Origin of the sequence: Mucilaginibacter sp. UYP27, assembly GCF_040547175.1 — a bacterium.
Classification (GTDB): domain Bacteria; phylum Bacteroidota; class Bacteroidia; order Sphingobacteriales; family Sphingobacteriaceae; genus Mucilaginibacter.
Genome location: NZ_JBEPPE010000004.1, coordinates 115,218 through 230,560 on the forward strand (window position 1 = coordinate 115,218; position 115,343 = coordinate 230,560).

Below are 115,343 nucleotides of genomic sequence, written 5' to 3' on the forward strand. Positions count from 1 at the left end.
CAACTATGATGTTGAGGAGATAAAGTTTTCGATACCTGTAATTGTTCATGAGAGGAAATCATCTGCAACGATAAATAAAGAAATCGTAGACCATATAAAAGAACTAAGAATCAACCCAAGTGCCTATATCTTCGATAATGCAGCAAATCTGCTAAAACATTATCGGCAAGATTATAACATTTTAATAGATGCAATTGAACTACTTGGTATAGAAAAAATTGAACAACTAAAATACAGCAATAACGACATGAAAGCACAACTGATAGAACAAAGCAATAAAAACGTTGACGCACAGCTGAGACTGTTAATAGGAAACACATTTGATTTAAACGGAGAATACACGAACAAGGAAATCAAGGTTAAATTACAAGGATTATACGATCAATTAAATATTAGAAAGCCAGATGGTTCAAGGAAAATTGCTAAAGCAAGCGATTTGAATAACTTTAATATGTTTGAATTAGACGAGGGCAAGGTTAAGGATGAGAAAGGTAAATGGCAACACGGCTTAAAAGTTTTGCGTATTAACTACACCATAGCAAATGCGGCTTAATTCTTTTCCAAAAAAAATGAAATTATGGTTTGTATAGAGAAAACCTCCGCAATTCTCTAAAAAATGGCAACTTATAATATTAACCTGTTAAAGCTGCCTTTGTGCAACTTTATTCGTTTAACGGCAATTACTGTAAGTTTAAAAGGATAAATGTCTCAATCTACATCGTTTACTGATGTACAGCATCAGTTTGCATGCTTTAAGTGTTACTAGCACCTATCAGCACATAAAAAAATTATTTTTTGTTCTACGGGCGGCTAAAGAGGTAGATATAATCCCCCGGTGTAATGTTGAGTTAAGACAAAAAGATTATCACTCGATCACTGCTACACCTCTCAGCCATTTTAAAATAACGATTTTCAGCAAACAGGTTTCTACTCATTTCATCTCTATAGGTGGTGCCTCGAAACTGTTTTGAAACCGTCTTAGCTTTTAAAAGGTCAGGTAGCACTGTACGATTGATTGCCAACCTAAGTGTAAACAAACCAAATCAACTAACATCAAACTGGAAAATATGAACCAAAACACAAGTAGCAGGTGCGAAAAGGCTATCAGAGTAACCGATCCATCGCAAACAAAACCACCTCAACTTTTTACAGGTAGAAAGCGTTATCAAATCGCGCAAGCACGCAATCCGAACAGCAGGCAGCATAATGATAACCTATCTTTAGAAATATCCTATTTCAATGTGCTTGCCAGGGCTAAACGTTTATGGAAAGACAGTAAGCAGTTAGCGGTCGAGCGCGACTTCAGGATGGATAAATCCATAGCTTACAATCAAGTGATGTACGCTTTCATAACGGATAGCTTCTACCTCTTTTTAGAATGTGAGTTTGACTACTGCTACTCCTTAAATTTTGCATTTAATGATTGCCCACATGAAGTAGCGTTAAGGGAAATGCTTCAGCCTTTAACAAGTAGCTTCAGAGTTAAAGAAGTTAGCTTAAAGCCCGACTATGCAACTTTCTACAGCAACGCGCTGGCTTATCAACTGGAGCACTTTCGTTACTTCTTATAGGTAAAACGTATCAATAACAATCTAACAGCTTGGTGAGAAATCATCAGGCTGTTTTCATTTAAACTCAACGCAACATGAAAACTACAAACTCAAAGCAACTAAAGCTAGCTGCTTACAACGGAGCTGTTAAGGCAGCCTACCACGCTATTTTAAAGATTGCCAAACAACTACTGTCAACAGTAGCACATGAAGAACTCCGTTATTCCCTTACAAGGGAAGACAAGTCAGCAAACGAAGCTGGCTCTATCATCCACGAGTTTCTAACCCCTATGTTATACATAAGGCTTGACTGTGGCTTCGACAACGTTTACTCGATACACTTTGGTGTTGAAACGTTCGATAAGCCTAATGAGTTCACTACGCTCACAGCTAAGTTCATACGCACAATTTACCGACTAACCTCTAAAGAGTTAACCCACACAAACATTGAACATTCTGTGCAAGTGGATTGGGTAATAATTAACTGTAGCGAAATGTACCAGCACATCGAAGAGCGAAACAGGCATCATACTTTTAAACTTATTACGCACAAGGTGACTGCTAAGCAAAGAAAACAATTGCTTAGTGTGGCTTGATACGAAACCAATTATTAACTTTACAACAAAACAAAGGAGGAACCCCACAGATAGTAAATTATACTACTTCATATAAATTAAGATAAAGCGTTTGCTTTGTTCTTGCATCCCGAAATCTGGCGATCTCATTAAATGCAACAGGAACAGACAAGTCAAGCGCCCACGCGAAAGTGTGGGCTGCGACCGTCTGTTGCATTGGGCTCCGCCAGAGCCTCGGGTGTGTGGACTTAGTTGCAGTTCCACGCTTTCGTGCATTTAACCCACCGATGAAGGACTGTTTCGGTAAAACATGGAGATCATGACCTTAAAACACAGTATTATACTTCTAAGTTTAATTTTTAAAGGGGCATTTATTGTTCCTATTGCCTTGCTTCCAGCCATTACAGTTTACGAAGGTAACTGCAATGTATACAGAGAACAAGTAGTTAACGGCAATCAACGACAAGAAACCTTCGACAAGAGTGGAGTGGGGCAAATTGTTATTAATGAATCAGCCCGAACCATAAGTTTTTATCTTAATGATAAAGCCTTAATCAAATCTCAGTCATATACTACATCATATGCTCCTGATGGTGAAGCACTTTACTATCAAACCCGTAGTGAGTATTCGATTGCTTACATTCCACGCAAAAAAGGATTTCATATAATCATAACCCCAAACTTTCGACCTGTAACAACTTGGAACGAGTACTACATTTCTGATTGCTCAATCAGACACTAATCACATTGGCAGGTTGCCATACAAATCAGAACACAATCATGCTCAAGAAAACTATCATATCATTTGTACTTATAATAAGCAGCTGTAACATCTTTGCCCAATCCATTAGTCCAATCCAGTTACAAAAACTATTTACTTTATGGCAAAAAGGTGCTATAGAAGAGATCGAGGCTTACATGAATGCTTTAAGTCCCAAATGGCAAACAGAGGCTTCTTTAATATATATGCAAGAAGATAAGCGGTCTATTACTTGGCTATTTAAAGATTCTTCGCCAAGTGTAGGCGCTTTACAAGTTAATACGTTAAGAAGTGGGACAAAATATATTGATAAAGTCATGTTCGTCACTGATAAAGCCATCTATCGCAACCAGTATCTATCTTCAATTAAATCGCTAAAGTGCGAGTTAGTAAGCTATACTAATGAAGGAGCAGGTAAGCAAAAGTGGATTTACAGAGACAGTGACACTTTATACCTCATTACAATAGACCAACAAGCTACAAAATCAATATACACATTTGCACTACAAGGCAACAACACAAACTAATGAATTGCAAACAGAACCATATTTAACCATTCTCTAAGAGTTGCTTAAGAGGGAATGGTTAAATCTGTTCTTTGCGCTCCGTGGCCTTTCACACACCAGGTCCATTTGAGTTTCGTTGCTCTAACCTCATCAAACCATCACGCCAAGCTTCGTTAAGCATCAATAAGCTTTTTCAAAGCACATTAACGCTTAACCGTCGATGCCGGCTTGTCATGCGCTTTGATTTTCGGAGAATCGCCACTCCACATTCGCTCTTGCTATCCTTTTAAACGCATCGCTGTAACTTCGCTAAGCTTTGTTTTCGCTCAACATCTAAAAGTCTATACACTCATCATAATTTTAGCTCACCTGCATCTCGCAAAACGCTTCAATGCTGTCATGGCATTTGAGTTTGCCAACGTTCAGCCCACCAGGACAAATGCAACGCCAGCCTTTTGTGAAGCATTCTGTGAAGCCGCCTCTCGGCTCTCTCTTCACAGACCTTTTGCTCTGTTCGCAGGTTTGTTCGCTATTATAAATTTTGAAATGTTCATAATATAGTTTACATTTATAGACCAACCTTCTCATATCAAATGAATAATTATTTGGAACAAAGTAGATATCCAAATCTGCGAAATTTAATAAATAAAAGGACTTTTGATGGGAGTAACCGATTGGGAGGGCAAATAAGCGATACTCACAATTCGGTAAACGAACATATACCAACGCATGGATCTTACGGAGAACTTTTGTTTGATGAAAGATGGCGTATCAAACGCAGAACAATTTTACAACGAGATGGAAATCAATGTGTAATTTGCTTCTCTCGGGAACACCTCCAAGTTCATCACCGACAATATCATTTCGTTAAAGAAATTAGCCAGTTTAAAGTGCCTTGGGACTATGATGACTCTTTGCTAATTACATTATGCAAAAAGTGTCATAATCGTGGACATAGCAAGTATAAAGTACCAAATCTTTCAATATAACAGTATGGGCCTATTCAGTTTTAGAAAAAACAATAATGATCAGTCGTTTACGACTACAAATCCTATTTCAGATGAAGTGATTAATGATATCCCTGAAAAGGTATTCATCCAAAATGAAGGTAAAACATCCAGTATATCAAATGACAATTCAAGTAATCCTACCGATAATAACATAAACGTTTTGTTTAGCTTCTTAGATCGTAACCACGAAGGAAAAGGGTATGACGATGCCTTAGTTAATCCAGATGCAAATCATTTGAGCCAAAATTTAGAGGCATTAAAAAACGAACTTATTCGAGTTGTAAACAAAGTAAAAACGTTCTATGAAGACTTTATCAAAGAAATAAATTATCACATTGATAGCAGAAGCAGGAGTGGAATGGTTGACACTGTAGAAGAATTGAAAATGAAAAGAGAAATCGCCTTAAGCCACATGGAAAAGGTTGTAGAAATTGAAAAAGACGCTAATAGCGATTCAGGAGATAGTCAGGGTATTTTAATAAGCTATACACGAGGATTTAAAAATGGATTAGCTGCGATATCACATCATGCAATCTTAAAAAGAAAACTATAATATGAATGATTGGTGGTTAAAGTTTGGTTGTTTTCTTACAGGATACAATTACAATATAGTTAATGCTTCAAGTGAGGTTTCAGCAAAAGCGGTCAAACGCTACACATCAGCACTATTGATTATATGTATTTTATGGTCATTTATTGGATTTGTGTTCACACAGCGTTACCTTAAATCAAACTTATTGGGTTGTCTTTTTGGGGGTGGTATATTGTGTATAATCATAATACAAGTTGAAAGGCAAATCATTATGGCAATTCATAAAAATTGGAAAATGTATGCATTTCGTGGACTGATTGCCTTAACTATGGCAATTATCGGATCTGTTATTATTGATCAAATATTTTTAAAGAAGATATTGACCAAAAGCAGATTTACTTATTAGATGGTAAGGTAAATAAAGTCCTTCCCGAAAAGGAAAAGGAATTACGCTCACAGTCTGTTAAATTGGATACACTGATTGAAAAAAAGGAAAAAGAACGAAAAGCTATTGCAGATGATATATCTCTCCATCCAACTATAAAATCTGTTACTCAACAAAGTAATGCGGTACCAATTCAAACAACGACAACCGATTCATTAAAACTATCTACAACTAAAACAAGCATGGTTAATACGACCAGTTTTACAGTTTCTACTATTCAAAACCCCAAGATGGCTCTGTTGAATCCTATAGATTTACAAATTTCAGGATTACGGGCGCAAAAGGCGCGAAAAGATAGTGCTCTTATAGCCTTAAGACCTATGATTGAAGCTGACATAAAATCGAAAGTTGGCTTTTTAGACGAACTAAATGTTATGTATTTGTTAATATCCGAATCCGGTGTGGCTTTAGCAGTGTGGTTACTTTGGATAATTTTTCTTTTGTGTATTGAATTATTTATAATGATGAGTAAAATAGGTGAACAAGAGAATGACTACGATGCTACAGTTTTACATCAGATGGAATTACAAAAAAGGAAACTGGCGTTATTAGCAAATACAGGCGAACAACGTTAGTAAACTACATTAAATCAATTTAAAATTCTTGATTGAACAGGCTACATTAAGCTTGAGTATGATTGAGTTCGTTTTTTGATACAATCTCACTTAAAAGTTCGTTGTAGCCAATTGCTGATGCATGTCGTTTTAAAGAATTTAATGTAATAGAATGCTGGCTACGTTCATATTTATTAAGTTCAGTTGTCGATAATACATAGAAATCCCAATGAGTTAAATCTAACGGATTGATAGTCTGTTTATCTTCGTGTTTAAGTAGACAAAATACATAAACGTCGGCATGTCGTTTTGCAATTGCAGAACGCTTGTCAACTTCCCAATCCCAAGCTCTTGCCAGCTTCGTGCTAAACGAAATCTTAGAAACAACGTTTTGCTCCCAAGATTGGAGATATGCCGCTGATTTTATTTCAAGCTTAATCCCTTCTGGTGTTGTGAGATCATATGGACCCCACTCTTCCCTTACTTCTTTAATATCAATGTTTGTCGCAAGTGCAACTAAAAACTCTGCCAAACGTCCTCTTGTAGCATTGCTCAAAATATCCGAAACATTCCATCTCCAAAAATCTAATAGAGTGTGATTGGATACCTTACCGTTTACTATAATTCCTTCGTTCCCAGTTTTGAGTAATGGTTTAATGTGACTTAATGGATGCATTAACAAGCGCAGATAAAGTGAAATAATATTATTACGTAAATTTTCTTACAAAGTTAGCTGATACATCATCATACAGTCACTTCTTTTCAAGGTAGTATAACGAATATGGGTATCCATCAATGGAGCCTCCACATATTCTTATATCTCCACCTTGCCTTTAATGCAGCTCTACAACGGTAAATCAACTAATATAATGTTTAATTGTACATCTCGTTAAACCTTTATTATCTTCGATATATTAAGTAAGGCATATGAGGGCATTTCACGGTATTATAATTTATGAAATTTTGGAAAATGGCAACCTACTGAATGGGATCTATACAAATAATGGTCTTTTAGAGACGACTATAAACGAATATTGTGTTGATACTGAAATTGCTAGAAAGAAAAGATGTGATAAAGGGCTTAACGGCGTATACAAATGCAAATACACTGAAACAGATGTTAAAACTGATATTACCTCAGTAGAACAATGCGATTTAGAAATCATAAATTATAACGGAGTATATAAATTTGTATGGAGTCAAAATGGGAAACAAATTTGGACAGGGTTGGGATTAATGGCAGGTAACAGGCATATTGCGGTTTCTTATGATGAAACTTTGACGCCAAATTGATATGCTTTAGTTTAACAATATGATTAGGCTGTACAGTGTAATAAAGTCAAATCTATAAATAATATGTCAACGCTTGGCTTTTAGCCAGGCGTTTCTAATTAAAGCTAAAGGTTCCCTGCGCTAAACATTCTTAATAGATTGTTGTTCAAATTAAATATTTTAATTAACAATGACAAAAAAGAGAATAAAAGCAACAGCAGATGCACGTACTGTTGATATTGAAGATCAACATGCAATAGATTTTTGGACCAAACAATTAGGTGTTACAGAATTGAAGTTAAGAGCCGCTGTAAAGGTTGTTGGTAATGCGTTTCCGGCTGTCAAACGCGAATTGAAAAAATAGAAAATCTGTTTGTCTTATTTGGGTTAATTACAGTATATGCAAAACATATACAATCGTCTTAAATCTTATATCGGAAGATTGAATATTACTATCAGTCTGGAAGCGTTAAAACTTAAATATTCCAATGACTCTGCAAACAAAGCGCAATATAAACGCTACACGATGTTTGTCCGGCTTAGAAATAGATTAATTACTAAGTGTATCGAATTACTTTCTAAAATGCACACAGATATAAAAAACACAAATTAGGTTACTACATGGGTGCATCTCTGTCGAAGCCTACCTTATAAGAAATAAGAGTAGATATTTACCGCACATTTTATTTCCAAAAGGTATAAGAGTATCTATTCTGTATAAGAAATGTGCGTAATCCCACCACACACATAATACAATCAATACTGGCAAGCAAAGTTAGCCAGTTAAGCCGCAAACGGTGGCCATTTCCCACTTACTCCCACAATCCAAGGTAGTATCAAAAACTTTAGAGCTTACACGGCATAAACCCACTTTGCCATCGCTCCATCTATTTATTCCATGTTCCTAAAAGTTCTTTGCTCTCCACCTTGACCTTATTGCCTCTTACAGGCTGTCAGGCTGCCATAATTAATTCATTTAATCACTTTAAATCATTTAAGATCATGGCTACTACAGCACAACAACCCACACAAACAAACACTTTCGTTGACACTTACCAGGAAGTAACTGATGCAGTTATCAAAGCACTTGAAGAAGGCACTATCATCTGGCAATGCCCCTGGAACCAGGTTGGCCTACCAAAGAACATTACCACGAACGTTAACTACCGGGGATGGAACCTATTTCTCCTAAACTTTCACTCGATGATTAAAGGTTATCCAACACCTTACTACATTACCTACAAACAGGCTCAAAAGCTTGGAGGCATTATTAAAAAAGGAGAGAGAGGCATCAGGATCATCTATTGGGCCGAAGTCGAACTGAAGAACCAATCAGCAGAAGCTAATCAACAACCTAAAGTTGATGAAGCTACAAAGCCGAGAATGATAATGGTACCAAAGGCTTACACCGTATTTAACATCGCGCAAACCGAAGATATCGAGTTTCCTGCTTTCGAAGCAAAATTGCGAAGCGATGTAGAAATAATACAGGCTTGCGAAGACGTTATTGCTAACATGCCAAATAAGCCCATCATACGCAAGAACGGAACTAATGCATACTATCAACCGACTACCGATATCGTTGTCGTACCGAGCCTTAAAAAGTGCAAATCTAATGAGGCTTATTACAGTACACTATTCCATGAACTGGCACACAGCACCGGCCATGAAAGCAGATTGAATCGAAAAGAACTTTTAAACTCAGATGGCTTAGGCTCTGCTACATACGCTAAAGAAGAACTTACAGCCGAAATGACTGCTGCATTCCTGGGAGCAATAACCGGGATAGGTCAAGCTACAATTGACAACAGTGCAGCCTACATTGAAAGCTGGCTTAAAGCATTGAAGAATGATAAAACATTAGTTATCAAAGCTGCTGCACAGGCTCAAAGAGCCGCTGATTACATCATGTCGGTTACTTATCAACCTGCATAAACTTTAAAGCCCTTAACCGGGCTTAATTTTATATTTAGTCGGTGATAGTTCTTAACGTAAACAAATTCATCATTAAAGGAACTATCTTAGACTGATGAAAAATATATTAGGTATCGTAATGTTCTTTTGGTGTATTAACGCGACCGCACAAACGTCAGCAAAAAATCATGGTACGAGATTAGGCCCTAAGCCTTACACACAAAAGCAGAGCCTAATTTACATAGACGATGGCGGAAAGCTACTCTTGCTGTATTCTTGGATAGAGTTTGAAATAAAAGATTTAAGCCCGGAAGCAGTGGATATGAAAAGAACAAGTTTCATTCTGCAACTTGACAACAATGATACGATAGGGTTTAAAGCAAATACTTTATACTCAGCAGCTGTTACAACAAACAAGGGTGATGTATTAAATATAGCGTGTGACATTACAAAGGAAGAGTTAAGAATTTTAACAGAGCATCGCATTCTAAATATTCTTGTGACCGTCAACGGCGCAAGTAAATTTAATTCAGTCGTAGTGACAGAAGAAAATCAAAGGGATATAGCTAAGAATGCAGCAATTGTTTTAAGTGAGCAATAAACTTGTAATTAACCTATTTCTTAAAAGTTACCGAGCCTTGATTTATTAATCGCTGCGAATAGTACCTTTTAAAGAATAAGCTTAGCATACACCCAACATTTAAACCCACTACCACCAAACTACAATCCTATGCTAACCAAGTAACAATTCCAAAAAATCTCAAATCTTTGTAAATTTCCCATACTAAGCAACATCATCAAACTTTTTGGAATTGGAAACGGCTAAATAGCGCGTATTGACGATTTAGTTGCTAAAACAGATGTTTTGCAACAATTTGGGACAACGGCCGCGAATAGTACCTTTTAAGGCATAAAGGACAAATTGCACCAAATACGTTCCAAACACACCACTAAGCATCAAATCGATATAATTCTGTAACATTTCCAAAAAATATCAATTCTTTGTATTTTACCTATATAGAGTAGTTTGATAAAACTTTTTGGAAATTGGACAATCTCAATTCAGAATTTTATTTGTCCTTTCAAAGTAGAAGGCGGACCTGGTTGGATCGATAACAAAGAGTTTAGTGTTATCTTTGATCTTCATAACGATTTAAGAATTAAAAAATAACCATGAAGAACATTAAACTATACATTTTTCTCGTACTATTCAGCCTAATAGGCTTGTATTCATGTAAAAAGGATAATACCACTATTGATGCTTCTAGACTAATTATCGGAACTTGGCATCCTGCATCTACTAAGGCAACGTTTTATGATGCAATTACCGGTGCCGAGAAAAGCAATCCTGGTTTTGATGTAGATACTGCTCCCTCTGTAACCTTTGGTGCAGATGGTCAATATTATGCAGGAGACGAAAAAGGTACTTACAAATACAATGCTTCAACTCAAGTCCTAATACTGACAAACGACTCGGGTGTCCAGAATGCAAAGGTGACTGAGCTTAATGATAACAGCCTTACAGTTGAAAACTCTTTGACATCAGGAGATACCAGGATTCTACTTATTCAATCCTATATTAAATAGCTAACAGACACTATATCAATTGAACAAATGAAGTTTATTTTACTTATTTCATTAAGCTTAGTTAGCCATGCTCAATCCTACAGTCAGATAAGGACTGTTACAACCAGTCGGTTGATGGGCAGTACTTACAAATATGTCAATGAATTGCCACCCTTCAAGGGTTACAAGGAGCAAATAGGTACTATGTTATTGCCCACAGAAGATAATTATGCAGTAAGTGTCGTAGCTAAAGGACAGTACAATGTGTTGATATTAGATACCTGTTTGAAAGAGGGTGCAAGTGTTAAGTACAAGATATTAGATACTGCTATAATAGGGATGATCCCTCGAAATCAAACCATTGTTACATCGGATTGTCGATTAAGGCAAAAGAATGATAGTTACATAATTGCTATTGTAAAGCCAGACGATAAAAAGTATTATAAGAACGTCGTCAGAGCTTGGCGATTTGACAGACCGTCTCGTAAATTAAGGCGAATGAGGGTTGAGCATATTGACTGTCTTAGCGAAGGCTATAATTTGTGAAGCTGGCATATTGCTGTATTATGAGAGGCAAATTCATTTATAAGACGATACTTAACCTCTTATTTATAAGGTACTGCGAACATTACCTTATAAAAAATAAGGGAAGATAGATCTAAAGCTTGTATTCGAAATCAGTACAAGATTATGTTATATCAATTCAAGATCTATCCACCAGGTATAAAGTATAAAATTTAGATATTTCTGAATTGACCTAGATGTCAATGGAACTCTTATCTCGAAAAGTACCTTTTAAAAAATAAGGAAAGCATCGCATCTACAATTTCTTCCAATATTCCACTTTGGGACACTTAATAAAAAGGGTCTTAATAACCCTTAATTTTGAAAAAGTGTAGCAACTAATATTAGGTAAGAGTAGTTCAAACTGTTTATTTAAAAGGTCACTATTTCTAAAACCAGCTAATCTTTATACTTGTTACCTTATAAGAAATTAGGTCAGATAGCCATTACACTCAACTATTACAAATGTGGACACTTTTTATAAAGGGGTATATACCCTATGTTATGGAATGTCCAAATCCTAATTCAAGATTATAGCTACTGCTATAAAAGAATAAATTTCAATAATTCTGAATTAGGAAAAGAGCGAGTGAGAATGATTATTCAGCAAAGTTAGGCAAGAGGTTTAACACAAGGCAAGGAACTACGGCATAAACACAATCTCCTACACCAACCCTACATTTATTCCGTTCCTCCCTGCATTTAGTTATCCCTTACGCCTGTATGGGCAACATAATCATTCATTCACTTAAACTAAAACAGATATGGAAAACACAAGTTAAAACAGATTGCTTAATTCAGAGTAATAGCTTAAATTAGCTAAACAGTTCATTAATTTATTTACAAGGCTAAATTGTTTGCAAATTGTTTGCAAATTGAAAAGAAGAATTAAAAACAAGGTAGATAACGGTGCTGCGTACTGTGCTAATTAAACAAAATATTAGTAGTTACAACTATCAATCGTATATTTGCAGCCCGTCAAAAACATCAGTATTGACTTGGTAGCTCAGCTGGTAGAGCAACTGACTCTTAATCAGTGGGTCGAGGGTTCGAACCCCTCCCAGGTCACTAACTAACTACAAAACGGCCTTTAAAATATTAAAGGCCGTTTTTGTTTCACAAAAGTATTTTTATAAAACAATGAGGTAATATCTAATATGATGCTTCAAACGTGTGCAAAATCATATCGATTACTTGTTGTTATGTTTTATCAAAGTGAAAAATTCTTTTGAAATGCAAAGACGTACCTTTTGATAAAACACATCCAACCTTTAAGGAGGAATTTCTGGAGGATTTTGACGAATTAAAAAAAGCTGATATAAAAAACCCGGATATCGATAAGATCAATTAGTTTTTGAATGGTAAAGCAACAAACTAATTCAGGCTGCAGTTTATAGACGTTTTTACCTTAAAAGCTAATGTAAGCCAATATTTACTCCCACAGGTAGGTAAAACCAGGTGTTTCACCGTTAAGGTAATTAAATGTTATTCGCTTACCTTCCATTTCCCCTACACTGGTAATCATTTTTGGGTTGGTAAGGCTGCACTGGTAATCGGTTAATACTTCACCGCCATAGGTTTCAATGCGGGTATGCAAAAAAATCGATTTGAAACTATCTACCTCGTCCGGAATACTAAAGGTGACCAGTTTTGGCGTTGCATAATGCGCTTTGCTTATTGTGTACACTTCACCAAGCGCCATACGGCGCGGTGAAATTTTCGTTGTTTTACTATTTTGTTCTTCGTTCATGTCCAACAAATTTGCGCTCACGGTAATTTTAGCAGGTACAAACAGTGCCTTGGGTAATAATTGAGGTATAAGGTTTTGCATAACCGCTACCTGTGGCTCTTTCATTAGCGCATTTAGCATAGTTTCTGATAAAGCCAGGTGAACTGTTGTGCCATCAGGTATTTTATAAGTTGTGGCATCGGCACACACATATTCTTTTACATATTCACTTAAATTTAGCCCATCATACATCCTGTTTACCGCATTTAGCGATGCCCCGTTAATGTCAAGTAAAGTAAAGGCTATTTCGGTATGATCGAACAATGCGACCAATGGCGTAAGCAGTGTTGCATAAGGGCCGCAGCCCGCATATAAAATATGAATGGTTTCTGAAGGAAAATCGGCCTTTAGCTTACAAACCGCCTTGTATATTCCCCTAATAAAAACTGCCGTTCGCTGAAACTCAAGCAGGCAATGGGCAGCCTTAATAGTAGATACTGCTTTACCGGATGGCAGCATAATATCATCGTCTGTAATATCGCCGGCAGCAACTTCTGATTGTTCGGCATACACCGTGTGTAACTCGTGAATCACTTTATAAATGCCGCCTAAATTATCCGGCTCATCTATGATCGTCCGGGTAGCTCTTTCGAGCAGGCCAATAAAATTAGTACTTACTTCTGTCTCCATCGTTTAATTTATTAGCTAAAACGCTTATGGTAAATATAACATTGATAGCTAACATATTCATTTGTAATACAGAAACATAAAAGCCACTAAATGGAAGTTGCGCGGCATTTGAATTGTACGCTTTTGGCGCCGCCTCTCAATCTCGTTTTGAAAATACCGAGGGTTCAAATCCATCGACTACATTACTTAATTTCACACCAATTAATATTAATATAAACCTTGTATCTTATGTACACAAGCTATTATTACAGAAAACACATTAACTATTAAAACATAAAATTTACAAAAAAGGAAACAAAACCCAAGGTATTGGCGTTTTGACATTGATGATTACGAATACCCAGCCCACCAGGATCTATGTTATTGATGATGAACCCCTGGACAATATGATAATTAAAATGTTGATTAAAAGAGTAGATGGAGAGATTAATGTTGATACAATTAATAACGGAGCCGGAGCAATTGAAAAACTAATTAATGTAGCCGACACTAATGTTAATGAGTTACCCGACTATATCTTTTTAGACTTAAATATGCCTGAAATGAATGGGTGGGAGTTTTTAAGAGAATATGAGCGTTTAAAATTATTAAAGAAGATTCAAATTTACATTCTTTCCTCTTCTATATACAGAGAGGATATGGACAAATCTAAGTGTGAACCCTTAGTTGAAGATTTTATAAATAAACCACTCAACTTAGAACATCTCAGGAACATTTTAAAAGCTGCTTAGAGCCAACTCGCTGACTGATCATATCCGGATACACACTATGAAGAAAAAAATACTTATAATAGAGGATGACAATGACATACTTGAAATCACTACAACGGTATTAAATATTGCCAACTTTGAGGTGAGCGGTTCTAACGGAACCGATGACATAATAGCGTTAGTAAAAACTCATCAACCAGACCTGGTTTTAACCGACTACATGCTGCCGGGTTTGACAGGCGGGCAAATATGTAAAATAATAAAAAATCATAAAGACACCGCCGGCATACCGGTAATATTGATGTCGGCTTACCAAAAGCAGGCTATTGCAGTTGGTAATTTCGACTATGATGCCTACATAAAAAAGCCTTTCAATATTGATTATTTAGTGAGCGTTATTAACAAATTCATAGCAAAGTAAGGTGCTATGACACCCATTTTATAGGTATAAAAACAAGAAGCCCCGTATCTTTCGATGTGGGGCTTCTTGTTTTGGTGTTTAAGGTTTACTGAAACAACTCCGGGTAAAGCTTACCATCGGTTGCTGGCAGGGTTACGCCTGTCAGTTTACCTATAAATGGTGCAATATCCACCATGTTCATCACCGGGATAACGGTTCCTTTTTTGAGGCCGGGGCCAAAGGCCACAAAGCCCGTTTGGATCTGTTTATGATCCGGGTAAAAGCCGTGGGTGCCTTTCACCTTGTTAAACTTTTGTGTAAGGGTTTCGGTACCGTTACCTATAGTGGTGCCATTTAAACCGCTAATTGCAAGCTGCACGTTAGGGTCGGCACCAACTTTATCAAGGCCTGCCTTGTTAATTACCTGGTAGTATTGTTTAACAGAATCTGGTTGTTGCGCCATAAGAGCGGTCACTTTGTTTAAGGTAGCCTTATCATTTTTATCTTTTAATTGCAAAAATGACGAACCACCCGATGAGTGGAACTGCGCTTTCCAATTGCCTGTTTTAACATCGGTAATTAAACCTGCCTGTTTTAACAAAACATTAGGGTTAAAGCTACGGTAGATATTCTCGAAACCATGGTCGCCCAGGACAATGATCAATGTACTATCGGCAATTTTGGCCCTGTTTACAGCTTCAACCAATGTTTTAATGGCCCTATCCGCCCCTATTACAGAAGCTTTCACCATATAGTGATCGCGTCCGTTTTCGTGTTCATAATGGTCAGTACAGGCTAAGTACAAAGCGGTAAAATTTGGCTTGTACTTTTTAATGATATAACCGGTAATACGGGCAACGTTCTCGTCTTGTATCAGTTCATCGTTGTTAGCGTTAAGGTCGCTTGCTTCCAACAACCCGGTTGCATTATCCTGCACCTCTTTCCATAAAGTTGCAGGTTGGGTTGCAGCAGCGGTATATTCCCTTGCGTCGCTCATGTTTTTATAGTTCCAATACTCGGGGATCCTGTAATCTATGGGCGCGTTTACGGTAACCGGCCAACGAATGCATGCCGTTGTTTTACCTGCTTTGTGCATGGCATCCCAAAGGGTTGGCGATTTTATTAAGCTGTAATCCCAATACCATTTGCCTGTTGCACCTTCGGCCTCGAACGGTGTGTTGTAATAGATGCCGTGCTTTGCCGGGGTTACTCCGGTTATCATAGTAGTATGATCCGGGTACGTTACCGACGGGAACACAGGGTTTAACCCCTGTGCTGCAACGCCGTTTTTCATTAACTCCCTTACCGTAGGCATAGCATAGTTAACGCTATCCAGGTAAAACTCGGGCCTGAAGCCATCTATCGTTACCAGTATCACATATTTTGCCTGTGGGGCTTGTGCTATTGCACTTTGTTTTAAGCCTAATACCGCGGCAAGTACTATAAGGGCACCGTATATATTTCTTTTCATAATGTTTTAATTAAAAGCCGTAACGCAAACCTAACTGGAACTGGTAAGGGTTACCACTTAAGTTTGATACACCTGCGTTTGTATTAACCGAGTACACATACTGTTGCTTGGCGGCATCAAAGCTTTTAATGTTGTAAATTGATGTTGCACCAAGGTTGTGATTTACACCCCAGTTTTTATTAAGTAAGTTGCTTACGTTAAATAGGTCGACCGATACTTCGATAAACTGCTTTTTAGCGATGGCTAATTTTTTGATCAGCCTCAAATCAACCACACCATAAAATGGGTTGACACCACCGTTACGCTCGGCAACTTTACCAAAGCTGTTACGGATGTATTCTTTCATCCCTTTTTCAACCTTAGGGTTGTTCAATACCGCGTTGATACCATCTTTAAGGTATTGCGGGGTAGAAGCAGCGTTAGGGTCGTATACGTAGGCAAGATCGTTACTTGCAACAAAATCCCCGTTTACGTTTCCATTAACAAATAACGAGTAACGGGTACCGCTTAAGCCCGAGAACCTAACACCCGCGCTAAAACCGTAGAATGTTGGTGAGCTACCGTAAGCTACAATTTTGCTTCTGAACTGGTTATCAGAATAGTTCATTCCACCCAGGTTGCGTGGATCATCTTTTACGTATTGTACCAGCGTAGCGGTGTTTGCTACGTTACCGTTGTATGATGTATTGTCTTTGGTTTGGTTCCAGGTGTATGATACCGAAATTTCGCCTTGTTTGTAGTACTTATAATCGGCATCAAAAACAAATGCCATTTGGTTTACTTTACCAACGCTTTGCAATTCTAACACACGGCCAACCTGAGTGGTTTTTCTGCCTTGTGTCCAGTCAACCGTACCATTATCTGCCTTAATAGAACTTGCGGGAACATATACTCCTCTGTTATCTTCGGCTGCAAGGCGGAAGAATGGCTGATCTACCATGTTTTTATCAAGGTAAGTGTAGTTGTTGCGGCCCAGGCTTAAATATCCGCTTGCGGTAACCCTAAAGTTTTGCGCGAAGAAGTGCGAGTAAGATATGTTAGCCTTGTAGACAACCGGTACTTTGGCATCTTTACCATTCATGTTAATGGTTGCCAGTTTTGCTATAGCGGGATTGTTAAGCAGATCTAAACCCGGTGCAGTTGAAGGGTCGGCCCGGTAACCGGGGAAGTTTGGCTTAGGTATCAAGGCTGCATTTGTAATATCAACACCTATAATGTGCGACCCATCAAACAACATGTTGTTGATCATAGAGTACGGGTTTAGTGCCGAACCTAAGATACCACCTCCCAAACGGATGATGTCTTTTCCATTTTGGCCTACATCCCATGTTGCCTGTACCCTTGGCTGCACCTGGAAGGTTGCCAGTTTGTTAGAGGTATTTAAACCAAGCGTGTTATAAACCGTTTCGTTAAAGTTTGCCTGGTCAAGGTAAGTAGTGTAATCGGCACGGATACCTGCTGTTAAATCAAACCCGGGGAATAAGGTTGTTTGTACCTGCGCATATAAGTTTGGCGCAAGTATGTTAAATTTTATATTCCTGTCGGTTGATGTATAGATATCCCTCGCATAACGATATGGGGTTAAATTGTCAAAATTGGTTAAACCACCGCTAAAGTAATAACGGCCGTTTATTTCGCTACCGTAAATTGAGTTTTGGTTGGTGAACGTTAAGCCGCCGCCAAAGGTAAAGTTGTATTTCCCTTTTGTCCAGTAAACGTTATCGGTTAATTGGGCAACGTTGTTATTAAAATAATCGCCGCCGTAACGCTGGCCGCCTAATTGTATGGCGGTAGAATAGGTAGAACCATCAGCTGCTACCGAAGGAATGTTTTGAATAATAGCCCGTGGGATGTTATCCTCTGGTAACTGGCTGTTTGCAAACAGCTTATTATATTCCCAGTAATGTTGAACTTTTAACTCGTTAGTTAAATTGGGACTCAGGATGGTACGTAACGATGCCATTACGCTATTGTTCATGCTTTTACGGGTACTGTAAACCTCGTAAATATTGATAGCGGTGTTATCCCCGTCTGATTGATTATCCAGATCGTAAATAAAATTATTACGGATAGTAAACAGGTTCTTAGGGTTTATCTGCCAGTCTATACGGATAAAGCCGGCGTGTGTATTTTTAAATTTATCAAACTGGCCAAACTGTGGCGAGTTTGCCACACCATATTTATTCCTGGCGATGGTTAAAAAATTATCTAATGTATTTTGAGTTACGTTAAAACGCTTCTCGTCATCTGCCGATTGGATGTTGGCGATGTATAACGGCCTTGAATCGGCTTGGTGATCCCAGGCAATAAAAAACTGCGCTTTATCTTTAACAATAGGGCCGCCTAACGAGAAACCGTACTGATAGGTAGAAAAGGCCTGGTTACGTTTCAAACCATTTAGGCCGTACGGGCTGGAAAGCCAGTTGGCACGCGCGTATGTAAAGGCACTACCTGAAAGTACGTTTGTACCCGATTTGGTTACCGTACTGATTGTACCACCACCTGCATTACCATAGGTAACATCGTACTGGTTGGTAACCACCTGGAACTCCCTTACCGCTTCTAACGAGATAGAATAAGCACCCGTTGGCTGGCCGCCGGATATGGTGCCCCTTGCCGCCATACCATCAATGGTATAGTTGGTTGCTGATGCTAACTGGCCGCTTAAACTGCTGCCCGCGCTAAGTGGCGAAAGATCTGCCAGCGACGTAAAGTTACGTCCGTTTACCGGTAACTTTGCAATATCTTTAGCGGTAACCGCTGTTGCAGAGCCAATGTTCTCGATTTTGTTACGGGTTGATGGCGCTTTGATCTCGACCGCGTTAAGTTCCTGCACTTTTTGTTCCATCACAAACGAAACCTGCAAAAGGTCGCCCTGGTTTAGGGAATACCCCGTTTGCTTTTGAGTAGCAAGGCCCATTGCCTCGACTGTAATACTGTAAGGCGAACCTAATGGCAGCTCTTTCAGTAAAAATGTACCTTTTGAGTTAGATGATGCTTTTATAGTAAAGCCTGTAGATTCATTTTTAACGGTGATGGTTGTATTTGGCAACAATGTGCCACTGGCGTCTGCTACTTTACCGGATATGCCGGCTAAGTTAGTTTGCGCCATACCTGCTGTTACAAACAGCAAACTGAACAGACATACGAGCCATAATTTTTTGAGGAATTGTTTTTTCATGCTTAATAGTTTGTGAGTTTTAATTAAGCGCAAAAGTGTATGAGTGACATTAACGGCGGGTTTGCTGCATGTTAACCTTACATGGTGATTAGTTTAATAAAAGATTACGGCCTGAACAAGCGTCCTGAAAATTGATAACAAAACCTTTTTATTGCTGCAATAAATTATTGAAAGTTTAGTTTAAGCACCTACAAACCTTAAACATGAAAAAAGCAATTTTCTTAGTATCTCTTATGGCAGCAACTTACACGCTGTCGGCACAATCAGTTAAATTTGGAATTAGAGGCGGTTTAAATTTAGCCACAGTAGACAGGGGCTCCATTCCCGAAGGAAATGAAACCAACAATTTGGCGGCATTTAACGGTGGGCTATTTGCAAACATACGGCTCGGCAACTGGGCTGTGGAACCAGGTCTATTCTACTCGTTGAAAGGTTTTAAAGCTAATTATGAAACGACAAGAAACGTTAACGGCGGCTCTACTGAAAACGTTTCTTTTGGTGGGACTATCAAATACAATTATTTAGAATTGCCTGTTAATATACTGTATAATGTAAAACTTACCCCCGGTAAGGTTTTTTTCGGCGGCGGGCCCTACGCAGGTTATCTGATGTCGGCAAATGCTAAAAGCACATCTACCGTTGGGGGTGTAAAACAGCCGGATCAAACCTTTAATTATACCATAGGCAACAATGTTGATGATCTTAAACGGATGGATTATGGAGTTAACATATTGGCAGGTTTTGCCTTTAACAACGGCTTTCAGCTAAGTGCCGGATACGGATATGGATTGACCAATATCGCACCCGGACAAAACGATAATAAAATCAAGAACCGTGTTTTTAATGTATCTGTAGGATATTCACTTTAACCGAACCCAAGATCAAAACAAAAGCCTTTCAGTAGTATGCTGAAAGGCTTTTTTATCGTAGTCGATACTTTACAACAACAAACCCTTTAGATCTGCAGGTGAATAGTTGATAGACTTCAGCGTTTTATTATCCGCCGTGCGGAACACTAAAAATTTCGATTCCTCTTCTTTGTAATGCGCTTCGCTGCCATCCTTTTTCAGGTAGTGCGCAATGGTTTGGTTTGCTTCTTCTATGGTGTTACAGGCTTTGCTCATATTAGAGCGGTGCACCTCGTCGAAAAGGGCCTTAAATTTTTCGCCAAGGCCAAACTCAAGAATTGCGCCTGCCAGTACGTATTGAATGTCGCAAAGGGCATCGGCAATTTCAACCAGGTTGTTATCGGCAATGGCTTCCTGTAGCTCTTTTACCTCTTCGGCCAAAAGGGCAACGCGCAGGTCGCAACGGGCTTGTGAAGGTATGGTAGGCTCATCAAGAACCGGGTGTTTAAATGTTTTATGAAATTCGGCAACCTGGTTTAACGGAGATGCTTCCTGCATGGGATCGTAACTTTATAAGTGTTAATTATTAAGCCAAAGCTACTAATTTTTGCTTCTTTTTATAAGGGAATTGTTAAACCCGCCAACGGCCACACCACCAGTTTTAAAAACTGCGCGTGGAACAGCAATGGCATTGGCACCACGAGCCAAAAGAAAACCCAGATACGCGCGATCACCTTATTTTGGAGGAGCGTTATTTTCTTGAGTGTAAAGAATTTTTCGACCAATACCAATAAACCTTGTAACACAAAGTAAAGCGTGGGCAAACCGTACCCGCTATTCACAGGGACGCTCAAAGCCAATTCATGCAGCAAACCGGAAAATATAAAGGCGATCATTAACGCTACCGCACCCCCTACTTTGCTTTTCAGCGGGCGAAAGATGGCAATCGAGGTCATCTCGCTAAAAGCGATGTTCCAGCGTTTACTCCACAGTTCGGTTAGGCTAAGGGCCTTTGCGGGCTGCCTGAAAAGGTAATAGGTATTTACGCCAGAGAAGCGCCACATACCCGCGCTGATACCCAATAAACCAAAATGCAATACCAGGCTAAAACCTACTAATAGCAGGATGCTTACTAATATATAAATGATACCTGGGTTGATGTGTTGGGCTACTATAAAATGTGCCAACCCGATTAGCATCGCCCCGAATAATACACGGCTAATACCGAAGCGGACCATTGGCCAGGCATTGGGCAAAGCGGGTGCACCGAGGGTTTCAAAAGGCTCGGCGCGCATGCCTACCCAACCAATGGCATAGGTTATCCATTGCTTAAAACTAAGGGTTACCGGTTTGTTCTTATAACCTTCGGTAACGGCAATAACCTTCATGCAGCTAAAGGTGGTGGCAATAATTGCCAGCATGCGCAGTATAGGTTGTTCGTATAAAAACAAAAGATATATAGTAAGGATGCTTACAACCAGCATCAGCCAACCGGCCCAAACCATCTTATATTTTAAGAACAAGTAACCAACCAATATTACAACAAGGTTAATAAACCCGAAACAAACAAGATGAATGATAACCGCGGTGTTCATATCTGCTGAAAGTTAAGATAAAAAGCAAAACTGTAAACTACACTTAATGTGATAAATAGCGTAACCAAAACCGCTTCGGCAACTTTGTGCCAGGGCCCGTTGGGGAGGTCGACTTTGTCAAAGTAAAAGAATTGCACCAAAACCCGGGAGATCCAATACACGGCGATAAAGCCCGTAACGCATACCGCTAATACAGAATGGTTCAACAGATCCTGGTAAGCAAATAATGATAGTAAACCAAAGCATAGATTGGTGACCAGGATATAAGCCGCGTAGGTCCAAAACATTTGTTTAAAGAGTGGCCGAACTGTAACAAGCCCGGCTTTGAACATTAACACTTTAGGGATGGCGAGGCTACCAAGCACCAACACAATTTGCGCAAGGCCCGCAAGGCGTAATAAAATTTTAATATTAAGATCATTTGTTTCCATCCGCCCTATTGTTTGGTGAGACAAATATAAAATAAATTCATAAACTTTCAATAATTACTGAAAATATAATTTAATATTTCTATATCAAACACCCTCCCCTGATGTTAAGTTTATCTGCAACACACCCATTATCAGTATAAAAACGTATTTTTACAGTAGTTTACACAACGTTCATTCAAACTTCCCGGCGCATGGATATCAATCATAATAAAGACCTCGGTACAAAACAAAAAGCGCTTGCCATTAACCTCGACCCTGCCATTTACGGTTCTTTTGCCGAAATAGGTGCCGGGCAGGATGTTGCCGCTAACTTTTTTAAGGCCGGCGCCTCATCGGGTACTATCGCCAAAACCATGTCTGCTTATGATATGACCTTCTCTGATGCCATTTATGGCACCCAGCAGGTAAAACGTTACGTAACCGAGCAAAGGCTGTTATCCATGCTCGAAAAAGAGTATGACCTGCTGATAGAACGCCTTGCCGAACAACGCGGCCACGCCACTACCTTCTTCGCCTTTTCTGACACTTTTTCGGCACTTAATTACTTTAAAACGAATGACGGTCACGGTTGGATGGGCGTTCGTTTCCAGTTAGAGCCCAACGGTAAATACCAGGACGTACTGCTGCATGTAAAACTGTTAGATAACAATAATAACCTGCAGCAGCAAGCTGTAGGTGTACTGGGTGTTAACCTTATCTACGCTTGTTTTAACTATTATAAACAACCCCTTAGCTTTTTGCTCTCGCTGATGGATGATCTGTCGAAAGACCGCATCCAGATAGATATGATCCACTTTGAAGGGCCGGCGTTTACCAAGGTAGATAACCGGTTGATGAGCCTTTACCTGGTAAAATATGGCTTTTCTGATGCCGCCTTGTTTGGCCCTAATGGTAAAAACAGGCAACCAAGCGAGGTGCTTTATAAGAAGCATATCGTGGTGGTTCGCGGGCGGTTCAGGCCGGTAATTAACGTACACATCGATATGTTAAAGACCGGGGTTGAGCAGTTTTTAGATGAACCCGATGTTGACAAGGATAATGTTGTGGTGATAACCGAGCTTACCCTGCAATCGCTAAAAGAACGTGACGCAGATGAAAACGCCGACATAGACGAAAAAGATTTTCTTGACCGGGTAGATATCCTTTGCTCGCTTGGCCAAAACGTACTTATCTCTAACTTTCATGAGTATTATAAACTCGTGGCCTACCTGTCTAAGATCACCAAGCTTAAAATGGGTGTGGTTTTGGGTTACCCTAACTTAGAGTATATTTTCACCGAAGAACATTACCGGAACCTGCCGGGCGGTATTTTAGAATCCTTCGCTACGTTGTTTAGCCGTAAAGTTAAAGTGTTTATATACCCTACCCTGCGCGATGGCCAGATCTGGAATAGCGAAAAATTTACCCTGCCCCCGCATTTGATAGACCTTTACCAATACCTGATAGCCAACAACAAAATAGAAGACATTAAAGATTACAACAAAGGCAACCTTAACTTGCAAACCGACAAGGTTTTACAACTGATAAAGGAAGGTGCTGATGGTTGGGAACAATTTGTACCGGCAGAGGTAGCCTCCATTATTAAGGACAGGTGCCTTTTTGGTTATGCCTGCGAGGTTAAAAGCGATAATGCCGCAACACCACAAGCCGAATTATAGTTCATAAAAAAGCCCGGATGTTTCTCAACAACCAGGCAATTCTCAATCTAACTAACAAAAACTTATTGTGCAGTAAACTTAAAACTGTGAATGATAACCTCGAAAGGTTTATCATCTGTTGGCGCCCGCCCTTTAAATAACCAAAGGTTTAACAATACCGGCATATTCACGCTACTTACAGATACCGACGGGCTCTTGAACTCTTTACTCAAAAACAAATTATCCCTCGGCTCATCATTAAGATGCCCATACAATGTCTTGAACGTAACGCTGTTTGCCGTACGGATAAACCTGTGGGTGGTATAAGTACCGTTTGGCGATGTAAATTCTGTACTATAGCTGGTATGCCTTGGCGGGTCGCCTGCTTTTGGGTAAACGGTATAGTTTAAATTTGGATAAGCCGAATTACCCCAACGTGCAAACTCGATATCTATCTCGTCGCGCGCATCGGTACCCGAGTAATCGAACAAGCCGAGTACCAAATTTTTATCAAACTTATCTACGTCAGCATCTATCTGCCATTGGTAAGTACCCATACCAAAGCTTTCTATACTGGCCACTTCAGCACACTCCCAACGGTCATTTGTGGCGTTTTTGCTTACTTTTAAGTGTAACCAGCCGCTGCCATCAACCCAAACATTAGCGCCGCTCCAATAATTAGGGCCGGGGCCCGTGGCTTCGGTTGGTTCTTTAACATTCCAGGTGTAGCCACTCCATTTAATGGTTTTGCCCTGTGCGTTTAAATCATTGTACATGGCGGTTACCAATAACGCAAACACTAAAAAGTATATCTTTTTCATGGTCGTTATTATTTTAAGCCGGTAAATAAAGCCAGCATTAACGAGTTTGCATCCTGTGTATCGTAATCGCCCGCCCAAACGTAACCGCCTTTAAATCCTCCGGTTTTGATATAACCCGCCTTTGCAGTAACCAACGGCACACCGCTGTAATACACACCTTTTCCGGATTTATCGGTGTATTCTTTACCGGCCGCGGTTGGGTCGGCAGTTAAAATGTCTTTATAAGTCATGTAATCGTATGATCCCCAGCTTTCGTTATTACCCGCACCATTAAGCGCGTTGTAACGCAAACCAAATGCAGGCACGCCCAAAACCAATTTACTTGCTGGGAGGTGGAAGTTTGTCCATTTATCAGCACCCTCTTGCATAAAGGCAAGGCTTGACGATTGACCTACAGGCGCATCCGGGCCTATGTGGATGTTATCTTCAAACGTGTGCACGTTAACCCAGGTCGCGGCAGAAAGATCCGGGTATTCCCAATGCTGATAGTTGGTTGTTACCGTAACGGTTACGATAGCTGTTGCCGGTAAAGCCGCTTTAAGTTGGGTAAGGAACGGACCGATAGCGTGGATGTTGTCCGGCGCGTTTCCCGAGTTAATATCCGTCATCATGATATCCACACCATCCATTTGTTTGGCGGCTACATAGGCTTTAACGAGGCCTACCAGTTTGGTGCGTTTAGCAGCATCGCGGATGGCGGTACCAAAATCATTGGTCTCATAAATAGCCCAACCGTCGATACCAGATAACCTGCCGCTAATGCCCATAATAACGGGTACACCGGCGATGTGCGCACGTGCAACTATCTCTCTTGCTTTTTGTCCTGTTTCGCCCGGCGAGGTATCAAGGTCACCTTCGGGAGATACCAAACCAATTTTGTACGCTATGTGGGTAACGTTATTAAAGTTCACGTTTGAAGCGTTGGCATCCTGTGTTAGATAGGTCATAGCCACCTTTGTGTACGGCTTAAAGGTATAGGTTGATGGGTTAACCAATACCTTAGTGCTCCTCACGCTCGAGTCACCGTTGTAGGATACTTTTAGTTTGATGGTAAACTCGCCACCCTTTGTAGGCGCAAAAGCAAATTTCTTATCTTTCGATACCTCTACCCCATCAACCATCCAGCTTACATTGGCTTTGCCGGCGGGGGTAATTTCAATCCCGTTAAATTTGGCCGAGTCACCTTCATTGATGATCTGCGCTCCAGAAAATTCCCTCAGGATATCGAAGATCCTTGGTTGAAGCGGGTTAGCATCCTCCTGTTCTTTGGCAATGTCTTTTTTACAGCCCGTGCTTAATGCAACCAGCATTAAAAGCAGGAATGATAATTTTTGATAGACCTTTTTCATTTTTTTATGATTTAATATGCTGTATATCTTATTTTTTTGCTGCCTTTACCTCGGCGTCAATTGTGTTTAGTAATGAGTTTGTACCGGCATCGTCCTGTAATAGTTGCCACACCATAACACCGCCTGCTTTTTGCAACGCGAGGGTAGTTTTACTTTTGATGGTAGGCAGGCCGTTGTAGTAAATAGTACCGCCTTCAGGTACAGTTACCTCGTCCTTTTTTTCCGATCCATGATATTTTTTGATAATGTCTGAGAAAGCCATATCCTCGGGCACGCCGCTACCAAAACCATAACCGTAAAATGGCAAGCCAAGGCTTAACTTTTCTTTAGCAATGCCTCGGGTACCGCCCCAATAAGCCAAATCATCAACCGCCATAGCATACGGCGAATGCTGGCCGGGTTTTTCAGGTTTCCACGGCCCTGTTTTATCGTACGACATGATGTTAATAAAATCGAACTGCGCCAGCGCTTTGTCGGTGTACTGCATTGCATAAACAGTTGCGATAGCCGTTGTAAGTAACTTGCCTTTAGGCTTTAATAGCGCCTTTAACTCCACCACGAAGGTTTCGTAATTGGCATCTACAAAGTGGCCTTCCAGGTCAACATCAATACCATCCAGGTTGTACTGGTCGGCTAATGATGCCAAACTGCCCACCAACTTAGCGCGGCTTCCTTTATCAGCTATCAGCGTGGTATAATACTCCGGCGCAAGGCCGCCACCTATCGATGCCAAAACTTTTACATTTTTAGCATGCGCGGCAACAACCAATTCTTTTAACCCACTAAGCGTGCTGAAAGTACCTTTATCATCCGGGTTTATAAATGCTATATTCAGGTGGGTTATCTTGCTAAAATCAAACTGGATAGCCCTGCCATCAACCACATTATATTCGCGCAGGTAACCTACCACTCTAAAAGAGGCAGCCGCTACCGGTTTTTTATCGCCGCCCGGCTTTGTTTCAGACTTTGCGCTTTTTTTACAGCTGCACATAAAGGCAACCAAGAAAATAACGCACCAAATATTCCTTCTCATCATCGTCATCCTTCTATATATTATAATTTATCCCACCAAACACGTGCGGTCCAGTCATCAAGTCCGCCGGTTAATTTGGCAATTGCTTTATTGATATTTGCAGCGTTCTGCTCGGTTTCGGTAAGCGGGTATTCAAACCTGCGCGGCGTAGTTGTCGTTGTCGATTCGCCTGTTATTGCAGGTGTAAGTACCGGGAAACCTGTACGGCGCCAGTTAGAGTAAGCTTCTGGGCCATTTAACAGTAAAGCTATCCAAAGTTGTGTATCAATCGCTTTTAGCTCGCTACCCGGTGCAAGTGGGTTATCAGTTCTAAAGCTTTGGATCTGGGTATCGGTAATAACCGGTCCACCTTTAAACAGGGCTAATTGTTTCATAGCTGCAGCCACACCGTTCTGGTAATGCGTTTTAGCGTCGCCACCTAAATTGATCCCCCAGCGTTGTGCTGCTTCTGCCAATAAAAGTTCGGTTTCGGCATAAGTGATGTGGAAGTAAGGTGCGTCATTGGTGATCATCCAATTGGCAAGCTGTACCTTCAAACCATTATTTGGTACTTGTACCACTCGGCCACCGCCAATGTCAACACTTTCGGCACCTAAAAAATCGTCGTAGTTGTATTTGCCCGGGTCAACACCTTTAATAGGGTAAGGTGTAGGCCTTGACCTTAAAGCATCGCTCACGTCAATCCTTTCTGATGGTTTATCGGGGTTAACCCAATAATTACGGGCTATGGGTTGTAAACGCGGATCGTTAGCATCGCTCATGGCATTTAGTAAAGTTGAGCAAATACGTGGCCTGCCTTCGTCAGGGTATTGGTTGATAGCGACCGAGATGCCATTACCACGGATATCTGCATAGCTGTTTTGCACATCGGCATGGTGGGTTATGCAATTATCATCCGCGCTGGTAAATATACCGGCGGCGTATGCAGCCTGTAATTCGGTTTTCGCTTTATCCGGGTCTACCTTACTTAACCTCATGGCTAAACGCAGGTGTAACGAGTTAGCAAACTTTTTCCATGAGGCAATATTACCCTGATAAAAAATATCGGCGGCCACGTTATCCTTCGATGCGTTTAATTGTGCCGATGCCTCTGTCAGTTCTTTAAAAAAGTCGTTGTAGATGTCCTGCTGGGCATCAAACTCGGGGCGGATAATACCTGCAAGGTATGCCCGGCCGGCTTGTTTATATGGGATATCGCCGTACATATCTGTCATCCTTGCAAAAATGTAAACTTTCATGATGCGGCACATGGCGTTCAAGTTGGTTTTAAGCGGGTCTTTTGCAGAACGCTCGGTAGCGTCAACAATGTTTAGCACATCGTTAGGGTAACTAAGCTCCCAAAGTTCGGACATATACTGCCTGTTTTTTACGTATTCGAAACCGTAACGGGTGTAGTAAGCGCCACCAATTTGCTGCACTAAAGGCATGCTCATGATAATGCTGGTACGCTCGTTAATGGTCAGCTCGCCAGAGAAGCGCAGTTGTGTCAACACTAACTGGTTAACCGGGTCAAGGTTGCTCGACTTGGTTGGGTCGGTATTCAGGGTGCCAAAATCTTCAAACTTTTTGCAGGATACCGACAGCGTGGTAATTGCTAAAAGCACAATGGCTATTTTGTTTATATATCTTTTCATATCTATATGATTGTCAATAGTCTATATCTCTGGTTAGAATTTCACGTTTAAGTTAAAGCCCCAGCTTTTTCTTGATGGTAACGAGCCGTACTCGAGGCCTTGTCCGTTACCATTGTTGTAATTACTATCCGGGTCAACATTGGGTACATTTTTATGTATGATGAATGGGTTACGGCTAACCAACGCTACAGACATATTTTTGATGCCCCATTTTGATGAAACCGCACTCGGGATATTATAGCTTACTGTAATTTCCCGCATTTTGATATAGCTGGCATCGTAAATAAACGGCGTTGCTACACCATTGCCATCGCTGTAGTAATTAGCCCAGTATATAGACGGATCTACAGCCTTGGTATTTTTAGCGTAAATAGGCTTGCCTGCACCATCAACACCTGTTTGTACCACACCTTGCGGAACGTAGCCCCTAACATTGCCTGCGGCTGTCCATTGCTCAATGCTCATACCAGCGGTTTGGCGTGCTTCTTCTGATGCGATCCACTCGGCCCTGCCCGGTAAGGTTATTAAGCTCGCGCCACGTATAACGTTGAACAAGTTAGTCATTGAGAATAAACTTGCGCCATGTTTAATATCCACCACGAAGCTTAAACCAAAGTTTTTGTAGTAGAATGAGCTGCTTAAACCACCCGTCCAGCTCCAGGTACCTTTACCAAGCACTTCGCGGTCTACCGTTTGCATCGGCGCAAGGGTAACCGGGTCAAGTATGGCGTTTCCCTGGTCGTCTTTTTGGCCGCCGTAGCCTAATATAGCGCCATAAGGTGTATTTGGCCTTGCCACAACAGATGTTCCTAACCAGCGCGCGTCAGATAGCGTCAGATAAGGGATACCATCAGCAAGTGACTCAACATTATTGATGTTGCGTGCAAAGTTCACGTTAAGGTCCCAGCTAAAATCTTTGGTTACAACCGGCCGTGCATTAAGGGTTACCTCGATACCTTTGTTACTAATAACCCCTGCATTTACCAGGCTTTGTGTAAAGCCCGAGCTTAGGGGGATATTAACGATATTGATCTGGTCCCTTGATTTTGACGTGTAGTAAGTAACATCTAAACCAATCCTGTCGTTAAAAAACTTCAGGTCGGTACCTACTTCAAAAGAGCGTGTACGGGTTGGTTTAAGGCCATCGCCCGGCGGCTTAATGGTTGTGCCGATACCACCCAAAGCCTGCCCGTTAAAGTTTTGCGGGTTAAGGGCGTAAACTAAGTTAAGCATGTATGGGTCGGTGCTGCTGGCAACTTCCGCTCCCGATACCCTAAGCTTACCAAATGATAGCACAGATTTAGGGATATTAAATGCATCTGTAAACACAAAACTTGCTGATGCCGATGGATAGGTATAAGCATTTTTACCTGCCGGCAGTGTTGACACCGCATCGCGGCGAACCGTAGCATCTACATATAAAAAGCTTTTATAGGACGCTGTTAGTAACCCATATACCGATCTTGTTTGCATCTCGCGCGGAGAAAGCTGCGTAATGGTTTTATCAGCAAAACTGTTTGAGCTGATAACATCGGTTGCAACCATGTCAATATAGCTGCCGGTATAACCCGGTGCCTGGCTGCGAGATAAACTTGCACCTAACCTTGCAGATAAGTTGATCGTTTTAGTTACCTGTTTCTGAGCGGTTAACAGCATATCCGCTTCGGTAGTTTGTACCTTTTGATTAGTAGTTTCCAGCCTGCCGGTTAATGACCCCGGCGTTGTTATCGGGCTAAATTTCTCATAATCGAAATAGGTAAAATCTGTTGAGGCACGGCCCTGTAAGTTTAGCCAGCTGGTGAAAACATAGTTGGCCTGCAAACCGCCTATCATACGGTTCTTTTTGGTGCGGTTGCTCATTTCGTTAATTACCCAGTACGGGTCGAGCCTGTATTGGCCGCCACCCCACTCTACGTAATTACCTTCAACGTCTTTATAGCCTGTTTTAAAGTAAGCCTGGTCAACGTTATTAGCAAGGCCAATAAAGTTGTTACCGATGTTACCCGGGTCATCTGCTAACGAGGGGCGGTTTTTAACGTTCTCGTTCATGTACATCACCCTTGCCTCTACGGTTAAATTCTTTCCGAATTTAGAGCTTCCGCTAAAGTTAAATGTGTTACGGCGTATGTTGCTGCCGGGAATAATATCATTGTTACGAAGATCTGAGATAGAAAGGCGGAAGTTGCCTTTATCGCTTGAGTTTGATAAGGCAATAGTATTGGTAAAGGTTGAACCAGTGCGGAAGAAATCCTGGATATTATCTTTCACCAGCGCATAAGGGCGGTAAACGCCATCAAAGCCAATTACCTGCAAATTTGGATCGAGGCGCGGGCCAAAGTTATTGAACAGGGTGTTTTTTGCCTGCGCAGCATCTATCACCAATTGCTCGGAACTACCCTGCCCGTAAATAAACTGGTTGCCATCTAACGTGGTTAATTGTTTTTCTATAGAAGACGTGCTGTTAAATTCGATGCCTAACTCTTTACGCTGGCTGCCTTTTTTGGTGGTGATCAAAATAACGCCATTACCTGCGCGGCTACCGTAAAGCGCCGAAGCCGAAGGGCCTTTAAGCACGCTTATTTTATCCACATCATCGGGGTTAATAGCCGATATCGCGTCGCCAAAATCCTGGCCACCCGAGTATTTGCCACCGCCCACCTGGCCGTAGTTTGAGTTATCTATTGGTACGCCATCTACCACATATAGTGGCTGATTGTTACCTGTAATAGTTGTGTTACCGCGAATAATAACCCTTGACGACCCCGCCGGGCCGCCTGCAGTACTGTTGATTACCAAACCGGCAACTTTACCCGCGAGCGAGTTCATGACGTTGGTTTCCCGGGCTTTCTTCAGGTCATTACCGTCTACCTCGGCAAAGGCATAACCCAATGCACGCTGCTCGCGTTTAATACCCAACGCCGTAACTACAACCGTTTTCAGTTCGGTGCTGCTCAACTTTAAATTGATGGTTACGTACTTTACGTCTTCGCTGGCAATAATAGATGATGGTTCAAAACCGAGCATCCTGAAAGTCACCACATCGCCTGCGTTCGCCTCTACAGCAAATTCGCCGGCGTTATTGGTAACTGCGGTTTTGTCATTCTTGGTATTTACAACCGTTACCCCCGGTAAGGTTAACTTGTCCGAATCCAATACCTTACCTTTCAGTGTGAACGCTACAGCATTGACATTGCTTTTATACGCTTGTATCATTACCGTTTCCCCGGCAATTTTATACCGCACGTTTATCTGGCTTGCCAAAGCTTCAATAACATCATTCAATTGCTTGTTGGTTACCTTAAGGTTTATTTTGCGCTTAAAGTCCACATCGGCAGGGTTATAAGAGAAATGCACTTTGGTAGCATCCTCTATCTGCTTAAATACTTTATCTACCGGCTGGTTTTGCCAGTTGAAAGAATAAAGCTCTGCCTTCGGTGCCGACTGGGCGTACGCCCCGGTATAAATAACCAGGAACACTGCCCCGAGCATCCTCAGTAACATTTTCGAAAAAAAACGTTTAGCGGGTAGGTTTTTTAGCATAGTTTAAATAGTTTAGGGGTGGGTTGTTTAAGTATAGTTTAGTTTTTAGAATACAAGTGTTATAGTGCTGCCATCGTGCTTGTAAGTGAATTTGTTTACAAAGCCAATGGCATCAAGCACATCGGTTAAGCTTTTATTGTTAAACTGGCCGGTGAACATAATCTTATCTGCCTGCTGCTCATCAGCTTTGATTTGTACGCCGTAAGTGTTGGCAATTTTGGCAGCGATATCAGTAAAATCGGCATTGGTAAATATCAGCCTGCTATTTCTCCAATTTTGGATTTCAACCTGGTCAAAGCCCGATTTTATAAAGCTGTTATCACCCTCAGCTAAAACAACCTGTTGGCCGGGAATCAGGACCTGGTCGGCAATTTTTGATTTTGCGTGGGTGGATTCGACTCTAACCTTACCTGTAGATAGCATTACACTTGTTGTTTTTGCATCGGCATAACTGCTCACTTTAAACGAAGTACCTAATGCAGTGGTAGCAGTTTTATTGGTGAGCACCACAAACGGGCGGGTTTTATCTTTGGTGACTTCAAAAAATGCCTCGCCGGTTAAAAGCACGTGGCGATTATTCTTATTATAATCATTAGCTATTTTTAGCGAACTCGATCCGTTTAGCGTTACTGTTGTGCCATCGGGCAAAACCAATATTTTACGGTTGCTAAAGGTAGTTTGACCTACGGTATGATAGTTGTTATTGGTTACCTGGCTATATAATACCGCGCCCGAAACAGGTGTAGTGTATTTGTATAAACCATAGCCAATGGCAAGCACTAATAAGGTAGCGGCAACGGCAACGCGTGGCAGCCATAAACGGCGAACATTGGTTGCCTGTGTCGATTTTGTTTTAAGCTGTTCGGCTGCTATGGATGCTTTTAGTTTAGCAAGGGCCTCTTGTTTTTCTTCTTTATTTATCTTGATGCTAAGCAGCAGGCAAAGTTCTCGGGCATCGGCAATTTTCTTTTTTAGCAGTGGTTGTGTTAATATGACGTTTTCCCAGTGCGCTTTATCGGCATCGTTAAGGTCATAACAATAATTAATAAAACTCGTATCCGTTAAAAAATCCTCGATATTAAAATTTAAGTAGTCCATTAAGTTGGTATTTACACACAAGTGCGAAAGAATATTTTTTTTTACTAATACTTTTTAAAATTATTTACAAAGATTTTATATACCTTCATCATTAAGTTAACAAACGGATGTAAACCGCTTTGGGATCAATTAGATGAGCATTAAAACAGAACGCGTAAAAAAAAATTGGGGGTTGCTTGTACAGGGCGATCAACAAGGCCTTTACGCCTGTTTTGATATTTTTTATGACGACCTGTACCGCTTTGGCGTTTGCATGTATAAGAACCCCGAATTGGTAAAGGAAAGCATCAACAACCTGTTTATTGAACTTTGGAAGATTCAGGACAGGCTATCGTCCGTGCAAAATGTACAGCAATATGTACTTACCATATACAAGCGCATCCTTTACAAAACTTACCAGCAATACAGCCGAGATACTTACACCACCACCTTAGAAGAAGCCGAAATAGAAGCCGGCGCAGCCGAACAGCCTTACGAAAATATTCTGATTGCCAGTCAGCAGGACGAGATCACCAAAAAACGCCTTCAAAAAGCCCTAAACCAGCTTACTCCCCGCCAAATTGAGATAGTACAAATGCGCTATTTTGACCAGATAAGTTTCTGCGAGATAAGCGAGCGCACCGGCCTTACCGAGCGCACCATTTACAACACCCTTCATAACGCGATTAAAGTGCTGCGCGATGTGTTTTTGCTGGCAATGATCGTAAGGTTATTCGTTTAACACTTCCCTACCTTTTGATAATAATGTATATTAACTTAGTGGATATTATCATAATTAAAATATATACTGCCATGCGTTATTAAACTGAAAATAAATTATCTTTAGCTCACTAAGCACTTTACAACAATTTCTTTTGAAAACTATTAGCCGACGAGATTTTTTAGGCAAGGGCGCTATGCTTGCAGGCGGCACCTACCCCGCCATGATGGCTTTAGGCTTATTGCGCCCCGCCCCTGCACATGCTTTTAACTTAGAAGGGAATGGTAACGGCAAACATGTTGTGATACTTGGGGCCGGTTTAGCAGGCATGACCAGCGCTTACGAACTTACCAAACTTGGCTACCGCTGCACTATATTAGAGGCCCGCCAACGCACCGGCGGCCGCTGCTGGAGCATCCGGAATGGCAGCACCCAAACAGAAAAAGACAAACCAACCGCTACAGCAAAGTTCGACGAAGGGCAGTACTTTAACGCCGGTCCATCGCGAATACCACACAACCACGAACTTACCCTGCATTACTGTAAGGAACTCGGCGTGCCTATCCAAGTATATAATAATGTAAACGAAGGCGCGTATTACTTCGCCGAAGGCAAAGGCCCACTCTCCAATAAAAAGATAAAGGTACGCGAAGTGCATAACGATATTCGCGGGTACATGAGCGAGATGCTTGCCAAAAGTATCGATCATGGCGGCTTGGATAACGCACTTACCAAAGAAGATGCCGAAAAGGTGATCGAGTATCTTAAAGCAGAAGGTGGTTTGGATGTAGACAAACTATATAAAGCATCGGCACGGCGTGGCTATACCGAAATGTATGGCGCGGGCGATAAACCCGGTAAATTCGGGGACCCTCATAAATTGGCAGATTTGATCCACTCAGGTTTTATGGATCCCGATTTTTATAATGTTGCCGAATACACCTACGAGTTGCAAATGACGATGTTCCAGGCGGTTGGAGGGATGGATAAGATAGCATCGGCTTTAGAGAAAAAGATAGCCCCGTTTTTAAAGACGGGTGCAGAGGTTACCGACATTACCAACCTGCCCGAAGGCGTAAAAGTTTTATATACCGATGCTACCGGTCAACACGAACTAAACGCCGACCTGTGCATTTGCACGCTCCCCCTGCCGGTACTAAGCAACATCAACCACAATTTCTCGGGCGACGTTAGCCGGGCGATAGATTACATAGGATACATACCGACAGGGAAAATTGGCTTGCAGTTTAAGCGCCGCTTTTGGGAAGAGGACGAGCATATCTATGGCGGTATCACCCATACCAATAACGACCTTACGCAGGTGTTCTACCCATCTTATGATTACCTGGGAAAAAAGGGAATCCTGATCGGTTACTATAATTTTAATGAGAAAGCGCAAAAAATTGGCGCCTTAAACTTTTCCGACCGCGAGAAATTTGCCCTTGAAAAAGGCAGGCTGATCCATCCGCAGTATTACAAGGAGTTTGAAAGCTCGTTCTCGGTAAGCTGGCATAAAACCAAATATAGCCTTGGCGGCTGGGCGGTTTACAATACAGATACCCGCAAAAACCAATACCCGGCTCTACTAAAGCCAGATAAGCAGGTTTACTTTGCGGGCGAACACTTAACCTACTTAAATGCATGGATGGCCGGCGCGTTCGAGTCGGCACGGAGCACGGTGGCTGCCTTGCATGCAAGGGTAAACGGGCAACAAGTACAATACAAGGCACAACAATAAAACGGAAAACTAAAAAACTAAAATACCTTCACAATGACAAACTCAATTAACCGCAGAAACTGGATCAAGTCCAGCGCATTTGTAGCCGGGGGACTGGCTTTTTGTTCGGGCACCATCAGTAAGTTGTCAGCTATGCCTAAACGTATGTTAAAGTCGCCGGGCGTGCTTACCGACCGGGAAGTAGCAGCCGCTGCACCGTTTGACTTGAAAGCAAGGTTGCTGGCTAACGAGAACCCGTTCGGCCCCTCGCCTGCGGCTAAAAAGGCCATTGCAGATTCGCTTGATAAAAGTTATCAATACCCATTTATGTTGGGCTCACAGCTATCGGGTAAGATTGCGAAGTACGAGGGTGTGGCAATGAAAAACATCATCCTTGATTCCGGATCTACCCCGTTGCTGCACGCCGCAGCTATATGCTATACCAAGGGTGGCAAAAGTGTTATAACCGGCGACCCCTCATACGATGACCTGCCCACCTACGCCGAGGAGTTTGACGGCAAATGGGTGAAAGTGCCGCTTACTGCCGGCTATAAGTTAGACCTTGATGCCATGGAAGCCAAGGTGGATGCCAATACCGGTATGGTTTACATTTGCAACCCCAATAACCCTACAGCTACGGTGGTAGATACCGAAAAACTTAAAGCCTTTTGCGACCGTGTATCTAAAAAAACAATGGTATTTGTGGATGAGGCCTATATAGATTACCTGCCCGACCCACAAAGCACCACCATGATCAGTCAGCTGAAGGCCGGCAATAACATTATTAAAGCCCGCACCTTTTCTAAACTTTATGGCTTTGCAGGTTTGCGTTTGGGTTATGTGATCGCGCAGCCCGAAACCATTAAAATATTGAAACAGTACGGAAGCGATGGATTTAATATCAGCAGCACCACATTGGCTGCCGCTGTAGCCGCTTACCAGGAAAAAGACTTTTTAGCCGAAACCTTGAAAAAGACCAACGAATCTAAAGAGTATTTATATTCGGTTTTAAAGAAAGAGGGTTATACCTACATCCCGTCGTCGGCTAATTTTGTGATGTTCCCGATAAAAATGGATGGCAAAAAATTCAGCACCGAAATGTTTAAACGGAGCATAGGCATCCGCGACTGGAAACTGAACGGCCAGGATTGGTGCCGAATCAGCATAGGCCGCATGGACGAAATGGAAGCCTTTGCCGCCGCATTTAAAGAAATATCTTAATTAAAAAGAAGCAAGAGTTAAGAAGCAAGAGCCAAGACAGAAATTTTAAAAGGTCTTGTTTCTTGCCTCTTATATCTTGACACTAACAAAACATGCGTAAACTAACCATAACATTACTACTTGCAGGCCTTGCTTTTTGCAGCAATGCACAAACCGTAACACCACGGCCACTAACCATGGCGGAATATACCAAGGCGCAAACTTTTACCATTGCCGACCTGGACAAGGACACCTACGTAAAGTTTGAGAACACCTACGTGCTTGACAGGTACGAAGGCCGCAAACCCTACTTTATTACCGGCAGCGATGGCTTAAAAAAACGCATCGATCTGTATAAATTGGTCGCCAAAGAGGGCATGCAAGAAATTGGCACCATGGTTTTCTACACCAACGAAAAGGGGAAATTATACAAAGTCCTCGTCCCGGATTTTACGGCAGATGCCAAAGTGTGGGAAAAATACTTCGAGGATATCGATAACATCAACAAAGTAGAAACCAATTTTATCCTAAAGCTATCATACATCCTGTCGAAAGAGCTTAGCTTTCAGCAATATAAACTACTAAACGGCGGCAAGGATATGAAGGATGAATCTGCTACCTATGGCAATGATATTTGTTTCCCGGGTGATGAATTGGTAACAATGGCAAACGGCGCTAAAAAGCTTTTAAAAGATGTTAGAAGCGGCGATGAGGTAATTACTATTGACCCTGCAACCAAAATTGCATCTGCCGTAAAAGTTAAAGAGCTTACCACCCACGATGCTAAAAACTACGCTTTAACAAAGCTGGTGCTTGTATCGGCACAAACAAAAGGCAATAACATTACCCTAAACAGCAAAGTATTGCAAGCTACGCCAAACCACCCGATGCTAACCAAACAAGGCAACCGAAAAATAGGCGATATTGGCATTGGGCAGCATGTACTTTGCCTTAACGAGCAAACCGGCAAGTACGAAAGCTTTACCGTTCTGTTAAAAACAGAGTATGCCGGCGGCAACCAAAAAGTTTATAACATTGTTGCCGATGGTGGCACAACTGTAATTATGAATGGCGTGATGGTGCTGCAGAAATAAGCTCAATGCTTTATAAAACAGGAAAGGGCTTATTAAATAAGCCCTTTTTTTGTTGTAAACGGTAACACACTTTGTGTTTTCTGGTCCACCTCATATTTTATCCACACTGCTGATGTTTAAAAATCGGCAGGTGATTTTTTGTTGCAATTTGGTACACTTGCCAAATATCTACTATTCTACGTATGACCAAACCGGCTCCGTCTATTTATAACTTACATTTCGCGCTGGTTTGTTTAAGCTCGTTACTGTTTTCGGCAAGTTTTAATATGTTGATCCCGGAGTTACCCTCCTACCTTACCAGCCTTGGCGGCGGCGAGCACAAAGGCCTTATTATTGCATTATTTACGCTTACCGCAGGTATATCCCGCCCATTTAGCGGCAGGTTAACAGATACCATTGGTCGGGTGCCCGTAATGGCTGTGGGTTCTGTAGTTTGTTTTATTTGTGGTTTTTTGTACCCTGTATTAAGTACTGTTTCGGGTTTCCTGTTTCTTAGGTTATTGCATGGTTTTTCCACCGGTTTTAAACCAACGGCCACCGCGGCTTATGTAGCAGATATCATCCCCCGCGAACGCTGGGGCGAGGCTTTGGGGCTGCATGGCATTTGTTTTAGCACAGGTTTAGCTATCGGGCCGTTTATTGGCAGTACTATCAGGCTATACTTTTCGTTGAACACCCTTTTTTATACGTCATCCTTTTTAGCGCTCATGTCTATCATCATATTGATGAACATGAAAGAAACACTAAAGGTAAAACAAAAATTCACCCTGTCCATTTTAAAGATCTCGCGTAAGGATATTATCGCGGTAGAAATTTTGCCTGCCGCTATTGTAACGCTATTATCATACGTTGCTTACGGCGCGATATTAACCGTAATCCCCGATTGGAGCGGCCACTTGGGTATCATGAACAAGGGTTTATTTTTTATGGTGTTTACCATTGCATCGTTGCTTATCCGTTTTGGGGCGGGAAGAGTATCTGATAAATACGGGCGTATAAGCGTTATTAAAGCAGGCTTGGTTTTGCTGGTCATATCACTGATAGTTATCGGGTATGAAAAAACATCCATGGGGCTATTGGCAGGCGGTGTAATATATGGTGTGGCAACCGGCATCCTCTCCCCTGCCCTAAACGCCTGGACGGTAGACATGAGCCACCCCGAACACCGCGGAAAAGCAATGGCTACCATGTATATCTCATTAGAAGCAGGCATCGGCTTAGGCGCGTTGATCTCAGGTTGGTTTTACCAGGATGTTATTGGAATGGTGCCACGCATTTTATATGCCACGGCTGCGGTTAGCATGTTGGCTATCATCTACATGATGTTCCGTTCTAAAACATTGCAGAAGCATAAGGATGATGTACTAATGGAGTCGGAAGTTTAGCCAACCACTTGCACAAACCCGCATTTACGGAAATACGGCAACCATAAGTAAGCGTCAGCTAACAGATTAGCCGTGGGGATATTTTGACTTGCACTGAGTGTGGCGATAGCATCGTACAAATTGGTATGGCTCTTACATTCCTGCAATAGCAGGTATTGGATTTGAGTGATCTCATCAAGCACCACCCTGTAATTTTTCCTGCTGATGGCCATGTAGGTTTTTTGCGGCGATGGCAATTCATACTCCTCATCGCGCAGCACGGCTTCAAAAAATTGCTTCATGGGAAGGTTTAACTCCAGTAACTGTAAACATTCGGGGATGCGGATATTCAGCGTGGTAGCGAACATCTGGTAAACATCAGCCGGGTTGGCATCAACGGCTTCTTCTTCTGTCCCCCGTGCACGCATGGCAACCTGCCTGGCACGTTCGACCCGTGCTAACGTTGCAGGGATGTCAAAAGCGCTGCTATCTTCACCCTCAGGTAATTGCGGTTTGGTTTTATCCAAAAAATCGGGGAATTTTTCGCCAAGATCATACAAAGTATAAGATGTAGACGGGTGGTACATGAGGTAAGCCTTCGCAAAGCTATCAAACAACTCATCCCCCATAAATTTTTTACTGATGGCATAATCTGCATACATGCAATCCAGCAACCTCATCATGTAGCCGGAGCTATAAACGTTTAAACGGGAATGTACCGAAGCGATATCGTTATCAGTTACTACATCATGTTCGCTCAATTGATAGGTGTGGTTAGCGAAGCCTATCTTCTGATTAAGGAAGCCGGGCGCCATCACCACGGTGCGAAGCCAGTTTTGCAGCATTGCGGTATCTTGCTTAACCATTTGATGCCTGTAACTGAAAACCGACCGGGTTTGATACCGGCAAATGTGGTGAGCGGTAAACCCCTTCCTGCGGGATATTTCCTTTTAAAACTTCCTTAGCTTTAAAAAGCTCCTCAAGCAATTCGGGATATTCGGGGATCCTGGCATCCCATTCTAACAAGGTACTTACGCCGCCTGTTAGGTTATATGCCTGGTGAAACAGTTCCCAGACTTTTGATGGAACGGGTTGGTCGTGCGTATCAATTAGCAAATCGCCGCAATCTGTTGGGCCGGCCAGGTGCATTTGCACAATGCTTTCATTGGGCAGATTGTCAATGTATTTCACCGCATCAAAGCCATGGTTATGTGCCGATACAAAAACGTTATTTACATCGAGCAGTAAACCGCAGCCGGTCTCTTTAGCCAGGGCAGATAAAAACTCCCACTCGGGCATGGTTGATGCTTTAAATTGCAGATAAGTGGAAGGGTTCTCTAATATCAGGGGGCGCTTTAAATAATCCTGGATCTTTAAAACACGTTCGGCTACATGGTTAAGGCTTTCTTCGGTCATGAGCATAGGTAACAGGTCGTGCGTGTTGGTATAGGCAACGCCTGTCCAGCACAAGTGGTCAGAAATCCACTCGGGTTCAATAGCTTCGGCCAGGGCTTTCAGCTTTTGCAGGTAGGTGTAATTGATTGGGTCGGTACTACCAACGGATAAAGACACACCGTGCATTACCACCGGCACTTGCTTGCGCACATGCATCAACACGTGTGTTGCAAATCCAAAATCATCCATAAAATTCTCACTGATGATTTCGAACCAATCTACCCCCGCCGGGTTATTGAGCAGGTAATTAAAATGCTTGTTTCGTAAACCCACGCCAAGGCCCAAATTTGGCAGGCCCAGGCGTGGTGTAGTTTTAATGCTCATGGCAAAAATTGTTTTTTAGGTTGATGGTGGGAACGCCAAACGCAAGTCGCTTGGTTTTGGCTTTTCGGGAACAGGTACGCCGCGTTTTTTCAATACAGCGGCATAAGCATTCCAGGCCACATCATAAACCAGGTCGCCCTGTGCGTAATCAACTATTGCAAATGGCGTTGGTTGGTATTTTGGTTTTGGGCCAAAGTCATTCAACTGCATTTTGTATTCGTTTGGTGGAGAAATAGATGGATACATCTGCGAGGCCGACATAGGCACGGCGCAACCACCTAAACCACCACATGCGTTATCTGATGGCGGGCTGTACGGCGATACCTTATCACCTTTAGCCTTCAGGAAAGTATTATTTGCAGACGAGCCGCAACCACCACCGCCACCTGTAGATTGTACAAAGCCGCAACCGCCTTCGCCCTTACACTCATTAGAGCTTTTACAAGCGTGGAATAGTTGTACAGGCGCGCAACTTGCAGGGTCTTTTACTATATCCTCGTCAAGGTTTAAGCCCTGGCAGGCGTGGTATAAATGTTCGTTTCGGTTCAAAGGTGGGTAATCCTTTGAGGTTACACCTAACGATAGATCCGGGATCTTGCCAAATACCGCCCAGCAGATAGACAACCTATCGCCCGAGCCACCCATTGATGGATAAGGGAACGCAGTTTTAGGGTTTTGGAAATAATCGTTCAATACCCGGGTAACACCCGCTATAGCACCCGTTGAGGCACGGCTAAACAAGTCGTAGTTTTTGCCATCGGCATCGTTTAGTTTTAAACGGTTAAGCGCCCCGGCAATATCTCCAGATAATGGCAATTGCGGGTAAAGTGCGGGGTTATATGCCTTGGTTTGCAGCATTTCTGGCGTCCATTTGTTGCCTTTTGCATGCCATTGGTCCCAGGTTTCGATCTTACCGCTTCTAACCAGCTCTAACACAAAAGCGAAAGTTTCGTAATGGTCCATTTTACCAAAGTGGCAACGGGCCTCCGCTTTAGCCGAATCTTCATCGCCACCTTTGGCATTATATGATGGGTATTTGGCGCGCAGCACCGGGCACTTAGGCTGAAACATATCCTGCACAGCCATTAAAGTTAACGGCGTTTTTAAATTACGGCTTTTACTAACACGCTGTAAGATCTCGTCGATAACACCACCACCTTCGCCTTGGTCGGTAATACCATTTATCATGTTCAGTACATCATGCAGTGCTTTTTCTAGATCGCCGGTATTGATGCTGGTTGGCATATACGGGTACTCGTCCTGGCTTGTTTGTGTTGGATCCAGCCTGCCGGGATTAAATACTTCTTTTTGAATAGCGTACTCCAGCTTCCTGTTATCGCCACCTTTAGTTGATACCGCCTGCGATTTTTCCAGGCCTTTTTTGTAAACTATCTCCCAAAGGGTAGTGCCGTCAACATATTCAATAGACAGGTAGTTCCATAATTGCAGGTACATATTACCTATCGATCCAAACATCGGTAAAGGCTCGCCTTCTTTCCAGTTATTGTAGGGCGCCTTTTCTTCGTATTTAGCTTTTTTATCTTCGCGGATATCTGCTAATGCAGCTTTTTCTGTTTGCTCGATGGCCAGGAAGAGGTTACACTGGTCTTTATCCATCGGCCCCAGTTTTACTTTGATGTGAGTGCTTTTAACAGTATCCTTAAAATCGAGGATGCCCGGCAGTACAGATGAATCGGGCGTGTAGCATTTCCATGCGTAAGTTTTCTCGTCCTGCAAAGGCTCGCAAGTGAATTTAGGATCGTAGCCCACTACTTTCGCCAGGTTGGAGATGATCTGCAGGTGTAGCATTTCAGCAACAAACACACTGAACACCGCGTTAAATGCCTGCTCATTCTCGTTTTGTGGCTTTGCCGATGCTGCCATGCCCGGCCAGGTACGGCCTTCGTAAAAATTGCTTCCTTTGCTGTTCATCTCGTGCATGCCCTGTAGCGAGTAAAGCGAGGTCATGTACAGCGGGATGGTAAATAATTCGACATTGACGGCCGACTGCACCATGGCGTGCAATGCTTTTTCGTCAATATCCTTGTAAGATACCGGCCGGCTTGCCAGTCGGTTATCATCAGTAAACAAGAGCGTTGTTTTCATGATAAGGTTTATTTAAGGTTTATGGGTTTAAGTTAAGCTATTTTTCCTTCCGAAAGTTTTTTTAATGCAGCTATGCCGGGCAGGAACAAATACAAACTGCCATCGGTACGGATAAAGCGCTCCAGGCCATCTATTTTTTTGTATTGCGACGGCTTGCTATTGGCATCCAGGTAATCAAATTCGTTATAAGCTTGTATGCTATCATTCGGGGGGCCAAACAATGGGTCGAACCCGCTGCTGTTACGGCTGGCATCAGGCTGGCGGAAACTGTTACGGATTATCCAGTTTTGCATAATAAATTGAAACTGCGACGCCAGGTTAGCACAGATGAACAAACCCACCAGGCCACGTTGCGTATCGGGGCATTCATCTTCCTTGTAGTCAGGGCCGTAAGCACCTGCCCTGCGCATTATCCTGCGGCTTTCGGCGTAGTTTGGTGTACCGTCAAGATTATCCTGGTTGCCGGTAACCATATTATCATCTCTCGGGTTGGTACGGCGGATGTGGGCAGCATAGGGGCATAAAGCACCTAATGCATCATTTTGCTTTACCCCCTGCTGGTTTTCGGTATGGTTTAGATAGTTAAAATTGGTGTAATCAAAATCTTTAAGTTTAGGATCCGGGCCTTCCGGCGAAACCACCAGCGGGGTACCGTCAAACCAGCGCCCGCACATTTTTGCCGCAACAAGTTCGGGGCTTACACCTGCTGTTTTATTAATAAAAGTATTAAAGGCCTTAACATCCTGGTAAAGTAACCTAAAGGCAGCAAAACTACCGTTTAATATCAGGGGGTGCGCACGGTAATTAGGTACAGTAGCTTTACCATCAAAATACTTGGGGGTGATAACAAAGTTGTAAGGAGGTACAATAGGCCTGTCGTCAACCGTGCTTACGCCAAGCAGCATCCGTTGCGATTTCGTGTTCCATGGCACCTTACTAAGCCTCGGTTGCGAAAAGCTATCCTTATACCCAAAGTGGATATAGTTTTGGCCGGTTAATAAAGGGTTTGAATCTTTTGAGAATGCTAAAGCCAAAGCAGGCACATTGTCTTTTAAAGGGATCATCCCCAATAATGTGTTGTAGCAGCTTTCGCGTTCCTTATCGCTTTGGGTGTAAATGCTTAATTGAATGTGGAGGTCAGATCCATCAAGTTTGGGGTCAGCAGGTAGTTTCCACCCTTTAGATCTTTTCCACCATTTTGCGGGTGCGCTATCTTCCTTGTCGCCTATCGCATCGGCATTGAGAGCAGCACCACCGTCATATAAATTAAACAATGGGAAACTACCGTTTTTCACTGTAGTATAATCATCTTTATCGATCAGCATTTTAAACCCAAAGCTTGTAATACCAATATTTAAGCAATAGGATGGTTTAACCTCGTTAGGCCAGGGCGCGGCCGAAGTTATGTTAAGCGGCGACCCGCTTCCGGGCAACAAAGCAGACAAAAATGACTGAGCACCAGGTAGGTTAGTGTTATCAATGGTCAAAACCAGGTAGCGGATGTAATCGAAATTATAGCCCCGTAGTATCAGGCCCTGTATATCGTTAAGTTGCAAAGGTGGGGCAGTGGGGTCTGCAACATCATTCAAATATGTACTCATTGTAATTGGGTTTAACAAGTTAAAAATCCCCGCTTAAGCGGGGATCGGAATGATATTTAGCAGGGTGTTGGCGGGGTTGATTGCTCGTAAGTAATATCAGCCGGCGGGAACGGCCACAAATCCGGCGCATCGGGATAATTCTGTAGCACCTTGCCTACTGTTAACCCAGGGAAAGTTACACCAAGTGTGTACTTGTAATTAGTATCTGCAGGTACTTTCGCAGATGCAGGGATTGTTGGGTCGGCAAAGTTATAACGCATTAACAGGCAATTAAATGCATCAGGATTTTCGGCTACGCCACCATTTGCTTTAATAGAGATGGCAGATGTAGGATCTGATGCCGGGAAGATACCCGTTTCGTCCATTGCATTAACAATTTGATTTAAACCCCAGGCAATAACCGGGTTTGTTACAAACGAGCTGATGTACGGCGCAAAATCGGCGTCATAAAGCGATTGCACCACAAGCAGGTCTTTACCCGGCATGGTTTGGAAACTTGTTACAGGCAGGCCGGGTTGGGGGGCCTGCCCGTCAAGCAAATGGTAAAACATAAAAAAATGCACACCGGTTGCAGCGCGCGGGTCGGTAATGTTTTTAATTTCAGTTTGCAGACTGCTAAGAGCCTGGCTTACAATTGCTGGTGATGTTTTCTTTTTAAGCGGCATAAAAAGAAACAGCATGTGCTGCTGCTCGGCAGCAGGGATACTTTTGATAGGGTCCATTGTGATATTGGTTTAGGTTGTTTTTATACCTACTCTTTTAAAGGCTTTTCGGTAACCGCCATTTGTATGATCATTAATCAAAACGCGCGTACACATATCCCATCCCAAATGCCGGCGTTAGCAAGCATAGATATTTTAGAGCGAATGCCCGGATCATGCCCAAAAGCTATAATCTCTGAAACAAATCTCAATTATAAATAACGTACTCTATAGGGTAAAAACAGCTTTTTTTGGCCTTAGTTTAAGTGGAAAAAAGGCAAGGTATTAATTTGTATATCCTATTATAAATAATCACTTTCGGTAAAACTTAAATCCGAACACTATGACACTTAAAAAAACCTTGCTTATTGCAGCCGGTGTGGTATTGGCCTTTAGCGCCTGCCAAAACCAACATGCCGACCTACCCGTTAATGCCGGTGGCGGCACCCCGTTCAATTACGATAGCTTGAGCTACGCACAAGCAAAACAGTACGTTACCAATTATGAAAAACGTGCCGGTGTGGTAGATTCGACTTACAAAGACAAAGACGGCAGAATGATCGCAAAAAAAAAGGCGGATTCGCGATGTGTCTGGTTCAGTGCCCAGCGTTTACAAACCCTGCTTGATAAAATCAAAAGCGAAGGCGGTGATGGAATACGTTTTTATTACGCCACTTATGATAGTATTTATCCGAAAGTAATTGGTAGCAATACTCCACCGAAAATGTACTGGGGTTACAACACGCTTGTTATGGTATCAACAAAAGACAGCACCAACCAAAAAGAAGAGAAATTTCACCGCGATTATTTCACCAGCAAAGCTAAAGGGTCTGATAAACCTGTGTTAGGTTTTGTAGTAGGCGGTACTCCTGAGAACCGCGGCGAACTTTGCCCTCCGCCAAAAAATTGTAACGACATAGGTGCTCTGCTTATCCCTTAACAGTAATAATGATATTTTTAACCTTTAATACAGTATCAGAGTTTTTATGCCTTGTAACAGCGGTTGTTTTCTTGCGTAAAGAAAAAAGCCTTGCCTGGAAGCTATTTATTCCTTTTTTACTGTTAACCTGTTGTGTTGAGGTAGCCGGCATTTACATCCGCGAAATTATGCAGGTGCGCAACTACCCTATCTATAACCTGTACCTGTTGTTTGAGTGTGGCTTTACCAGCTATTTCTTTTTCCACTTGTACAAAGCATATCGCTACAGGCCAATATGGTTATTTACCTGGTTAAGCTTGTTTACCGTTATGTACGCTACCGACCTGGTATCACATAACGGTAAACTATTTGCCGGAGATACGGCAACGGTAATGTCGGTAATATTTGTACTGGCAAGCCTTTACTTTTACTACCTTAAGCTAAAAGATGAGCATTTTGAACCACTGGTTTACTCGGCACCGTTCTGGTGGGTTGGCGGTACGCTGTTCTTTTATTTTGGCAGTACCGTCTGCAATATTTTTTTTTACTACCTATCTATGTACGAGGTAATTACCTATAGCCGGTCTATGAGGTATATTATTTTTAACGTGCTGGATGTTACGATGTACATTTTCTGGTCATACGCTTTCTTATGCAGATATCTTCAAAGGAAATCATCTCCCTTATAGGGCTTACGTCGATCGTATTTTTAATAGCGCCTTTGTTTTTGATCCTGTATGTACTATCGTATAACCGACGGAAAAAAAGACACCAGGAGGAAACAGTTATGCTTCAAAAAAACTTTGAGACCGAACTTTTAAAGACGCAGATGGAGGTACAGGAGCAAACACTTAAAACGGTTGCTTACGACCTGCATGACAATATTGGGCAGCTGCTAAGTTTAACCACCATCACCCTAAGCTCGATAAACCTCGATGACAATAAAAACACAGCCGAAAAGATAGCTTTGGTAGAAGACCTTACCATGCGATCTATCAAAGAAGTAAAGGCTCTCTCCCGTTTACTGCATGGCGAAGAAATTGTAAGCCGCGGTTTAAAAGCAGCTATTGAATTTGAGCTGGAATGGTTAAAAAGATCCGATAAATTTTTGGTGAACCTTGAGCATAACAATGTACCTTTTAATAGCGATACCGCTAAGGAGACCATCCTATTCAGGCTTTTCCAGGAGATTATAAACAATATTATCCAACATGCTAAAGCGACAGAGATAAATATCAAATTAGAAGGAGCCGTAGACAACTACAAACTAACCATCAGCGATAATGGGATGGGGTTTGATGTAGAAGAGATATTAGCGCGCAAGGCAGGTATGGGCCTGCATAATATTATTAAACGAAGCAGTATGATAAACGGTAACGCGTCTATTGTTTCAACGCCGGTAAATGGCACAACCATAACTATAAACGTACCGTACAAATAACTATGCAAACCAATAAAATAAACATTGCAATTGTTGATGACCATACCCTTTTTCGCCAGGGGTTGGCACACTTGTTAACCGAATCTAACGAGATAAACGTTTTATTTGATGCCGATAACGGTGCCGATATGATCAAAAAACTTTGCGGTGAAGTAATGCCCGAAGTAATATTGATGGATATTACCATGCCTATTATGGATGGGTATGAGACAACCAAATGGCTTAAGGATAATCACCCGGAGATAAATGTGCTGGCGTTAAGTATGTTTGAGGAGGATAAACCGATCATCGGGATGTTGAAGAGTGGTGCAGGTGGATATATGCTTAAACAATCTAAAGCTGCCGACCTGGTGAGTGCCATTAAAGGTATAGCCTCGCAATCATTTTACATTAACGAACTGGTATCTGGCAAATTACTACGTAATATCCAGAATAACCAACCGGTGAAAAATGCGCCAATTGGCCTTAACCCGAACGAACTTAAGTTTTTGGAATTATGCTGCTCAGATCTTACCTACAAGCAAATTGCAGATATGATGAACCTAAGCCCGCATACCATAGATAATTACCGCGAGGCCCTGTTCCAGAAATTTGAGGTAAAATCAAGAACAGGCCTGGTAATATCAGCCCTAAAAAACGAGCTGATAAAAATTTAATTAAGATGCTGTAACTACTGTTTCAGTTTTTTTGACAACCGGTGTAGTTTTTGCTTTCGCGATTACAGCCGGATTTGTTGTTTTTGGGGCTTCTGGCGCTTTTTGCTCATCTGCTTTAACTAAAGTAGCAGTGTCTATTTTGATATCTTTAGCAAATTTCTTAGCGAGTTTTTTGGCTTCTTTCTCAATCTTTTTATCTAATTTTTTAGATGCTACGCCAAACTTAGCGGTTGCTTCTTTTAACTGGGCAACAAGTGTTTGATGTAAAGATTTTTGAGCGTTTTTTTTTGCTTCTTTAACGAGAGGTTTAAGTTTGTTTTTCATGTATCTATCTGATAATATGTGCAAAAGTAGGTTACAGTAAGGTTAATTCAATATTATCATTATGTTAAGCACAAGCAAGTTAGTTAACATTGCATGTTATAACAATTTTTTGTCCTTGCCCTTTTGGTCCAGATCGGATATAAACTCGGTTAGTTCTTTTGTAAAACTATCCAAAGCAATAGCCGATTGTTGCATATAGCCCACCAATCTTTTCAGCGTTGCCGGTTTACCCATAAATTCGTCAAGAAGGTACGAAATACCTAGAATATTGGCTACCGGTTGGCGCACCTTATGATGCGTCATAAACATCATTTCTTCGAGGCCAACTACATATTCCCTTAAAAATTCTTCTGCTTTTTTGATTTTGTTGTAGGCGGTTATCAACTCTGCAGCCCGCTTTTCCTTCTCTTCGTTTTGATAGATAAGTTCGTTATTGGCTACAATAAGTTCTGCGGCGCGCTTCTCCTTTTCATCATTTTGAAATACAAGTTCAATATTTGCCACCTTAAGTTCGGCCGCACGGCTTTCTTTCTCGGTATTTTGAAAGATCAATTCAGCGTTGGCAACTATCAGTTCTGCAGCACGTTTTTCCTTTTCCTCATTTTGGTAGGCAAGTTCTTTGTAAGTGATGATCAGTTCTGCAGCGCGTTTCTCTTTCTCTGCGTTTTGAAACTCGAGTTCTTTATTGGCAATCGCCAATTCGGCCGCACGTTTTTCTTTTTCCTGATTTTGAAATATCAGCTCTTTATTGGCCGCAAGTAATTCGGAAGCGATGATATCAGGCATTAGTATCTAATAATATTATAGCAACCCTACGGGAAAACCAGCCGGGAATAACTCAATGTACGACATATAGTTATATAAATAGCCCAATTATCGCATAATAATGCATTACATAACGGTTACAGTTCATTATTAACTGTAACGGCCTGCCCGATTTAGTTACTTCGTCAGCTTTAATTTATACAAAACAGCATCAGCACCATTCAATTGGAATTGCAAGCTGCCTGTAGTCGCTATCGCATTATTTTGAAGGATTTCTTTAACGGTGGTTATTTTAGACAGATCGATACCTAAGCGTTCGGCTGATACATCAAATGCTTTAGCCTCTTTACTGTAATTAAAAACGGCCAAATAAAAGCTATCTCCCACTTGTTGGGTAAAGATCTCTGAAGAGCCTATACCTGTGTTACCCTCAACCGGGCGGAAGGATTTGCCATTTTTTACCAGTTTTAACAATTCCGTGTTTTGGTAGTAGTTTTTGACGCGTTCTGTCCATTGGCCATTAATAGAAAGGTCATCACCCGATATCCAGGTACCGGTAACCAGCGCCGATAGCAATCTTGCACGGTTTGCGCCAATGCTTTCATCGTTAAACACCACGTGGTCGGCATCCAGGTAATTGTACAAGTAGGTTTGCCACCAACCGTAGCTCACGCTATTAAGGGTATATTTTGTATTCTCGATAGATTTAAACGCGTCGCAGGCAATCCGCCTCATGTGAGCGTAACGGCCCGTAGCCATACTTGGCGAGATAGCGGCATAGATCAGCATTTGGCCGCCAAGCTGATCTACCAAATACTCCATTCCTTTGCGGTAGGCCTGCATACCTGTAGTAACGGTTGGGTCGTAAAAGCTATTGGCCTCAACCGCAGCATGGCCCAAAAAGTCTATCTTGATCATTTTAAAACCACAAGCTTTTAGCTTGCCGATGATGTAAGCGATGCGTTTCTGCGTACCGGGATGCGTCGGATCTATTGCCCTTGCCCCATCTATATCGTTGTAACCTTTTCCAATTTTAGTCCAAAGCTCACCGAAGGTATAGTCGCTACCATCAACTTTTCGGTTTGGACCGCCGTCGTGGCCCCAATCGGTAAATGGCGCCCAGTAAACACCCGGCTCGAGGTCTTTAGCTTTGCAATGGTCTGCAAATGCTTTTAACTGACTGTAATCCCCATTATGCACCATATTATCCCAAAAAGAATCAAGGCCGATATACGCCGTATTCCCTGTGCGGAATGCCGGGATGCTATCGGCAAAAAAATCGGCTACTTTGGTAATCTTCTCTGGCGTAAGCTTTTCCTGGATCACGCCCCAGCTATTCCAGCCTACGGGTGTGGGTTTTGTCCAATTGAAAACATAAGGTGGCTCGGCAATGCGATTAGCCTTACCATACTCTTCCATTCCACCACGCCAATCGTTAAAATAGCCCATAAAAATATTGGGGGAAGTGACTGTATTACCGCTAACAGTGCCATGCTTTATTTTATCACGGGTTACCGCCTCGGCTGTGTATCCGCCCCAAACATTTATATGGTTGGATGCCGGGGTTTTTTCCATATCTACACCCGTTTTCCAAACCTCATGCTCAACGGAACCAGCAACTATCCCTGCGCGACTTTCGTTGGAAAACACCGAACTTACTTCGGAGCTGACGCCGTTTTTATCGCCAAATGATCTTGAGTTATAACTGATAAAGGTATCATTATCAAAAGGCACAAAAAGTGAGCGGACATCCCCTCCTTTTATATCAGCAAAGTCCCCGTTAACCGGCGACATATAACTGGTTTTAAGCAATTTGCCTGTAAAACTAATCTCGGTAATAAAGTAGTTTTTATTAGTATATGTATAAAACACCTGCGCCATTTGCGGCATGCCTTTACCTGTTAGCATTACCATATTTTTAAAACCCTTTCCAAAACCGGTTTGGATAGCAACTTTACTGTACTTCCTAAGCCGGTATTTTTTAGAATTTAGCGTATCGGCGTTAACTTTTGCTTCGGCATAAATATCTGTAAATGCCTGTTTCCCGGATTGTATTACATTATATGTGCCGGTTTTTAAGTTATAATCGATATGCCCGTTTGAGCCGAAATCCATGATAACGACATCAGCATTTTTCGACTTTTTTTCACTCGCTTTCGCATAGAAAACGACGACAGAAAATATGATACAGGCTAAAAACCTGCTGTAGATTTTAAACATTCTTTTAGGTTTATAAAAAGTACAAGATAGATGACTACGCTTTTACCGTGTTAAGCGTTTTAAGCAAACCATTCATCTTTACTTTAACTTTACGATGCAGTGGCGAAGTTATACGGCAGCTGGTCACCTTGCCCTTTTTCCAGGAAAAATCAACAGTGTAGTTACCACGCGCTTTCATGCCTTTTACTTCACCAGATGTCTTCCAGCTATCAGGTACTGCGGGCAACAATTCGATAAAACCCGCGTGGCTTTGAATAAGCATCTCGGCTATACCGGCAGTAGTACCAAAGTTGCCGTCTATCTGGAATGGTGGCCCTGCAGAAAGCAGGTTTGGATAGATGCCACCGCCCGAACCGTAATTAATATCGGTACGCAACGTAGGTTTCATGATCTCGGTAAATAGTTTAAAAGCCCTGTTACCATCGTGCAGCCTTGCCCAAAATAATAGCTTGTAGGCAATTGACCAGCTTGGCCCGTCATCTCCCCTAACTTCTAAAGTTTTCTTGCAGGCCTCGGCTAATGCAGGGGTACTTTCCGGGGTTATCAGCGATGCAGGATATAAGCCATACAGGTGCGAAATATGCCTGTGCTGCGGGTCGGTCTCCTGGTAATCTTCCAGCCATTCCATCAGGCGGCCGTCTTTGCTAACCTGCCCCGCGGGTGGTAATTGTTTTAGTTTGGCCGCAAGGTCTTTGCGTAAGGCTTCGTCCTTACGTAAAAGTTTCCCGGCGGTAATTACATTGTTGAATAACTCGCGAATGATCTGGTTATCGATGGTTGGTGCTACGCAGATGCTGGCGGTTTTGCCGTTGGGCAGGTAAAAGCTATTCTCGGGCGATGAGGATGGCGAGGTTACCAGCCAGCCCGTTTTCGCATCGCGCGTAAGCATATCGCTATAAAATTGTGCCGAGCCTTTCAGTATCGGGTAAATGTCGCGCAGATAGCCCTTATCTTCCGAAAACGCATAATGCTCCCAAAGGTTATTACACAACCAGCCCGAACCGGATTTGGTTACCCCCCATGACGCGCTCTCGCCCGGTTCCGTAAATCCCCATACATTGGTAATTACGTGGGCAACCCATCCATTTGCGTTATAATAAGCTTTGGCCGTGCGTTCGCCGGGCTTTACCATGTCCTTGACCAGGCGGGCAAGTGGCAGATTAAGCTCCGACAGGTTTGACACCTCCACCGGCCAATGGTTCATCTGCACGTTCACATCCAGGTGATAATCGCCGTTCCATGGTGTGTTGATTTGGTTTGCCCATAAACCCTGCAAATTGGGCGGCAGTAAGCCAACCCGGGTGCTACTGATGCTTAAGTAACGGCCAAACTGGTAAAACAACACAGGCAAAAATTTATCGGCATTTGGATTTTTATGAAAACTGATGAGGCGTTTATTAGTCGTTTCATCAACTGCACTCCCCTCACCCAAATTTAAGTTAACCCTTTTAAATAGTTTTTGAAACTTGGTTATGTGCTGCGCACGCTCGTTGTCGTAAGTGGCTTTTAACGCTGATGCCAGTTTATTATCTACATTTTTCCTGTAATCGGCACCTCTAAAATCGGTACCCGCTGATATATAAATAATAACCTCGGTAGCGTTCTTAACCACCAGCCGGTTATCATCATGGCTTAGGCGGCCACCGGTTAGCTGTGCTTTAACTTTTGTTAGATATTGCATGCCACCCTTATCCGTACCGCTACGAAGCTGACCATACATTTGCAAATCGCCATCTTTTTCGATAGTTATTGAACGCTCCTCGCGCGACAGTTCAATGATAAGGTTTAGCTGCCCAGGTTTACTTGCAGATAGTTTAATGATATTTACATCGCTGCCGAAACTTGTAAAATATTCGCGCTTGTATCTAACGCCGTTAAGCGTGTAAGTACAGTTGGCAACGGCATTATCGAGCGATAGTTCACGTTTGTAATTGACAGGTACGCCGTCATTGGCGTAGTTGAATTTAATTTTAAGATCGCCAAGTACCTGGTATTTGCCAAACGGCTCACTACCCGATCCAACTCCCTTGCAAATAAAATTCTTATCTATCAGGTCCTGCGCCTCGTTGTTTTTCCCTTCTGCCAATAATTTGCGGATCTCTGGCAGGCTTTTGTAAGCTTCGTAGTTATTAGCATCCTGTGGGGCACCGCTCCAAAGGGTGATGTCGTTAAGCACGATATGTTCTTCATGCAGGCCGCCATCGGGTGTCATACCTAACCGGCCGTTACCTAATGGCAAAGTTTCTTCCCATTGCGCGGCGGGCTTATCATACCAAAGCTTTAATGGTTTAGTTTGCGCATTCGCGGATGCATTTACTAAAAAAATAAAGATAATAAAGTATAAAGATCTCTTCATTGTTGTCAGGCTATCAAACACCGCCGAATAATCAAATTGAAATTCTGACGGTTGGTAAATACAAATTGGCTGCATAAAAATATATGCTCGCTTCCTGCTTTAAAATGGATAAAGGCAGCAAATCAATGGACTATTCGTTCCTCAAAAAATAAACAATGCGGCAGGCATTACCCTTGCTTTTTACATTGTGTTTATCAGCGATTTTCAACTGCAAAACATGGCTACCTTTCTTTAGGTTTCCGTCGAATAAAATATACCAGGGCAAATGCAACGCACCGCTCCAGGCGGTGTATAGGTCGATATCTTTAGAGGGGCCGCCATCTATCGAATACGAAATTATCCCGGCATCACCTCCAGACACAATACCCATACCTACCGCGGTTCCAATAAAATTCAGCGAAAGTTCGGCACCTGCCTTTTCTGAGATTAGCATGGGCACATTCACAAAGCCGGGGCGAGTGCTTAGGCCGTCCTTCGGCGTCCAGTTATTATCTATCACCCAATTTTTATCGTACTGCGCATTGCTGATGCCATAGTAATTACCGCGATCGAAGTTGCCGGCATTCAATGGTTTGGGCAGATGTTTTATGCGGCGTTTAATAATGGGCTTATCAGCGCATTTTTGCAGCAGGCTTTTAATATTGGCGAAGTACAGATGTTGCCCAAATGGTGATGGGTGCAGGTCCTTAAAATCTTCGAGCCAATTAAATTCTTTGTTTTGGATCTTGTCATAAACCTCTTTTGCCAGGTTTATAGATGGCAGATTGTAATGGGTGGCTACAAGTTCGTGATTGAATACCTCTACAGGTATTTTGCCTTTTGCATAATCATTGTTTTTATCCGGGTCGGCGAACGATATCATGATGATATCCATCAACGCGTTGCTACGTTTGGCGTGCCTGATAATCCCCTCCAGATCACGAACCTGGGTTAAGCTGTCAGTACCATTTGCGCGGTCATTTACTGCGGCTTCTAAAATTAACAAGTCAACCTTACCCGAATCCAGCACATCGCGCTGCAAGCGAAACGCGTGTGGCAAACTACCTAATGACGGGATCCCGGCGGCAATAAATCTAAATTTTGTTTTAGGATAAGTTTCCTTTAAATAATTGGTTACCGTTTCCCGCCAACCGGGGTTAAAAGTTATCGACCCACCTAAAAAAGCGACTGTTGCCTGCTTTTTTGCTGCCGCAGACAGGAAATATGGGGTACCACCCCTTTTGTTGTAATAATTACGGTAGGGCAACGCTGGTTTAGCTGTTTGCGCATAAGCAGGTATTATAGAAGAGATGAATATAACAATGGAATAAATATACTTCAACATAGCCTGGTTGCCTGGTAGAAACTAATTTAAAGGTTTACAAATAAACCATCCCTTATCGGGATGGCTTACCCGTAATTAAAATATAATTTAAAGTTTATTTAAGTACATCGTTAAAGAACGTCATCTCGCTCATATTGCTGTAATTGCTATCGCCCGTGGTTACGTGTTTAACCCTAACCCGGATGTATCTTACGGCTGGTAAGCCAGCGCCAAAATCAAACTTCATAAGCGCCTGCCCATCATCCGTACGTTTAATATCTTTCAATAAAGTCCAGCCTTTTGCCTGCATTTCTGCCGGCCAGCCGTTATCATTCGGCGACAAATTGGTAGCAGCATTTGTAATATCTGCTATTCCCCAAATTTCAAACTGATCCGGATTGTTACAACAGTTACGGCCGGTTTCTTCGATACTGGTTAAAGCTTTGTAAACCTTGCCCATATCAAAGGTTATTGCGTGTGGCAAACGATGGTCACCATCGCTATGGAAAATATTAGGGTAACCTTGCGGGCCAACAGAACCATCCCATAATTTGCTTACGCTGGTTTGACCTTCGTAAGTACCGGCATCGCCATTAAGCTTATTTTCTTTAAATAGAGATTTTGCACACTGGGTTATCCCGTTGATCTCCGGGAAAGTGCTATAATTTTCTACATAAAAGGTGTCAATAGCACCCCTAACGGGAATGTAACCCGAACGGAAACTTACCGGCTCTCCGGATTTATAATCGGTAATGGTATAAGAGTTGGCATCGGGCGTCAAATTTTTCTCAACCACTACATTGTTTCTATTAGTGTATTTGATAATGGTAGATACATTTAATGATGATGTATCCGGCGCTAAAAAGTTAAGCTTTACATCGCCATTTTCTGATACCGTAAAAGGGTTTGCCGCATCGTAAACACGGTTTAATAAACCGCTTTGATATACAGGGCCATAAACTTTAACGTTATTAATATCTAAAGGGACCGATTTATTGCCTTTTCCATCATATGATATCATCGTAAACGAATAGATATATTCGCTTAGACCCGGTATCACCGTGGTTACCGAATCTGATGTGTTATGGTTGTTTGAGGTAAACACTAACGAATCGGCCTTATTGTTCCAGTAAATAACATATTTACTTACGCTTGGATCGGGGCTTGGGTTCCAAACCAGCGCGGTACGTAAATTACCCGGTTTTGAATGCGGGTTTTGCACCTTACCGGGATAGGTTACTTCCTTATCTCCCAGGAATTTTTTAAACTCCTGGTCCTTTTTCTCACAGGCAATAAAGCTTGCTACAATAAAGGAGAAGAGACAAATACGAAAAAGATTTTTCATAATTTCTTATTTAAATTATTGATCAAATATTATTGCGGTTTTCCAAAAACCGTTACTTCCATTAAGTGAGATACATCACCTTTACCCCAGGTATCGTGAACCAACAGGCGCAGGTATTTTACTGCCGGCGCGCTTGCCGGTACCACAAAATCTACCCCTGCCTGTACAAATTTTTCATCTGCTGCGTTTGTAAAGCCCGGCTGCAGGCCCGATGGTGGGTTTGGATAACGGTAATTGCCCAGGTTAACCCAGTCGCCAACCACGGTACCAACAGGTGCCGATTGTGGCAACACAACATCCTGCGGCGACTCGGCAGTTGAACCCCACCAACTAAAGTTTTTAGGGTTACCGTGAAAAAAAGCGTACTCTAACGGGCGCTCAAAAATTTTAATACGGCTTATTTGGGCGGTTACACCAATACCAAATGTACACTGCATTGGTTTACCTGTACCGGGGGCCGTATGCCAGCCGTTTGAGTAGCCATCTGTTTTACCATCCCATAAATAGGGCAGGTTCCACCCATAGGCTATTTCGCTATCGCTTGCTTTTTGATAAACCGTGAATTTGTTTTTATCAAGTTGCGTTTCAAATAGCGGGGTAATATCCAGCAAAGTTGTGTCGGATATATTACCGTACTTATCGGTTACATAAACTCCAAACTTGCGCGATACCGACGGGAAGCCGCGTACCGAATAATTGATGGTATCCTGGTTGGTGTAATGCTGATCGTTAACCTCGAGCGCCTGGGTTTGATTATCCAACGCTATCAATATCACCCCTATCTCTGTTTTATTAGGGTTAAGCGCCTGAATGTTAACGCCACCAAAATCTGTTGTTAATGAAACTGTTGGTTTTATTAACCTATAAAAAGGCACATCCGGATTAACCGTTACCGTTTGCGGGTCTGATTTTACGTTTGCGCGGCTCACGGTATATAGTGTAACGTCATAACCTTTGTCTGTTGCAAAACCTTCAACCTTAATGGTATCCGTGTAATAGCTCGATTTGGTTTCTCTTGATGTTTTATCGTTTATTTTATACTGTGCCAGCACGTACAAAATATTATCAGAGGTTGGCAAGTCATACGTTATGTATGCGCCACCGTTGTAGTTTTTTACTTGTATGTTAGTAACTACAGCAGGCTTGGTATTATCAGTAGATACCGGCCCGGTGTTATAACCCTCGTTCTTTTTACAGGCCGAAAGCAAACAAACAAAAGCAAACATCTGCAGACTGAACAACGCCTTAGCTGAATATTTATTTATCTTTTTCATAATCAATTTCGTTTATAGATTTTATCCGTCAATCACTAAATCCTACCAGTATGGGTTTTGCACCAAATTATTGTTGATGATCAGGCTTTGGTCTTTTATCGGCCACAGATAATTTCTAACATTAAATATTGCCGAGAACAAAGTACGCGGCTGGTAATAATTTGCCGGTTGCGCTTCATAAAGGTTCCAGCCCTGCATTGGCTGGCTTAATACGTTTTGCAATTCTTTCCAGCGGCGCAGGTCCCAGCCGGATGTTCCTTCGAACATCAGTTCCAACCTTCTTTCCTGGTGTATTATCTGGCGTAAACCGTCTTTGGTACTTACTTTGCCCGCGTTTTTAGAGTAGGTTGTCCATGCCTCAACAACGCCCGGCAAACCTGCTCTTGTACGCACTTTGTCAAGGTAAGTATAGGCTTCGGTAGTTGGGCCGTGTACCTCGTTCGATATCTCTGCGTAAAGCAGGTATAAGCCCGCAAGCCTTATGATAGGCAAACGGTAGCTTATCTCCTGGAAACCATCATCATATACTGACTGGTAATGAACCAATTTTTTAGGCCAGATGCCGGTAATGTTAAGCGTGTTGATATCCTTAGGGCCGGCAAACGATTCGATACCGCGTGCCTCAACATGATAAAGATCGGTTAAGTTTGTTTTACCGTTACCAAACCAGATGCCACCATCAAACCCGAGGCTGGCATAATAGCGTGGCTCGCGGTTAAAGTTTTCTTTTACCGTTGAGTAATTTTGTGCGATGTAAAAACGGCTCGCTTGGTCGCCGGTTTTAATGCTATACCTGCCGGTGTAATCAAAGGTTTTATCTTCACTAATAGGCACCCCTTTGTCAGAGTAAAATAACTCCTGCGTTGCCAGGGGCACAGCGAAGGTAGACGGGTTTGAGAAGATGTTTACAACTCCTTTTTGCGTTAAACGCGGTGTTGCATAACCCTGCCATGAAAATGTTGGGTTTAGCGCCCAGATCAATTCAGAATTAAGTTCCCATCTTTCGGTAACCGCGTTTTGCAGGCTTAGTACTTTGCGTAACGAATCTGGTAACGAGGTTATGGTTGATGGTGGTATAAAGTTATATAACCTTAAACCATTAGCCTCACAAACATCAATGGCTGTTTTAGCAGCTACCAACGCCTTATCCCATTTTGCGGGATCGTAAGTCGAAGGGAAAAGCTTTTCACCGTCTTTATTTTGAGTGCTCAGATAATCAGGGTTGCCATTAAACAATGGGCTTGCAGCGGTAGCCAGCACTTCGGCCTTTACAGATAACGCGATGGTTTGGGTGATGCGGCCAAGTTCCTGTGCCTGGTTTGTAATAACCGGCGGAAGATCCGGCGTAGCTTCGTCCAATAACTGTACAATATAATTAAAGGTAGAATCAACCGGCGAACGTTTAACCTTTATCTCATCGGTAGATGCGGTAATGGCCAAATTATTCTTGATCAGCGGGATAGGGCCGTACATGCGGGCCAGGTAAAAGTGGTAGTAAGCCTTCAGGAATTTCACCTCGGCTATCCATCTTTTCTTTTCGGCGAAAGACAAGTCGACGGGTTTGTCAATATTCTCCAGCATAGTATTACACCTGCGGATAGAACGAAAGATGGCTTTACCGTCTGTTTCACCATCCCAATAGTTAAGCCCCGGCTGCGCACTGTTTTGCGAACCACGGATCAAGTCAAAACCCGTCTCAATAATGGGGTGTTTGGTTAAATTGTTCGGATAGATGATCTCGCCCGAAGTTGTAAAACTTGGATTAGTTGTAGCTTGCGCAAATTGCTGTAGTGTTGCATAACAGGTAAACAGGTAGTTTTCGGCCTCGTTACGGTTCCTGAAAGCGTACTCCAGCGTGCCCGTATTGTTTGGGGCAAGATCGAGGTACTTTTTACAGGATATACCCGATAGTAGCAATACTACCGCGCATATTATCTGTGATATTTTTTTCATATAACTGATATAAAAATTAACGTTCATGATTATAAGTTGACGTTTAAGCCTACGTTAAACACCTTTTGTATTGGGTAGGCAAAGCCATTGCCGCCAATCTCGGGATCCCATAATTTGAACGGGCTCCAGGTGTAGAGATTTAAGCCGTTGAAATAAACGCGAACCTTGTTCATTTTCCATTTTTGAGTTAAACGTGTAGGGATGGTGTAACCAACCTCTACCGATTTTAAGCGTAGGAAGCTACCATCGCGCATCCACCACGTACTGTTTTGTCTGTTGTTTTCTATCTGGTTACCGGTTACGCCTAGCCTTGGGTATTGCGCGTAAAGGTTTTGATTATCAACAGACCAGTGGTCGTCGGCAAACGCTTTTAACAACTGGGTGTTACCGCTTGCGTAGGCGCCATCAGGGCTTTGGATAAACGGACTGGTGCGGCTTGGGTCGATAAAGAAATTAACCTGTGCCTGCCCCTGGAAAAAGGCCGAAAGATCGAAACCTTTGTAACCACTTGATATACCATAACCATAAACAATTTGCGGTATGGTTGGGTAACCTAAAAATGTTTGGTCGGCGCCATCGATCTTACCATCATTATTAAGATCACGGTATTTAATATCACCTCCCTTAGGTGCAACACCGCCCGATGAGAAGATCTGGCTTGGTGAGTTTGCTGCTTCGTTATCATCAACAAATAAGCGCTCGGCAACGTAGCCTATTGAACGGCCAAGCGTTTGGCCGGTTAGGTAACGGTAAGCCTCGGCGTACTGTGGCTCTTCGTATTTTGTGTATTTGCTTGATGAAATGGTTAAGTTACCCCTACCTTGTATAAAACCACTCTTGCCGAATGACCTTTTATAGTCCATCTGCAGATCCAAACCTTTTGTTTGGGCTGCACCAAAGTTAGCGCTGATATCAGCCTCTAACCCCATTGTACTTGGTATAGATGAACGCGTTTGTAATACGTTGGTACGGTTAAACTTGTAAACCTCGGCAACTACGTTTAAATTTTTGAAAAGCGTAAACTCTAATCCTAAGTTTAATTGTTTAGATGTTTCCCAGGTGATATCCGCATTGGGATAGCTGTTAACAACAACCCCCGGGCGGCCGTATCCATTATTAGTACCAAAATAGGCCGGGTTACCACCGTTAAGCGTAACATCCGACAGGTAGAAGAACCGTTGTGAACCGATCTGGTCGTTACCTACCGTACCATAACTTGCCCTAAGTTTTAACCGCGAGACGACGTTGTATAAACCATCGGCCCAGAATTTCTCGTCGGATACGATCCAAGAACCACCAATGGTTGGGAAAAAACCAAACCTGTGTTTTTCAGAGAAACGTTCTGTTCCATTGTAACCGAAGTTAAACTCTAAGAAATAACGGCTCTTGAATGAATATGTAGCACGGCCCGCAAGGGTAAGATTACGATACGGCAGCGACTGAAATAATGTGCCCTGGTTTCCGTAAAGTGTTTGCTGTTGCGTGCCTATTAACGAACTGCTGATGTTATGATCGCCAAGCCTTTTGGTGTAATCAAGCACACCCTGGAAAAACAGGTAAGTGTTGGCCTGGGTGGCATTAGCATCACGGTTGTATGTTAAATATTCGGTAGCCTGGCCGGGCTGCGAGTTTAACCATGATAAGGTATAGGTATTGCTGGGTTTATCGTAAGAACCAATGTTATAATAAAACGGGTTATAGCCCATTGATGATTCAAAGTACGAGAACCTATTGGTGTGAAATAATCCTCTGAAATTTAACCCATTGGTTATCATATCAAGGTTTTGATTTAACTCCAATTGTGCCGACATACGCGATTGTGAAAAGTTTTTATGCCCCCGTAATAAAGCAGCATATGGATTTAAGTAAGCAACAGCGTTTGAGCCGTTACTACCTGCTGCAGGCGAATTACCAAACAAGATATGCTGGGTATTTATGTTGGCATCATCTGCCGGGTACGATGGTGCAAATAGCACAGGGCTTGTATGCATCGCGATGTTATACAAATCGGTAGAGAATGACGCATCTGATGTTAGCGGGCCGTTATATTCGTTAAATGTCCCGGATAACCTCACAACCAATTCTGTCGACTTGGTTAAATTAATATTGATATTAGAACGTAACTGGTAATTACGGAAGTTTACGTTGTTATCATTATTGTTATTAATATCCTGGCGAAGGATGCCATGATCTATATTATATGAACCGGCTACATAATAGCGCGCTACGCCGCCACCACCGCTTACGCTCATGTTAGCGCGCTGGGTGTTGGTGCGGTCTTTGAATAAAGTCTTCAACCAGTCTACCGCGGGGTAAACATATTGGTTGCTTCCCGGTGCGCCGGCAATTGTAGCTTGGGTATTAATAATTTTGTTTTGACTGAATGGCGGCGCACTTAACGGGTCACGTGTGATAGTAGCTTCGTTAAATAAGCGCATGTAAGTAATCGGATCAGCCAGTTCAATATTTTTAACTGATTGAGAAACCGAGTTCTCAACCCTGAAATTGATCTGTGCCTGGCCTACTTTACCTTCTTTAGTAGTTACCAATATAACACCGTTTGCACCCCTTGCACCGTAAAGCGCGGTTGCACTCGCGTCTTTTAAGATCGAGAAGCTGGCAATATCATCAACCTGCAAACGGGCAAGGTCTGATGTGGAAAGCTCCACATTATCTATCAAAATAAGCGGATCTTTTTTGTAACCAAAAGTGGTAACACCACGGATAAAGAAAGAAGAATTATCTAACCCGGGCTGGCCGCTTGGCTGGTAGGCTATAACACCGGCAACCTGCCCTGCTAAAGCATTGGTAAGGTTACTTGCAGGAATTTTTAAATCACTTGGCGTAATGGTGGTAACAGACCCAACAACCGCTTCTTTACGTTGCTTACGGCCATAGGCAGTAATTACAACGTCGGCAAATTCATTCTTGTTGGGGTTAATTATTATGCTGTAGGTACGTTTATCGGCCAATACGGTAAAGGTTGTTTCCTTATAACCTACATAGGTAACCCTAAAAACGGTACCCGGTTCGGCGTCTATAACAAACTTACCGTTAACATCGGTAGCTGTACTAACATTTTTTTTGTTGATGGCAACAAGGTTGGCGCCGACAATGCTGCTGCCTGTTGTGTCGGCTACCGTACCTGTTATAGTCGCTTTTGTTTGCGCGTAAGTTTTGGTGCTAAAAATGGTGCAAAGCATTATAATGCAATACGCCGTGCCCGCAACTTTACTAAGCGCAAATTTTGGTAGCCAAAAACTTTTAATGCGTTCGTAAAATGGTTTCATATATTTTTCCTCATAATTGGTTTTACAGTTGTTTTATCTCTTAAAAATCGGTTCATATATTGTTTAAGTTTCGCCTTGGCAAAACTTAAAATCTCAGCATCAGCAGGGTACATTTTTATTAGTTACTAAACTATTTTGCAACACGGGGCCTGGGGCCCATTAAAAAATTCTGTACAATTCGATGATTTATACGGCCGATTTAAATGCGATATCCGTTAGTAAAAAACAAACTATTTGGGAGCCTCAACGCTTGGTATTGCGCGTGCGGCGAGCATGGACAAGGCGCAATTCTTGCCTGATATTGGTAAAATTGTTTCATAATTATAAGAATTGGTTAATTGGTTCGATAAATTTAAGCCCTTAATAATTCCTTTAAAATGGATTAACCTTTAAAGGTGATGGACAATAATATTATTTATGTATTTATTTTAATTGGTATTACAAAGGAAATGTATCGGCACCAACAATAGATTTACATTATGAGCCAATTGTTAAGTGATATTGGAATAATTGTAACTTTAACAGGTAAAGCTATGATAGTAAGTGATTAAGCAGAAGCATTAGTACTAACAGGGGTAGCAATAACTGATTTGTGATTATGCGAAGAGGCTTATCTGAAAACCCAGAATAATACCACCATAACACTTATTAGTAATACTGATAGGAATTTATAGTTCCCTACTCCACCCCATCCCGGGCTTTGCAGCGATTGGAACGGGGACTTCCAGTAAAGCTTTGAACTTTCGACAGTATAGGTGGCCGGGTAGGCTAATGTGACGCCTATTTGCAGCACGGCACAAAAAACAAACAGGTAAAAAGCCATCATCATAAAAGGGATGTGGCCTATAAAGCTTAACGGCAATAGCTTGCTATAAGCAAATACCAATACACCTGCTGCCGAGCCAATATACAAAGTAACCTGCGCCGATTTTGCTGAAGCCTTCCCCCAAAAAATACCCAACAAAAATACACATGTAATTGGCGGCGCTATGTGGGCTATGATATCATTCAACCCGTTAAAAATACTTTCGTAACTGTTTAATAAAGGAAGTAACATCAGCGATAATATAAATGATAACCCCGCAGCTATCTTACCGGCCTTTACCAGCTTTTCATCAGAGGCTTCCGGCTTATAGCGCCTATAAATATCATAACTGGCCATGGTTGATATGGAGTTTAGCGCTCCCGAGATCTGGCTCATCAATCCGGATAGTAACGCGGCAACCAATACACCTGCCAGCCCTTTTGGGATCAGTTGCAATATCATTAAGGTGTAGACCCCTTTGCTGTTAACTACTTCTTTACCGTTCACCATGGTTTTTAAACTTCCAACATCCAGATGGCCGGTTTGGTACAATGCGTAGGCAAAAAGCCCCGGCATCACAAATATAAATACGGGCAAGATTTTGATAAACCCGCAAAACAAAGGCCCTACCCTTGCGTGGTTCTCATCTTTTGCGCCAAGTACGCGTTGTACAATGGTTTGATCGGCACACCAATACCAGATGCCAAGCACAGGATAGCCTAATAACACGGCATACCAAGGCAATCCGCTTGCATCACCATGGGGGCGCATCATAGATAGTTTATTTAGTTCGTGATGTTTTTCCAATACATCAACCATATTACTCCAGCCACCCATTTTATTGTAGGCAACTACGCTCATGATAACCGCGCCGCTTAACAGCACCACCGTCTGTATAGACTCGGTAACAACAACCGCCTTCAACCCGCCAACCACGGTGTAGATTGTAGTAATAACCGCTATAATGATAACGCTGGTGTACATATTTACGCCAAAGAGGGTTTGCAAAACAATACCACCTGCCAGTAATGAAAAAGAAATATGAATAATAATGGCAGATAATATCGAGATAAAAGCCAGCCAATCGCGGCTTGCCCGGTTGTAGCGCTTTTCCAGAAAATCAGGCAAAGTTGATACGCCCGATTTGATGTAGAAAGGCACAAAAAACAACGCCAACAAAATGAGTGTGAAAGATGCCATCCACTCAAAAGTCCCGTTTAATAAGCCTGTATCAAAACCGCTTTGGGCAAGGCTAACCAAGTGCACACACGATATGTTGGTGGCGAATAGTGCTAAACCGATCATGGGCCATTTAAGGCTTTTACCCGCCAAAAAGTATTCGCTTGCTACATTGGTTTTCTTGTTGGCGTTACGGTGCCTGAGTCCCGTCCACAAGCCGATAGCCAGTATGGCTAAAACATATAAAATACTTACCGTGGCGTCAAAAGAACCTATCATATATGCGATGTAGTAAAATTAGTCTTTTAAAACAATCAGGTCGCAACTGCTGCCTGCTACTTGCGGGGTTTTATAAACACCATTTATAATTTGCGCGGGGTTAACAAAATGCTTTTGCAGATGCGGGATATGCTCCAAAAACAAAGCATCGTGCCCCATGGCAATATGGTTAAACAGTACCAGATGCTGGTGCAGTTGCCCCATATCGCCCACATGTGGTACTACAGGCACGCCAAACTTTTTACACAGCAGGCTCACGGTTATAAACTCACTTACCCCGCCAACGCGCACGGCATCAACCTGCATAAACGAAGCTGAACCCGATTGCAGATAGTTTTTAAAAATGATCTTATTTGGCACATGTTCGCCAAGGGCAAGTTTAACCGGCGCAATAGCTTTTGCTAAAGTAGCATGAGCGTTCACATCATCCGGATGGGTGGGTTCTTCCACCCAGTAAGGGTTCATATCTTTCAGTTTTGTGCAGATAGATATAGCCTGCGGCAGGTTCCACTGCTGGTTGGCGTCAAGCATTACTTTTATATCATCACCTGCTACTTCGCGCACAATATGAGCGCGGCGGATATCCCGCTCAGGATCAACTGAACCTACTTTCAACTTCATGGCAGTAAAACCTTCGGCCAATGCTTTTTTGCAGTTTTCACTAACCAGTTCATCAGGGTAATTAAACCATCCTATCGAAGTATCGTAACCGGGATAACCTTTTTCCAGTATCGGCAACCTACCTTGCTTTAACCCTTGCTGAACGGTTAGCATTTCAATGGCTTGCGCACGGGTTAATTCGTCTTCTAAATACGACAGATCGAGCGTGTTTACAATTTGCTCTGGCGATAAGTCAATCAGCAATTTCCACAATGGCACACCGCGTTTCTTTGCCCAAAGGTCATAACAGGCATTAGTAACCGATGCAAGCGCCAGGTGCACTACACCTTTATGCGGCCCTAACCAACGGAACTGCTGATCATTGGACAACTTCAAAAACAGCTGACCAAAATCAGCCATAGTTTCTTCAATATCCTTACCAACCAATTGTTCGGCATAGTATTCGGCAGCTTTGCAAACCAGGTTATTGCCTTCACCTAATGTGAATGCGAAACCGGTGCCCATTAGGCCGCTATCATCGCGCAGTTGCGTTACGGCGTATGAGTATATTGGGTCGCGGTGTATGGCATCACTGCCCGCGTTACCATCCAGCGGGTAACGTATGTCTGATATTTTTACTTTAGTGATCATTATAATTTAGCGCTATCGTCGACAGGTAAAACCGAACCATTCTTTTTTGAAGAAGGTTCCATATGTTTACGGTAACCCAACTCCGCCCCACCCGATACGGGTAAAATACAGCCTGTAATGAACCGAGCCTGGTCTGACACTAAAAACAAGCAAGCATCGGCCACTACATCACCTTCGGGGCAATATCCTAAGGGGTGAATTTCGTCTAAATAGTTTTCTATACTTGCAACATTGGGTTGCTGATTACTCCAACGCCTAAGCATAGGTGTCCAGACACCTGCGGGTGCAACCGCGTTAACCCGGATGCCATACTGTGCGTAATCTAAAGCCATTGATTTGGTGAGCGCATTTACCGCTCCCTTTGTTGCAGTATAAGCAGCATGCAGTTCCTGCCCTATATTACCAACAAGGCTACCTGTATTCAGGATAGTGCCTTTGCTTTTTTTTAACGCAGCTATGCCAAATTTTGTAGTGTGGTAAATGCCCTTAACATTTACGTTGAATACTTTATCCCACTCCTCATCGGTAGTATCGCATACCGTTTTAGACGGACTGGACACCCCCGCGTTATTGTGTATGATGTCTATCTTGCCAAAATGCGCGATGGTTTCTTCAATGGCCTTTTTTACATCATTAGCGTTAGAAACATCGCACAAAATATAGTGGATATTGTCGTTAAAAAACTGCATGCGGCATTGATGCATGCTATGCTCTTTATGGGTTATGATGCTTACTCGCGCACCGGCTTTGTGGTAGGCTTTGGCGCATTCGTAACCAATACCCTCTGTTCCGCCGGTTAAAAAAATTACTTTATCTGTTAATAATTGCATAAGTGGTTATTACAGGCAATATTATATTGCGGCTTGTGCTACAATATGGTTGCTTAATTTATATGTTTTTGTAAACGTATTTACGGTTTGCTAATCGGCTTTGTACACCTCTTAGGGTTACAATTGGTTTTATTTAATACGCTCATCAAATTTACTTTCCGGGCAAAAGCCGTCTAATAGCAAATCCATTTATTTTAATGGATAATCCTATCAATTTTGGTTTCCGGCAATAATTATTTGTAAAAACCATTCTTCTATCTCAAATAAAGCTAATTTCAGCCTTAGCAATTTGCAAAATTGCATACCTAATGGAATATTCTATTAATTACTGAGATAAATTATGGGCAGCTCTTTTAAACGGAAAGATGGGTTCGATGGCGAAAAACTGATCAGTATCCCCCAAAAGGTTTTAACAGATTACGTTAAAAAATACCCCGCCCTGTTTAATATTTACATTACCCATATTGGTTATTTCCCTAAGGCATCATACCACTATAAAGAACGCCGAAAGGGTTGTGATGATAACATCCTGATATATTGCCTTAAGGGCAAGGGATATTATATGATAGACAAGAAGAAGTTTGAGGTTACCCCAAACCAATTTTTCCTACTCCCTGCCACCGATGCCTATATGCGTTACTGGGCCGATGAGGAAGACCCCTGGACGATATATTGGGTGCATTTTACCGGCAATGATATTGCCAACTTCAATTCATCATTAAACCTTAATATTTTGAAAGGCCCGGTGCAAATCCCGTTCAATAACAAGGCGCTGGAGATCTGGCAAAACATTTATCAAAACCTGGAGATGGGTTACAGTATCGAAAATTTGTGCAACGCCAGTTTTTGCCTCTATAATTTAATAGCTACCTTTCTATTTCCTGATAAGCATGTAGTAAGCGAGCAGGTTGATGAAGCAGATATTATTACGGCTACCATCATCAATATGAAAAACAACATTGAGAAAAAGATGACAGTTGATGATATGGCCGGGCAGCACAGGCTCTCCAGTTCGCACTTCTCCAGTTTGTTCCGTAAAGCTACCGGCATGCCCCCTATCGATTATTTTATCCACCTAAAAATGCAGAAAGCCTGCCAGTTTCTTTACGCCAACGAGGCCAAAATAAAAACCATCGCCATGGACCTTGGCTACGAGGACCCTTACTACTTTTCGCGGGTGTTTAAGAAATACATGGGCATGTCGCCCGAGCAATATAAGCTTACTACCAATGTAAGGTCGCAGGTTTAAAATAGAAGAGGCGGGGAAGTTTGCACTCCCCCGCCTTTTAAACTTCTAACCGACAATGTTTCTTTAGAAAGTATATTTGACACCCAAACCGCCATTATCCGCAGCAAAACCGCTACTGCCGTTTAAAAAGTAAAGTGGTTGCCAATCGGCACTGATAGCTATGGGTGCGCCTTTAATTTTGTATTCCAATCCTAACACACCTGCCACTGCAAACGTTGTGCTCGAGCCGTTATCTAACGAATAGTAACCCACATATGCTCCTCCACCGCCGTACCAACGTAAACCCGGCGCACCTGAAATTTTACCATGGTACTCATATAGGCCGGTGAAGTTAAACTCCTTGCCAAAGCCATCGTTGTCGCGGTATTGGATAATGCCCTCCAGCGCGGCTTTGTCGTTTATGAAATGCTTTGCGGTTAGCGCTATCCCGTACAGGAACTTTACGCCTACAGCCGTCTTGTAATAATCGTCCTCGCGCATAGCAACGGGGCGTTTTGCGGCCGCGGCTTGGGTGGTGGTTACCCTTGTTTCTGTTTTTGCGGGTGCTGTTTCAGTGTAAGTGGTTTTAGTAGCGACGACCGTCTTTTTAGGCTTTGCCTTCGCTTTAGTTTTTTTGCTTTGTGCCGATGCCTGCAGGCTAAGGGCAATAATTAAAATGGATAAAACAGTTGTGATCTTTGTCATGATGTGTTGAGTGATAGTTATGTGTGTGATTAATTTTTGAAGTATAAAACGCGGTTCTGATCCAGATGGGCTACCAGTAAGCCATTCTCCAAAGGGTTAAAGGCAATGCCAAAAACGTTGCTGCCCACGGTTAATTCACTTTTACAACCGCTGTATGTTTCGCCCGATTTTACAAACTTGTCGGGGTCGAGCAGGGTAACTTTACCCGAATTTGGCGAGGATACAGCCAGTACGCCGTACTTTACTGCAATATCAACAGGTTTGTCAATATCGTATGATGCTACCACTTCGCCGTAGTCGCCGTTAGGTTTAAGGGTTATTTTCCAAACCTGGTTTTTATTATAAACGGTTACAAACATGTTATTCCCTATTATAGCAACACCTTTTACTTCTCCAAAATCGCCGGCAATGATCTGCTTTGCACCATTGTTATAAGCATCATTTATCCGCACTACATTGCCTTTGCCATCATTAGCAATAAACAATCGGCCTGCTTCATCAAATGCCATACCGCGTGGGTTGCTAAAGCCACCGGTTATACCATCTCCGGTTATAAGGGTTTTAAACTGGTACTTGGCAGGGCCTATTTTAGCAAAAACCCTTATGCCTGCTGTGGCTTCGGTTTCGGCTATGTAAAGGTTTTCGTTAGCATCAAATATGGCCGCTTCGGCACCTCTGCTTAAAAAGGTTTGGGCCGGTGCCTTTTGAGTTATAAAATCGTCAACACTACTGTATATAGATGTTGTGCCGTATGTACCATAGGTTACAAATCCGTTGAACTCTATTACTGCAACCACACCCGATTTGGATATGGCTACCGCGCAGGGGTGCGTGTAACTAATTATGGCTTTTTGTTCATATGCTACCTTGGCGCAGGCGCTATCGCCTTTGTTGTCCTTTTTACAGGCGGTTAGCATTCCTGATGCTGCCAAAAATAGCAGTGCCAGGGTTAAGGTTGTATTTTTCATGATCGGTATGATAAAAAGGATTGATTTTTACTTTTTTATGCGTAGGAAAATCATATTTGGCCTGCCACCGTCACCTTGTAAAAAAGTTATTTTACCGTAGGTTGGCGCATTACCATTTGACACTGGCACAGTAATTAATTCGCTACCGCTGACGATAAGGATAGAAATATCCGTAATACTTTGGTTTACCTTAATATTATTAGTCTTAATGGTAAGTAGTTCATTAGTCACAAAAACAGGGCGTGGCGGATTGCCAACTATTACCGGAATAAATATCATGGATGAGTTGTACGTTTTACCACTCTTAACCACGCTGAGTGCTGCGGTGCCGTTGTTATACTCGGCCGATTCTGCATTGATGTCGTAATTGGGGATCTCGAGGGTCACATCGTTACCGTTTTGATTAAAGGCAACTTTCAGTTTGCCATCGGCGTAGCTGGCTTTTACATCGGTATTGCTTTCCAGAGATACGGTGCTGTTATCATCCAAAAACAATTGTGCCGAATTGATAAGGCTTCCACTTTGGTCACCGGGTTGGGCATTGCCATCCTTTTTACAGGATGTTAGTGTAGCTGCCAGGAGAAGCACAATAGCGAAGGAAATGTTTTTAAAGGTTTTCATGGTGTTTTACTTTTTAATTAATGCTTTGTATTTTTCATTAATCAAAAGTATCTGCGTGGCGAACACCATTTTTAGCCAATGAGTAACGGGCAAGTACCAAACGAGTGAATGGCCTCTTTAACCGATTGAGCTATTTATTTATTTATACTCAAGTTTGAAAATATTGCTTATAACAACCTAAGCACCATTTATCTTAATATATAATAATATATAACCTTAAAGACAATGAGGGTTTTACCCCTGCCACAAAAAGGAAAAAAAGCTATTTTCACCCTATACTAATCCTAAACTTTAACACATTTTTGTTGTGGAAATATTTGGCGGGTTTTAGTGAAGTGATAGGTGAGTGTTGCGCTGAACGTTTTTACCAAAATATTATTGCGAACTAATTAAATTATTTATATTTACTGCATAATTAACAAAATTTACAACCTAAACCTTATCACTTTAAACTATGGAACCTTTAATGGGAGAAATTAAAATGTTTGCAGGCACCTTCGCACCTAACGGATGGTATTTTTGCGACGGAGCGCTATTGTCAATCGCGCAAAACAGCGCCCTGTTTTCATTATTAGGCATAACTTATGGCGGCGATGGGCAATCAACCTTCCAATTGCCAGATCTTAGGGGCCGTACACCTATTCACTGCGGCAACGGGGCAGGAAGAGGAGTATCACCATACCAACTTGGCCAAATAGGCGGTACCGAAAACGTTACCATATCTGCTCAGCAAATGCCTGCGCATAATCACCTTATAAATACTGTAAGCGCAGTTGCAAAACAATATACACCAAATGGTGGCCTTCTTGCATCTTCGGGTTTTTTTACGGACGGTACTGAAGTAAATACCTATTCTGCCAATGCGGCGGATGGGACTTTAGCCGCTACTGCTGTTGCGGCATCAGGTGGCAACCAACCATTAAATGTAGTGACACCGTACTTAGGTATAAATTATATTATAGCCTGGACAGGGATATATCCTTCAAGACCATAATTACATAAATGAATATTAAGTGTATTGATTTTGACAGGTGCCGATGAAAATTGGCATTGTATCAAATTCAAAAACATGCATACCCCTGCTTTCGTACCTAAGCAGTATAAAAGCAGGGGTTATGTTATACTTTGGCAAATCGGCCCTGGCTGATATCAGCGTGAACGAACTTGCCGGCTTTTGCAGTAGGAATAATATATCCTTCTATGCCGAAGATGATAAACAAGATCTGTACAACTGGCAGCAAATGAACCAACCGGACGTGATCTTTATTACCGGGTACGCTCATAAAATAACCGTTGACGAACTGAGCGGTGTGCCAAAGGGAATATTTAACATACACTTTGGGAAGCTGCCTCAGTATAGAGGGCCATCACCTGTTTTTTGGCAATTAAAGAATAGTGAAGCACAATTAGGATTAACCATACACCAATTGACTAACAAGTTTGATAGCGGAGCGGTTGTTTGGGAGCAAACTATAAAGAACGAAGAATATCATACATATAATTATGTAAACCATGCGTTTGGCCAGTTACAAGTGCAAGGTGTATCGCAATTATTTGCAAGGTTAAATAGTAAACAAACACTTGATTACAAGATACAAGACGAATCTAAAGCCCGGTATTACAAAAGGCCCCAATTGGCCGATGTAATGATAAACTGGGATACGATGGAAGCGAAAGAAATAACAGACTTGATAAAAGCATGCACATCGTGGAATAACGGGGCAAGCACTTTAATAAACGGGTGCGAACTAAAAATTTTAGATGCCGAACACGCTTCAGCAGAGGCTAATAACATACCCGGAACAATTACGATTGCAAACAACAAGTTTAATGTAGCCTGCATTAATAAGCAGGGTTTAAACATAAACTTTTTTTATATAAATAATACTTGTGTACCGGCCCGGCATGCAGGTTTTTATGGTTTAAAAACAGGGCAGGTATTTATAAACAAAATATAGCGGCGTTGCCGGCAACAACAAAAAGACTTTTATCAGTTAATTATGAAAAAACTTTTACGTAATTCTTATTCAAAATTCAGCGCTACCTTGGCGGTGTTAACGAATAATTTATTTACAGGCAAAAAGCTGAGCTTTGTTTTGCCGAGCCTGTTTACTTTGTTGCTCGTAGTAGGGTTTAATCAGCAAAGCCATGCGCAAACCGTGTATTATTTGGGTAGCGACGGTTCAGTTTCTAATGGCACCAATGACGGTATTTACAAGGTTAACCAGGATGGTAGCGGATTAACCAGGGTTTGCAATAGCGTTTCGGCACCGCAAGATATGGCTTTAGATATTCCTAACAACAGGGCATTTGTTTCGAGTTTTACCCCAAATGCAGCCGATGAGCTTACACCCAATGGCATCTACCGAATTGACTTGGGTACAGGCACTAAAACACGGATCGTCGCTACTAATACTTCGTTTAGAGCCGCAAATTTAGTTTACGACCCGGTAAACGATTATTTATATTACACTTCTAACGACGGTAACGGTTCTACTACAGTTGCTACCGATGGACTATACCGTATAAAAGGCGACGGTAGCGGTAATACAACTTTAGCCAGTAGCATTAGCGCAACACCAACATATTTTGGAGTAGATATCCCTAACAGCAAGATATACATCTATGAGTCGGTTACAACTGCTCCCAAACTCATGACGTATAATTTGAGCGGTAACTCTGCGACATTCGCTGGCTCAATCAATATGCCCGTTATTAAGGGGATGGACTATGATCCGGTAAATAACTGGATCTATTACACTGTAGATAATGGCACAACAGCTTTAACAACGGATGATGCGTTATGGAAAATTCACCCTAATGGCACAAACCAGACAAAGGTAATTGGAAACCTTACGGCTAACCCGGGGATTGTGACAGTAGAACGGGTAAATAATATCGCATTCGTTTGGAATTCTACAGTAGGCGACAGGAGAATAGTTAAGGTCGATATAGCTGCGGGTACACAAAGTTCTTTTCCAATTAGCCCGGGGTTCAATGTAAGCAATCAGGTTGCCGCAATAGCTATTCCTGCAGCTTCCAAAGTGGCTACATTAGCTAGTTTTACCATAAACTCCGGTACATTATCACCAGGTTTCTCTTCGGGTACTATAACCTACACAGCTTCGGTAGCCTATAATGTATCCTCAATAAATGTTACACCAACCAGAACAGACAATTTTGCCAGTATAAAAGTTAATGGTGCAACCGCAACCTCAGGAAGTGCTACTGCCATTGCCTTAAACTTCGGGGATAACATCATAACCACCGTGGTAACAGCTGAAGATGGATTAACTACTAAAACGTATACATTAACCGTTAACCGCGCAAAAGCGCCGCAAACTATTACATTTAATGCCTTAGCTGCCAAAACCTATGGCGCTGCTGATTTTGCACCTGGCGCCACAGCAAGCAGCGGCTTGGGTGTTAGCTACAGCAGCGATAATACAAACGTAGCAACCATAGTAAGCGGGCAGATACATATAGTAGGCGCGGGTACTGCCAACATCACCGCGTCACAAGCTGGTGATGGCAACACGTTAGCGGCAAGTAATGTGGTGCAAGCTCTTACTGTAAATAAAGCTTCACAAACCATAACTTTTGCCGGTACAGCCACTAAAACCTACGGCAATACCGATTATGCCCCGGGTGCAACAACCAACAGCGGCCTTACAGTAAGCTACAGCAGCGATAATGCTTCGGTAGCAACTATTGTAAGCAACCAGGTACATATTGTTGGGCAGGGCACAGCAAACATCACGGCTTCGCAAGCCGGTGATGGTAACAGGTTGGCAGCAACGAGTGTTGTACAAAGCCTTACCGTGGGCAAAGCAACAGTTACCGTTACAGCAGCAGCCAAAACTAAAGTTTACGGCGATACCGACCCTGCATTAACCTTTACCGCAACCGGCGTTGTAGGCAGCGATGCCCCGACCGGTGCATTAACGAGAGCAACAGGTACAACTATTGGCGACTATCCTATTAGCCAGGGTTCGCTTACATACGGAAATAATTATAACCTTACGTTTGTAGCCGCTAACCTAACAATAACCAAAAGGCCGTTAACCATTGCACCACTACCGGTTACAAAAGTTTATGGAACCAACGACTTTGCAAACGGGGCGCCTTATTCCTTCAACGGTACATCTATCGCCCCCGGCGAGGGTATGACAGGACTATTCGGAAGGGATAACACTTCTGAAAATGTAGGCGTTTATGCGTTAACAAAAGGGGTTAAACGCCCGGTAAACGTTAACAACGGAGATGATATGTCGGCTAATTATAATATCACTTTTATAACTAATACCTTTACTATAACAGCTAAACCAATTACGGTTTCCGCTACTGCGCAAACCAAAACCTATGGCGCTGCCGACCCGGAACTTACATATAGCAACAGCGGCCTTGCATTTAGCGATACTTTCACAGGCGCGTTAACCAGAAGTGCCGGCGAAAACTTTGGCACTTATGCTATCAGTCAGGGCTCGCTTTTGGCGGGTTCTAATTATACTTTAAGCTTCACTGCAAATAACTTAACCATCGCTAAAAAAATAGTGAATGTTACGGCAAATGCCAAAACGAAAACCTATGGCGATGTTGATCCTGTTTTTGACTACACTGCCGACGCTTTATCATTTAGTGATAGCTTTACAGGTAGCTTAAGCAGAAATGCAGGCGAAACTGCCGGAACTTACGCCATTAACCAGGGTTCGTTAGCATTAAACAGCAACTATACGTTAAATTATACAGGTAACAATTTAACCATCGGTACAAAAACTATAAATGTTACTGCCAATGCAGCTACAAAAACTTATGGCGAAGCCGACCCCGCATTAACATACAATGCCGACGCGTTAGTAAGCGGCGATGCCTTTACCGGTAGCATAACACGTACCGCAGGCGAGTTGGCCGGCTCCTACCCTATCACCCAAGGTTCGTTAGCACTAACCAGCAACTATGCTTTAAACTATACAGGCGCAAACCTAACCATAGATAAACGCGAAGTTACGATCAACGCACTCGCACTAAACGTACCATACGGCGATGCTGATGTTACCATAGGTTACAACATGACCGGTAGTGCGCTTGTTACCGGCGATGTTATAACAGGCGCATTAAGCCGCGCTGCGGGTACCGCAATAGGCACATACGCTGTTACACAAGGTAGTTTAACCGTATCTAACAGCAATAGCTATAACCTTACCTTTAACAGTTCTCCGTATAACATTATAGCAAGGCCTATTACGATATCTTCACCGTTTACAACAAAACTTTACGGAGATGCTGACCCTGCTCTTTCTTACGGCATCACTTCAGGATCATTACTTGCAGGAGATGCACTTAGCGGCGCATTATTGCGCGACGCAGGGGAAAACAGCGGCCCATATGCGGTGCGCCAGGGAACCGTAGCCGTTAACAGCTCAAATTATAATGTAACCTATCAACTGGGGAACTTTGAGATTGACAGGGTGCCGTTAACCATCACAGCTGACAATAAAACAAAATTAGTAAACGCACCAAACCCTACATTTACTTACGCTATTACCGGCTTTAAAAACGGTGACGACGAAAGCGCATTAAACAGCCCGGTAACCTTCTTTAACTTACCGTTATCGAGCGCACCTGCCGGCACTTATTCAATAGATCTATCTAATGTTGGCGCCCAAAATTACGATGTTACGCAACAATCGGGAGTGTTAACAATCAGAGAGGCTTCAGCAAATGCAAACCTTGCAGCGTTATCTGTTGCAGAAGGCGCAATTGCTCCTACTTTCGATGCGGCAACTACAAGCTATTCACTTTCTGTTGGCGCTGATGTTAATCAGGTTAATGTAACAGCAACACTTGCTGATTTAAACGCTAAATTATTCAGGATAAATGGCTTTGGTGCTACATCGGGCGAGCCAAGTAATATATCTGTTTACCCCGGCGATAACGAGATACAGGTATTGGTTACTGCAGAAGATAATTCAACCAGCAACACATACACCATTAATGTAAGCAAACCTTTAGATACTAATTCTAAACTTGCAGGCATATACTTACAATATGACGAGACCTTTAACCAAGTACCAGCCTTTGATCCCGAAGTGCATGCTTATACCGTTAATTTACCTAACGAGGTTACGGGCACGCGCATCATACCATTTACGGCCGCACAGTATGCATTCATTAAAATAAACGGCACCCCTTACGAAGGTTATTATGGCTCGGGGCTACTAATACCCGGTGAGGACAATAATTTCAGTATCGAAGTGTTTGCACAGGACAGGACGGTATCTGAAACTTACACGCTTAACCTTAAACGTGCTATATCTGCCAACAACAAGCTATCGGCTTTAACCATAAGCGCAGGTACACTTTCACCAAGCTTTAATACAGATGTGTTAAGCTATACCACCACTGTTGCGGGTAATGTTACGAGTATAGACGTACAGGGTTTCGTATCGGATACTACAGCAAGGTATAAAGTAAACGGAAACACTCTTCCAAACCGCTACCAACCTTACACAGTAGCACTGGCAGAAGGCCAAAACACGATTACTTTAGAGGTAACTGCTAAAAACGGCGATATAAGGAATTACGCATTAGATGTTACCCGGCTGGCCTTCCCTGATATAAAACTTCAATCATTAGCTATAAATAAAGGCACGTTAGCACCGGCATTTTTACCAAATACCTTAACATACGATGTAACGGTACCTAATACGGAAGAAACACTGGTATTAACACCGGTGGCAGCTGTTAATACAGCCACGGTACAAATCGGCGCCACCACTATAAATGCATCTACCCCTACGGCTACAGTGAACCTGATTGAGGGTTTAAACAATATAGATATTGTAGTAACTGCCGCAGATGGTGTTAGCAAACAAACCTATACTGTTAGGGTAACCCGCGGGTTAAGCGACAATACCAATGCCGACCTTAAAATATCGCCAAAGGCAAACCTTGTTCAAATTTCGGCAACTGTTACCGATGTTTACTATACATACGCAGTTGCGCCGGATGTTAGCAGCATAACACTTACTCCAAAAGCACGTAACTTAAACGCAACGATGCAGGTTAACGGTTTGGCAATAGCAAGTGATTCTACCTCGGCACCAATAACCTTAAATATGGGGCCAACTGTGGTAAATTTAGTGGTAACAGCTCAAAATGGTGTAAACACCAGAACATATCATATAACGGTTAACCGTACTGGATCAAACGTTGCCAACCTGCTTACATTAAAGTTAACACCTACAGCAACATTAACAAAAGGCGCAGCTTCAGCAACTGATGTTAATTATACCACCACGGTTGCCCCTGATGTGACCAGTGTAATGCTAACCTCCGTTTTGCAGGACCTTAACTCGACCATGAAGGTTAACGGAACAAATGTAGCCAGCGGAGCCGCCTCAAATCCAATTGCGTTAAACATTGGGCAAACGGTAATCGATGTTATAGTAACCGCACAGGATGGTGTTACCACAAGGGCCTACCACGTTACAGTAAGCCGCACGGGGTCAAATGTCGCTAACGCAACTCTTATTAGGTTAACGCCTACATCAACACTGGTAAAAGGTGCAGTGTCGTTAACTGATATCAATTACACCTGCACAGTTGCGCCAAATGTAAATACGGTTACCCTAACCTCAATTTTGCAGGATGAGAACTCGACCATGAAGGTAAACGGATCGGCAGTGGCCAACGGGGTAGCTTCGGCACCAATAGCATTAAATATAGGCCAAACAGTTATAAACCTGGTAGTAACCGCACAGGACGGGGTAACAACACGTGCATACCACATAACGGTAAACCGTACGGGCGCAAATATTGCCAATGCGTCTATTTTAAGATTATCGCCTGCATCAACTTTAGTAAAAGGTAATGTATCGTTAACCGAGGTTAATTACAGCAGTACCGTAGCAGTTAATACCGGCAGCGTCACGCTAACCGCCATAGCGCAGGACCTAAATTCGACCATGACTATTAACGGATCACCCGTAGTAAGTGGGTCGCCTTCGGCGCCAATATTATTAAGCACCGGGCAAACAGTTATCGAACTTGTGGTAACAGCGCAGGATGGGGTAACTAAACGTACCTATTTTGTAACAGTTAACAGGCCAACACCTGTGTTGTTAGCTGTTGATAAAACAGACAGTAAAATGTTTACCAATAAACCAACCAATAGTTTTGCACCCACAGGTGATGACGGGGTGGTTGTCCACAAGGGTGTATCGCCAAACGGTGATGGCGCTAACGACTTCCTGTATATCGAGGGAATTAGCGCTTATGCGGGCAACAAATTGTCTATCATGAATACGAGTGGCTCGTTAGTATTCGAGACCAAAGACTACGGTAAAGACGGCAACAACCTGTTTAATGGGCACTCTAACAAAAATGGTACGCAGTTAAAACCGGGTACTTACTACTACGTGTTAGAGTACCAGGTTGAGAAAACAAGCAAACGCAAAACAGGATACATCATACTGAAATTCTAAAAAGCTCTAATAATTTAACAACGATTGGTGTGAAGGCTATTATATTTAGTGCTACTTTAAAACGAATAACATTTATAACGACCATAGGCCTGCTGCTGTTATGCGGCAGCAGGCTAAAGGCCCAGCAGCAGATCTATTCGTACGCGCAGTATGCTGATAACCTTACCCCCATTAATGCCGCTTACTCGATGCTGGACAAAGCAGGATCGGTAAATGTAATGGGCCGCAGGCAGTTTATAGGTATTGATGGTGCCCCAACAAGTTTATTGCTAAGTGGAGTTTTACCAATTGAATCTATATCCGGCGCGGCGGGTATTTATGTATTGAATGACCAGGTAGCAGTAGAAAAGCAACTGGAAATAAACGCATTTTTTGCAAAAAGCATCCAGCTTAGCGGTAATGATTTTTTAGCAGTATCCATTAACGCGGGGATCCGTAACTACGTGGCTAACTATTCAACCCTTGATTCCTTTGATCCGCAATTTAAAGATGACGTGCGTGAAACCAGCCCCAACCTTGGTTTTGGTGTAATGTTTTACAGCGAAAGGTATTACTTAGGTCTTTCGTTACCTGAGCTTACCATACGTAGCCTTGGGACAGCTTCGGTACAACAAGCTAACTATCTTAAAAATCACTTCTACTTTTCGGGAGCGTACCTTTTGGATATGGGCGAGGATATGAAGTTTAAACCATCGGCACTGGTAGCTTATGTTAAGGGTGCCGACCTGCTTACTGATGTTACCGGCACCATTTATCTGAAAGAAACGTTGGGTATTGGCGCGGGTTACCGTACCAATAAAAGGGCTACCGGCATCCTGTCAGTTATAGGCGATACTTACAAAGTAGGTTACTCTTACCAGTTTGGTACATCATCAAACACACTTGGTGGGTTTAACACAGCCATACACGAGGTTAGCCTAAGCTACCGTTTTGGCAAAACAGGCGTTAGGAAATTATTATAAATTAATATGCTGAAATATTAAAGCCGTCGGTAAACAGCCGACGGCTTTTTTGTAACGAGTAATTACAACAGGTAATGGCTTTATATGCACAATATTATATTTATTGATACATTAGCATAGGCTCAAATTGGCGATTGCCAAACAGGCACCAATTATTAATTTTGACACACATACCAGTCTAACATCGGGATCATTTATGAAACTTGCTATCGACCATAAAAGCCCTATCGCCAGTCCATAAACTTATCTCGTTAAACTGGACATGTTCAGTGGCAACACCACCAAACACCATCCCTCCCATTCAGCCATTGCCTATTGAATAAGCATCGGTCATCCAGTCTTTAGCGGGTTTATTATCCCATAACTTCAAATCCTGGGCGTTGGTGCTGGTATATAGCATGGCAATAAGCAGGGTGGTTGCACGTAAAAAATATTTCATGGTAGGTTATTGTATCGATCTGTCTAAATGCACGTAACCACCATCAACATAGGTAATTTGCCCGGTGGTATGGCTGGCAATTGGTGATAACAGGAACACCACCTGTGCAGCTATTTCTTCAACGGTTGTCATGCGTTTGCCTAAAGGGATATTTTGGGTGATGGATGCCAGTTTTTCTTCAGGGTTTGGTAAAGTTTGCAACCAACGTTCGTAAAGTGGCGTAAAACATTCGGCAACTACAACGGCATTTACACGGATGTGATGAGGCAATAACTCAACTGCCCATTCCCGCGTTAACGCGTTACGCCCACCATTGGCAGCAGCATAGGCAGATGTACCGCCCTGCCCCGTATCTGCCACCTTTGAGCTGATGTTTACAATGCTCCCTTGCGATCTGATCAACTCCGGCAAGGCATAATGCGCCACCAAATAATAATGCACCAGGTTTTTATGCAGCGACTCCATAAACTTTTCGTAGCTGCCGTTTTGTAAACCAACACCATCATTTTCTCCCGCGTTATTTACCACACCATCGATACGGCCAAACGCATTTATTACTTTTTCAACAGCGGTACGGCATTCATCGGGGTTTGAAAGTTCGGCCTGTACAGCAAACGCCCTGCCACCAAAGGCCTCTATCTCCTGCACGGTTTTAATATTTTCCGTTTCGGTCCTGCTTAAAATGACAGGTATTGCGCCCTCTTTCGCCAATAAAACAGCAATGCCTTTGCCTATTCCGCGCGCGCCGCCCGTTACAATAATTACCTTATTTTTTATTTCTAGGTCCATAATGGTTTGGCCGGCTGGTATACCGGATAACAGGTGATAATTTAGCTAAAAATACCAATTGGTAATATGCTGATATACAAATTAAGGCTTTGTTGCAAGCTTAAAATTTTATCCTTTTGGCAATTTATTAAACGATATTGGAAATCAATGAAATGATTTGTAGAATTTACGACTTTTAAATGGAATTATTGTACATTCAAATAATCAATTTATACTTCATGAAACCTCAGTTACTAAAAGTATCTACCGACATGGTGCACTCCTTTAGTGCCCGCCGGGATATTATGCCCAACGTAAACAACCGCTGGCATTACCACCCCGAGGTAGAATTGGTGTACTTTAAAAACGGCAGCGGCACGCAATTTATTGGCGATCGCATCACCCAGTTCAATACCGGCGATGTGGTTTTGGTTGGCTCAAACCTGCCCCATTACTGGCAGTTCGACGAATGTTATTTTGCCAAAGAAGCAGGTGAAAGTGCAGATGTGAGCGTGATCCATTTTAACGAAAACTTTTGGGGCGATGCCTTCCTGCTATTACCCGAAACACAGGAGATAAATAACGTACTAAAAAAATCGAAACGTGGCATCCAGATAACCGGCGAGAATTTGAAAGAAATAGGCCACCTGATAGAGCAAATAATTTATGCTGACGGCGCCCGTAAAATAATCCTGCTGATGGAAGTATTGATGGCCATTGGCAATAGCGCGGAGAATAATATGCTCGCATCCATGGGTTTTCAGCACAACTTCCTGGAGGCGGAGAAAGACAGGATAAACGCCATCTACAACTATTCGATAGCTAACTTTAAAAAGAAGATCTCGCTGGAGGAGATAGCAGCGGTGGCCAATATCAGCCCTAATTCATTCTGTAAGTTCTTTAAATCGCGCAGCAGGAAAACGTATTCGAGGTTTATAAACGAGATTCGTGTGGGGAATGCCTGTAAGTTACTTATTAACAACCAACAAAATGTTAAGGAGATTTGTTACGATAGCGGCTTTTACAACTTTGCCAGCTTTCATAAATACTTTAAGGACATAACCGGCAAAAGCCCGCTCACTTATCAAAAGACTTACATAAAGTAGTTTTATCCCACAATAAATATCATTAAACTGCGCGGACCGTGTGCACCCAAAACAAGTGATTGCTCTATATCCGCAGTTTTAGATGGCCCGGCTATAAACGATGCGAACCCATGGTCGGTGCCTTGGGTACGCAGGTAAGCCGCATGCATATCGGGCACAATATCCGCCGCGCTTACAACAAAAGCCAAGTGCTGGCAAATAAACGGAAGCACCCGCGTACCCATCTGCCTTTCGGTTACCCAAAGGGCGCTATTTTCAGCAACGCCAAACTCGGCTTGCAAAATAGCTAATTCAACATTTTCCAATTCGTGTGGAGTTGCACCGGCAAATGAAGCCGCGTCATCAGCAAAATCAAATAACCCCGGCACTGTAGTAAGCGCACGTGTGCCGGGCAAAATATCAAGAAACGGTTTAATCTCGAATATACTTTTAACCGATATTACCTTGCCCCCAACATTACCTGCAACCGTTTTAAAGGTTTCCAGTATGGTTGCGGCATTTGCCTGCACCTTATTTTCCCACACGGCAATATCAGGCGCGGCAACCAACGGCGGCTGGTTCTTGCGTACATCTGCTAATATTTTTTCTCGCGTGGTCATATAATTATTTAGAATTTCGATGTTCGTCCCGATAGCTATCGGGATCGGATTTTTCTTGATTCTTATCTCTTGGTTCTTGCCTCTTCATTGTTACATCTTGTCTCTTGATGCTAACTTCTATTCTTTCTGTACCATTCTCCAAATGATTCTTTTGGTGGCTCTGGCATATCACGATGTTTGTACCATGGGTTTAAACCATTGTTTAATGCGAATGGCGCATATTTCATAACAACCCGGCCTGCTTTACCCGCAAGGCGATAAACTTGTGGTGATGAAAGCGTGTAAGCCATAGCCTGCATCGCCGCAGCTTTCTTTTTATCTTCGTAACCTTCCTTTATAATTACTTGTCGCCATTTATATAACTGGTCGTGGATGTCTATTTTAACAGGGCATACGTTAGTACACGATCCGCAAAGCGTTGACGCGAAAGGTAGATCGGCATATTGCTTCATATCCAGATTGGGCGCTAATATAGAGCCTATAGGACCTGCTACCGCGGTATGATAACTATGCCCGCCGCTACGCCTATAAACCGGGCAGGTGTTCATACAAGCCCCGCAACGGATGCATTTCAGCGAGTTTCTAAAATCCTCACGGCCTAACTGAATGCTGCGGCCGTTATCAACCAATATAATGTGCATTTCCTGCCCCGGTCTTGGCCTTTTAAAATGGCTGGAATAAGTGGTTATTGGCTGCCCTGTTGCACTGCGGGTAAGCAGGCGCAAAAACACGCCGAGGTCTTTTCGCCTCGGGATCAACTTTTCGATCCCCATGCTTGCGATGTGGATATCAGAAAGGTGGGCGCCCATATCGGCATTACCCTCGTTGGTGCAAACTACAAATTCGCCGGTTTCGGCAACCGCGAAGTTTACACCGGTTAAGGCCGCTTTGCGGGTAAGGAATGTATTTCTCAGGTGAATGCGCGCTGTTTCGGTGAGTACCTGCGGATCTGATTCTCCTTTTGCACTGCCCAGGTGCTTGTAAAATATATCGCCTATTTCCTCTTTCTTTTTATGGATGCATGGCAACACGATATGACTTGGCGGTTCTTTAGCTAACTGGACAATTAGTTCACCCAAGTCAGAATCTACGACGTTAATACCCTGTTCTTCTAAATAATGATTAAGGTGGCATTCTTCGGTAAGCATCGATTTGCTTTTAACCATCTGGGTGAGACCATTTTTTTTTAACAGGCTATGAACGATTTGGTTATGTTCGTTGGCGTCGGCAGCCCAATGCACGGTTATACCATTACCTATTGCATTCTTTTCAAATTGCTCCAGGTAATTGCCAAGGTCAGATAATACGTTGTGCTTAATTTGAGATGCGGCTTCGCGCAGTTCTTCCCAGTCGGGGATCTGGTGCGATGCCTTGTCGCGCTTTTGGCGCACAAACCAAAGAGTTTCGTCATGCCAGTCTACACGCTGCTCGTCCTTATTAAATATTTCGGCAAGTTCGGCGTGGTCTTTCATAGTGCTACCTCCTTTACACCGTTCAAAATCTCGGCAATGTGGATCACTTTAACTCTGCTATTTTTTCTTTTCAGGATGCCCTCCATATGCATCAGGCAGGAAAGGTCGGCAGCGGTAATATATTCGGCCCCGTTATGTTCGTGGTCAGCTACGCGATCTTTCCCCATTTTTGACGATACGGCTTCCTCGGCCACACAAAATGTACCGCCAAAACCGCAGCACTCATCGGGCCGGGTAAGGTTTATGAGCTCCACTCCTTCTACCATATTTAATAAAGACACAGGTTTGGAAAATGGCGAAGCGGTAAGCTCCGTCATTTGGGCAAGTTTAAGGCCGCGTTGCCCGTGGCAACTTTGGTGCAAACCAACTTTGTGCGGGAATGCTGCGTCCAGTTTTTTAACTTTTAACACATCGGTTAAAAACTCCGTCAGTTCGTATATTCTTTTGCGAATAAACTGTGCGACCGGTTCGTTAGTTTCTGAGTGTAAATGCTCTTTGATATGCAAAGCGCAGCTGCCCGATGGCGAAACAATGTAATCGTACCCGGCAAAGTTATCTATAAACAGATCGTTACAGCCCCCCGTCAAATGCTCGTAGCCAGAGTTGGCCATAGGCTGCCCGCAGCAGGTTTGCTGTGTGGGATAGCCCACCTCTACGCCCAGCTTCTCCAACAACTCTAAAGTAGCTATAGCCGCATTGGGGTAAAACTGATCTACGTAACAGGGTATAAAAAGGCCTACTTTCATATCGGTTCCGGCTGAAATAATGCCGTAGTTTATGGGCGTAAATTAGAAAGTCCGCAGCATTTAACTGTACTTAACTGTATGGTTGTAACTAAGCTTTGGCGTAAGCAACCACATTTTGTTTGGATGTGCCTAAGCCATCTATGCCTAATTCAACAACATCACCTGCTTTTAAATAGATCGGCGGCTTAAAACCAAGGCCAACTCCTGCGGGTGTACCTGTCGAGATCACATCGCCCGGCAAAAGGGTCATAAACTGGCTTACGTATGATATGATGTAAGGTACTTTAAATATAAAATTAGCCGTTGTGCCTTCCTGCATCTTTTCGCCATTAACGGTTAACCAAAGGCGCAGGTTATCTACATCGCCAACCTCATCTGGTGTTACCAGGTACGGGCCCATTGGCGCGAAGGTATCGCAACCCTTGCCTTTGTCCCAGGTACCATTGCGCTCCAACTGGAATTCGCGTTCAGATACATCATTATGCAACACGTAACCGGCTATATAACCCGCAGCGTCAACTTCTTCCACATAAGATGCTTTTTTGCCGATAATTACCGCCAACTCTACCTCCCAATCTGTTTTTACGGAATTTTTGGGGATCATGATATCATCATTAGGCCCAACCAATGAGGTGGTGCTTTTCATAAAGATGATAGGCTCAGAAGGTAACGGCGCGTTAGTTTCTTTAGCGTGATCGGCATAGTTAAGACCAATACATACGATTTTAGACGGCCTTGCAATCGGGCTGCCCAAACGCGCGCCATCAGGGATAGCCTGCAATTCGCTTTTGTGTTCTTTTACATAAGCGGCAAGTTGTACCAGGCCGCCAGTTTCAAAAAACTTTTCATCGTAATCTTTGCCATAAAACGAGGTATCGTAATTAACGCCGTCTATCTGTACACCTGTGCGCTCTTCACCGGCGTTGCCGTATCGTATAAATTTCATGTTTGTTAGTTGTTCAATGTTATAAATCCGCCGTCAATCGGGTAATCTACCCCTGTTATAAAACTTGCCACGTCAGAGCATAGATAAAGTGCCAGCGCGGCAATTTCATCCGGCTGCCCCATGCGGCCTATCGGTTGGCTTTTAGAAAGCTTATCAAATATTTCTGCCTGGTTATCAGGGTAGTTTTTGGCGATAAAGCCATCCACAAACGGCGTATGCACCCGTGCAGGCGAGATGCTGTTACTGCGTATGTTATCGGCCAAATAATCGCGCGCTACAGACATGCTCATGGCGTATATAGCGCCTTTACTCATCGAGTAAGCAAACCTATCCGCAATGCCCACGTGCGCGGCTATTGAAGCCATATTCAGGATTGCACCTTTACCGCCTATTTTCATTAATGGCACAGCCGCGAAAAGGCAGTTATAAGCACCTTTTACGTTCACGCTAAAAATGCGGTCAAGATCGGCCTCTGATGTTTTTTCGAGGTTACCCACGTGGGCGATACCCGCATTGTTAATCAAGATATCAACCTTGCCAATGGTATTAAATACATTTACCACCGCTTGCTGGTCGGCAACGTTGGCGGCATGCGCCTGCCCATCGCCACCTTTGCTTTTTATCTCGGCGATGACATCGTTAGCAGCATCGGTATTTAACTCGATAATATGAACGGTAGCACCTTGTTTGGCAAACAGCAGGGCTATTGCTTTACCTATACCGCTGCCACCACCTGTTACTACGGCTATTTTATTTTTTAAGCTGAACATTTATAATGGTTTATAATGAAACGCCACGTTTCCATGGAATAAAATCGTCCTGACCCAATTGTACCGCCTTTGGTTTGATATCGCCATTGGCAACATCTATCACATAATTTAACAAACGGTGTGCCGATTGCTCAATGGTTTCCGCGCCTTCTATAACCGTACCGCAATTAAAATCAATAATATCGGGCATTTTATTAAACAAGGCGGTATTGGTTGATAGTTTTACTACAGGAGCAACCGGGTTGCCCGTTGGGGTACCCAAGCCTGTGGTAAATAGAACCAGGTTTGCGCCTGATGCAACCTCAGCCGTGGTGCTTTCTACATCGCTGCCGGGGGTGCAAAGCAAATTTAAACCCGGTTTGGTTACTTTCTCCGGGTAATCCAAAACGGCTGTAACAGGTGATGTGCCTCCTTTTTTTGCCGCACCTGCAGATTTTATGGCATCCGTTATTAAACCATCGCGGATGTTACCGGGTGATGGGTTGGCGTAAAAACCCGAGCCATCTGCCTCGGCTTTGGCGTTATAAGTACGCATCAGGTCCATAAATTTCATAGCAGTGGTATCATCAATACAACGGTCGCTCAATTCCTGCTCTACGCCGCAAAGTTCGGGAAACTCGGCCAGTATAACACTGCCACCCATGGTTACCATCATATCCGACAGATAACCTAAAACCGGATTAGCTGAAATGCCTGAGAAGCCATCAGATCCGCCGCATTCTAACCCAATACATAATTTATTGAGAGGCGCAGGCTGGCGCTGTTGCTTATTTACCTGTATCAGGCCGGCGAAGGTCTGTTTAAGCGCTTCGTGTAAAAGGTGGCTTTCGGTGCCGAGCTTTTGCTGCTCTAATATCATTAAGGGTTTTGAAAAATTTGGGTCGCGCTTTTTTATCTGGTCCTGCAGAATACTGGCTTGTGCGTGCTGGCAGCCAAGGCTAAGTATGGTTGCGCCCGCCACATTGGGGTGGGTAATATAACCCGCTAATAATCCGCAAAGCGCGTCAGAATCTGTACGTGTTCCACCGCAACCCATATCGTGGTTCAGGAATTTAATACCATCGATATTGGGGAACAATTTATTTGTAGCACCCGCTTCAGGTGTCAATTGCAGGTCGGCCTGTAAAATTTCTTCTATCGATTTACCAGTCTGCAGCATATTTACCAATTGGTCTACCTCGTTCTCGTACCCACGGGGTTTAGAGAAACCGAGTTTATCCAGCAAAGCATCCTTTAATACATTGATGTTCCTGTTCTCGCAAAAAACCAATGGGATAACCAACCAATAATTAGCCGTACCTACGGAGCCATCTGAACGGTGATAGCCATTAAACGTTTGGTTAACAAAAGTGCTTACATCGGGCTGTGTCCAACTTATTTTGCGGTCACCAAGGGTAAAATTGTCGGCAGCATGTTTTAAATTTTGGGTGTTGATAACCCCTCCCTGCGGGATATACCCGCTGGCTTTACCAACCAATACTCCGTACATATAGACTTCGTCGCCGGCTTCTAAAGCAGTAATTGTAAACTTGTGTTTGGCGGCTACATTGTCGGCAAGTATAAAGCATAAGCCTTCATGCTCAACATTAGTACCCTTATGCAGGTCGGTAAGTGCAACAAGCACGTTATCGCCTTGGTGGATATGTAAGAAAGTACGTTTAACTTCTTTTACCATAATAATTTATAGTTCGGATGTCGCACCCGTTTGTACACCAGAGGCTTAAATATCATACCGGTTATATGTTATAATCTCAAGTAAAAATAATCGGATCAGTAAACTAACAATAAACCAATCTTAAAAACGATTGACAATTTGGCCTTAGCCAAGATAGCCAATCGTGTTATTAAAACCTATAAATCTACTTTCGGTTGTTGTTGTTTCAAAATAATTTCTAACCGTTTGAGGTGATATCGGCCGGGAGCTATCCTTAGGTTTAACAACAGACTGTTGATTTATACAGGATTACAAAGGAAACGGATGCCCGCCAACAATGCTTTTGTTTTATTGGCTAATTATTAAGCGATTTTGTAATAATATGCAGTGCGATATTAGTCGGAGACAACGCGCTTAAACCAATTCGCATAAAGCAAAAAAACTCTAAACTTTCGATTTAGAGGGTTCTGATAATTGATATCGCTGTTGCCGGGATAGCAGGGTGAATATCCAGCCTCTTAAATCTATAATATTCAATAAGTTATATCTAAATTAACATGAACGGGCACTGAATAAGACACATTTAATGTACTTAATTTGGTAGATTTTATAGCCTGTTTGTCCGTATAAAATAGTCCATGAACTCGTTAAACAAATATAATGACTGTATAATTCTCATGATGTGATAAGGCTTATTTAGGTGGTGTTGGTGGATTAAATTTCAGAACCGATCATTGTAATTTTAGGTCGAAACGGCCGTCTTTCACTATTACTTTTTCCCCTAAGCTGTTGACAGCTTCGAAAGAAAACGTTCCGGCGAAAATTTTTTGTGTGACATCAAATTTGAGCACGGTGAGCGTTCCTGTGAGTGGCGGAACAATATCATAGCTGCCTCCGGTTTCTCGTGTAATGCTATAACCCGCCATGGCAACATTCCTTTTACCAACAACTAACTGCGATAATTGAATGATATCGCCGGTGTTGAACGAGACGTCATTGAATATAAAATTGAATCCATCATTGCTGTCTGTGTTATTGGCAATCATCTGTAGTTGTTGAGGGTTTAGCGAATAAGATACAGCCAGTTTAACGGTATAATTCCCAAAATTGACTTTCGGCAAAAAAACTTTGCCGTTAACTGTCGCGCCAAATGTATTTTCGCCCGTCTGTGTAATTGGCGGAAGTTTACCAGTGTTAATTTTCTCTTTTTTGCAAGTTGCGCTCGTTAAAGCTACCGCTATCAATAAAAAATATACTTTTCTCATAATCATATCAGTTTATATCAAGTAATTCTTTTCATTTGAGCATACCTTTTGAAGCGAGCCGTCACATCTGTTAGACAGAAGCCCGGCGTGTACGCGATAAGGGATTAAATCAATTACCTCCCATTTTGCTTTTGTACACAATGTGTATGTTAAAGCAGATAAACTAAATGCCCTGCATAGGTTAGCTGCGGATCTATTTGCTTCAAATCCTGCAAACGACGGAGCCATTAACACAAGCGGCAGATAACTGTAATCCGCTATACCATGGTGCTTTTTTCTTATTCCTGAAATTCTCATTGCTGCTTTTCAGCAATCTTACAATTACAATGACTTTTATTTATAATTAAAAAAAATAAATAGAAATTTAATTTAAGCAAATCAGAAATGTCGCTGTATGCCTCTTTTCAGGGCAAGGTTTGATGGAATAGATTGATTTTAAACTATTCGTGCCTTTAATCTTCCTGTTTCTATATATGGTTTGCATCAAGCGTGGCTAACGTTATTTTGACATCAGCTATACTGATGCTTGATCAGATGTAAATAAGTACGCAGCTGATGTATTATTAAAATTCTGTTGATATAGATGAATAAGTAACCGTCCTATTTCGCTGTTACAAGGATAAATTTTTCTCCATTATTCTGTTTTCACTGTTTTCAAATTCAAAGTGTTCTTTAACTTTATGCAATGCTGAACCAATAATCTGGTGCATGTCATAATAGCGGTATTCCGCGAGGCGGCCCCCAAAAATTACACCCGCCTCCTGGTTAGCAAGGGCTGTATATTGTTTAAAAATGGCTGTATTCTTTTGATCATTTATCGGATAATAAGGTTCTTTCTCCTCAGTCCATTCTTCCGGGTATTCTTTGGTAATAACCGTTTTTTCCTGGGTGCCAAATTCGAAATGCTTATGTTCGATAATTCTTGTATAAGGAATTTCACCTTCGCTATAGTTTATCACTGCGTTCCCCTGATAATTTTCTGTATCTATGGTCTCGTGTTCGAATCTTAAGCTTCGGTATTCCAGCTTACCAAAGCAGTAATTATAATATTGGTCTATTTTGCCGGTGAAAACCGTCTGGGAAGCCAATGAGTCAAAATATTCCCGGTCATCAAAGTAATCGGCGTCTAGCTGCACTTCAATGCCCGCCAGTAAACCTTCAGTCAGCTTGTTATAACCGCCGATAGGAATACCCTGATAGCGGTCGCTGAAGTAATTATTATCAAATGTAAACCGAACAGGAAGCCTTTTAATGATAAAGGCGGGTAATTCAGTAGCCGCTCGTCCCCATTGTTTTTCCGTATAGCCTTTTATGAGTTTTTCGTAAATATCAACGCCCACAAGCGATAAAGCCTGCTCTTCTAAGTTTTGCGGATTCTCTATACCCAGACTTTCAATCTGCTCGCTGATCTTCTGCCTTGCTTCATCCGGCGTTCTTACCCCCCATAACTGGAAAAAAGTATTCATATTAAAGGGCAGGTTATATAGCTTATCCTTATAAAAGGCTACAGGGCTATTGGTATACCGGTTAAACTCGACAAAGGAGTTCACATAATCCCAGATCTCTTTATCATTGGTGTGAAAGATATGCGCGCCATATTTATGGACATTAATTCCTTCTTTTTTTTCACAGTGAATATTCCCCCCCGAATGTGATCGTTTATCAATAACTAAACATTTATAGCCTCTTTTTTTTGCTTCATGTGCGAATACGCTGCCGAAAAGGCCGCTACCCACTATTAAATAATCGTACTTTTTCACGCTATCCATTTTATTTTTTGTGATTTTTATTATTCATTGACTGCTTCGCCGGCATGCAAATGCTAACCTTGGCCAGACGTACTTGTGAACCTTTGTCTTCCTTGGCGATGAAGTGGCCGGTAAAAATATAGATGCAGGTAGTCATCAAAGCCGTAACTACTAGCAGCAACCCTACTTTTATAACTTTGCTATATCTATAACTCCTTTTAATATTCATGACCAAGAAATATTAGCATGCGACATTCTCTAAAAACGGAATATCGGTTTCCAGTTCGTTAACTACGTTTCTTTTCACAAAGAAATCCGTATCCGCTACCGGGCCTACTGCAAGTCCGGGAACTACTTTTTTAGGCACCGCGTCATCCGGGTAGGAAAACTCCCAATTACCGGCCTCACCGTCCAGCAGGAGATCTAAAGCTTTATCTAAAATATCAGGCAGGCCCGAACTGCTCAAGAATGGAACGCTAATATTTAACGCATATTCACGAGGCGGCGACAAGCTTTTCGGCGCCTGTTCAGTTTTCGCTGAGGTGGATAAATTCTTACCTAGTCCATCCGGGATATCCCGTTGTTCCACAGGGGTAAAGATCACCATGTACGCTGCGTTGTACCTGGAACATACTTCCTGAATTCCTTTCAATGAAAAATCTGCCTTTTTAAAGGCGTCTTTCACACGGTTTTCCGGCATGAGTTTTAGGTGATAAGTATCCAAAACCGCCCATGGCAACAAATTTTTAATTACTGTATCTACTAACTGCATATCATCCAAATGGGTATGATCAAAACAGACATAGTGTATGGCGCGCTGTTTGCACACGGCCACACAAGCTTCTGTAATCGGCGCGTTGGCCAAGCCCAAGATTAAAAGGGGTTGTGTGTTTAAATTCTTTGGTTCATCAGAATAGAAAATATCGGTCCCATAGAGAGTTCGGCATTTTCGTTGCCACCAACCTGCGCTGCTCAAGACCGGGTGTATAAAATTGCCTGTTGATACATAAGCCTTTACCATGCTTGCCAGCGCTGTACCCCGCACTTCGTTGCCGCTCAAATCAAATACACCGGCCTCGTATACGCCGGGCTGAACTGTTAGCAGGTCGCTCCAGCCGAAAGAACCGAAGAGTGCCCAAACCGTTACTGCCTGGATATTGACTCCATTTTTGATAAGCTTGAGGCCGCTGTGCCAGATCTGGCTTAACCAGCGCATTTGCTCCTCCCTTGTGCAATGCAAATGTGTTTCCGTGATCGCGATTGGTAAGTTATAACGTTTCCAGGCTGACAAAAATAGCTCATAAGGCCCGTCCGGGCAGATGCCGCCTACCCGAACAGCCTCTATATCTGCATATTTATGAACATGATTACCCCCACGCGTATAATGGGGGTAGTCATTAATATTTTCGTCCAGGTAACGTTCACTTGTCAGGTAGTGATTGATTCCTATTACATCTGGCGGGCATTTATTTTCTATAAAGAAAAGCAGGTCTGTCTCCGAAATGCCGGATGCTAACAGATAACCCCATAAAGCATGTTTATTATTCACTTTGCCTGAAAGCAGGTCGAAACTTAGCCAACGTCGATTGTTTTCGAAATCTGCCTGATATTTGAGTAACGATGTACTATGCGTTTTGCCAAGGTCCTCTGTTTGTACAAGCCTGGCCTTAGGATTGATCTGCCGTATCTCCTGCATGGCAAGCACGGTCGCTTTGCATTCGTTGATCAGGATCCTGCAAAATGACGAAGAAGACCTTTCATGGGGGTACCAGATCCCATATAGACCGCAAAATCTGGCGGTGGTAAGCGGTTCATTTACCGGCGTATAATCGACGATCCAGGGAAACCTGGAAGCAACCTGGCCTGCATAACTCGCAAGGCCTAAAGCAAAGCTTTCGTCCATCATATGAACAAATGCAGGACCGCTGCCATGGTGAACCAGCCCGGCTATTACGTTTATTCCAAGAGAACGGATCTCTTCCAGCTTTTCCGCCGTCCCGCTCCAGTTGATAGCACTGCCGGCTTCCGACTGATGCTTTTCCCATAAAACAGGATACCGTATCGTTTTGATGCCCAACCCGGCGATCCGGCTAATGTCATCATCCCGGTCATAATGCCCGGCCTGTTCCAACTGGTCAAAGTACCGGTCACCTATGCGGTTTAAAGAATATTCTATGCCGCCCCATAACGCTAATTTGTCTTGTCCGTTATTCATTTGATTCCCTTTCAAAGACAATTATTATGCAATAGAAGACATTGAGCGGTTAGCCACGGTAGTATTCATTAAGCTGAGCATCTGGCTGCAGGTATTGTCCCAGGAATTTTGGGACAGGAAATCATCCACCTTTTCTAACCAGCTTTCTTTTTCTAAAAACTGCAATTGATCCTCGATCTCCATAATGAATCCTTCTGCATCATGCGCAATTTTTACCATGCGATATTTACCATACGGATTTACAACATCCCGTATAGGTGTGGACACAACCGGAACTCCTGCTGCGAGGTACTCCGGTGTTTTGGTGGGGCTGATAAATTTGGTGGATTCATTTAACAGGAAGGGGATCAGGGCAAAATCCCATTCGGCCAGATAAGCCGGTAGTTCCTGGTAGCTTTTTGGACCTGTGTATGTAATATTTTCGTGAGCGGGTAAATGCGCTGGATCGATCTTAACTATGGGGCCAACCAACACGATCTTCCAATCAGGCCGAGCATCTGCTATTCCCCGTATCAGATCAATATCGAACCGCTCATCAATGACGCCATAAAAACCCAGTGTGTAATGATCCTGAATTTTTTCTTTATTCAATGTTGTCCGTATTTTCCTGGCTGATCCAAAGTGCTGTTTATCTATGCTGCTTGGAAAGGGATGAATATTAGAATGCTGCCCTTTTTTAGCTTCATACAGTGACTGGCCTCCTGTAAATACAATATCTGCTTTTTGTAATAGTTCTTTCTCCAGCTCCTTCAAAGCCTGCGGCGCGAATTTGAAAGCGGATAGCTCATCCATACAATCATAAACAATAAGTTCCGGTTGATGCTTTCGCGAAAAGTCCAGCGCCATTGGCGTATAATACCAAAATGTGTAACTGGCCATGGATTTTCCCTTCAGAAAATTATTCAGCAATGTTTTTAACAAAGCATTAGTGTTTTCCGGATCGTTAACGCGAGGCAGATGCGGCACGATCACCTGAACTTCAGCTCGTTCGAGGTAAGCGTAGTAAGTCTCTCCGTCTGTGTCGAAAACAGGTTCTTCGATAAAAAACACCCGAAATTTGCCTGAAAAACGGGTCAACAGTTGCTGTGGACGTTGAAACACGAAGTCCCATCTCAGGTGAGAGAAACAAATGATATTTTCCGGTAGCTGATGGTAAAAGCTCTGGCGTGCATCAATTTTTTTGTCTGATTTTAATAGTGCTTGCATATTCTAATGTTTTACAATAAGAAGATAAATAGGATAAAATTGTTTTATAGGATAATTATTTAAATTGTAATTAAAAAAACAAGATGTTATAGAACTTGTATTTGTGTGACAATGAAGAAGATTGAAGAGCCATTTTGCCCTGTTCCAAAAGGAATTTTACTGATTGTCGGCGGCCATGAAGACAAGGGAGAATCTGTTGAAAATTCTAAACCTCCGGAGATCCTGAGCAGTTTTATTGACTTAATCAGGAAGAAGGACAACATCATAGAAGTCATAACAACGGCCAGTTCGGTCGGAGTCGAATCTTTTGACGATTACCGAAAAGCGTTCGCGACTATGGGGTTTGAAAAAGTCGGGCATATCCACCATGACAGCCGGCTTGAGGCGCAGACGGAAAACCTGGAAGAGCGTTTGGCAAAAGCAGATGGGATTTTCTTTTCAGGCGGGGACCAGTTAAAACTAACGTCGATCTACGGAGGCACGGCTTTCCTGCTGCAGCTTAAGCAACGGTATATTCATGACCATGTAGTGATAGCGGGCACAAGTGCAGGTGCGATGGCCATGTCCACACCTATGATCTACGCGGGTAACAAAGATGTTCAGCAGATGGCAGGAGAGATCAGGATCACAGTCGGTCTTGAATTTTTAAAAGACATCTGTATCGATACGCATTTCGTGGACCGAAGCCGTTTTGTCCGGATGGCGCAGGTGATTGCCACTAACCCGACCAGCATTGGGATTGGCATCGAAGAAGACACCGCGGTCATTGTCCGTAATGGAAAGGATGCGGAAGTGATCGGTAACGGGGTGGTGATCATTGTCGAAGGGTTCGAACTGACCAGATCAAATATTTTTGACAACCGAAAAGATGAAAGGATCGCGATCGAGAACCTGAAAGTCCATATATTGTCTAAAGGCTCTAAGTACGCTTTACCTAAAAATAACCCGCCACATATTTAATAAACAACAAATAATAAACATTAAAAACAGCATTATGAAAAAATCATTTTTTATTGCAGCTTTCTCAATTTGCGTAGTTATCGCAGGCTGCAAGGGAAACGGAAGTACGGGAGCAGATAGCAATGTATCACCTAATGATACGACCAAGGGTTTGAACGATGGAAATGGTGCACCTGGGTCAGGGTCAGGTTCAGCAGGTGCAGGAACCAGGGGTGATACCACCTTAACGCCACAGGATACTGTCAACGGCGCGCCCGCACCCAAGGCTAATCCTACAAAACAATAATTGTAATTGAAATAATTGTTAAACACTAAATAGATATCTATGGAAAACCACGAAAATATCGCACCGGGGCAACAAAACTTCCCGAAGGCCGATAAAGGGGAGAACTTTGAAAACGCATTGCCCGGTGAGCAGATCATTTCCGGCGCTAAGCAAGAAGACCAGTTAGACCAGTTTAGGGAGAATGACGGCCTGACGGATCAACAGGTCCCGACGGATCAACAGAATAACGGATTGCAAATTTTTACAGTCAGGCAGATAGCACCGTTAAAACATTTAGATTGTATTACAATAATCAAATACAACGAATAAATTTTACAGTGGTTCCTATCTGCTTGACCGTACTACCAACCGCGTAAAACTTTATGCGTAGCAGCGTTTTACGATTAAAATTTTTACCCTCGCAGACGCTAACACGTATTATTGAACCACGTGGCTTAACGGATTATTGTCGATGAGACCACCACTCCAATGGAAATTGAATTTCATCAACTGAGTTTACAACCAAATTTGGTTTAAATGCGTACCGGCTTAAGTTTTCGCTGTCTGCGATCCCGGACAAAACAAGTATCGTTTTAAATCCCATGTAGATACCACCTTTTATATCTGTCTCCATGGTATCGCCGACAACGGTAGTATCTGATGATTTTAGTCCCATATAAGCGCTGGCAGAGCGCATCATCACCGGGCTTGGCTTCCCGATCACAAAAGCTTCCCGTCCGCTCGCCTCCTCGATCATCGCTACAATCGCGGCGATTCCAAGGTTATTCCATCCAGCTTTCCTTGGAGACGGATCCCTGTTTGTTGCAATGAACTTAGCCCCCGCCAGGATCATATCCACGGCACGATGAACCATTGGTAAGGTAAATTCATGACCTTCGCCCAGCAGAACAAAATCGGGATTATCATCAACCGCTTTTATGCCGTTTTCCTTTAAACTTTTTAATAGTCCACCTTCACCTAAGATGTAGGCAGAACAACCGGGATACTGATCTTTTAAAAAGGTAGCGGTTGCCATAGCGCTGGTGTAGATGTGCTCCTCCTTTACGCCCTCTATACCCAGTTCATTTAGCTTATTAATTGCTTCCGACTGCGTACGCTGACTGTTATTGGACAAGAAAGTAAAAGGCACGTTCCTATCCAGCAATCTTTTAATAAAAACGTCTGCGCCCTCTATCAGCGAATCACCGGCGTAAATCACGCCATTCATATCAATCATCAATCCCTGCTTCATCTTTATTTATTTAGGCTTTACTCATGTTTATGTTAAGATGGAAATCTCGTATTCAAGATTCCCGCGGGAACATTCAATTTACCGCTTTCAAAATCGATCAACCCATTGCGTTCATCTTCGATGTTAGTAGCTTGTGTATAAACATCACCTGTTATTGCCCTTTTCCTTAATTGCGCCTTGTATAATTTGATTTGATTGGCCCGTTGTTCATTATCCTGCGGGCCACCATAATCTGCAAAACCAAAACCGCCCCATTCGCTTACTATTAAGGGAACTTGCTTTCGAAAAAAGAAAGGGTCGCCTACGATAAGAGGAAATGCCGCGACACCAACCTGTTTACCGGCGATCAGTTCGTCTAATAGCCTGATCCACTCTTCAACTGCGGAAGTATATAGATGGACCGTCAGCAGATCACTTTTTAACCGTCCTTCAAACGATATATGCTGCCAACCATCGTTATCAACCACTAAAAACTGGGGATGGGCAATTTGCATGAAATGGTACATCTCAGTAATATACTGCCTTGTCTCTTCGTTAGTCGCTATATCCTGTGCACCCCAGTCTTCATTATATAACGACCTGGGTTTATGGGCACCTTGCTTACTCCCTGCCCGCATAGGTCCGGTAGTTACCTAACTTGTGCCACCCGCGGCCTATTTGCAGTTGTAAGTAAAAGCATTTACGCCCGCACCATTAATTGCCATGCTAACCGGAAAATTCTTCTCGTTGTATTTATAAGTAAGGTTTGCGTTAATGTCCAAAAGTGTTGATCCAAGGTTTGCCTCAGCTTCCCCGTAATTTTTACCGGGTTGTTTTTGCTCAGTATTGCGCAGCGGCCTGCCCAAAAACGATGCTTATCCAGGTTGCATGCAGAAAACCAATAAAATCCCCCCCTATAAACTTCCAATATTTAAAAAACAAAAACCCTGTAAATGAGACATTTACAGGGTTTTGATGCTTGTTGGGTATCGCTGGTGTCGGGATGGCAGGATTCGAACCTGCGGCCTCCACATCCCAAATGTGGCGCGATACCGGGCTACGCTACATCCCGATTGGGATTGCAAAGGTAGCTTTTTTGTATAGCTGTGCAAACTTTTTTTAAAAGAATTTGCAGCGGCTTATTTAACCAATTCATTTGCAAAAACTTAGCGTTAAAAATATTTTTAATTAGCATTAAAACAGCTTGTAGGGCGCGTAAAATACTACATATGTAGTATTGCCCATGTTTTAAAATGGTTGTTACTTTATTGCAGGCAATACTACCGGTACAAGGGTAAAAATTGCAAAAGCTTATCGCCCGAAAACTGGCGGGCATTAAGGTTTATTACTATCAAAAGATTGTACTATTAAATAGGGGGAATATGATCTTTGATAAAAAGCCCCGCATCAGTATGTGACGCGGGGCTTTAATTTATATGTTATTGCTTGCCGTTACTTCCCTACTTTAAAATCAAACACCTTACGTGCCAACTTACCTTCCAAATTAAGGCCCTCAACAACTACGTGGTAAGTGCCGGGCTCGTCGGCAGTAAAATAACTTACGGTGGCTGTACCATCGGCATCGGTAACTACGTTTGGCTGCCAGTAAATAATAGATCTAAGATCAGTTTCTGCATCCCTGTCGTTAGGATGATCGTATGCGGGCGAATAAAATTCACGCTACGGCGAATAACCCCTCACCAATATCTTATCCAGGTAGGTTATCGGTAGGCGGTACATCTCTCCTCCTTTTTTCATCGTAATTTGTATCACACCCCAAACACCTGCAGTAAAAGCAGTGAATAAAATTACAAAAGAGAATGCTGCACTAAGCAACAACAGAAATTTTCTTTTCATGTAATAAAGTTAGTGCTGAAAGATAACTGAATTTCCTCGAAAAGAAAAAGGTAGAAATCTTAAATTAATAGGATAAATCAGCTTTAAGGTCATAGCTAAATCTCGTATGTTAACTATTTGGCACAAAAAATAGGATATTAAAAAAATTTAAAAGTTACCCCGATATTGAAAACAATTTATCCTGTTTGCAATTCATATAGCATACTTTACTTTATCATTTAATAAGTTGAGAAATAAAAAAAACGTAGCAATCTTGGGTGGTGGGCCAAGTGCCCTGTTTATGTTTAAGCAGTTTGTTGACGCTAAGCGCGACGACTTCTCCATCACCATTTTCGAAAAAAATAATGTGCTGGGCGCTGGCATGCCCTACAGCAACGGGGGATCTAACGATGAGCATGTTACCAATGTATCCGGTAACGAGATCCCCGAAATGGTCACCACTATCAATGAATGGATAAAAACCGTTTCTAAAGACACGCTGGACAAATTTCACATTGATCCTGACAAGTTTAACGAGTACAAGGTGTTGCCCCGTTTGCTGTTTGGCCAATACCTTACGGCGCAGTTTAGCATGCTGCAAAAACAAGCAAAAGAGCAAGGCCTTGAGTTTGAAATCAACTTTAACAGTACTGTAAGTAACGTAACCGATAACACTGAACAACAAACAGTTATTGTAGAAATAAACAATCAGCACAAACATGAATTTGATCATATAATAATTTGTACCGGCCACAACTGGCCAAAAAAAAATGAGGGTAAAATACCCGGGTATTTCGACTCGCCCTACCCCCCTGTAAAACTTGCTTTTGCAACCAATGAGGCCATAGCTATACGGGGATCATCCTTAACCGCGATTGACGCCATACGTACTTTATCGCGCCATAACGGAATATTTGATAAGGATGAAGATGGTAAAGTAAAATACACCGTCCAACCCAACAGCAAAGGCTTCAAGATGGTGATGCATTCGCGCAACGGTTTGTTGCCTGCGGTAAGGTTCCATCTCGAAGATTCGCACCTGGCTACAGGAGCGGAACTTACGAAGGAAGACATCAAGCAAAACCGCGACGATAACAATGGTTTTCTATCGTTGGACCTGGTGTTTGAAAAAGATTTTAAACTTGCTTTTAAAGAGAAACAACCAGATTTTTACGAGCGGATAAAGGATATGCGCATGGAGAACGTTGTAACCGACATTATGGAACAACGCGAAAGCATAGAACCTTTCGAACTGTTTAAAATGGAATATAAAGAAGCCGAAATTTCCATCGAACAACGCAAGTCTGTTTATTGGAAAGAGATGCTTGGGGTGTTAAGCTTTGCGATGAACTATCCGGCCAAATATTTTTCTGCAGAGGATATGATGAGGCTGCAAAAAACCTTAATGCCGTTAATATCAGTGGTTATAGCTTACGCACCTCAAAGTTCGGTGGAAGAGATGATGGCTTTGCACCAGGCAGGTGCCCTGGAAATAGTTACCGTTGGTGAGGATAGCTATATAGAGCCGGTAGAAGATGGTGGGGCTATCTACCATTATACCGATGAACACGGAAAGCAACACGCCGACACCTACAAGACCTATGTAGATTGCGTAGGCCAGCCACACCTTACGTTCGATGAGTTTCCGTACAAAGGATTAAGCGAAAACCGCACGGTCACCCCGGCAAAACTGTGGTTTAAATTATCAAAAAACGGCCTAAAAGCACTTGAAAACGACAATAAGAAAGTGGCAAGTGACGGTAAAGGCGGATATTATTTGACCGTGCCGGGCATCGCCATAAATGACAGCTTCCAGGCGGTGGATGATTACGGCGCGCTTAACGAGCGCATTTATATTATGGCTGTCCCGTACATTGGCGGTTACAACCCCGACTACTCCGGGCTCGATTTTTGCCAGGAAGCATCAGGCCATATCATCAAAAGCATCCTGAATAGTTAAACAATATGATTACTGAAATATTAGCCGATACACCAAAACTTTACATGTTATTATTAGGCTCTAAAGCGCCGGGCAGGCACGTAGAGCAGCATGATTTTTTTTTCGGCATCGCCAACTCGTTAAAAGATCTTGTGCCCGATATAAAGGCCTTTTGGCGCAATACCGGTACTAGTTTGCATATTGATGGCTGGCGCGAAGTAAAAGCCGTTGATGGGTATGCTATAAAAGTAGTACCGAAAGATGATGCAGTTATTCAATCTGATAACAAACTATTTTTCATTAATCTTGGCGGTTACCAGGCTAACCAATTAGCCGAACAGCATTACGTAGTGCTTACCGTACAAAATGACCGCGGCCTTGCTATCCACGAATCAAAAAAGACAGCGTTCTTCCGTACCAATACAATCGCACAGGTGAAAGGTGCCAATGCACACATTGATGATAAATATGGCATAGATGTAGATGACATTTACCGCATTGAAGAGATGCTGTCTCCAGCTCTTAAAGATAAGTATCAAATAGAAATAGCCCCATCCCCCGGTTTGCCGGAAGATGTCATACATTTGGGTTATTTTAAACTGGATAAGCTAACATAGATACTTGTTTATAAGATATTTATGCCAACAATTCATCTTCATTGATTTTTTGTTGATGATTCTATTAAATCTTTCTAACTTAATTTATTTCTAACTGGTTAAAACATTTTGCTGTTTTGCTGCTTGTATTTGTACAACTAATTGTGTTAAAAACAACCACAACATAAAACATCATGGCTAAAAAAGAAACCGGCACTGAGCCGAAATTCGCGACAGCGTCGCCAGAAAAAACCGACACTGGTTTACTCGAACTTTTTAAAGACGGAATAATGGATATTTACTGGGCCGAAAACCACCTGATAAAAAACCTGCCCAAAATGATTGCTGCTGCAAGCTCGGCAGATTTAAAAGCAGCTATCGAAAACCACCTCGAAGAAACGAAGGGCCACGTTAGCAGGCTTGAAGAAATATTTGGTTTATTGGATGAGAAGATCATCGCAAAAAAATGCGATGCAATGGAAGGCCTTACTAAAGAAGGTGAAGGCATTGTTGAAAGCACCGAAGCCGGTACTGATGCGCGTGATGTAGGTATTATTATGGCATCGCAAAAGGTAGAGCATTATGAAATTGCTACCTATGGTGGCTTAGCAGCGTTAGCCAAAACTTTAGGTTTAACAGATGTTGCTGCTATTCTTGAGCAAACGCTTACCGAAGAAAAAACAGCCGACGATAAATTAACCGAAGTTACCGCAACCATTACACAAGCATAATTATGGCAAAAAACGAAAAAACCGTAAAACCGGCCACCGAACCAACTAATCAAAAAAGCGAACAATTAGGCCAGTTTCGGGATGATGCCGCTGGTCAGCAGATGACGACCAACACCGGTTTAAAAATAAACGACGATCAGAATTCTTTAAAAGCTGGCGACCGCGGCCCCTCCCTTTTAGAGGATTTTATTTTACGCGAAAAAATAACCCATTTTGACCACGAGCGCATCCCCGAAAGAGTAGTGCATGCACGCGGTTCCGGCGCGCACGGGGTGTTTAAATTATACGAAAGCCAGTCGGCCGTAACAAAGGCTTTATTCTTAAATGATACCGAAACAGAAACGCCGGTATTTGTACGTTTCTCAACCGTAGCAGGCTCAAAGGGCTCAACTGACCTTGCAAGGGATGTACGTGGCTTTGCGGTGCGCTTTTACACGCAAGAAGGCAACTTTGACCTTGTTGGTAACAACATGCCTGTGTTTTTCATCCAGGATGCCATTAAGTTTCCTGATTTGATCCACGCGGTTAAACCCGAGCCGGATAATGAGATACCACAAGCGGCATCGGCCCACGATACTTTCTGGGACTTTATTTCACTAATGCCCGAGTCGGCGCACATGATCATGTGGGCCATGAGTGACCGCGCCCTGCCCCGCAGCTATCGTATGATGGAAGGTTTTGGTGTACACACCTTCCGCTTTGTTAATGCAGACGGAGTTGCGAGCTTTGTAAAGTTCCATTGGAAGCCCTTATTGGGTGTGCACTCTGTTGCCTGGGATGAAGCACAAAACATATCGGGTAAAGACCCGGATTTTCACCGTCGCGACCTTTGGGATGCCATTGATAGCGGCGCTTTTCCTGAATGGGAATTAGGCGTACAAATTGTTCCCGAAGAAGATGAGTTTAAGTTTGAATTTGACCTGCTCGATCCGACTAAACTAATCCCGGAGGAATTGGTACCTGTTCAGCGTATTGGTAAAATGACCCTGAACCGAAACCCCGACAATTTCTTTGCCGAGACAGAACAGGTTGCTTTCCACCTGGGCCACATTGTACCTGGTATCGATTTTACAAACGATCCATTATTGCAAGGCCGTTTATTTTCGTACACAGATACACAACTGCTGCGTTTAGGTGGGCCAAACTTTCAACAGTTACCTATCAACAGGCCTATAGTACCGGTTTACAACAACCAACGCGACGGCTTTTCGCGTCAAAATATTGATGCGGGCAAAACAAGCTACAGTCCAAATTCGCTTAATAACAATTCGCCGGAGCAAGTTAGGGCCGAGCAGGGCGGTTATGTAACCTTTCCCGAACGGATAGAGGCCACTAAGATCCGCGCGAGAAGTAAAAGTTTCCTTGACCACTTTAGCCAGGCAAGGTTATTTTTCAACAGCCAGTCAGACCCGGAAAAAAACCACATCGTTGATGCTTTGAGTTTTGAATTGGGTAAAGTAAAAACTGTTGCCATTCGCGAACGTATGTTAGGTATCTTATCGTTAATTGATAAAGGCATTGCTGCCGAAGTTGCCTATGCATTAGGCCTGCATGTACCTCAATCTCCGGAAAAACCTATTAACAAAAGTATCCCTGCGGATGCCGCGGTAGAAGATTACGAATCTGTACAGGTAGAAGGCTCGTTAACCAAATCAGAAGCATTGAGCATGGCTAACACCATTAAAGACAGTATCAAAACCCGTAAGGTAGCCATACTGGCTGCTGATGGGGTAGACGAAACGGCCTTATTCGCCGTTAAAGAAGCCGTTGAGAACGAAGGTGGCGCGGTTAACGTTATTGCACCAAGGTTAGGATTTATCACATCGCTTAACGATGAAAGGATCCAGGCTGATGAAAGTTTTTTAACAGCCGCATCTGTATTGTTTGATGCCGTATATGTACCCGGCGGCGGCAATAGCGTTGCTTCGATAGAAGCAGAACCTGATGCCATACACTTCCTGAACGAAGCTTTTAAACATTGTAAAGCAATTGCGGCAGATGCAGGTGCTATGCAGGTTTTAGAAGCAACCTATTTCAGCAAAAAAATAGAAAACGATGAAGGTGTTATTGTAGGTGATGATGCAGCTACATTGGCCTTAGAATTTATCGAGGCAATAAAGCAACATCGCTTCTGGGAACGCGAAAAGCCGAGAAAGATCCCGGCTTAACTTAAATATTTGCAGAAAGCGCCTTGATAACCAAGGCGCTTTTTTTATTAATTTAATACAGCTAACGCGCCTTCATTACCTTGCTGGGCGGCTATTTCATAGACCGTAAGCCCACGCGCATCGGTAAGGGTTTTATCAGCCCCGGCATCAAGCAATTGTTTCAACATATCATTACGGCCAAACATGGCGGCAAACATCAATGCTGTGCCCCCGTTGCCGTGCATTTGATTTAGATTTGCGCCCCTGTCTATTAACAATTGAGCAATATCGGCATAACCTTTGAAGCAAACGCCCATAAGCGCGGTGTTCCCGCCAAAATCAGCGCCATTTATATCAGCGCCGTTATCCAGCAGAAAGCGCACCGCCTCAATTTGGTTATTGTAGCATGCAATTATTAAGGGTGTATATCCTTTAGCATCTTTTGCTTCAACACTAACTCCCTGTTTTAAAAGTTCTTCAATTACAGGAATTTCTCCTTTACGCGCCGCGTGGATCAATACTTCGTTTAAGTCTACGTTTTCCATCATTTATTAACTTAATATAGAGGCTATAGTTTGCCGTCGGCGATGATAAATCAATCCCAATTAAAAGTTACTTCGTGGTTGTTCAGTTTCCATTTCTCGGGGAACTGGTTGGTCAGCCAATCCAAAGGCTCGCCGTTTGGTTGTACACGGGCGGCGTTAGCAAATGCTTGTTTAATGGCTGCCTTTTGTTCGGCACCAATAAACCCTATCTCGGCAGAAATAAACAGCGGCGACCCGCTTTCTGCCAATAGTTGTAACCACTTTTTAGTTTTATCCCATGGTACATCTTTGGTGATGCCCACACAATCGCCATCGGCTGCATAAAAAGTATTGTTTTGCGGCAAGCGGAACCCAAGCGTGTTCACCCCCATTTTTTTGGTACGTGCCCACTCCTTTCCGCTGGTGTCGTCGCCAATGCGATTAAGTTCGAACACCCCTGCAGATAGATGGCTCGCGGTATTGCAGCCAATAATATACATATCCCCTGCCGCTTCGCGGATGCAACCATATAATTGGTTCATGATCTCGGCGTTGGTTTTGGTTTGGTCGTAAAACTTCCAGCCGGGCGCGGTAAAGGTATCTTTCATTTGCATGCCCCATCTACCAAAAATATCCCAGGTACTGTAATCGTGCTTTACCATGTGGTAACCCCATTTTTTGTACAGGGCTATGTTGCGTTTTACGCGTGCAAGGTTTTCCGGAATGGTTGGGTCAAGGATCAGTTCATCATCCTGCCCGCGCCCCGGTATTTTGGGGGAAAGCAGGGTTTTGCTGTCATCCTTGCGGGCAATTAAGGGGCGTGTCCACAAGCCGGGGCGCATGCCGTGGCTTTTCACCTCGTCGGCCATTTTGTGCATGTCCTTAAACTTATCGTTCACTATCGAGAAATCGTCGGGCTGCTGCCAGCCGTCGTCAATTACCGAGAACGGGCGGTTATTGGTATCGCCAACCAGTTCGGCCATGGCGGTGGTTTGGTCTTTAATGGTTTGGAACGAGTTTTTGCCGTACACCACATACCAATCGTTAATACCATAAACCGGTTGTTTTGGCAGGCGTGGTTTGGTGCACATTACCTTACAAAAATCGGTTAGCGTAGCATATGGCGTTTCGTTGGTTTTGCCCAGGCCGGTCACAATATCTGCCGCATGCAGTGTACGCTGACCCAGTTTTACACCAACCCCGCCGCTATGGGTATCCATGGTTAATTCTATTGCATCGGCTTTAACTTCCCAGTAACACATTGTATTGGCACCGGTTTTCACACCAAAGCAAGCGGTTTGCTTATCATCATATAACAGTGCATACCATGGGTTCTTAGTGTTAGCATCTGGTGCGCGCCATGCAAGGTCGCCGTAGCTGCGTTCCCAATGGTCGCCAAAAACTCTGGTGTATTTAGCAGTCTGATATTTCCATTTAAACCGTATTGCCTGCAAGTCGCTAAGGGGCGCTTGCACATGAACAGCTTGCTCGTTACCGCTTGTTTTAATTTCAACTTTTATATCCCGGTAGGTAAATACCGACCCACCTTTACCGGCAAGTTTAATCCATTGGTCATTAACCTGTGCCCAGGCCTCGTCGGGGTTATTAATAAGCGAATTGCCAATAGCATTGGCAAAAGTTAAACGGCTGTGCATTACCGCGGCAAAACCGGCGGCAGAGAGTTTTACAAAATTGCGTCTTAACATAAATTTGTTGTAAGGATGGCTAATTTAGTAATTAGTATCTTTTGTGCAAGGCAATAGATAAAAAGGAATCACGTATATACGGTTAATACATATATTTTATAAATTGCACCTACTATGAAAAACGCTCTTTTACTATTATCATTTATGGCCATTACCCTAACTGCATCGGCACAGGACTGGCCAAATATTAAACGTTACGAAGAAGCCAACAGCAAACTGGCGGCACCTGCTAAGGGAGAAAAGCGCGTAGTGTACATGGGCGATTCGATAACCGATTTTTGGATCGTTAACGATTCAACCTTTTTTGCATCCAACAATTACGTGGATCGTGGCATAAGCGGCCAAACAACGGGGCAAATGCTACTGCGCTTTCGCGAGGATGTGATCAACCTAAAACCGGCAGCAGTAGTGATACTCGCGGGTATAAATGACATCGCCGAAAATAATGGCCCGTCTAAAATAGAAGATGTGGCTGGTAACATATTTTCTATGGCCGAGTTGGCTAAAACACATGGCATAAAGGTGGTGCTGTCATCAGTATTGCCTGCAAATGTTTTCCCCTGGAGGCCGGCGATTGTCCCTACCGAAAAAGTAAAGATCTTAAACGATATGCTAAAAGCGTTCGCTGCGAAAAATAATATGGTTTACCTGGATTATTTTACCGCCATGGCCGATGATAAGCGCGGCCTGCCCGCCAACCTTTCTAAAGATGGTGTGCACCCCAACCTTGCCGGTTATAAAATTATGGCACCTTTGGCTAAACAAGCTATAAAGAAAGCTCTGAATAGTAAATAAAAAGTATAATTAGTAAGCTAAAAAATCAAAAAAATGAGGTGTCCCATGCTGTCCCATTCAAAATGAAATGGGACACCCTCACAAATATGCTTAAGTATTTGTTATGCAGATAATTGAATTTATTTAATGAATAATAACTTTAAGTATAAGTAAAGTTTATAAAAATACAATTACCTGAATATCAATTTTTTATAAAAAACGTCTCGCTTATATAACTAAAAGTGGGACAGTGCCCTTTTTTTGTTGTTTACGGCAATAGTTTGTCATTTAAAAATACAAATGCTGTCACCCCTATCTCAGGAAAATAAAATCTCCATTTTATTTAAAATGTTTTGGTGAGGTTTGCGTCTACATCAGTATAACAGATACTAAACAACATGCAAAACACCTGCTTATCACTAAATACTTGCCCCGCTCTCAACCACTCTGCGCCCGATGAAGAACGCGAGTTAGCTATACTTTTTCTTGACATCCGCAATTTTACCGGCTTAATGGAATCGCAGCCCGAGCAGGCCGTTATTACCGTTGTGCGCCGTTTATTCACTGCCTTTAACCAGATCGTTAAAAACCTGCAGGGCAAAGTGGTAGAAATAGCCGGCGATAATTTATATGCGGTATTTGGTTTAGAAACCGGGCTTCGCGATGCGGTGAATAACGCTTACCAAGCTGCAAAAACGATGTTCCAAACCGTTAACTTGTTTAACGATGCTTATGCGGTGCCATTCCATGGTGGCCCATTACAGATAGGCGTTGGTTTACATGCAGGCCGTGTTTTTGTAGGCGAATTTGGATTAGACGCACCCGCGCAACTTTCTGTTATGGGTTTACCTGTTAACATCGCATCGCGGTTACAGGCTAAAACAAAAGAATTGAATAACGATATGCTGATCTCGGAATATGCCTACAATATGCTTGATGTTAACGGGCTTGGCCTTGATAAACAAACTGTGCACCTGCAAGGCATTACCCAAAACCAGCAGATCCGATTGGCAGGTAAACCATATGATAATAACCGCCAATTAGCATCAAACACCCTGAGTATGGATTATTTATTAGCCATCTCCGGATAGGACGCCTTATTTCTATAAGTCTATCATATATTAAATGCAAAAATCCGCTGTAAATACAGCGGATTTTTTTGTGCTTGTATTTTTTGTGATGATTCGCAACAGTGTGACACAGTTATCTGCTAACATTTAATTAATTTGCCAATCACCAATTACTACCCACACCTATGGCTCACGGCAAAATAACTCTTTTAAAAAGAAATGCCCTTTTTATACTTACAGCACTATTCATACTATCTTTTACTCCCCAAAAAGAGGTTAAGTGGGTTGCCATCGGCGATTCTATCACCTACCTGAACGACCATCTCGACGAAACAAAAAACAGGGTCACGAAAGGATATTTAACAGGTGTTACCGAGGCCTTACCGTATATTAAATACGTTAACCAGGGGCATAACGGTTGGTCTACGCCGGGCATCGCCAAAGAAATTGAGAACCTTGGCCTTGTTAAGGCGGATGTTTACACCGTTTTTCTGGGCACAAATGACTGGTGGGGTGGTATGCCCGCCGGCACGCTCGATGATTATAAAAACGACACCGGTATAGGTACATCGTCCGGCGCTTTCCGTAAGATCATTAACAAGATCCGCAGCCTTAACCCAGCCGCCAAGATTGTGCTGATAACCCCGATGCAACGTAACGATTTTGTTTACATTAACGACCCACTCAACAACGCTTACGGCAATTACAAAGAAAAGAACGGCCAAAAGTTAGACGCTTTTGCGAACGCCGTACTGGCAATAGGCGAATATGAGAACCTGCCCGTGGTAGATCTTTTTCATGATAAAGCCCTCAGCATAAAAAATACTGTGAAATTTAAAAGATTAAAAGACGCGCTCGGGAACTACACCAATTATAAATATCCACACTCAATTGATATTCCTTTTAAACCGGGTGTAGATGATTACCCTTACCCCATCGAAGCACAAAAAATGACCTTTGATGGCCTGCACCCATCAGATAAAGGTTACGAAGTGATTACTAAAAACGTTGTAAAAGCATTTAAAAAGCTGAACCTAACCGAAAATTAATTAATGAAGAAACTATTTCCAGGCATTGCCTGCCTCCTGCTGGCCCAGTTAACACAGGCCCAGGTTTCTGTTACCACCTTACGCACCGAGAACCTGGAAAACCCCATCAGTATAGACACCAAAACACCACGCTTTAGCTGGAAAATTGTGGAGGACACCAGGCGTGACGTAACCCAAAAAGCTTACGAAATTGAGGTTGATACTATCGAAACCAAAGCTAATACACATTATTGGGCCAGTGGTAAGGTAATTTCAGATCAATCAATTTATGTGGCTTACCGTGGCAAAGCGCTTAAGGCAGGCAGCAAGTATTTTTGGCGCGTGAGGGTTTGGGATAACTATGGTAATGCATCGCCGTGGACTGGGCGTGCTTACTGGCAAATGGGCCTTCTGTCCACAAACGATTGGCATGCCAAATGGATAGGCCCGGCTGTAAATAACGAGATCAATGGCCCTGCCCCTTTGCTTAGAGCGACCTTTAATTCGCAAAAAACAATTAAGGCTGCAACTGCCTATATAACCGCCCATGGGTTTTACGAGGCGCAGATCAATGGCAAAAAAATTGGGAATGATTATCTTGCTCCTGGGTGGACAAGCTACAACAAACGTTTACAATATCAAGCTTATGATGTTAAAAACCTGATAAAACAAGGCGGCAACGCCATAGGTGTAACGCTTGGCAATGGTTGGTATCGCAGTCCGCTGGGGCCATATAACCCAAGGCCGGATTTTTACGGGAAAGAAACCGGGTTGTTATTACAGATAGAAATCTCTTACACGGACGGCTCGCACCAAAGGGTGTTATCTGATGAGAACTGGAAATCATCGACCGGGAGCCTGCGCTCTGCCGAAATTTATAACGGATGCACCATCGATACCCGGCTGGAGCAACCGGGATGGGCGACAACAATGTTTGATGATAAGAAATGGGCAGGCGTAAAACCGCAATCGTATCCTCTGGATAACCTTATTGCCACTTACAACGAACCCGTACGAAAGCACGAAAACTTTACGCCTGTTAAGGTCATCAAAACACCGCTTGGCGAACAGGTGATTGATTTTGGGCAAAACCTGGTAGGTTGGGTTAGCATTAGGGTAAAGGGCAAGGCGGGCGATTCTGTCAAGATCTCGCATGCCGAGGTTTTGGACAAGGCCGGCAATTTCTATACCGAAAACCTCAGGGCGGCAAAGGCTCAAAATATATACATTTTAAAAGACACATCGACCCGGATCTTCGAGCCGCAGTTTACCTGGCAGGGGTTCAGGTTTGTAAAGGTGGAAGGGTTACGCGGCAAGCTTGATACCGCCAATTTTAAAGCTATTGCTGTTTATTCGGATATGAAGCCAACGGGTAGTTTCGAATGCTCAAACCCCTTGCTTAACCAACTTCAGCATAACATCCAATGGGGGCAAAAAGGCAACTTTTTGGATGTACCCACAGATTGCCCGCAACGTGATGAAAGGCTGGGTTGGACAGGCGATGCACAGGTATTTGCACGCACCGCCACCTTCAACATGGATGCGCACAACTTTTTCACCAAATGGCTTAAAGATGTAGCTGCAGACCAATATCCCGGCGGCAGTATCCCATTTATAATTCCTGATGTTTTTAAAACCGGCAATAATGAAGTCGGCGGCAGCACAGGCTGGGGCGACGTGGCAACCATTGTACCATGGACCATGTACCTTGCCTATGGCGATAAACAGATCCTGGAAAATCAATATCCAAGTATGCAGGCATGGGTAAAGTTTATCCAAAAACAAACCAAGAACGGCCTTTGGAATACCGGCGACCATTTTGGCGACTGGCTTTTCTACAGCGTAAATAATGATCGTGATGGTTCATCGGCCATTACCAATAAGTATCTGATAGCGCAGTGCTTTTACGCTTACTCCACACAAAACCTGGTCAACGCAGCCAAAGTGCTTAATAATAAAGCTGACGAACTTTATTACACAAAGCTGCTCGCTCAAATTAAAAGCGCGTTTTTAAAAGAATACGTAACGCCAAACGGATTGATCTCATCAGACACGCAGACGGCCTACGTGTTGGCGCTCGCGTTTGATCTGCTGCCCGACAGTTTAAGGCCGCAAGCAGCGCAAAGGCTTGTTAAAAACATTAAACAATACAATTATCATTTAACTACTGGCTTTTTGGGCACGCCGTATCTTTGCCATGTGTTGAGCAGGTTTGGCCATGCTGATGTTGCTTACAAACTATTGCTACAGGATACCTATCCATCCTGGCTTTACCCGATAAAAGCGGGTGCAACTACCATTTGGGAGCGTTGGGATGGCATTAAAACCGATGGCACATTTGAAGACCCATCCATGAATTCGTACAACCACTACGCTTATGGCGCCATTGGTGATTGGATGTACCGCGTTATTGCCGGTATAGATACCAAAACTGATGGCCCAGGTTATAAGCACATTATTATTAAACCAACTTTAGGCGGCGCATTAAGTTATGCTAATGCAGATTATGAAACCAACTACGGTATGGTAAGATCGCACTGGAAAATATCTGCTGGTAAGTTATACCTGGATATTGAGATACCGGCAAACGCAACCGCAACCATTCAGATCCCCATACAAAATAACGGCTTGGTAACAGAAAATGGCAAAAGTCTACGGTTGCTTCAAGATAAAGAGAACACACCGGGATACCAGACAATCGAGGCAGGATCTGGAAAATATCAGTTTGTTACAAGTTGGAAATAATGAATGTATCAACTAAACAAAACGGATGATGTAATAGTTATATCAATAACCGGATCGTAATTAAATACGTCCATTTAAAAAATTTGATATGAAAAACCCATTCAAAGAAAAAGATAACAGCGGCATTTTAATTGCAGGATTGGCCATAGGCGCTATGTTTGCAGGGGCAATAACTTATTTATATATCCGCAAAAAAAGAGAGATAAATCAGGCAGCCGATGAGCTTAAAGAACACGCTAAAGACTATCTAAAAAAGAAAGTTAAAAAGAAATTAAAAACAGAAATAAAAGCGCTATAAGTGCTTCCTGAAAAAACAAAGGCCGCGGTGATTAACTGCGGCCTTCGTTTATTTAGCTGATAAAGCTTTTCCTTCAAAGGCTATCCCCTGCCATCCGTTAGCCATAAATTGCCTGATATTCTGGTGGTCTTCTGCGTCTGGCGTATCTAAAACCGATTGATAATGCTCTGCAAATAATTGGAGTGTATCTTCCTTACCAAGACTATGCAATTTGGCAAAGGTAAGCACCTTGGCACTACCTTGGTTTTGAGTAGCCTCGTTATAAGTATCACCATTTTTAAACGCGGTTGGTTGATGGGTATAGTAAGTTTCAATAAATGCTATAACATCACTAAAATTAGCTACTTTACTTTTCAGGGCTATAATTAGTTCTGATAATTCTTTTTTCATTCTCGTTATATTATTCAAATATTAGTAAAGCTATTCGGTTATATGTTTAATAAAAAGGAAGGCTACATATGTAGCCTTCCTTTTTATGTGAGATATATTATCTATAAGTTTAACACTAATGCTTCACGGCTTTTACGCCGTAGGCATGGCCAATAAAATATCCTATGATGAGTGCGAGCACAATAAGCCCCCACCATAGGTATTGAAGGGTTTTAAGCGTGGCTATGGTTTTATTGAGGTTACTTACTTCCGATTTGTGGCTTAACTTCTCATTTTGCAACTTCATATTCTGCTGCTGCAATTTAGATAGCGTACCGCTTACTTCTACAGGTTTTTCCTGCTCCTGTGTATAACGACGCACAAAGCCACCCGATTTCAAGAACTTGTCGCCTTTAGGTTTCAATACCAGCTTTTCGGGCAGGTCATAATCGCCATGCTTGCCCGTTTCAGCAATAAAGCCTTCACGGGTAAGTATTTGTACAAGGGCAAAGGCCGTGGCCTCGTCCTGGTCAAAAAGTTCGAGCAACTGGTTTCTTGTTAAACTATCCGGTATGCCAAAAGCTTCCAGCACAGCATCCAGCATTTCGCATTCATATTCGTTCAGTTCAGTCATTGCGTACAAATTTAAGCATATACTGCTATAATCCGTCCCAAACTTAACAATGCTTAAGCTAAAAACATCAATATTAATATTTTTGGCGGCTGTAAACCAGATATCAGCCCTCCATCGACATCGATAAGGATATATACAATGCAAAATACCGGGTATTATCCGGGCATTTCGCATTGTATATCAAAAATCAGGCAGGTGCATAGGTTTTTGTTTGGTTGGCTGAAACTTCCGGCTGCTTTATAACTTCGGGAGCCAGGCTGGCGAGGGCCGGATCATCAAGCCTAACAACAGGCCCGTCTTTAGAAAGTTCGCTGCCCGGTACTTTCGATTTAAATATCGGCCAAAGCAACTGGGCGTACCACTGGTCACCTTCGTAATGCGATATCCCGTAAACTTTGGGATATTGCCTGCTTATTAAGGCCGTACCAAATATAATATCCCACAAAAAGAACATGTTGCCAAAATTACCTTTATAATAACCCACACCATCATCTGTAGTTGCCGCGTCGTGCGCGTGGTGTGTTGCCGGGGTAGATATCAATCGTTCTAATACCCAGGCAAGCGGATGCAGCACTTTGTATTGGTAAAAGGGTTTATCCCATGGTATGCTGGAGTGTGCCAGTGTGGTTATAGTACCTTTTATACCTCGCACTACAATGGCCGGGATACCCAGGCCCAGGTAAACCAAAGCGGTAGTTAAATAGGTTTGCGAAAAAAAC

At 42.6% G+C, this 115,343-nt stretch carries 98 protein-coding genes, 2 tRNA genes and 1 pseudogene (2 of these 101 cut by a window edge); 46 read left to right on the forward strand and 55 right to left on the reverse strand.

Annotation, left to right across the window (positions count from 1 at the left end; all coding sequences use genetic code 11):
- The 7 genes and pseudogenes from ABIB39_RS14715 to ABIB39_RS14745 form a co-directional block, all read left to right on the forward strand.
- Nucleotides 1-553, forward strand: the 3' portion of a protein-coding gene (locus tag ABIB39_RS14715; protein ID WP_354430921.1) for a DEAD/DEAH box helicase family protein. The gene continues 1,289 nt to the left of window position 1, outside the view; only the last 553 of its 1,842 coding nucleotides appear in the window; its start codon lies beyond the left edge, outside the window; it ends in the stop codon at nucleotides 551-553.
- 514 nt (nucleotides 554-1,067) lie between these two features.
- The gene (locus ABIB39_RS14720) at nucleotides 1,068-1,571 is read left to right on the forward strand and encodes a hypothetical protein (RefSeq protein WP_354430922.1); all 504 of its coding nucleotides are present in this window, start codon (nucleotides 1,068-1,070) and stop codon (nucleotides 1,569-1,571) included.
- 74 nt (nucleotides 1,572-1,645) lie between these two features.
- Nucleotides 1,646-2,146, forward strand: a complete 501-nt coding sequence (locus ABIB39_RS14725) for a hypothetical protein (RefSeq protein ID WP_354430923.1) — start codon at nucleotides 1,646-1,648, stop codon at nucleotides 2,144-2,146.
- A 298-nt stretch (nucleotides 2,147-2,444) separates the two neighbouring features.
- Nucleotides 2,445-2,867, forward strand: a complete 423-nt coding sequence (locus ABIB39_RS14730) for a hypothetical protein (protein ID WP_354430924.1) — start codon at nucleotides 2,445-2,447, stop codon at nucleotides 2,865-2,867.
- Between the two features lie 38 nt (nucleotides 2,868-2,905).
- The gene (locus ABIB39_RS14735) at nucleotides 2,906-3,412 is read left to right on the forward strand and encodes a hypothetical protein (RefSeq protein ID WP_354430925.1); all 507 of its coding nucleotides are present in this window, start codon (nucleotides 2,906-2,908) and stop codon (nucleotides 3,410-3,412) included.
- 972 nt (nucleotides 3,413-4,384) lie between these two features.
- A complete protein-coding gene (locus tag ABIB39_RS14740) occupies nucleotides 4,385-4,954 on the forward strand; it encodes a hypothetical protein (protein ID WP_354430926.1) in 570 nt (189 codons plus the stop codon).
- A 1-nt stretch (nucleotide 4,955) separates the two neighbouring features.
- Nucleotides 4,956-5,953, forward strand: a pseudogene (locus ABIB39_RS14745) (DUF4407 domain-containing protein).
- Nucleotides 5,954-5,999: 46 nt separating this feature from the next.
- On the opposite strand, the gene ABIB39_RS14750 reads toward ABIB39_RS14745, so the two are convergent.
- Complete coding sequence (locus ABIB39_RS14750; RefSeq protein WP_354430927.1) at nucleotides 6,000-6,608, reverse strand: hypothetical protein; 609 nt, start codon at nucleotides 6,606-6,608, stop codon at nucleotides 6,000-6,002.
- A 251-nt stretch (nucleotides 6,609-6,859) separates the two neighbouring features.
- Between ABIB39_RS14750 and ABIB39_RS14755 the strand changes: the two genes are divergently transcribed.
- From ABIB39_RS14755 to ABIB39_RS14790, 8 genes are all read left to right on the forward strand, one after another.
- The gene (locus tag ABIB39_RS14755) at nucleotides 6,860-7,225 is read left to right on the forward strand and encodes a hypothetical protein (RefSeq protein ID WP_354430928.1); all 366 of its coding nucleotides are present in this window, start codon (nucleotides 6,860-6,862) and stop codon (nucleotides 7,223-7,225) included.
- Nucleotides 7,226-7,394: 169 nt separating this feature from the next.
- Nucleotides 7,395-7,568, forward strand: coding sequence for a DUF3606 domain-containing protein (locus ABIB39_RS14760; protein ID WP_354430929.1), 174 nt, complete (start codon nucleotides 7,395-7,397; stop codon nucleotides 7,566-7,568).
- A 638-nt stretch (nucleotides 7,569-8,206) separates the two neighbouring features.
- Nucleotides 8,207-9,139 carry an ArdC family protein gene (locus ABIB39_RS14765; protein WP_354430930.1) on the forward strand — a complete coding sequence of 311 codons (933 nt, stop codon included), beginning with the start codon at nucleotides 8,207-8,209 and terminating at the stop codon, nucleotides 9,137-9,139.
- Between the two features lie 94 nt (nucleotides 9,140-9,233).
- A complete protein-coding gene (locus ABIB39_RS14770) occupies nucleotides 9,234-9,719 on the forward strand; it encodes a hypothetical protein (RefSeq protein WP_354430931.1) in 486 nt (161 codons plus the stop codon).
- A 572-nt stretch (nucleotides 9,720-10,291) separates the two neighbouring features.
- On the forward strand, nucleotides 10,292-10,705 hold the full coding sequence (locus ABIB39_RS14775) for a lipocalin family protein (protein ID WP_354430932.1): 414 nt from the start codon (nucleotides 10,292-10,294) through the stop codon (nucleotides 10,703-10,705).
- Between the two features lie 27 nt (nucleotides 10,706-10,732).
- Nucleotides 10,733-11,230, forward strand: coding sequence for a hypothetical protein (locus ABIB39_RS14780; protein ID WP_354430933.1), 498 nt, complete (start codon nucleotides 10,733-10,735; stop codon nucleotides 11,228-11,230).
- A 1,013-nt stretch (nucleotides 11,231-12,243) separates the two neighbouring features.
- A tRNA-Lys gene (locus ABIB39_RS14785) sits at nucleotides 12,244-12,316 on the forward strand.
- A gap of 160 nt (nucleotides 12,317-12,476) precedes the next feature.
- Complete coding sequence (locus tag ABIB39_RS14790; RefSeq protein ID WP_354430934.1) at nucleotides 12,477-12,599, forward strand: hypothetical protein; 123 nt, start codon at nucleotides 12,477-12,479, stop codon at nucleotides 12,597-12,599.
- 81 nt (nucleotides 12,600-12,680) lie between these two features.
- On the opposite strand, the gene ABIB39_RS14795 is transcribed toward ABIB39_RS14790, so the two are convergent.
- A complete protein-coding gene (locus tag ABIB39_RS14795; RefSeq protein WP_354430935.1) occupies nucleotides 12,681-13,667 on the reverse strand; it encodes an SAM-dependent methyltransferase in 987 nt (328 codons plus the stop codon).
- A gap of 326 nt (nucleotides 13,668-13,993) precedes the next feature.
- Between ABIB39_RS14795 and ABIB39_RS14800 the strand changes: the two genes are divergently transcribed.
- Both ABIB39_RS14800 and ABIB39_RS14805 read left to right on the forward strand, forming a co-directional pair.
- The gene (locus tag ABIB39_RS14800) at nucleotides 13,994-14,398 is read left to right on the forward strand and encodes a response regulator (protein WP_354430936.1); all 405 of its coding nucleotides are present in this window, start codon (nucleotides 13,994-13,996) and stop codon (nucleotides 14,396-14,398) included.
- Between the two features lie 37 nt (nucleotides 14,399-14,435).
- Nucleotides 14,436-14,798 (forward strand): response regulator, encoded by a 363-nt coding sequence (locus ABIB39_RS14805; RefSeq protein WP_354430937.1) that lies wholly within the window; start codon nucleotides 14,436-14,438, stop codon nucleotides 14,796-14,798.
- Nucleotides 14,799-14,883: 85 nt separating this feature from the next.
- Here ABIB39_RS14805 and ABIB39_RS14810 read toward each other — a convergent pair whose 3' ends face one another.
- A complete protein-coding gene (locus ABIB39_RS14810) occupies nucleotides 14,884-16,248 on the reverse strand; it encodes an alkaline phosphatase family protein (RefSeq protein ID WP_354430938.1) in 1,365 nt (454 codons plus the stop codon).
- Between the two features lie 10 nt (nucleotides 16,249-16,258).
- On the reverse strand, nucleotides 16,259-19,429 hold the full coding sequence (locus ABIB39_RS14815; RefSeq protein ID WP_354430939.1) for a TonB-dependent receptor: 3,171 nt from the start codon (nucleotides 19,427-19,429) through the stop codon (nucleotides 16,259-16,261).
- A gap of 203 nt (nucleotides 19,430-19,632) precedes the next feature.
- Between ABIB39_RS14815 and ABIB39_RS14820 the strand changes: the two genes are divergently transcribed.
- Nucleotides 19,633-20,298, forward strand: coding sequence for a porin family protein (locus tag ABIB39_RS14820; protein WP_354430940.1), 666 nt, complete (start codon nucleotides 19,633-19,635; stop codon nucleotides 20,296-20,298).
- Nucleotides 20,299-20,367: 69 nt separating this feature from the next.
- On the opposite strand, the gene ABIB39_RS14825 is transcribed toward ABIB39_RS14820, so the two are convergent.
- From ABIB39_RS14825 to ABIB39_RS14835, 3 genes are read right to left on the reverse strand one after another with little or no spacing between them, the layout of a single operon-like run.
- Nucleotides 20,368-20,835 (reverse strand): pyrophosphohydrolase domain-containing protein, encoded by a 468-nt coding sequence (locus ABIB39_RS14825; RefSeq protein ID WP_354430941.1) that lies wholly within the window; start codon nucleotides 20,833-20,835, stop codon nucleotides 20,368-20,370.
- A 59-nt stretch (nucleotides 20,836-20,894) separates the two neighbouring features.
- Nucleotides 20,895-21,872, reverse strand: a complete 978-nt coding sequence (locus tag ABIB39_RS14830) for an MBOAT family protein (RefSeq protein WP_354430942.1) — start codon at nucleotides 21,870-21,872, stop codon at nucleotides 20,895-20,897.
- Nucleotides 21,869-22,303: a hypothetical protein gene (locus ABIB39_RS14835; RefSeq protein ID WP_354430943.1), complete on the reverse strand. Its 435-nt coding sequence runs from the start codon at nucleotides 22,301-22,303 to the stop codon at nucleotides 21,869-21,871. Before ABIB39_RS14835 ends, ABIB39_RS14830 begins: the two co-directional genes overlap by 4 nt.
- 191 nt (nucleotides 22,304-22,494) lie before the next feature.
- Here ABIB39_RS14835 and ABIB39_RS14840 point away from each other — a divergent pair, with 191 nt between their 5' ends.
- Complete coding sequence (locus ABIB39_RS14840; RefSeq protein WP_354430944.1) at nucleotides 22,495-23,961, forward strand: TonB-dependent receptor; 1,467 nt, start codon at nucleotides 22,495-22,497, stop codon at nucleotides 23,959-23,961.
- A 62-nt stretch (nucleotides 23,962-24,023) separates the two neighbouring features.
- Here the strand turns inward: ABIB39_RS14840 and ABIB39_RS14845 are convergent, their stop codons facing one another.
- The 6 genes from ABIB39_RS14845 to ABIB39_RS14870 form a co-directional block, all read right to left on the reverse strand.
- Nucleotides 24,024-24,761, reverse strand: coding sequence for a glycoside hydrolase family 16 protein (locus tag ABIB39_RS14845; protein WP_354430945.1), 738 nt, complete (start codon nucleotides 24,759-24,761; stop codon nucleotides 24,024-24,026).
- 8 nt (nucleotides 24,762-24,769) lie between these two features.
- Nucleotides 24,770-26,110, reverse strand: coding sequence for a glycoside hydrolase family 18 protein (locus ABIB39_RS14850; RefSeq protein ID WP_354430946.1), 1,341 nt, complete (start codon nucleotides 26,108-26,110; stop codon nucleotides 24,770-24,772).
- Nucleotides 26,111-26,138: 28 nt separating this feature from the next.
- Entirely contained in the window at nucleotides 26,139-27,101 is a 963-nt protein-coding gene (locus ABIB39_RS14855) for a glycosyl hydrolase family 18 protein (protein ID WP_354430947.1), read from the reverse strand.
- 62 nt (nucleotides 27,102-27,163) lie between these two features.
- A complete protein-coding gene (locus ABIB39_RS14860; protein WP_354430948.1) occupies nucleotides 27,164-28,777 on the reverse strand; it encodes a SusD/RagB family nutrient-binding outer membrane lipoprotein in 1,614 nt (537 codons plus the stop codon).
- A gap of 33 nt (nucleotides 28,778-28,810) precedes the next feature.
- Entirely contained in the window at nucleotides 28,811-32,317 is a 3,507-nt protein-coding gene (locus tag ABIB39_RS14865; protein WP_354430949.1) for a SusC/RagA family TonB-linked outer membrane protein, read from the reverse strand.
- A 45-nt stretch (nucleotides 32,318-32,362) separates the two neighbouring features.
- Nucleotides 32,363-33,415 carry a FecR family protein gene (locus tag ABIB39_RS14870; RefSeq protein ID WP_354430950.1) on the reverse strand — a complete coding sequence of 351 codons (1,053 nt, stop codon included), beginning with the start codon at nucleotides 33,413-33,415 and terminating at the stop codon, nucleotides 32,363-32,365.
- 133 nt (nucleotides 33,416-33,548) lie between these two features.
- Between ABIB39_RS14870 and ABIB39_RS14875 the strand changes: the two genes are divergently transcribed.
- From ABIB39_RS14875 to ABIB39_RS14895, 5 genes are all read left to right on the forward strand, one after another.
- Nucleotides 33,549-34,136, forward strand: coding sequence for an RNA polymerase sigma factor (locus ABIB39_RS14875; protein WP_354430951.1), 588 nt, complete (start codon nucleotides 33,549-33,551; stop codon nucleotides 34,134-34,136).
- 133 nt (nucleotides 34,137-34,269) lie between these two features.
- Nucleotides 34,270-35,853: a flavin monoamine oxidase family protein gene (locus ABIB39_RS14880; RefSeq protein WP_354430952.1), complete on the forward strand. Its 1,584-nt coding sequence runs from the start codon at nucleotides 34,270-34,272 to the stop codon at nucleotides 35,851-35,853.
- A 33-nt stretch (nucleotides 35,854-35,886) separates the two neighbouring features.
- Nucleotides 35,887-37,053, forward strand: coding sequence for a pyridoxal phosphate-dependent aminotransferase (locus ABIB39_RS14885; protein ID WP_354430953.1), 1,167 nt, complete (start codon nucleotides 35,887-35,889; stop codon nucleotides 37,051-37,053).
- Between the two features lie 92 nt (nucleotides 37,054-37,145).
- Entirely contained in the window at nucleotides 37,146-38,126 is a 981-nt protein-coding gene (locus ABIB39_RS14890; protein WP_354430954.1) for a Hint domain-containing protein, read from the forward strand.
- Nucleotides 38,127-38,308: 182 nt separating this feature from the next.
- The gene (locus ABIB39_RS14895) at nucleotides 38,309-39,511 is read left to right on the forward strand and encodes an MFS transporter (protein ID WP_354430955.1); all 1,203 of its coding nucleotides are present in this window, start codon (nucleotides 38,309-38,311) and stop codon (nucleotides 39,509-39,511) included.
- Here ABIB39_RS14895 and ABIB39_RS14900 read toward each other — a convergent pair.
- The 5 genes from ABIB39_RS14900 to ABIB39_RS14920 are packed head-to-tail and all read right to left on the reverse strand — an operon-like array spanning nucleotide 39,508 to nucleotide 45,698.
- A complete protein-coding gene (locus ABIB39_RS14900; RefSeq protein WP_354430956.1) occupies nucleotides 39,508-40,356 on the reverse strand; it encodes an HvfC/BufC N-terminal domain-containing protein in 849 nt (282 codons plus the stop codon). The two genes, ABIB39_RS14895 and ABIB39_RS14900, sit on opposite strands and share 4 nt — an antisense overlap.
- Nucleotides 40,349-41,269, reverse strand: coding sequence for an MNIO family bufferin maturase (gene bufB, locus ABIB39_RS14905; RefSeq protein WP_354430957.1), 921 nt, complete (start codon nucleotides 41,267-41,269; stop codon nucleotides 40,349-40,351). The genes ABIB39_RS14900 and bufB overlap by 8 nt, the downstream gene beginning before the upstream one ends.
- Before the next feature lie 15 nt (nucleotides 41,270-41,284).
- On the reverse strand, nucleotides 41,285-43,375 hold the full coding sequence (locus tag ABIB39_RS14910; protein ID WP_354430958.1) for a ferritin-like domain-containing protein: 2,091 nt from the start codon (nucleotides 43,373-43,375) through the stop codon (nucleotides 41,285-41,287).
- A 32-nt stretch (nucleotides 43,376-43,407) separates the two neighbouring features.
- The gene (locus ABIB39_RS14915) at nucleotides 43,408-44,976 is read right to left on the reverse strand and encodes a hypothetical protein (protein WP_354430959.1); all 1,569 of its coding nucleotides are present in this window, start codon (nucleotides 44,974-44,976) and stop codon (nucleotides 43,408-43,410) included.
- 56 nt (nucleotides 44,977-45,032) lie between these two features.
- Nucleotides 45,033-45,698: a hypothetical protein gene (locus tag ABIB39_RS14920; RefSeq protein ID WP_354430960.1), complete on the reverse strand. Its 666-nt coding sequence runs from the start codon at nucleotides 45,696-45,698 to the stop codon at nucleotides 45,033-45,035.
- A 322-nt stretch (nucleotides 45,699-46,020) separates the two neighbouring features.
- Between ABIB39_RS14920 and ABIB39_RS14925 the strand changes: the two genes are divergently transcribed.
- The 4 genes from ABIB39_RS14925 to ABIB39_RS14940 all read left to right on the forward strand — a co-directional run bounded on the left by ABIB39_RS14925 (nucleotide 46,021) and on the right by ABIB39_RS14940 (nucleotide 48,693).
- Complete coding sequence (locus ABIB39_RS14925) at nucleotides 46,021-46,617, forward strand: hypothetical protein (RefSeq protein ID WP_354430961.1); 597 nt, start codon at nucleotides 46,021-46,023, stop codon at nucleotides 46,615-46,617.
- 8 nt (nucleotides 46,618-46,625) lie between these two features.
- Complete coding sequence (locus tag ABIB39_RS14930) at nucleotides 46,626-47,285, forward strand: hypothetical protein (RefSeq protein WP_354430962.1); 660 nt, start codon at nucleotides 46,626-46,628, stop codon at nucleotides 47,283-47,285.
- Nucleotides 47,286-47,383: 98 nt separating this feature from the next.
- The gene (locus ABIB39_RS14935) at nucleotides 47,384-48,037 is read left to right on the forward strand and encodes a sensor histidine kinase (protein ID WP_354430963.1); all 654 of its coding nucleotides are present in this window, start codon (nucleotides 47,384-47,386) and stop codon (nucleotides 48,035-48,037) included.
- A gap of 2 nt (nucleotides 48,038-48,039) precedes the next feature.
- A complete protein-coding gene (locus tag ABIB39_RS14940; protein ID WP_354430964.1) occupies nucleotides 48,040-48,693 on the forward strand; it encodes a response regulator in 654 nt (217 codons plus the stop codon).
- Here ABIB39_RS14940 and ABIB39_RS14945 read toward each other — a convergent pair whose 3' ends face one another.
- From ABIB39_RS14945 to ABIB39_RS15000, 12 genes are all read right to left on the reverse strand, one after another.
- Nucleotides 48,694-49,017: a hypothetical protein gene (locus ABIB39_RS14945; protein ID WP_354430965.1), complete on the reverse strand. Its 324-nt coding sequence runs from the start codon at nucleotides 49,015-49,017 to the stop codon at nucleotides 48,694-48,696.
- Nucleotides 49,018-49,113: 96 nt separating this feature from the next.
- On the reverse strand, nucleotides 49,114-49,803 hold the full coding sequence (locus ABIB39_RS14950) for a diguanylate cyclase (RefSeq protein ID WP_354430966.1): 690 nt from the start codon (nucleotides 49,801-49,803) through the stop codon (nucleotides 49,114-49,116).
- 156 nt (nucleotides 49,804-49,959) lie between these two features.
- A complete protein-coding gene (locus ABIB39_RS14955; protein WP_354430967.1) occupies nucleotides 49,960-52,002 on the reverse strand; it encodes an alpha-amylase family protein in 2,043 nt (680 codons plus the stop codon).
- Nucleotides 52,003-52,036: 34 nt separating this feature from the next.
- Entirely contained in the window at nucleotides 52,037-54,358 is a 2,322-nt protein-coding gene (locus ABIB39_RS14960) for a glycoside hydrolase family 95 protein (RefSeq protein ID WP_354430968.1), read from the reverse strand.
- A 130-nt stretch (nucleotides 54,359-54,488) separates the two neighbouring features.
- Nucleotides 54,489-55,682, reverse strand: coding sequence for an SGNH/GDSL hydrolase family protein (locus ABIB39_RS14965; protein WP_354430969.1), 1,194 nt, complete (start codon nucleotides 55,680-55,682; stop codon nucleotides 54,489-54,491).
- A 94-nt stretch (nucleotides 55,683-55,776) separates the two neighbouring features.
- Nucleotides 55,777-57,006: a DUF4998 domain-containing protein gene (locus ABIB39_RS14970; protein WP_354430970.1), complete on the reverse strand. Its 1,230-nt coding sequence runs from the start codon at nucleotides 57,004-57,006 to the stop codon at nucleotides 55,777-55,779.
- Between the two features lie 29 nt (nucleotides 57,007-57,035).
- Nucleotides 57,036-58,280: a DUF5000 domain-containing lipoprotein gene (locus ABIB39_RS14975; RefSeq protein WP_354430971.1), complete on the reverse strand. Its 1,245-nt coding sequence runs from the start codon at nucleotides 58,278-58,280 to the stop codon at nucleotides 57,036-57,038.
- Between the two features lie 42 nt (nucleotides 58,281-58,322).
- Nucleotides 58,323-60,233, reverse strand: a complete 1,911-nt coding sequence (locus ABIB39_RS14980) for a RagB/SusD family nutrient uptake outer membrane protein (protein WP_354430972.1) — start codon at nucleotides 60,231-60,233, stop codon at nucleotides 58,323-58,325.
- Between the two features lie 29 nt (nucleotides 60,234-60,262).
- A complete protein-coding gene (locus ABIB39_RS14985) occupies nucleotides 60,263-63,523 on the reverse strand; it encodes a SusC/RagA family TonB-linked outer membrane protein (protein WP_354430973.1) in 3,261 nt (1,086 codons plus the stop codon).
- Nucleotides 63,524-64,133: 610 nt separating this feature from the next.
- A complete protein-coding gene (locus tag ABIB39_RS14990; RefSeq protein ID WP_354430974.1) occupies nucleotides 64,134-65,786 on the reverse strand; it encodes a sodium:solute symporter in 1,653 nt (550 codons plus the stop codon).
- A gap of 18 nt (nucleotides 65,787-65,804) precedes the next feature.
- On the reverse strand, nucleotides 65,805-67,037 hold the full coding sequence (locus tag ABIB39_RS14995; protein ID WP_354430975.1) for an enolase C-terminal domain-like protein: 1,233 nt from the start codon (nucleotides 67,035-67,037) through the stop codon (nucleotides 65,805-65,807).
- A complete protein-coding gene (locus ABIB39_RS15000) occupies nucleotides 67,037-67,867 on the reverse strand; it encodes an SDR family NAD(P)-dependent oxidoreductase (RefSeq protein ID WP_354430976.1) in 831 nt (276 codons plus the stop codon). Before ABIB39_RS15000 ends, ABIB39_RS14995 begins: the two co-directional genes overlap by 1 nt.
- Nucleotides 67,868-68,207: 340 nt before the next feature.
- Between ABIB39_RS15000 and ABIB39_RS15005 the strand changes: the two genes are divergently transcribed.
- Entirely contained in the window at nucleotides 68,208-69,116 is a 909-nt protein-coding gene (locus tag ABIB39_RS15005; protein WP_354430977.1) for an AraC family transcriptional regulator, read from the forward strand.
- 63 nt (nucleotides 69,117-69,179) lie between these two features.
- Here the strand turns inward: ABIB39_RS15005 and ABIB39_RS15010 are convergent, their stop codons facing one another.
- Genes ABIB39_RS15010 through ABIB39_RS15020 form a run of 3 tightly spaced genes read right to left on the reverse strand, consistent with a single transcriptional unit; the run spans nucleotide 69,180 to nucleotide 71,389 of the window.
- Entirely contained in the window at nucleotides 69,180-69,800 is a 621-nt protein-coding gene (locus ABIB39_RS15010) for a hypothetical protein (RefSeq protein ID WP_354430978.1), read from the reverse strand.
- Between the two features lie 29 nt (nucleotides 69,801-69,829).
- Entirely contained in the window at nucleotides 69,830-70,768 is a 939-nt protein-coding gene (locus ABIB39_RS15015; protein ID WP_354430979.1) for an NHL repeat-containing protein, read from the reverse strand.
- Between the two features lie 27 nt (nucleotides 70,769-70,795).
- The gene (locus tag ABIB39_RS15020) at nucleotides 70,796-71,389 is read right to left on the reverse strand and encodes a hypothetical protein (protein WP_354430980.1); all 594 of its coding nucleotides are present in this window, start codon (nucleotides 71,387-71,389) and stop codon (nucleotides 70,796-70,798) included.
- Between the two features lie 454 nt (nucleotides 71,390-71,843).
- On the opposite strand from ABIB39_RS15020, the gene ABIB39_RS15025 reads away from it, so the two are divergent.
- From ABIB39_RS15025 to ABIB39_RS15040, 4 genes are read left to right on the forward strand one after another with little or no spacing between them, the layout of a single operon-like run.
- Nucleotides 71,844-72,383: a phage tail protein gene (locus tag ABIB39_RS15025; protein WP_354430981.1), complete on the forward strand. Its 540-nt coding sequence runs from the start codon at nucleotides 71,844-71,846 to the stop codon at nucleotides 72,381-72,383.
- 43 nt (nucleotides 72,384-72,426) lie between these two features.
- Nucleotides 72,427-73,347, forward strand: coding sequence for a methionyl-tRNA formyltransferase (locus ABIB39_RS15030; protein ID WP_354430982.1), 921 nt, complete (start codon nucleotides 72,427-72,429; stop codon nucleotides 73,345-73,347).
- 42 nt (nucleotides 73,348-73,389) lie between these two features.
- Nucleotides 73,390-79,875, forward strand: a complete 6,486-nt coding sequence (locus tag ABIB39_RS15035; RefSeq protein ID WP_354430983.1) for a cadherin-like beta sandwich domain-containing protein — start codon at nucleotides 73,390-73,392, stop codon at nucleotides 79,873-79,875.
- Nucleotides 79,876-79,904: 29 nt separating this feature from the next.
- On the forward strand, nucleotides 79,905-80,837 hold the full coding sequence (locus ABIB39_RS15040; protein ID WP_354430984.1) for a PorP/SprF family type IX secretion system membrane protein: 933 nt from the start codon (nucleotides 79,905-79,907) through the stop codon (nucleotides 80,835-80,837).
- Between the two features lie 190 nt (nucleotides 80,838-81,027).
- Here ABIB39_RS15040 and ABIB39_RS15045 read toward each other — a convergent pair whose 3' ends face one another.
- Genes ABIB39_RS15045 through ABIB39_RS15055 form a run of 3 tightly spaced genes read right to left on the reverse strand, consistent with a single transcriptional unit; the run spans nucleotide 81,028 to nucleotide 82,065 of the window.
- Nucleotides 81,028-81,138: a glycoside hydrolase N-terminal domain-containing protein gene (locus ABIB39_RS15045; RefSeq protein ID WP_354430985.1), complete on the reverse strand. Its 111-nt coding sequence runs from the start codon at nucleotides 81,136-81,138 to the stop codon at nucleotides 81,028-81,030.
- Nucleotides 81,139-81,276 (reverse strand): hypothetical protein, encoded by a 138-nt coding sequence (locus ABIB39_RS15050; RefSeq protein WP_354430986.1) that lies wholly within the window; start codon nucleotides 81,274-81,276, stop codon nucleotides 81,139-81,141.
- Between the two features lie 6 nt (nucleotides 81,277-81,282).
- Nucleotides 81,283-82,065, reverse strand: coding sequence for an SDR family oxidoreductase (locus ABIB39_RS15055; protein WP_354430987.1), 783 nt, complete (start codon nucleotides 82,063-82,065; stop codon nucleotides 81,283-81,285).
- 218 nt (nucleotides 82,066-82,283) lie between these two features.
- On the opposite strand from ABIB39_RS15055, the gene ABIB39_RS15060 reads away from it, so the two are divergent.
- The gene (locus ABIB39_RS15060; RefSeq protein WP_354430988.1) at nucleotides 82,284-83,150 is read left to right on the forward strand and encodes an AraC family transcriptional regulator; all 867 of its coding nucleotides are present in this window, start codon (nucleotides 82,284-82,286) and stop codon (nucleotides 83,148-83,150) included.
- 2 nt (nucleotides 83,151-83,152) lie between these two features.
- On the opposite strand, the gene ABIB39_RS15065 is transcribed toward ABIB39_RS15060, so the two are convergent.
- The 10 genes from ABIB39_RS15065 to ABIB39_RS15110 form a co-directional block, all read right to left on the reverse strand.
- The gene (locus ABIB39_RS15065; protein WP_354430989.1) at nucleotides 83,153-83,749 is read right to left on the reverse strand and encodes a LutC/YkgG family protein; all 597 of its coding nucleotides are present in this window, start codon (nucleotides 83,747-83,749) and stop codon (nucleotides 83,153-83,155) included.
- A gap of 110 nt (nucleotides 83,750-83,859) precedes the next feature.
- On the reverse strand, nucleotides 83,860-85,221 hold the full coding sequence (locus ABIB39_RS15070) for a lactate utilization protein B (RefSeq protein ID WP_354430990.1): 1,362 nt from the start codon (nucleotides 85,219-85,221) through the stop codon (nucleotides 83,860-83,862).
- Nucleotides 85,218-85,967: a (Fe-S)-binding protein gene (locus ABIB39_RS15075; protein ID WP_354430991.1), complete on the reverse strand. Its 750-nt coding sequence runs from the start codon at nucleotides 85,965-85,967 to the stop codon at nucleotides 85,218-85,220. The genes ABIB39_RS15070 and ABIB39_RS15075 overlap by 4 nt, the downstream gene beginning before the upstream one ends.
- Before the next feature lie 88 nt (nucleotides 85,968-86,055).
- Complete coding sequence (locus ABIB39_RS15080) at nucleotides 86,056-86,913, reverse strand: fumarylacetoacetate hydrolase family protein (RefSeq protein WP_354430992.1); 858 nt, start codon at nucleotides 86,911-86,913, stop codon at nucleotides 86,056-86,058.
- A 5-nt stretch (nucleotides 86,914-86,918) separates the two neighbouring features.
- Nucleotides 86,919-87,683 carry an SDR family NAD(P)-dependent oxidoreductase gene (locus ABIB39_RS15085; protein ID WP_354430993.1) on the reverse strand — a complete coding sequence of 255 codons (765 nt, stop codon included), beginning with the start codon at nucleotides 87,681-87,683 and terminating at the stop codon, nucleotides 86,919-86,921.
- A gap of 10 nt (nucleotides 87,684-87,693) precedes the next feature.
- Complete coding sequence (locus ABIB39_RS15090; RefSeq protein ID WP_354430994.1) at nucleotides 87,694-89,358, reverse strand: UxaA family hydrolase; 1,665 nt, start codon at nucleotides 89,356-89,358, stop codon at nucleotides 87,694-87,696.
- A gap of 710 nt (nucleotides 89,359-90,068) precedes the next feature.
- Entirely contained in the window at nucleotides 90,069-90,602 is a 534-nt protein-coding gene (locus ABIB39_RS15095; protein WP_354430995.1) for a Riean_0653 family protein, read from the reverse strand.
- A gap of 611 nt (nucleotides 90,603-91,213) precedes the next feature.
- Nucleotides 91,214-92,371, reverse strand: coding sequence for a UDP-galactopyranose mutase (gene glf, locus ABIB39_RS15100; RefSeq protein ID WP_354430996.1), 1,158 nt, complete (start codon nucleotides 92,369-92,371; stop codon nucleotides 91,214-91,216).
- A 220-nt stretch (nucleotides 92,372-92,591) separates the two neighbouring features.
- Nucleotides 92,592-94,565: a family 1 glycosylhydrolase gene (locus ABIB39_RS15105; protein WP_354430997.1), complete on the reverse strand. Its 1,974-nt coding sequence runs from the start codon at nucleotides 94,563-94,565 to the stop codon at nucleotides 92,592-92,594.
- Between the two features lie 24 nt (nucleotides 94,566-94,589).
- Entirely contained in the window at nucleotides 94,590-95,771 is a 1,182-nt protein-coding gene (locus ABIB39_RS15110) for a glycosyltransferase (RefSeq protein WP_354430998.1), read from the reverse strand.
- A 111-nt stretch (nucleotides 95,772-95,882) separates the two neighbouring features.
- Between ABIB39_RS15110 and ABIB39_RS15115 the strand changes: the two genes are divergently transcribed.
- Genes ABIB39_RS15115 through ABIB39_RS15125 form a run of 3 tightly spaced genes read left to right on the forward strand, consistent with a single transcriptional unit; the run spans nucleotide 95,883 to nucleotide 97,326 of the window.
- Entirely contained in the window at nucleotides 95,883-96,731 is an 849-nt protein-coding gene (locus tag ABIB39_RS15115; protein WP_354430999.1) for a cyanophycinase, read from the forward strand.
- A gap of 34 nt (nucleotides 96,732-96,765) precedes the next feature.
- A complete protein-coding gene (locus tag ABIB39_RS15120) occupies nucleotides 96,766-97,017 on the forward strand; it encodes a hypothetical protein (protein WP_354431000.1) in 252 nt (83 codons plus the stop codon).
- A 39-nt stretch (nucleotides 97,018-97,056) separates the two neighbouring features.
- Entirely contained in the window at nucleotides 97,057-97,326 is a 270-nt protein-coding gene (locus ABIB39_RS15125; RefSeq protein ID WP_354431001.1) for a hypothetical protein, read from the forward strand.
- Nucleotides 97,327-97,459: 133 nt separating this feature from the next.
- On the opposite strand, the gene ABIB39_RS15130 is transcribed toward ABIB39_RS15125, so the two are convergent.
- From ABIB39_RS15130 to ABIB39_RS15145, 4 genes are all read right to left on the reverse strand, one after another.
- Nucleotides 97,460-98,248, reverse strand: a complete 789-nt coding sequence (locus tag ABIB39_RS15130; RefSeq protein ID WP_354431002.1) for an HAD-IIA family hydrolase — start codon at nucleotides 98,246-98,248, stop codon at nucleotides 97,460-97,462.
- Nucleotides 98,249-98,280: 32 nt separating this feature from the next.
- Complete coding sequence (locus ABIB39_RS15135; RefSeq protein WP_354431003.1) at nucleotides 98,281-98,865, reverse strand: hypothetical protein; 585 nt, start codon at nucleotides 98,863-98,865, stop codon at nucleotides 98,281-98,283.
- 360 nt (nucleotides 98,866-99,225) lie between these two features.
- Nucleotides 99,226-99,299: transfer RNA gene (locus ABIB39_RS15140), tRNA-Pro, on the reverse strand.
- 608 nt (nucleotides 99,300-99,907) lie between these two features.
- On the reverse strand, nucleotides 99,908-100,084 hold the full coding sequence (locus ABIB39_RS15145; protein WP_354431004.1) for a hypothetical protein: 177 nt from the start codon (nucleotides 100,082-100,084) through the stop codon (nucleotides 99,908-99,910).
- 226 nt (nucleotides 100,085-100,310) lie between these two features.
- Between ABIB39_RS15145 and ABIB39_RS15150 the strand changes: the two genes are divergently transcribed.
- The 4 genes from ABIB39_RS15150 (at nucleotide 100,311) to ABIB39_RS15165 (ending at nucleotide 105,497) form a co-directional block, all read left to right on the forward strand.
- Nucleotides 100,311-102,023: an FAD/NAD(P)-binding protein gene (locus tag ABIB39_RS15150; protein ID WP_354431005.1), complete on the forward strand. Its 1,713-nt coding sequence runs from the start codon at nucleotides 100,311-100,313 to the stop codon at nucleotides 102,021-102,023.
- 5 nt (nucleotides 102,024-102,028) lie between these two features.
- Nucleotides 102,029-102,619, forward strand: a complete 591-nt coding sequence (locus tag ABIB39_RS15155) for a DUF1543 domain-containing protein (RefSeq protein ID WP_354431006.1) — start codon at nucleotides 102,029-102,031, stop codon at nucleotides 102,617-102,619.
- Nucleotides 102,620-102,792: 173 nt separating this feature from the next.
- Entirely contained in the window at nucleotides 102,793-103,329 is a 537-nt protein-coding gene (locus tag ABIB39_RS15160; protein WP_354431007.1) for a YciE/YciF ferroxidase family protein, read from the forward strand.
- A 2-nt stretch (nucleotides 103,330-103,331) separates the two neighbouring features.
- On the forward strand, nucleotides 103,332-105,497 hold the full coding sequence (locus tag ABIB39_RS15165) for a catalase (RefSeq protein WP_354431008.1): 2,166 nt from the start codon (nucleotides 103,332-103,334) through the stop codon (nucleotides 105,495-105,497).
- Nucleotides 105,498-105,544: 47 nt separating this feature from the next.
- Here the strand turns inward: ABIB39_RS15165 and ABIB39_RS15170 are convergent, their stop codons facing one another.
- A complete protein-coding gene (locus ABIB39_RS15170; RefSeq protein WP_354431009.1) occupies nucleotides 105,545-106,021 on the reverse strand; it encodes an ankyrin repeat domain-containing protein in 477 nt (158 codons plus the stop codon).
- A 50-nt stretch (nucleotides 106,022-106,071) separates the two neighbouring features.
- Complete coding sequence (locus ABIB39_RS15175; RefSeq protein ID WP_354431010.1) at nucleotides 106,072-107,706, reverse strand: alpha-amylase family protein; 1,635 nt, start codon at nucleotides 107,704-107,706, stop codon at nucleotides 106,072-106,074.
- Nucleotides 107,707-107,820: 114 nt separating this feature from the next.
- Between ABIB39_RS15175 and ABIB39_RS15180 the strand changes: the two genes are divergently transcribed.
- The 5 genes from ABIB39_RS15180 to ABIB39_RS15200 all read left to right on the forward strand — a co-directional run bounded on the left by ABIB39_RS15180 (nucleotide 107,821) and on the right by ABIB39_RS15200 (nucleotide 113,621).
- Nucleotides 107,821-108,501 carry an SGNH/GDSL hydrolase family protein gene (locus tag ABIB39_RS15180; RefSeq protein ID WP_354431011.1) on the forward strand — a complete coding sequence of 227 codons (681 nt, stop codon included), beginning with the start codon at nucleotides 107,821-107,823 and terminating at the stop codon, nucleotides 108,499-108,501.
- A gap of 377 nt (nucleotides 108,502-108,878) precedes the next feature.
- On the forward strand, nucleotides 108,879-109,571 hold the full coding sequence (locus ABIB39_RS15185; RefSeq protein WP_354431012.1) for an adenylate/guanylate cyclase domain-containing protein: 693 nt from the start codon (nucleotides 108,879-108,881) through the stop codon (nucleotides 109,569-109,571).
- A gap of 164 nt (nucleotides 109,572-109,735) precedes the next feature.
- On the forward strand, nucleotides 109,736-110,599 hold the full coding sequence (locus tag ABIB39_RS15190) for an SGNH/GDSL hydrolase family protein (RefSeq protein WP_354431013.1): 864 nt from the start codon (nucleotides 109,736-109,738) through the stop codon (nucleotides 110,597-110,599).
- A 3-nt stretch (nucleotides 110,600-110,602) separates the two neighbouring features.
- On the forward strand, nucleotides 110,603-113,323 hold the full coding sequence (locus ABIB39_RS15195) for a family 78 glycoside hydrolase catalytic domain (RefSeq protein WP_354431014.1): 2,721 nt from the start codon (nucleotides 110,603-110,605) through the stop codon (nucleotides 113,321-113,323).
- An 88-nt stretch (nucleotides 113,324-113,411) separates the two neighbouring features.
- Nucleotides 113,412-113,621 (forward strand): LPXTG cell wall anchor domain-containing protein, encoded by a 210-nt coding sequence (locus ABIB39_RS15200; RefSeq protein WP_354431016.1) that lies wholly within the window; start codon nucleotides 113,412-113,414, stop codon nucleotides 113,619-113,621.
- A gap of 48 nt (nucleotides 113,622-113,669) precedes the next feature.
- On the opposite strand, the gene ABIB39_RS15205 is transcribed toward ABIB39_RS15200, so the two are convergent.
- From ABIB39_RS15205 to ABIB39_RS15215, 3 genes are all read right to left on the reverse strand, one after another.
- Entirely contained in the window at nucleotides 113,670-114,011 is a 342-nt protein-coding gene (locus ABIB39_RS15205; RefSeq protein ID WP_354431017.1) for a HopJ type III effector protein, read from the reverse strand.
- 115 nt (nucleotides 114,012-114,126) lie between these two features.
- A complete protein-coding gene (locus ABIB39_RS15210; RefSeq protein ID WP_354431018.1) occupies nucleotides 114,127-114,624 on the reverse strand; it encodes a hypothetical protein in 498 nt (165 codons plus the stop codon).
- A 187-nt stretch (nucleotides 114,625-114,811) separates the two neighbouring features.
- Nucleotides 114,812-115,343 carry the 3' portion of a sterol desaturase family protein gene (locus ABIB39_RS15215; RefSeq protein ID WP_354431019.1) on the reverse strand. 428 nt of this gene lie beyond the right edge of the window, so 532 of the gene's 960 nt are visible here — the last part of the coding sequence; the start codon falls outside the window, past its right edge; its stop codon occupies nucleotides 114,812-114,814.

Coding starts and splice junctions, on each gene's coding strand:
- ABIB39_RS14980 (WP_354430972.1), bottom strand. CDS start 60,233: ATGAAAAAAATATCACAGATAATATGCGCGGTAGTATTGCTACTATCG.
- ABIB39_RS15055 (WP_354430987.1), bottom strand. CDS start 82,065: ATGGACCTAGAAATAAAAAATAAGGTAATTATTGTAACGGGCGGCGCG.
- ABIB39_RS14730 (WP_354430924.1), top strand. CDS start 2,445: ATGACCTTAAAACACAGTATTATACTTCTAAGTTTAATTTTTAAAGGG.
- ABIB39_RS14820 (WP_354430940.1), top strand. CDS start 19,633: ATGAAAAAAGCAATTTTCTTAGTATCTCTTATGGCAGCAACTTACACG.
- ABIB39_RS15020 (WP_354430980.1), bottom strand. CDS start 71,389: ATGAAAACCTTTAAAAACATTTCCTTCGCTATTGTGCTTCTCCTGGCA.
- ABIB39_RS14725 (WP_354430923.1), top strand. CDS start 1,646: ATGAAAACTACAAACTCAAAGCAACTAAAGCTAGCTGCTTACAACGGA.
- ABIB39_RS15135 (WP_354431003.1), bottom strand. CDS start 98,865: ATGCGGGCAGGGAGTAAGCAAGGTGCCCATAAACCCAGGTCGTTATAT.
- ABIB39_RS15025 (WP_354430981.1), top strand. CDS start 71,844: ATGGAACCTTTAATGGGAGAAATTAAAATGTTTGCAGGCACCTTCGCA.
- ABIB39_RS14970 (WP_354430970.1), bottom strand. CDS start 57,006: ATGAAAAATCTTTTTCGTATTTGTCTCTTCTCCTTTATTGTAGCAAGC.
- ABIB39_RS14890 (WP_354430954.1), top strand. CDS start 37,146: ATGCGTAAACTAACCATAACATTACTACTTGCAGGCCTTGCTTTTTGC.
- ABIB39_RS14955 (WP_354430967.1), bottom strand. CDS start 52,002: ATGTTTAAAATCTACAGCAGGTTTTTAGCCTGTATCATATTTTCTGTC.
- ABIB39_RS14935 (WP_354430963.1), top strand. CDS start 47,384: ATGCTTCAAAAAAACTTTGAGACCGAACTTTTAAAGACGCAGATGGAG.
- ABIB39_RS15045 (WP_354430985.1), bottom strand. CDS start 81,138: ATGGGAGGGATGGTGTTTGGTGGTGTTGCCACTGAACATGTCCAGTTT.
- ABIB39_RS14735 (WP_354430925.1), top strand. CDS start 2,906: ATGCTCAAGAAAACTATCATATCATTTGTACTTATAATAAGCAGCTGT.
- ABIB39_RS14775 (WP_354430932.1), top strand. CDS start 10,292: ATGAAGAACATTAAACTATACATTTTTCTCGTACTATTCAGCCTAATA.
- ABIB39_RS15000 (WP_354430976.1), bottom strand. CDS start 67,867: ATGCAATTATTAACAGATAAAGTAATTTTTTTAACCGGCGGAACAGAG.
- ABIB39_RS15195 (WP_354431014.1), top strand. CDS start 110,603: ATGAAGAAACTATTTCCAGGCATTGCCTGCCTCCTGCTGGCCCAGTTA.
- ABIB39_RS14760 (WP_354430929.1), top strand. CDS start 7,395: ATGACAAAAAAGAGAATAAAAGCAACAGCAGATGCACGTACTGTTGAT.
- ABIB39_RS15095 (WP_354430995.1), bottom strand. CDS start 90,602: ATGAGAAAAGTATATTTTTTATTGATAGCGGTAGCTTTAACGAGCGCA.
- ABIB39_RS15110 (WP_354430998.1), bottom strand. CDS start 95,771: ATGCAAGCACTATTAAAATCAGACAAAAAAATTGATGCACGCCAGAGC.
- ABIB39_RS15075 (WP_354430991.1), bottom strand. CDS start 85,967: ATGAAAGTAGGCCTTTTTATACCCTGTTACGTAGATCAGTTTTACCCC.
- ABIB39_RS15130 (WP_354431002.1), bottom strand. CDS start 98,248: ATGAAGCAGGGATTGATGATTGATATGAATGGCGTGATTTACGCCGGT.
- ABIB39_RS14850 (WP_354430946.1), bottom strand. CDS start 26,110: ATGAAAAAGGTCTATCAAAAATTATCATTCCTGCTTTTAATGCTGGTT.
- ABIB39_RS15200 (WP_354431016.1), top strand. CDS start 113,412: ATGAAAAACCCATTCAAAGAAAAAGATAACAGCGGCATTTTAATTGCA.
- ABIB39_RS14780 (WP_354430933.1), top strand. CDS start 10,733: ATGAAGTTTATTTTACTTATTTCATTAAGCTTAGTTAGCCATGCTCAA.
- ABIB39_RS15030 (WP_354430982.1), top strand. CDS start 72,427: ATGAAAATTGGCATTGTATCAAATTCAAAAACATGCATACCCCTGCTT.
- ABIB39_RS14830 (WP_354430942.1), bottom strand. CDS start 21,872: ATGAACACCGCGGTTATCATTCATCTTGTTTGTTTCGGGTTTATTAAC.
- ABIB39_RS14965 (WP_354430969.1), bottom strand. CDS start 55,682: ATGTTGAAGTATATTTATTCCATTGTTATATTCATCTCTTCTATAATA.
- ABIB39_RS14720 (WP_354430922.1), top strand. CDS start 1,068: ATGAACCAAAACACAAGTAGCAGGTGCGAAAAGGCTATCAGAGTAACC.
- ABIB39_RS14740 (WP_354430926.1), top strand. CDS start 4,385: ATGGGCCTATTCAGTTTTAGAAAAAACAATAATGATCAGTCGTTTACG.
- ABIB39_RS14770 (WP_354430931.1), top strand. CDS start 9,234: ATGAAAAATATATTAGGTATCGTAATGTTCTTTTGGTGTATTAACGCG.
- ABIB39_RS15175 (WP_354431010.1), bottom strand. CDS start 107,706: ATGTTAAGACGCAATTTTGTAAAACTCTCTGCCGCCGGTTTTGCCGCG.
- ABIB39_RS15050 (WP_354430986.1), bottom strand. CDS start 81,276: ATGAAATATTTTTTACGTGCAACCACCCTGCTTATTGCCATGCTATAT.
- ABIB39_RS14810 (WP_354430938.1), bottom strand. CDS start 16,248: ATGAAAAGAAATATATACGGTGCCCTTATAGTACTTGCCGCGGTATTA.
- ABIB39_RS14795 (WP_354430935.1), bottom strand. CDS start 13,667: ATGGAGACAGAAGTAAGTACTAATTTTATTGGCCTGCTCGAAAGAGCT.
- ABIB39_RS14910 (WP_354430958.1), bottom strand. CDS start 43,375: ATGAAAACAACGCTCTTGTTTACTGATGATAACCGACTGGCAAGCCGG.
- ABIB39_RS15060 (WP_354430988.1), top strand. CDS start 82,284: ATGAAACCTCAGTTACTAAAAGTATCTACCGACATGGTGCACTCCTTT.
- ABIB39_RS15145 (WP_354431004.1), bottom strand. CDS start 100,084: ATGAAAAGAAAATTTCTGTTGTTGCTTAGTGCAGCATTCTCTTTTGTA.
- ABIB39_RS14985 (WP_354430973.1), bottom strand. CDS start 63,523: ATGAAACCATTTTACGAACGCATTAAAAGTTTTTGGCTACCAAAATTT.
- ABIB39_RS15160 (WP_354431007.1), top strand. CDS start 102,793: ATGGCTAAAAAAGAAACCGGCACTGAGCCGAAATTCGCGACAGCGTCG.
- ABIB39_RS14915 (WP_354430959.1), bottom strand. CDS start 44,976: ATGAGTACATATTTGAATGATGTTGCAGACCCCACTGCCCCACCTTTG.
- ABIB39_RS14845 (WP_354430945.1), bottom strand. CDS start 24,761: ATGAAAAAGATATACTTTTTAGTGTTTGCGTTATTGGTAACCGCCATG.
- ABIB39_RS14765 (WP_354430930.1), top strand. CDS start 8,207: ATGGCTACTACAGCACAACAACCCACACAAACAAACACTTTCGTTGAC.
- ABIB39_RS15190 (WP_354431013.1), top strand. CDS start 109,736: ATGGCTCACGGCAAAATAACTCTTTTAAAAAGAAATGCCCTTTTTATA.
- ABIB39_RS14895 (WP_354430955.1), top strand. CDS start 38,309: ATGACCAAACCGGCTCCGTCTATTTATAACTTACATTTCGCGCTGGTT.
- ABIB39_RS14815 (WP_354430939.1), bottom strand. CDS start 19,429: ATGAAAAAACAATTCCTCAAAAAATTATGGCTCGTATGTCTGTTCAGT.
- ABIB39_RS14920 (WP_354430960.1), bottom strand. CDS start 45,698: ATGGACCCTATCAAAAGTATCCCTGCTGCCGAGCAGCAGCACATGCTG.
- ABIB39_RS15035 (WP_354430983.1), top strand. CDS start 73,390: ATGAAAAAACTTTTACGTAATTCTTATTCAAAATTCAGCGCTACCTTG.
- ABIB39_RS14960 (WP_354430968.1), bottom strand. CDS start 54,358: ATGAAGAGATCTTTATACTTTATTATCTTTATTTTTTTAGTAAATGCA.
- ABIB39_RS14855 (WP_354430947.1), bottom strand. CDS start 27,101: ATGTGCAGCTGTAAAAAAAGCGCAAAGTCTGAAACAAAGCCGGGCGGC.
- ABIB39_RS15070 (WP_354430990.1), bottom strand. CDS start 85,221: ATGAAAGACCACGCCGAACTTGCCGAAATATTTAATAAGGACGAGCAG.
- ABIB39_RS15015 (WP_354430979.1), bottom strand. CDS start 70,768: ATGAAAAATACAACCTTAACCCTGGCACTGCTATTTTTGGCAGCATCA.
- ABIB39_RS14945 (WP_354430965.1), bottom strand. CDS start 49,017: ATGAAAAACAAACTTAAACCTCTCGTTAAAGAAGCAAAAAAAAACGCT.
- ABIB39_RS15065 (WP_354430989.1), bottom strand. CDS start 83,749: ATGACCACGCGAGAAAAAATATTAGCAGATGTACGCAAGAACCAGCCG.
- ABIB39_RS14990 (WP_354430974.1), bottom strand. CDS start 65,786: ATGATAGGTTCTTTTGACGCCACGGTAAGTATTTTATATGTTTTAGCC.
- ABIB39_RS14940 (WP_354430964.1), top strand. CDS start 48,040: ATGCAAACCAATAAAATAAACATTGCAATTGTTGATGACCATACCCTT.
- ABIB39_RS15085 (WP_354430993.1), bottom strand. CDS start 87,683: ATGTTCAGCTTAAAAAATAAAATAGCCGTAGTAACAGGTGGTGGCAGC.
- ABIB39_RS15125 (WP_354431001.1), top strand. CDS start 97,057: ATGGAAAACCACGAAAATATCGCACCGGGGCAACAAAACTTCCCGAAG.
- ABIB39_RS14825 (WP_354430941.1), bottom strand. CDS start 20,835: ATGCAGGAAGCATCTCCGTTAAACCAGGTTGCCGAATTTCATAAAACA.
- ABIB39_RS14885 (WP_354430953.1), top strand. CDS start 35,887: ATGACAAACTCAATTAACCGCAGAAACTGGATCAAGTCCAGCGCATTT.
- ABIB39_RS14995 (WP_354430975.1), bottom strand. CDS start 67,037: ATGATCACTAAAGTAAAAATATCAGACATACGTTACCCGCTGGATGGT.
- ABIB39_RS14755 (WP_354430928.1), top strand. CDS start 6,860: ATGAGGGCATTTCACGGTATTATAATTTATGAAATTTTGGAAAATGGC.
- ABIB39_RS14860 (WP_354430948.1), bottom strand. CDS start 28,777: ATGAAAAGATATATAAACAAAATAGCCATTGTGCTTTTAGCAATTACC.
- ABIB39_RS14750 (WP_354430927.1), bottom strand. CDS start 6,608: ATGCATCCATTAAGTCACATTAAACCATTACTCAAAACTGGGAACGAA.
- ABIB39_RS14835 (WP_354430943.1), bottom strand. CDS start 22,303: ATGGAAACAAATGATCTTAATATTAAAATTTTATTACGCCTTGCGGGC.
- ABIB39_RS14875 (WP_354430951.1), top strand. CDS start 33,549: ATGAGCATTAAAACAGAACGCGTAAAAAAAAATTGGGGGTTGCTTGTA.
- glf (WP_354430996.1), bottom strand. CDS start 92,371: ATGGATAGCGTGAAAAAGTACGATTATTTAATAGTGGGTAGCGGCCTT.
- ABIB39_RS15120 (WP_354431000.1), top strand. CDS start 96,766: ATGAAAAAATCATTTTTTATTGCAGCTTTCTCAATTTGCGTAGTTATC.
- ABIB39_RS15205 (WP_354431017.1), bottom strand. CDS start 114,011: ATGAAAAAAGAATTATCAGAACTAATTATAGCCCTGAAAAGTAAAGTA.
- ABIB39_RS15210 (WP_354431018.1), bottom strand. CDS start 114,624: ATGACTGAACTGAACGAATATGAATGCGAAATGCTGGATGCTGTGCTG.
- ABIB39_RS15115 (WP_354430999.1), top strand. CDS start 95,883: ATGAAGAAGATTGAAGAGCCATTTTGCCCTGTTCCAAAAGGAATTTTA.
- ABIB39_RS15165 (WP_354431008.1), top strand. CDS start 103,332: ATGGCAAAAAACGAAAAAACCGTAAAACCGGCCACCGAACCAACTAAT.
- ABIB39_RS14870 (WP_354430950.1), bottom strand. CDS start 33,415: ATGGACTACTTAAATTTTAATATCGAGGATTTTTTAACGGATACGAGT.
- bufB (WP_354430957.1), bottom strand. CDS start 41,269: ATGAGCATTAAAACTACACCACGCCTGGGCCTGCCAAATTTGGGCCTT.
- ABIB39_RS14865 (WP_354430949.1), bottom strand. CDS start 32,317: ATGCTAAAAAACCTACCCGCTAAACGTTTTTTTTCGAAAATGTTACTG.
- ABIB39_RS14950 (WP_354430966.1), bottom strand. CDS start 49,803: ATGCCTGATATCATCGCTTCCGAATTACTTGCGGCCAATAAAGAGCTG.
- ABIB39_RS14925 (WP_354430961.1), top strand. CDS start 46,021: ATGACACTTAAAAAAACCTTGCTTATTGCAGCCGGTGTGGTATTGGCC.
- ABIB39_RS15185 (WP_354431012.1), top strand. CDS start 108,879: ATGCAAAACACCTGCTTATCACTAAATACTTGCCCCGCTCTCAACCAC.
- ABIB39_RS15080 (WP_354430992.1), bottom strand. CDS start 86,913: ATGAAATTTATACGATACGGCAACGCCGGTGAAGAGCGCACAGGTGTA.
- ABIB39_RS14800 (WP_354430936.1), top strand. CDS start 13,994: ATGATTACGAATACCCAGCCCACCAGGATCTATGTTATTGATGATGAA.
- ABIB39_RS15090 (WP_354430994.1), bottom strand. CDS start 89,358: ATGGTAAAAGAAGTTAAACGTACTTTCTTACATATCCACCAAGGCGAT.
- ABIB39_RS15170 (WP_354431009.1), bottom strand. CDS start 106,021: ATGGAAAACGTAGACTTAAACGAAGTATTGATCCACGCGGCGCGTAAA.
- ABIB39_RS15105 (WP_354430997.1), bottom strand. CDS start 94,565: ATGAATAACGGACAAGACAAATTAGCGTTATGGGGCGGCATAGAATAT.
- ABIB39_RS15010 (WP_354430978.1), bottom strand. CDS start 69,800: ATGACAAAGATCACAACTGTTTTATCCATTTTAATTATTGCCCTTAGC.
- ABIB39_RS15155 (WP_354431006.1), top strand. CDS start 102,029: ATGATTACTGAAATATTAGCCGATACACCAAAACTTTACATGTTATTA.
- ABIB39_RS15180 (WP_354431011.1), top strand. CDS start 107,821: ATGAAAAACGCTCTTTTACTATTATCATTTATGGCCATTACCCTAACT.
- ABIB39_RS14975 (WP_354430971.1), bottom strand. CDS start 58,280: ATGAAAAAGATAAATAAATATTCAGCTAAGGCGTTGTTCAGTCTGCAG.
- ABIB39_RS15005 (WP_354430977.1), top strand. CDS start 68,208: ATGGGCAGCTCTTTTAAACGGAAAGATGGGTTCGATGGCGAAAAACTG.
- ABIB39_RS14840 (WP_354430944.1), top strand. CDS start 22,495: ATGGATATCAATCATAATAAAGACCTCGGTACAAAACAAAAAGCGCTT.
- ABIB39_RS14930 (WP_354430962.1), top strand. CDS start 46,626: ATGATATTTTTAACCTTTAATACAGTATCAGAGTTTTTATGCCTTGTA.
- ABIB39_RS14805 (WP_354430937.1), top strand. CDS start 14,436: ATGAAGAAAAAAATACTTATAATAGAGGATGACAATGACATACTTGAA.
- ABIB39_RS14900 (WP_354430956.1), bottom strand. CDS start 40,356: ATGGTTAAGCAAGATACCGCAATGCTGCAAAACTGGCTTCGCACCGTG.